The 115,343-nt window shown below is 49.8% G+C and carries 101 protein-coding genes, 2 tRNA genes and 1 other RNA gene (1 of these 104 cut by a window edge); 57 read left to right on the top strand and 47 right to left on the bottom strand.

What is annotated here, in order from left to right; all coding sequences use genetic code 11:
* From EDF88_RS03200 to fbpC, 6 genes are all read left to right on the top strand, one after another.
* On the top strand, nt 1–121 hold the 3' end of the coding sequence (locus EDF88_RS03200; RefSeq protein WP_134183254.1) for a response regulator transcription factor. 509 nt of this gene lie to the left of the window's left edge; 121 of the gene's 630 nt are visible here — the last part of the coding sequence; its start codon lies off the left edge, out of view; its stop codon occupies nt 119–121.
* Nucleotides 122–1,663 (top strand): MASE1 domain-containing protein, encoded by a 1,542-nt coding sequence (locus EDF88_RS03205; RefSeq protein ID WP_134182866.1) that lies wholly within the window; start codon nt 122–124, stop codon nt 1,661–1,663.
* 87 nt (nt 1,664–1,750) lie between these two features.
* Nucleotides 1,751–3,079, top strand: a complete 1,329-nt coding sequence (gene uhpC, locus EDF88_RS03210) for an MFS transporter family glucose-6-phosphate receptor UhpC (protein ID WP_134182868.1) — start codon at nt 1,751–1,753, stop codon at nt 3,077–3,079.
* Between the two features lie 9 nt (nt 3,080–3,088).
* Entirely contained in the window at nt 3,089–4,120 is a 1,032-nt protein-coding gene (locus EDF88_RS03215) for an ABC transporter substrate-binding protein (protein ID WP_134182870.1), read from the top strand.
* A gap of 68 nt (nt 4,121–4,188) precedes the next feature.
* Nucleotides 4,189–6,267 carry an iron ABC transporter permease gene (locus EDF88_RS03220; protein ID WP_134182872.1) on the top strand — a complete coding sequence of 693 codons (2,079 nt, stop codon included), beginning with the start codon at nt 4,189–4,191 and terminating at the stop codon, nt 6,265–6,267.
* 14 nt (nt 6,268–6,281) lie between these two features.
* Nucleotides 6,282–7,331, top strand: coding sequence for a ferric ABC transporter ATP-binding protein (gene fbpC / locus EDF88_RS03225; RefSeq protein ID WP_134182874.1), 1,050 nt, complete (start codon nt 6,282–6,284; stop codon nt 7,329–7,331).
* A gap of 84 nt (nt 7,332–7,415) precedes the next feature.
* On the opposite strand, the gene mazF is transcribed toward fbpC, so the two are convergent.
* The 3 genes from mazF to EDF88_RS03240 form a co-directional block, all read right to left on the bottom strand.
* On the bottom strand, nt 7,416–7,748 hold the full coding sequence (gene mazF, locus EDF88_RS03230; RefSeq protein ID WP_134182876.1) for an endoribonuclease MazF: 333 nt from the start codon (nt 7,746–7,748) through the stop codon (nt 7,416–7,418).
* Nucleotides 7,748–7,993, bottom strand: coding sequence for an AbrB/MazE/SpoVT family DNA-binding domain-containing protein (locus EDF88_RS03235; protein ID WP_064518659.1), 246 nt, complete (start codon nt 7,991–7,993; stop codon nt 7,748–7,750). The genes mazF and EDF88_RS03235 overlap by 1 nt, the downstream gene beginning before the upstream one ends.
* Nucleotides 7,994–8,156: 163 nt before the next feature.
* On the bottom strand, nt 8,157–9,500 hold the full coding sequence (locus EDF88_RS03240) for a VOC family protein (RefSeq protein WP_134182878.1): 1,344 nt from the start codon (nt 9,498–9,500) through the stop codon (nt 8,157–8,159).
* Nucleotides 9,501–9,753: 253 nt separating this feature from the next.
* Here EDF88_RS03240 and pcaH point away from each other — a divergent pair, with 253 nt between their 5' ends.
* The 3 genes from pcaH to pcaQ all read left to right on the top strand — a co-directional run bounded on the left by pcaH (nt 9,754) and on the right by pcaQ (nt 12,837).
* Entirely contained in the window at nt 9,754–10,491 is a 738-nt protein-coding gene (gene pcaH / locus EDF88_RS03245; protein ID WP_064518657.1) for a protocatechuate 3,4-dioxygenase subunit beta, read from the top strand.
* Nucleotides 10,491–11,111, top strand: a complete 621-nt coding sequence (pcaG, locus tag EDF88_RS03250) for a protocatechuate 3,4-dioxygenase subunit alpha (protein ID WP_064518656.1) — start codon at nt 10,491–10,493, stop codon at nt 11,109–11,111. Before pcaH ends, pcaG begins: the two co-directional genes overlap by 1 nt.
* A gap of 802 nt (nt 11,112–11,913) precedes the next feature.
* The gene (gene pcaQ, locus EDF88_RS03255; RefSeq protein WP_134182880.1) at nt 11,914–12,837 is read left to right on the top strand and encodes a pca operon transcription factor PcaQ; all 924 of its coding nucleotides are present in this window, start codon (nt 11,914–11,916) and stop codon (nt 12,835–12,837) included.
* An 81-nt stretch (nt 12,838–12,918) separates the two neighbouring features.
* Here the strand turns inward: pcaQ and pcaC are convergent, their stop codons facing one another.
* The 6 genes from pcaC to EDF88_RS03285 are packed head-to-tail and all read right to left on the bottom strand — an operon-like array spanning nt 12,919 to nt 17,990.
* Nucleotides 12,919–13,305, bottom strand: a complete 387-nt coding sequence (gene pcaC, locus EDF88_RS03260; protein WP_064518654.1) for a 4-carboxymuconolactone decarboxylase — start codon at nt 13,303–13,305, stop codon at nt 12,919–12,921.
* A 1-nt stretch (nt 13,306) separates the two neighbouring features.
* Entirely contained in the window at nt 13,307–14,065 is a 759-nt protein-coding gene (gene pcaD / locus EDF88_RS03265; protein ID WP_134182882.1) for a 3-oxoadipate enol-lactonase, read from the bottom strand.
* Nucleotides 14,062–15,417: a 3-carboxy-cis,cis-muconate cycloisomerase gene (locus EDF88_RS03270; RefSeq protein WP_134182884.1), complete on the bottom strand. Its 1,356-nt coding sequence runs from the start codon at nt 15,415–15,417 to the stop codon at nt 14,062–14,064. The genes pcaD and EDF88_RS03270 overlap by 4 nt, the downstream gene beginning before the upstream one ends.
* A gap of 9 nt (nt 15,418–15,426) precedes the next feature.
* Nucleotides 15,427–16,629: a 3-oxoadipyl-CoA thiolase gene (pcaF, locus tag EDF88_RS03275; protein ID WP_134183256.1), complete on the bottom strand. Its 1,203-nt coding sequence runs from the start codon at nt 16,627–16,629 to the stop codon at nt 15,427–15,429.
* 9 nt (nt 16,630–16,638) lie between these two features.
* A complete protein-coding gene (locus tag EDF88_RS03280) occupies nt 16,639–17,295 on the bottom strand; it encodes a 3-oxoacid CoA-transferase subunit B (RefSeq protein ID WP_134182886.1) in 657 nt (218 codons plus the stop codon).
* Between the two features lie 11 nt (nt 17,296–17,306).
* A complete protein-coding gene (locus tag EDF88_RS03285) occupies nt 17,307–17,990 on the bottom strand; it encodes a 3-oxoacid CoA-transferase subunit A (protein WP_134182888.1) in 684 nt (227 codons plus the stop codon).
* Nucleotides 17,991–18,160: 170 nt separating this feature from the next.
* Between EDF88_RS03285 and EDF88_RS03290 the strand changes: the two genes are divergently transcribed.
* Nucleotides 18,161–18,973, top strand: a complete 813-nt coding sequence (locus EDF88_RS03290; protein ID WP_134182890.1) for an IclR family transcriptional regulator C-terminal domain-containing protein — start codon at nt 18,161–18,163, stop codon at nt 18,971–18,973.
* On the opposite strand, the gene smrA is transcribed toward EDF88_RS03290, so the two are convergent.
* Together smrA and EDF88_RS03300 are read right to left on the bottom strand one after the other, a co-directional pair.
* On the bottom strand, nt 18,970–19,533 hold the full coding sequence (smrA, locus tag EDF88_RS03295) for a DNA endonuclease SmrA (protein WP_134182892.1): 564 nt from the start codon (nt 19,531–19,533) through the stop codon (nt 18,970–18,972). The two genes, EDF88_RS03290 and smrA, sit on opposite strands and share 4 nt — an antisense overlap.
* Before the next feature lie 67 nt (nt 19,534–19,600).
* A complete protein-coding gene (locus tag EDF88_RS03300) occupies nt 19,601–20,497 on the bottom strand; it encodes a LysR family transcriptional regulator (RefSeq protein ID WP_134182894.1) in 897 nt (298 codons plus the stop codon).
* A 176-nt stretch (nt 20,498–20,673) separates the two neighbouring features.
* Here EDF88_RS03300 and EDF88_RS03305 point away from each other — a divergent pair, with 176 nt between their 5' ends.
* The 6 genes from EDF88_RS03305 (at nt 20,674) to uspE (ending at nt 27,619) form a co-directional block, all read left to right on the top strand.
* Nucleotides 20,674–21,984: a M20 family metallo-hydrolase gene (locus EDF88_RS03305; RefSeq protein ID WP_134182896.1), complete on the top strand. Its 1,311-nt coding sequence runs from the start codon at nt 20,674–20,676 to the stop codon at nt 21,982–21,984.
* On the top strand, nt 21,984–23,429 hold the full coding sequence (locus EDF88_RS03310) for a M20 family metallopeptidase (RefSeq protein WP_134182898.1): 1,446 nt from the start codon (nt 21,984–21,986) through the stop codon (nt 23,427–23,429). Before EDF88_RS03305 ends, EDF88_RS03310 begins: the two co-directional genes overlap by 1 nt.
* A gap of 97 nt (nt 23,430–23,526) precedes the next feature.
* Complete coding sequence (abgT, locus tag EDF88_RS03315) at nt 23,527–25,053, top strand: p-aminobenzoyl-glutamate transporter (protein ID WP_134182900.1); 1,527 nt, start codon at nt 23,527–23,529, stop codon at nt 25,051–25,053.
* A 12-nt stretch (nt 25,054–25,065) separates the two neighbouring features.
* Nucleotides 25,066–25,581 (top strand): methylated-DNA--[protein]-cysteine S-methyltransferase, encoded by a 516-nt coding sequence (gene ogt / locus EDF88_RS03320; protein ID WP_134182902.1) that lies wholly within the window; start codon nt 25,066–25,068, stop codon nt 25,579–25,581.
* A 198-nt stretch (nt 25,582–25,779) separates the two neighbouring features.
* Nucleotides 25,780–26,532 (top strand): fumarate/nitrate reduction transcriptional regulator Fnr, encoded by a 753-nt coding sequence (fnr, locus tag EDF88_RS03325; RefSeq protein ID WP_134183258.1) that lies wholly within the window; start codon nt 25,780–25,782, stop codon nt 26,530–26,532.
* 136 nt (nt 26,533–26,668) lie between these two features.
* Nucleotides 26,669–27,619 (top strand): universal stress protein UspE, encoded by a 951-nt coding sequence (uspE, locus tag EDF88_RS03330; protein ID WP_064518604.1) that lies wholly within the window; start codon nt 26,669–26,671, stop codon nt 27,617–27,619.
* A 124-nt stretch (nt 27,620–27,743) separates the two neighbouring features.
* Here uspE and pntB read toward each other — a convergent pair whose 3' ends face one another.
* Together pntB and pntA are read right to left on the bottom strand one after the other, a co-directional pair.
* On the bottom strand, nt 27,744–29,132 hold the full coding sequence (pntB, locus tag EDF88_RS03335) for a Re/Si-specific NAD(P)(+) transhydrogenase subunit beta (RefSeq protein WP_064518602.1): 1,389 nt from the start codon (nt 29,130–29,132) through the stop codon (nt 27,744–27,746).
* 10 nt (nt 29,133–29,142) lie between these two features.
* The gene (gene pntA / locus EDF88_RS03340) at nt 29,143–30,672 is read right to left on the bottom strand and encodes a Re/Si-specific NAD(P)(+) transhydrogenase subunit alpha (RefSeq protein ID WP_064518601.1); all 1,530 of its coding nucleotides are present in this window, start codon (nt 30,670–30,672) and stop codon (nt 29,143–29,145) included.
* A gap of 713 nt (nt 30,673–31,385) precedes the next feature.
* Here pntA and cho point away from each other — a divergent pair.
* From cho to tus, 8 genes are all read left to right on the top strand, one after another.
* On the top strand, nt 31,386–32,213 hold the full coding sequence (gene cho, locus EDF88_RS03345; RefSeq protein WP_134182905.1) for an excinuclease Cho: 828 nt from the start codon (nt 31,386–31,388) through the stop codon (nt 32,211–32,213).
* A 409-nt stretch (nt 32,214–32,622) separates the two neighbouring features.
* The gene (gene ydgH, locus EDF88_RS03350) at nt 32,623–33,567 is read left to right on the top strand and encodes a DUF1471 family protein YdgH (RefSeq protein WP_064518599.1); all 945 of its coding nucleotides are present in this window, start codon (nt 32,623–32,625) and stop codon (nt 33,565–33,567) included.
* A 187-nt stretch (nt 33,568–33,754) separates the two neighbouring features.
* Nucleotides 33,755–35,137, top strand: a complete 1,383-nt coding sequence (locus tag EDF88_RS03355) for an amino acid permease (protein ID WP_064518598.1) — start codon at nt 33,755–33,757, stop codon at nt 35,135–35,137.
* Nucleotides 35,138–35,168: 31 nt separating this feature from the next.
* Nucleotides 35,169–35,894, top strand: a complete 726-nt coding sequence (folM, locus tag EDF88_RS03360) for a dihydromonapterin reductase (protein ID WP_064518597.1) — start codon at nt 35,169–35,171, stop codon at nt 35,892–35,894.
* A 75-nt stretch (nt 35,895–35,969) separates the two neighbouring features.
* The gene (gene rstA, locus EDF88_RS03365) at nt 35,970–36,698 is read left to right on the top strand and encodes a two-component system response regulator RstA (protein WP_064518596.1); all 729 of its coding nucleotides are present in this window, start codon (nt 35,970–35,972) and stop codon (nt 36,696–36,698) included.
* Nucleotides 36,699–37,128: 430 nt separating this feature from the next.
* Nucleotides 37,129–39,240, top strand: a complete 2,112-nt coding sequence (locus tag EDF88_RS03370) for an EAL domain-containing protein (RefSeq protein ID WP_134182907.1) — start codon at nt 37,129–37,131, stop codon at nt 39,238–39,240.
* A gap of 181 nt (nt 39,241–39,421) precedes the next feature.
* The gene (gene rstB / locus EDF88_RS03380) at nt 39,422–40,738 is read left to right on the top strand and encodes a two-component system sensor histidine kinase RstB (protein ID WP_064518594.1); all 1,317 of its coding nucleotides are present in this window, start codon (nt 39,422–39,424) and stop codon (nt 40,736–40,738) included.
* 103 nt (nt 40,739–40,841) lie between these two features.
* A complete protein-coding gene (gene tus, locus EDF88_RS03385; protein ID WP_134182909.1) occupies nt 40,842–41,771 on the top strand; it encodes a DNA replication terminus site-binding protein in 930 nt (309 codons plus the stop codon).
* Nucleotides 41,772–41,788: 17 nt separating this feature from the next.
* Here tus and fumC read toward each other — a convergent pair whose 3' ends face one another.
* Together fumC and fumA are read right to left on the bottom strand one after the other, a co-directional pair.
* The gene (fumC, locus tag EDF88_RS03390) at nt 41,789–43,186 is read right to left on the bottom strand and encodes a class II fumarate hydratase (protein WP_134182911.1); all 1,398 of its coding nucleotides are present in this window, start codon (nt 43,184–43,186) and stop codon (nt 41,789–41,791) included.
* A gap of 183 nt (nt 43,187–43,369) precedes the next feature.
* Nucleotides 43,370–45,016, bottom strand: coding sequence for a class I fumarate hydratase FumA (gene fumA / locus EDF88_RS03395; RefSeq protein WP_064518591.1), 1,647 nt, complete (start codon nt 45,014–45,016; stop codon nt 43,370–43,372).
* A 330-nt stretch (nt 45,017–45,346) separates the two neighbouring features.
* Here fumA and manA point away from each other — a divergent pair, with 330 nt between their 5' ends.
* Both manA and EDF88_RS03405 read left to right on the top strand, forming a co-directional pair.
* A complete protein-coding gene (gene manA, locus EDF88_RS03400) occupies nt 45,347–46,519 on the top strand; it encodes a mannose-6-phosphate isomerase (protein ID WP_134182913.1) in 1,173 nt (390 codons plus the stop codon).
* A 134-nt stretch (nt 46,520–46,653) separates the two neighbouring features.
* Entirely contained in the window at nt 46,654–48,204 is a 1,551-nt protein-coding gene (locus EDF88_RS03405; protein ID WP_134182915.1) for a YdgA family protein, read from the top strand.
* Between the two features lie 44 nt (nt 48,205–48,248).
* Here EDF88_RS03405 and EDF88_RS03410 read toward each other — a convergent pair whose 3' ends face one another.
* Complete coding sequence (locus tag EDF88_RS03410; RefSeq protein ID WP_134182917.1) at nt 48,249–49,283, bottom strand: Mal regulon transcriptional regulator MalI; 1,035 nt, start codon at nt 49,281–49,283, stop codon at nt 48,249–48,251.
* A gap of 185 nt (nt 49,284–49,468) precedes the next feature.
* Here EDF88_RS03410 and malX point away from each other — a divergent pair, with 185 nt between their 5' ends.
* The 3 genes from malX to add all read left to right on the top strand — a co-directional run bounded on the left by malX (nt 49,469) and on the right by add (nt 53,379).
* The gene (malX, locus tag EDF88_RS03415; RefSeq protein ID WP_134182919.1) at nt 49,469–51,061 is read left to right on the top strand and encodes a maltose/glucose-specific PTS transporter subunit IIBC; all 1,593 of its coding nucleotides are present in this window, start codon (nt 49,469–49,471) and stop codon (nt 51,059–51,061) included.
* 41 nt (nt 51,062–51,102) lie between these two features.
* The gene (locus tag EDF88_RS03420; RefSeq protein WP_134182921.1) at nt 51,103–52,275 is read left to right on the top strand and encodes a MalY/PatB family protein; all 1,173 of its coding nucleotides are present in this window, start codon (nt 51,103–51,105) and stop codon (nt 52,273–52,275) included.
* 102 nt (nt 52,276–52,377) lie between these two features.
* Entirely contained in the window at nt 52,378–53,379 is a 1,002-nt protein-coding gene (add, locus tag EDF88_RS03425) for an adenosine deaminase (protein ID WP_134182923.1), read from the top strand.
* 97 nt (nt 53,380–53,476) lie between these two features.
* Here the strand turns inward: add and EDF88_RS03430 are convergent, their stop codons facing one another.
* Nucleotides 53,477–54,187, bottom strand: coding sequence for a YnfC family lipoprotein (locus EDF88_RS03430; RefSeq protein WP_243839570.1), 711 nt, complete (start codon nt 54,185–54,187; stop codon nt 53,477–53,479).
* 232 nt (nt 54,188–54,419) lie between these two features.
* Between EDF88_RS03430 and EDF88_RS03435 the strand changes: the two genes are divergently transcribed.
* The 7 genes from EDF88_RS03435 to clcB all read left to right on the top strand — a co-directional run bounded on the left by EDF88_RS03435 (nt 54,420) and on the right by clcB (nt 60,640).
* Entirely contained in the window at nt 54,420–54,722 is a 303-nt protein-coding gene (locus EDF88_RS03435) for a DUF1161 domain-containing protein (protein ID WP_134182927.1), read from the top strand.
* A 93-nt stretch (nt 54,723–54,815) separates the two neighbouring features.
* Complete coding sequence (dmsD, locus tag EDF88_RS03440; protein ID WP_134183260.1) at nt 54,816–55,442, top strand: Tat proofreading chaperone DmsD; 627 nt, start codon at nt 54,816–54,818, stop codon at nt 55,440–55,442.
* A gap of 354 nt (nt 55,443–55,796) precedes the next feature.
* The gene (gene osmY / locus EDF88_RS03445; RefSeq protein ID WP_064518579.1) at nt 55,797–56,513 is read left to right on the top strand and encodes an osmoprotectant ABC transporter permease OsmY; all 717 of its coding nucleotides are present in this window, start codon (nt 55,797–55,799) and stop codon (nt 56,511–56,513) included.
* A gap of 22 nt (nt 56,514–56,535) precedes the next feature.
* The gene (gene osmX / locus EDF88_RS03450) at nt 56,536–57,438 is read left to right on the top strand and encodes an osmoprotectant ABC transporter substrate-binding protein OsmX (RefSeq protein WP_134182929.1); all 903 of its coding nucleotides are present in this window, start codon (nt 56,536–56,538) and stop codon (nt 57,436–57,438) included.
* Nucleotides 57,439–57,447: 9 nt separating this feature from the next.
* On the top strand, nt 57,448–58,095 hold the full coding sequence (gene osmW / locus EDF88_RS03455) for an osmoprotectant ABC transporter permease OsmW (RefSeq protein ID WP_064518575.1): 648 nt from the start codon (nt 57,448–57,450) through the stop codon (nt 58,093–58,095).
* A complete protein-coding gene (gene osmV, locus EDF88_RS03460) occupies nt 58,095–59,234 on the top strand; it encodes an osmoprotectant ABC transporter ATP-binding protein OsmV (protein WP_134182931.1) in 1,140 nt (379 codons plus the stop codon). Before osmW ends, osmV begins: the two co-directional genes overlap by 1 nt.
* 110 nt (nt 59,235–59,344) lie before the next feature.
* Entirely contained in the window at nt 59,345–60,640 is a 1,296-nt protein-coding gene (clcB, locus tag EDF88_RS03465; RefSeq protein ID WP_134183262.1) for a voltage-gated ClC-type chloride channel ClcB, read from the top strand.
* Here the strand turns inward: clcB and bioD are convergent.
* The 3 genes from bioD to EDF88_RS03480 form a co-directional block, all read right to left on the bottom strand.
* Nucleotides 60,593–61,288 (bottom strand): dethiobiotin synthase, encoded by a 696-nt coding sequence (gene bioD, locus EDF88_RS03470; protein WP_034455805.1) that lies wholly within the window; start codon nt 61,286–61,288, stop codon nt 60,593–60,595. The genes clcB and bioD overlap by 48 nt on opposite strands.
* A gap of 192 nt (nt 61,289–61,480) precedes the next feature.
* Complete coding sequence (gene mlc, locus EDF88_RS03475; protein WP_134182933.1) at nt 61,481–62,698, bottom strand: sugar metabolism global transcriptional regulator Mlc; 1,218 nt, start codon at nt 62,696–62,698, stop codon at nt 61,481–61,483.
* 117 nt (nt 62,699–62,815) lie between these two features.
* On the bottom strand, nt 62,816–63,724 hold the full coding sequence (locus tag EDF88_RS03480) for a LysR family transcriptional regulator (RefSeq protein WP_134182935.1): 909 nt from the start codon (nt 63,722–63,724) through the stop codon (nt 62,816–62,818).
* A gap of 102 nt (nt 63,725–63,826) precedes the next feature.
* Between EDF88_RS03480 and EDF88_RS03485 the strand changes: the two genes are divergently transcribed.
* The 4 genes from EDF88_RS03485 to EDF88_RS03500 all read left to right on the top strand — a co-directional run bounded on the left by EDF88_RS03485 (nt 63,827) and on the right by EDF88_RS03500 (nt 68,421).
* Complete coding sequence (locus EDF88_RS03485) at nt 63,827–65,077, top strand: MFS transporter (RefSeq protein ID WP_134182936.1); 1,251 nt, start codon at nt 63,827–63,829, stop codon at nt 65,075–65,077.
* A 73-nt stretch (nt 65,078–65,150) separates the two neighbouring features.
* The gene (locus EDF88_RS03490) at nt 65,151–66,635 is read left to right on the top strand and encodes a carboxypeptidase M32 (RefSeq protein ID WP_134182938.1); all 1,485 of its coding nucleotides are present in this window, start codon (nt 65,151–65,153) and stop codon (nt 66,633–66,635) included.
* Between the two features lie 274 nt (nt 66,636–66,909).
* Nucleotides 66,910–67,233 (top strand): acid resistance repetitive basic protein Asr, encoded by a 324-nt coding sequence (asr, locus tag EDF88_RS03495; RefSeq protein ID WP_134182940.1) that lies wholly within the window; start codon nt 66,910–66,912, stop codon nt 67,231–67,233.
* A 381-nt stretch (nt 67,234–67,614) separates the two neighbouring features.
* Entirely contained in the window at nt 67,615–68,421 is an 807-nt protein-coding gene (locus EDF88_RS03500; RefSeq protein WP_134182942.1) for a serine protease, read from the top strand.
* Nucleotides 68,422–68,456: 35 nt separating this feature from the next.
* On the opposite strand, the gene mdtI is transcribed toward EDF88_RS03500, so the two are convergent.
* Together mdtI and EDF88_RS03510 are read right to left on the bottom strand one after the other, a co-directional pair.
* On the bottom strand, nt 68,457–68,786 hold the full coding sequence (gene mdtI / locus EDF88_RS03505) for a multidrug/spermidine efflux SMR transporter subunit MdtI (protein WP_134182944.1): 330 nt from the start codon (nt 68,784–68,786) through the stop codon (nt 68,457–68,459).
* A 102-nt stretch (nt 68,787–68,888) separates the two neighbouring features.
* On the bottom strand, nt 68,889–69,146 hold the full coding sequence (locus tag EDF88_RS03510; RefSeq protein WP_347876562.1) for an SMR family transporter: 258 nt from the start codon (nt 69,144–69,146) through the stop codon (nt 68,889–68,891).
* Between the two features lie 531 nt (nt 69,147–69,677).
* On the opposite strand from EDF88_RS03510, the gene EDF88_RS03515 reads away from it, so the two are divergent.
* The gene (locus EDF88_RS03515) at nt 69,678–70,712 is read left to right on the top strand and encodes an AI-2E family transporter (RefSeq protein ID WP_134182946.1); all 1,035 of its coding nucleotides are present in this window, start codon (nt 69,678–69,680) and stop codon (nt 70,710–70,712) included.
* A gap of 44 nt (nt 70,713–70,756) precedes the next feature.
* Here EDF88_RS03515 and pptA read toward each other — a convergent pair whose 3' ends face one another.
* Together pptA and EDF88_RS03525 are read right to left on the bottom strand one after the other, a co-directional pair.
* On the bottom strand, nt 70,757–70,987 hold the full coding sequence (gene pptA, locus EDF88_RS03520) for a tautomerase PptA (protein WP_134182948.1): 231 nt from the start codon (nt 70,985–70,987) through the stop codon (nt 70,757–70,759).
* A gap of 66 nt (nt 70,988–71,053) precedes the next feature.
* Complete coding sequence (locus tag EDF88_RS03525; protein WP_243839571.1) at nt 71,054–71,857, bottom strand: arylamine N-acetyltransferase; 804 nt, start codon at nt 71,855–71,857, stop codon at nt 71,054–71,056.
* Nucleotides 71,858–71,983: 126 nt separating this feature from the next.
* Between EDF88_RS03525 and EDF88_RS03530 the strand changes: the two genes are divergently transcribed.
* The 3 genes from EDF88_RS03530 (at nt 71,984) to ansP (ending at nt 77,954) form a co-directional block, all read left to right on the top strand.
* Nucleotides 71,984–73,066, top strand: a complete 1,083-nt coding sequence (locus tag EDF88_RS03530) for a LacI family DNA-binding transcriptional regulator (RefSeq protein WP_134182949.1) — start codon at nt 71,984–71,986, stop codon at nt 73,064–73,066.
* Nucleotides 73,067–73,178: 112 nt separating this feature from the next.
* Nucleotides 73,179–76,274, top strand: a complete 3,096-nt coding sequence (locus EDF88_RS03535) for a beta-galactosidase (protein WP_134182951.1) — start codon at nt 73,179–73,181, stop codon at nt 76,272–76,274.
* Between the two features lie 198 nt (nt 76,275–76,472).
* Complete coding sequence (gene ansP, locus EDF88_RS03540; protein WP_134182953.1) at nt 76,473–77,954, top strand: L-asparagine permease; 1,482 nt, start codon at nt 76,473–76,475, stop codon at nt 77,952–77,954.
* A gap of 66 nt (nt 77,955–78,020) precedes the next feature.
* Here the strand turns inward: ansP and EDF88_RS03545 are convergent, their stop codons facing one another.
* Genes EDF88_RS03545 through EDF88_RS03555 form a run of 3 tightly spaced genes read right to left on the bottom strand, consistent with a single transcriptional unit; the run spans nt 78,021 to nt 79,838 of the window.
* Nucleotides 78,021–78,674, bottom strand: coding sequence for an anti-sigma factor (locus EDF88_RS03545; RefSeq protein WP_134182955.1), 654 nt, complete (start codon nt 78,672–78,674; stop codon nt 78,021–78,023).
* Nucleotides 78,671–79,225: a sigma-70 family RNA polymerase sigma factor gene (locus EDF88_RS03550; protein WP_064518530.1), complete on the bottom strand. Its 555-nt coding sequence runs from the start codon at nt 79,223–79,225 to the stop codon at nt 78,671–78,673. Before EDF88_RS03550 ends, EDF88_RS03545 begins: the two co-directional genes overlap by 4 nt.
* A 52-nt stretch (nt 79,226–79,277) precedes the next feature.
* A complete protein-coding gene (locus EDF88_RS03555) occupies nt 79,278–79,838 on the bottom strand; it encodes a fasciclin domain-containing protein (protein WP_064518527.1) in 561 nt (186 codons plus the stop codon).
* A gap of 284 nt (nt 79,839–80,122) precedes the next feature.
* Here EDF88_RS03555 and pqqU point away from each other — a divergent pair, with 284 nt between their 5' ends.
* Complete coding sequence (gene pqqU, locus EDF88_RS03560; protein WP_134182957.1) at nt 80,123–82,243, top strand: TonB-dependent receptor PqqU; 2,121 nt, start codon at nt 80,123–80,125, stop codon at nt 82,241–82,243.
* 53 nt (nt 82,244–82,296) lie between these two features.
* Here pqqU and tonB read toward each other — a convergent pair whose 3' ends face one another.
* A complete protein-coding gene (tonB, locus tag EDF88_RS03565) occupies nt 82,297–83,022 on the bottom strand; it encodes a TonB system transport protein TonB (RefSeq protein WP_134183266.1) in 726 nt (241 codons plus the stop codon).
* Nucleotides 83,023–83,258: 236 nt separating this feature from the next.
* Between tonB and EDF88_RS03570 the strand changes: the two genes are divergently transcribed.
* Nucleotides 83,259–83,555, top strand: a complete 297-nt coding sequence (locus EDF88_RS03570) for a YciI family protein (RefSeq protein ID WP_034455828.1) — start codon at nt 83,259–83,261, stop codon at nt 83,553–83,555.
* A 42-nt stretch (nt 83,556–83,597) separates the two neighbouring features.
* Complete coding sequence (locus EDF88_RS24645) at nt 83,598–83,753, top strand: hypothetical protein (protein ID WP_154150139.1); 156 nt, start codon at nt 83,598–83,600, stop codon at nt 83,751–83,753.
* Nucleotides 83,754–83,800: 47 nt separating this feature from the next.
* On the opposite strand, the gene EDF88_RS03575 is transcribed toward EDF88_RS24645, so the two are convergent.
* The gene (locus EDF88_RS03575) at nt 83,801–83,983 is read right to left on the bottom strand and encodes a YciY family protein (RefSeq protein WP_072009405.1); all 183 of its coding nucleotides are present in this window, start codon (nt 83,981–83,983) and stop codon (nt 83,801–83,803) included.
* Between the two features lie 207 nt (nt 83,984–84,190).
* Here EDF88_RS03575 and cls point away from each other — a divergent pair, with 207 nt between their 5' ends.
* Nucleotides 84,191–85,651, top strand: a complete 1,461-nt coding sequence (cls, locus tag EDF88_RS03580) for a cardiolipin synthase (RefSeq protein ID WP_064518519.1) — start codon at nt 84,191–84,193, stop codon at nt 85,649–85,651.
* Between the two features lie 37 nt (nt 85,652–85,688).
* Entirely contained in the window at nt 85,689–86,018 is a 330-nt protein-coding gene (locus EDF88_RS03585) for an HI1450 family dsDNA-mimic protein (protein ID WP_034455830.1), read from the top strand.
* Between the two features lie 28 nt (nt 86,019–86,046).
* Here the strand turns inward: EDF88_RS03585 and EDF88_RS03590 are convergent, their stop codons facing one another.
* The 7 genes from EDF88_RS03590 to EDF88_RS03620 all read right to left on the bottom strand — a co-directional run bounded on the left by EDF88_RS03590 (nt 86,047) and on the right by EDF88_RS03620 (nt 94,078).
* Nucleotides 86,047–86,898, bottom strand: coding sequence for an ion transporter (locus EDF88_RS03590; protein ID WP_064518516.1), 852 nt, complete (start codon nt 86,896–86,898; stop codon nt 86,047–86,049).
* A gap of 50 nt (nt 86,899–86,948) precedes the next feature.
* Entirely contained in the window at nt 86,949–87,953 is a 1,005-nt protein-coding gene (oppF, locus tag EDF88_RS03595; protein ID WP_064518513.1) for a murein tripeptide/oligopeptide ABC transporter ATP binding protein OppF, read from the bottom strand.
* Nucleotides 87,950–88,963 (bottom strand): ABC transporter ATP-binding protein, encoded by a 1,014-nt coding sequence (locus EDF88_RS03600; RefSeq protein WP_064518510.1) that lies wholly within the window; start codon nt 88,961–88,963, stop codon nt 87,950–87,952. The genes oppF and EDF88_RS03600 overlap by 4 nt, the downstream gene beginning before the upstream one ends.
* 11 nt (nt 88,964–88,974) lie before the next feature.
* On the bottom strand, nt 88,975–89,883 hold the full coding sequence (gene oppC / locus EDF88_RS03605) for an oligopeptide ABC transporter permease OppC (RefSeq protein WP_064518507.1): 909 nt from the start codon (nt 89,881–89,883) through the stop codon (nt 88,975–88,977).
* Between the two features lie 14 nt (nt 89,884–89,897).
* Nucleotides 89,898–90,818, bottom strand: a complete 921-nt coding sequence (gene oppB, locus EDF88_RS03610) for an oligopeptide ABC transporter permease OppB (RefSeq protein WP_064518504.1) — start codon at nt 90,816–90,818, stop codon at nt 89,898–89,900.
* Between the two features lie 216 nt (nt 90,819–91,034).
* Nucleotides 91,035–92,669, bottom strand: a complete 1,635-nt coding sequence (gene oppA / locus EDF88_RS03615) for an oligopeptide ABC transporter substrate-binding protein OppA (RefSeq protein WP_134182959.1) — start codon at nt 92,667–92,669, stop codon at nt 91,035–91,037.
* Nucleotides 92,670–93,430: 761 nt separating this feature from the next.
* Nucleotides 93,431–94,078 carry a YchE family NAAT transporter gene (locus EDF88_RS03620; protein WP_064518498.1) on the bottom strand — a complete coding sequence of 216 codons (648 nt, stop codon included), beginning with the start codon at nt 94,076–94,078 and terminating at the stop codon, nt 93,431–93,433.
* Nucleotides 94,079–94,557: 479 nt separating this feature from the next.
* Here EDF88_RS03620 and adhE point away from each other — a divergent pair, with 479 nt between their 5' ends.
* On the top strand, nt 94,558–97,245 hold the full coding sequence (gene adhE, locus EDF88_RS03625; RefSeq protein ID WP_064518495.1) for a bifunctional acetaldehyde-CoA/alcohol dehydrogenase: 2,688 nt from the start codon (nt 94,558–94,560) through the stop codon (nt 97,243–97,245).
* Between the two features lie 122 nt (nt 97,246–97,367).
* Here the strand turns inward: adhE and tdk are convergent, their stop codons facing one another.
* Nucleotides 97,368–97,973: a thymidine kinase gene (gene tdk, locus EDF88_RS03630; RefSeq protein ID WP_034455842.1), complete on the bottom strand. Its 606-nt coding sequence runs from the start codon at nt 97,971–97,973 to the stop codon at nt 97,368–97,370.
* A 555-nt stretch (nt 97,974–98,528) separates the two neighbouring features.
* On the opposite strand from tdk, the gene hns reads away from it, so the two are divergent.
* The gene (gene hns / locus EDF88_RS03635) at nt 98,529–98,939 is read left to right on the top strand and encodes a histone-like nucleoid-structuring protein H-NS (RefSeq protein WP_034455843.1); all 411 of its coding nucleotides are present in this window, start codon (nt 98,529–98,531) and stop codon (nt 98,937–98,939) included.
* A gap of 151 nt (nt 98,940–99,090) precedes the next feature.
* Here hns and EDF88_RS03640 read toward each other — a convergent pair whose 3' ends face one another.
* The 5 genes from EDF88_RS03640 to rssA all read right to left on the bottom strand — a co-directional run bounded on the left by EDF88_RS03640 (nt 99,091) and on the right by rssA (nt 104,730).
* On the bottom strand, nt 99,091–100,101 hold the full coding sequence (locus EDF88_RS03640) for an NAD-dependent epimerase (RefSeq protein WP_064518492.1): 1,011 nt from the start codon (nt 100,099–100,101) through the stop codon (nt 99,091–99,093).
* A gap of 139 nt (nt 100,102–100,240) precedes the next feature.
* A complete protein-coding gene (locus tag EDF88_RS03645; RefSeq protein WP_134182961.1) occupies nt 100,241–101,581 on the bottom strand; it encodes a UDP-glucose/GDP-mannose dehydrogenase family protein in 1,341 nt (446 codons plus the stop codon).
* Nucleotides 101,582–101,605: 24 nt separating this feature from the next.
* Nucleotides 101,606–102,514 carry a UTP--glucose-1-phosphate uridylyltransferase GalU gene (gene galU, locus EDF88_RS03650; RefSeq protein ID WP_064518488.1) on the bottom strand — a complete coding sequence of 303 codons (909 nt, stop codon included), beginning with the start codon at nt 102,512–102,514 and terminating at the stop codon, nt 101,606–101,608.
* Between the two features lie 200 nt (nt 102,515–102,714).
* Nucleotides 102,715–103,728, bottom strand: a complete 1,014-nt coding sequence (gene rssB / locus EDF88_RS03655; RefSeq protein ID WP_064518485.1) for a two-component system response regulator RssB — start codon at nt 103,726–103,728, stop codon at nt 102,715–102,717.
* A gap of 93 nt (nt 103,729–103,821) precedes the next feature.
* Entirely contained in the window at nt 103,822–104,730 is a 909-nt protein-coding gene (rssA, locus tag EDF88_RS03660; protein ID WP_034455850.1) for a patatin-like phospholipase RssA, read from the bottom strand.
* A 175-nt stretch (nt 104,731–104,905) separates the two neighbouring features.
* Here rssA and EDF88_RS03665 point away from each other — a divergent pair, with 175 nt between their 5' ends.
* The 5 genes from EDF88_RS03665 to EDF88_RS03685 all read left to right on the top strand — a co-directional run bounded on the left by EDF88_RS03665 (nt 104,906) and on the right by EDF88_RS03685 (nt 106,851).
* The gene (locus tag EDF88_RS03665; protein ID WP_134182963.1) at nt 104,906–105,361 is read left to right on the top strand and encodes a YchJ family protein; all 456 of its coding nucleotides are present in this window, start codon (nt 104,906–104,908) and stop codon (nt 105,359–105,361) included.
* Between the two features lie 58 nt (nt 105,362–105,419).
* Nucleotides 105,420–106,262, top strand: coding sequence for a formyltetrahydrofolate deformylase (purU, locus tag EDF88_RS03670; RefSeq protein ID WP_134182965.1), 843 nt, complete (start codon nt 105,420–105,422; stop codon nt 106,260–106,262).
* 164 nt (nt 106,263–106,426) lie between these two features.
* A tRNA-Tyr gene (locus EDF88_RS03675) sits at nt 106,427–106,511 on the top strand.
* An 82-nt stretch (nt 106,512–106,593) separates the two neighbouring features.
* Nucleotides 106,594–106,678: transfer RNA gene (locus EDF88_RS03680), tRNA-Tyr, on the top strand.
* A 42-nt stretch (nt 106,679–106,720) separates the two neighbouring features.
* Nucleotides 106,721–106,851, top strand: a non-coding RNA gene (locus EDF88_RS03685) — RtT sRNA.
* A 172-nt stretch (nt 106,852–107,023) separates the two neighbouring features.
* Here EDF88_RS03685 and EDF88_RS03690 read toward each other — a convergent pair.
* The gene (locus EDF88_RS03690; RefSeq protein ID WP_064518476.1) at nt 107,024–107,467 is read right to left on the bottom strand and encodes an Lrp/AsnC family transcriptional regulator; all 444 of its coding nucleotides are present in this window, start codon (nt 107,465–107,467) and stop codon (nt 107,024–107,026) included.
* A gap of 108 nt (nt 107,468–107,575) precedes the next feature.
* Here EDF88_RS03690 and EDF88_RS03695 point away from each other — a divergent pair, with 108 nt between their 5' ends.
* Nucleotides 107,576–108,475: a DMT family transporter gene (locus EDF88_RS03695; RefSeq protein WP_134182967.1), complete on the top strand. Its 900-nt coding sequence runs from the start codon at nt 107,576–107,578 to the stop codon at nt 108,473–108,475.
* Here the strand turns inward: EDF88_RS03695 and narI are convergent, their stop codons facing one another.
* From narI to EDF88_RS03715, 4 genes are read right to left on the bottom strand one after another with little or no spacing between them, the layout of a single operon-like run.
* Nucleotides 108,476–109,153, bottom strand: a complete 678-nt coding sequence (gene narI, locus EDF88_RS03700; RefSeq protein ID WP_115629021.1) for a respiratory nitrate reductase subunit gamma — start codon at nt 109,151–109,153, stop codon at nt 108,476–108,478.
* 2 nt (nt 109,154–109,155) lie between these two features.
* Entirely contained in the window at nt 109,156–109,857 is a 702-nt protein-coding gene (narJ, locus tag EDF88_RS03705) for a nitrate reductase molybdenum cofactor assembly chaperone (RefSeq protein WP_134182969.1), read from the bottom strand.
* Nucleotides 109,854–111,389, bottom strand: a complete 1,536-nt coding sequence (narH, locus tag EDF88_RS03710) for a nitrate reductase subunit beta (RefSeq protein ID WP_134182971.1) — start codon at nt 111,387–111,389, stop codon at nt 109,854–109,856. The genes narJ and narH overlap by 4 nt, the downstream gene beginning before the upstream one ends.
* Nucleotides 111,386–115,132: a nitrate reductase subunit alpha gene (locus EDF88_RS03715; protein ID WP_134182973.1), complete on the bottom strand. Its 3,747-nt coding sequence runs from the start codon at nt 115,130–115,132 to the stop codon at nt 111,386–111,388. The genes narH and EDF88_RS03715 overlap by 4 nt, the downstream gene beginning before the upstream one ends.
* Nucleotides 115,133–115,343 lie beyond the last annotated feature (211 nt).

Below are 115,343 nucleotides of genomic sequence, written 5' to 3' on the forward strand. Positions count from 1 at the left end.
CAACCTTAGCCACAAAACAGTCCATGTGCATCGCGCCAACATCCTCGGCAAACTGCAATGTGAAAGCACCATCGAACTGGTGCATTTTGCCCTTGAACACCAATTGTTAACCGGGCACTAAATGTCTCGCGCGTGGCATCATCTGCTGTTATCGCTGTTTATCGTCTTTGCCTGGGGGCTGACCTGGCTTGCCCTGTGGACGATCAGTTTTTATCTCACCGATAACGGCCAGCAGGCTACCTTACTGTTGCCGCAGGGCGTCCATCTCGCATTGTTGATTTTGCTACATCGTCGCTATTGGCCAGCCCTATTTATTCCGGTGATCGGGCTACTTATTTGGCTTTGGCTGCAACAGTTAATGACAGAACCCGTCATGTTGCTTTCCCCGCTGCTTAGCGCTATTCCTGCGCTATTAGTTCAGCATTACTGGCACCGTTTTACGCTGTACTGGCAGCGGCTATCTCTGCTGATGGCGGCCATTACTGGCGATGCGCTGTTACACACCGTGGTGCTGACGCCATTTCTGTCGAGTTCCGCTTCACAAACACTGCTGGCAGCGTTTACTGGTGGTGTAGTGCTGACGCCGTTCGTCTATTTGATTTATGAATATCTGCGCCAACAGCATCTGGAAAGCCTGCTGGCACAAGAAACACCCAATCCCCCGCTACGCACTTCGTTGCTTATCTGGTGCAGCCTGTTTTTCATCATCGGTGTTGGCGCACAAATGGTGGTGTCGCCGGAAATCGAGCGTTTGTTGCTGATTGTGGTTTTCCTGCCAAACGTAGTCATGGCCTACAAATTTGGCTGGCAAGGCGGTGTACTGGCAGCGCTCCTTGGCAGCATGATGATTACCATCGCCCGGCAAATTGGCAGCGGCTTTAACGGCTTGATGGAGATGGAACTTTTTCTCTCAACCCAGGCGCTGTTGGGCATTGGTCTTGGGATTGCCATCAGTCGCCAGCAGCATCTGGCAAATAATCTTCATCGTTACCGCCAACGGCTGGAAGTTGAGTTACAGGCGCGCCGCGAGTTGATGGAACAACTGGTGCACACCGAAGAGGACACGCGCAAAGATCTGGCGCGAGAACTGCACGATGAAATTGGTCAGAATATTACTGCGATTCAAATCCAGTCGATGCTGGTTAAGCGCACTGCCAGCGGTGATGCGACGGTACTCGCCGCCGAGCAAATCAACCAGCTTGCCCAACGAATCCACCACTCGACCCGCCACTTATTGCGCCAGCTTCGCCCACCGGTGCTGGACGAAATTTCCCTCGATAAAGCGCTGCACCATCTGATTCAGGAGTTCGCCTTTGATGAACGCGGTATCACCTGCCGTTTCCATTACGATTTACCCGGCCAGCCCGCCAGCGACCCGGTGGTGTTTACGCTCTATCGTCTGGTGCAGGAGTTGCTCAATAACATTTGCAAACACGCTGACGCCCACAAGGTTGAGATCGCGTTAACTCAGCAACCCCACGGCGTGCGCCTTGAAGTCAAAGACGATGGTATCGGCTTTAGCGGCAGCACCCACACCGGCCACGGATTACAAGGGATTGCCGAACGAATCCGCGCTTTAGGCGGAGATTTGCAACTCGAAAGCCAGTCCGGCACGCGCGTAATTGTTAACCTGCCCACATTTTTTGAACAAAAACAGGGATAACCAGGAATAATTCCTGGTTGGCTAAAACCTTGTCTCATCCCCTTTGCATCCGTGTTTTCTATAGTCATTTCAACCGGGAGGAATCAGATGATTTCCGAGCAAACAATCGGCCGTGATTATCGTTACTGGCGTCCACGTTTGCTGCTGTCGATGGTCGTGGGATACGCCGCATTTTACCTGACACGCAAAAGCGTCAGTTTTGTCCTTCCGGCGATGCAGCTCGATCTGGATTTAAGCAAAAGTGATATCGGCCTGCTGGGCACGCTGTTTTATCTCTCCTATGGCCTGTCGAAATTTGCCGCCGGATTGTGGCACGACCGCCGGGGCGCTCGCTGGTTTATGGGCGCAGGATTACTGGCAACCGGGGTACTGAATATTCTTTTTGCCTTCGGCACTAACCTGCCGATGTTGCTGATTATCTGGACTTTAAACGGCTTATTCCAGGGATGGGGATGGCCGCCGTGCGCAAGGTTATTAACGCACTGGTATTCGCGCAACGAGCGCGGTTTTTGGTGGGGGTGCTGGAACACGTCCATCAACCTGGGCGGTGCGGCGGTGCCGCTGATTTCCGCGCTGATGGCAGTGTGGTACGGCTGGCAGGCATCGTTATTTGTTTCGGGTGCCATCGGCATTGTCATTGGGATTTGGTTGTGCCGCAGCCTGACCGGCACGCCGCAAGAATTGGGATTACCACCGGTCGGCGTCTGGCGACATGACCCGTTGGAAATGCGCCAGGAACAGCTCAGTCCTCCAATGCCGCAGTGGCAAATGTTTCGCAGCACGGTGCTGCAAAACCCGATGGTCTGGCTTCTCGGTGTGAGTTATGTGCTGGTGTATCTGATTCGTATCGCATTGAACGACTGGGGCAACATCTGGCTTTATGAAAGCCACGGCGTGAATTTACTCAGCGCCAACGCCACGGTGATGTTGTTCGAAATGGGCGGATTACTGGGCGCACTGTTTGCCGGATGGGGTTCAGATTTGCTGTTTCGTGGCCAGCGTGGGCCGATGATTTTACTCTTTGCGTTGGGGCTGTTTGTTTCGGTCGCCGCACTTTGGTTATCGCCAGTGCACCACTACGCATTATTGGCAGTCTGCTTTTTTGCCATCGGCTTTTTTGTTTTTGGCCCGCAGATGCTGATTGGTCTCGCCGCCGTGGAGTGCAGCCATAAACAGGCGGCAGGCAGCGTTACCGGGTTTCTGGGTTTGTTCGCCTACTTAGGTGCGGCTCTGGCGGGATGGCCGTTGTCGCAGGTGATTGAGCGTTATGGCTGGTCCGGGATGTTCGCACTACTCACCGTTGCCGCCGCATTAATTGGATTTTTGCTGATGCCCCTGTTAATGGCGGGCATCAGCGCGCAGGACAGGAGTGTTGGTGCCATGGACCCGGCAGTTACCTTACCTCAGGACACTTAGGATAATAATATGAAACTGACCGTGCTCTCTTCTCTGGTTGCTGCGGGTGTTGCGTTGGCTACCCTGTCAGGTGCCGCGCAAGCCAAAGGCCGTCTGGTGGTGTATTGCAGCGCTACCAACGAAATGTGTGAAACCGAAACCAAAGCGTTCGGTGAAAAATACGATGTGAAAACCTCGTTTATCCGCAACGGCTCGGGAAGCACGCTTGCGAAAGTTGATGCCGAGAAGAAAAACCCGCAGGCTGATGTCTGGTATGGCGGTACGCTAGACCCGCAATCCCAGGCGGGGGAAATGAATCTTCTTGAGCCGTACAAATCAGCAAATCTCGCGCAAATCATGCCAAAATTCCAGGACCCGGCTAAACGCAAAGGCAACTACTCCTCAGCGGTGTATATCGGCATTCTCGGTTTTGGTGTTAACACCCAGCGCCTGAAAGAGAAGAACCTGCCGGTGCCGAAATGCTGGAAAGATCTGACCAACCCAATTTATAAAGGTGAAATCCAGGTTGCTGACCCACAAAGCTCGGGCACCGCTTATACCGCTCTGGCAACGTTCGCCCAACTGTGGGGTGAAGATCAGGCATTTGATTACCTGAAAAAACTCAACGGCAATATCTCTCAGTACACCAAATCTGGTATTGCTCCGGCGCGTAACGCCGCGCGTGGTGAAACCGCCATCGGCATTGGTTTCCTGCACGATTACTCACTGGAAAAAGAGAACGGTGCTCCGCTGGAATTGATTTCCCCATGTGAAGGCACCGGTTATGAGATTGGTGGTGTCAGCATCCTGAAAGGCGCACGCAATATGGACAACGCCAAACTGTTTGTTGATTGGGTGCTGTCGAAAGAAGCGCAGGAACTCTCCTGGAAAAAAGGCAAGTCTTATCAAATTCTGACCAACACCACCGCCGAAAGCTCACCGTTGTCGCTCAAGCTTGATGACCTGAAACTCATCAACTACGACATGGACAAATACGGCGCGACTGACATGCGCAAAGCATTGATCAACAAATGGGTTAGCGAAGTAAAAATGGGTAACTAACCCGTTAGCAGGTGACAGCGTCACGTCACCTGCTCCCCCCTCCTTTTCTTTAGGCCGATGAGGCACTTATGTCTGAAACTTTACTTTTGCGACCTACGCGAAAGCGGGACGCTATTATCTGGTGGGTGGCGCTTTGCTGGCTGGCTTTTGCCCTGCTGCCAAGCTGGAGCCTCGATTACGGATTATTTGAATCGACAAGTGATGAGCTAATCAATGCTTACAGCTGGTCTGGACTTAACATCAGTCTGCTGTGGTACCTACTCCCTTCGCTGCTGTTGTTGCGCCCGTTTAATGAACTGGGGCCAGAAAAGCGCCAGCGTCACTATTTCGACGCAGGCTGGGCACTCTTTTGCATGGCCTTTGTGGTAGTCAGTGCAACCCTTACCGAGCGTGGAATGGGTTACGCCACTATTGTGCTGTTTATCGCCCTTGGCATGGTTATCACCCTCGCCCTGACTCGCCTTGAATGGCTCGGTGGCGACAGCTTTGTGATTGGTTCGCTGGTGACAATTATCGCGCTGATTGGTGTGTTTATTGTTTGGCCGAGCATCGCGATTTTCATTCCGATGTTTACCAATGATGCCGGGGAGTTTGCGCCGCTAGCGTTTATGGCGGTACTCAGCCAGGCGCATATCATCCAGGTAATTATCAACTCCATCGCGCTGTCGATTGCGGTGGGAATTGGCTGCACCTTCTTCGGCCTGGTTTTGGCGATTTACACCACCCGCATCGCCAAACGTAGCGCTATTATTGGCCGTATTTTCTCGATTCTGCCTATCGTGACCCCGCCGTTTGTCGTCGGCCTTGGCGTCACGTTGATGATGGGCCGTTCGGGGTATATCACCGAGTTGATGGTCGACTGGTTCGGATTGACCAACACCAACTGGCTGTACGGTTTTACCGGAATCTGGCTGGCGCAAGTTTTAGCATTTACGCCGATGGCCTTTATGATCCTCGATGGTGCGATTAAAACCATTCACCCGTCGCTGGAAGAAGCCTCTTATACCCTACGTGCGACGCGTTGGAAGACCTTTAAAGGGGTGTTTTTACCGCTGCTGAAACCGGCACTGGCTAACGCCTTTTTGATTGTGATTGTGCAATCGCTGGCGGACTTCAGTAACCCGCTGGTACTTGGCGGTAACTTCGACGTACTCGCCACACAAATCTATTTCTACATCACTGGCTCGCAACTTGATTACCAGGCCGCCAGCACACTAGGCGCATTCTTGCTGGTCTTCTCACTGCTGGTGTTCTGCATTCAGTACATGTGGATTGGAAAACGCTCCTACGTCACCGTTTCCGGTAAATCGAACCGAGGCGACGTTCAGCCGCTGCCAGTGACACTGGTGTGGGCGGTCATTGCGTTATTAGCGGTGTGGATTGCCTTTAACGCCCTACTTTACGGCAGCATTTTCTATGGCAGTTTCACGGTTAACTGGGGCGTGGATTATACGCTGACGTTCGATAACTTCATCAAGCTCTTCGGCCAGGGCATGAGTGATGGCGCGTGGCCTTCACTGCTCGACACGCTGCTGTACGCCGGGATTGCCGCACCGATCACCGCCTTTTTCGGCTTGCTGATTGCCTGGATTGTGGTGCGCCAGCAGTTCCGTGGCAAAAAGACCATCGAGTTCACCACTATGCTGTGCTTTGCAGTACCGGGCACCGTGGCGGGCGTGTCATACATCCTGGCCTTTAACAGCGCGCCGGTTTACCTGACGGGTACCGCCGCGATTGTGATTATGTCGATGGTGATGCGTAACGTGCCGGTGGGGATTCGTGCCGGAATTGCCGGGCTTGGGCAAATTGACAAATCTCTCGATGAAGCGTCTTTAAGCCTACGTGCCGGTTCAATGCGCACCATTATCAACATCCTGCTGCCATTGCTGCGCCCGGCGATTTTATCCGCGCTGATCTACAGTTTTGTGCGCGCCATTACGACTGTTAGTGCCATCGTCTTCCTCGTCACGCCGGATACTCGTGTGGCAACCGCCTACATTCTTAACCGCGTGGAAGATGGTGAATACGGGGTGGCGATAGCCTACGGCTCGATTCTTATCGTCGTAATGTTGACCATTATTTTCATTTTTGACTGGCTGATTGGTGAAGCGCGTATTTCACGTTCAAAAGCCAAAACCAACGCGTGATTACGGAGTAACACATGACACAACCTCATTTTGTAGAACTGCGCAATGTCACGAAACGGTTTGGCAATAACACCGTTATTGAAGGCATTAATCTGGCGATCCCAAAGGGTGAAATGGTGACGTTACTCGGCCCTTCCGGCTGCGGAAAAACCACCGTTTTACGCCTGGTTGCCGGGCTTGAAAAACCCACTGAAGGGCAGATTTTTATTGATGGCGAAGATGTGACGCACCGTTCCATTCAACAGCGTGACATTTGCATGGTGTTCCAGTCCTACGCCCTGTTCCCGCATATGTCGCTGGGCGATAACGTCGGTTACGGACTGAAAATGCTCGGCACCTCGCGTGGGGAAATTAAAACACGCGTGAAAGAAGCGCTGGCAATGGTCGATTTAGAGGGTTTCGAAGACCGGTTTGTTGACCAGATCTCCGGCGGCCAGCAGCAACGTGTGGCACTGGCGCGCGCACTGATCCTGAAACCGAAAGTGCTGCTGTTTGATGAGCCGCTCAGTAACCTTGATGCCAACCTGCGCCGTAGCATGCGTGACAAAATCCGCGAGCTACAAAAGCAGTTCAACATCACGTCGCTGTACGTTACTCACGATCAGAGTGAAGCGTTTGCCGTGTCGGATACGGTACTGGTGATGAACAAAGGTGAAATCATGCAGATTGGCAGCCCGCAAACGCTGTATCGCCAGCCCGCCTCACGCTTTATGGCGAGCTTTATGGGTGATGCAAACGTCTTTCCGGCGCGTTTTGGCAGCGATTTTGTCGAGATCCATGGCTACCGTTTACCGCGCCCGCCGCAGTTGACCGTAACTCAAACAGAAGGCACGGTTGGCGTGCGCCCGGAGGCGATTACTCTCAGCGAACATGGCGACGAAAGCCAGCGCTGCGTGGTACGCCATGTGGCATATATGGGGCCGCAATATGAAGTGACTGTGGAGTGGCATGGCCAGGCGCTGTTATTGCAGGTGAACGCAACTCGCTTACAGCCTGACGTAGGTGACAATTATTATCTTGAAATCCATCCGTACGGCATGTTTATGCTGGCTGATGCGGCGTAAAAACAAGGGCCGCAGCAATGCGGCCCTACGAGTGATGACAAGCTGTTCTGAAATGGCCACCGTGACGGGAGGCCATTTTCGATATCAACCGATCAACGCTTTTGCTTTCGCCCGGATATCAGCCAGTTCTGTGGCGTTAACTTTGCTTTTCTTCTCGACTTTTCGTGCTCGCCAGTCCACACAGGTGACTTGATCGGATAATGCGACGCCTTCACGGCTCTGTGTTATTTCGACCTCAAAAGGATATCCCTTTGCTTTTGTAGTGCAAGGCACACACAACAACAGCCCCGTTTTGTTGTTATAAGCAAACGGGCTAAGTACAACCGCCAGGCGATGCCCCCCTTGTTCATGCCCTTCAACAGGGTCAAAATTAATCCAGATTAAATCGCCTGCATCTGGTACATAGCGAGAAACCATCAGAGCATTTCCTTGCCAACCGGTGCGCCAAACTCCGCTTTCTCATGCTGATTTTCCGGGGTAATTCCGGCTAGCAACGCATCAAGCGAATAGGCTTTCGCTCTCACAGGAACAATAATGATACGACCATCTTCTACGGCAATATCCACCGTATCATCAACATTCAAACTAGCGGCTTGCATGATAGCGGCGGGAATGCGAACTGAAGGGCTATTACCCCATTTTTTGACGACAGATTGTGCCATGCGAGAACTCCTTTGTTGATACGTTTGTAGCAACAGTAATTCAGCCAATCTAATGTGTCAACAATGTATCTACACTGTAGTGTCGGCAGGCTAAACGGAAGATCTCTGACTGAGTGGTCGGCATTGCGCACAATACCGACCTTTCTCTAAAGTTTTGACGTCGCTACAGCAATCCGCAGCGTTTTTTACTGCGATCCGACGCCTGTTGGTACAACTCAAACTCATTTGCTACTGCTGCACCGAGCGCTTGTTCAAACTCCTGGCGGCTGGAGTGACCATGGCTGCGTGCCCCGCCTTCACTCCCCAGATTCGACTGGAAAATTCCCGCAGCACTGACCGGGAGGAAATCTTCATAAATAATCGGCTGCGCCACCAACCAACCCCGTTCAATCAGCGACTGCGGGTCATCACCTGGTTTAATCGCCTGGCGGTGCATTTCGCCCACAGGGGTTAAACGGTAGCGGAAATAAGCCAGATCCTGGCAGCGCATTAGCGTTTCACTGTCGGGCAAGCGGCTGAATACTTCCTGCAAATGCTGCTGATGGCTAAAATTATCCTGCCCATTACCGGCTTCATTTAGCAACTCATCGTATAACGCACGCCCTTTTGGCGTTAACGCTACACCACGCTGCTCAATTTCGCCGAAACGGGCGGTATGTGTGCCGTGATGTACACCGGCAAAAATAATCGGTTCTTCCAGCGCTTTAAAGCTGGTCTGGCGCAGCAAGATTGGGAATGTGCGGCGTGGTGGTCCTTCGATAATCGCTTTTGGCGCAATGCCATATTCCGGCATCAATGCCTGAACGCGGTCGATATCTAACGTGCGCGGAGTCAGGTGATTAATGTGACAGCCGCGGAAACAGACGACGTCGGCAATCAGGCGATGCTGCTGGTGGAATGCCTGGTAAGTTTGTGGATCTACCGTGGCATGACTGTGCCAACGGAAGGTTTCCAGCGCCTGACTCACGAACTCGTCTGCCTGCTCTTCGCTAAATACGCCCTGCTGGTCGTAAATATCCAGTAATGCCCGACAACGAGGGGTGAAAATGTCACGTTCTGCGAGAATAGCTGCAGCAGTTTTACGCAGTTCAGCATCGTCAATTAGCTCAAGGCGTAGCAACGAGGTGAAAATACGGAACGGATTACGCGCCAGAGCCGCGTCATCAATTGGACGAAACGCAGTGGAATGCACCGGTACGCCCGCCTGCGAAAGGTCGTAATAGCCGATTGGATACATCCCCATTACCGCAAAAATGCGCCGTAAGGTTGCCAGTTCTTCCGCTTTACCCACCCGTATTGCGCCGTGGCGCTCCACATTCAGGCGCGCCAGTTCATCGGCATTCTCTAATTGCTGTTGCAGATCGGGGTTATTTTCCAACACCGCCAGATTTACGTCAGCGACTAACTCTAACAAGGTTCCGTATTGAGGCACTTCTTGCTGGTACATCGCCGACATTGCGTGCGAAAATTTTTCCCGAAGATCATCAGCCGTGATGTTGTTCGCCATAATGTCGTACTCCTGTGAATATTGCTCAAAGAGTAGAATGTCGCGCAGGGGTTTTGGGCTAAGAATTTTCGTTTTGTGATCGACTATACAGCCATAGATTATAAGTAATGTTTTCCGAAAATTTCATAGCCACAGGTTATGTAAATCAGCCTTTAAATTCACTTTAATTTAACAAGCCATTAACTGAGACTGTCGGTGGCGATATTTAAAATTAGAATGCATCGCCTCCTGTATCCCACAACTGGAGCTGGCTATGTCACAGATTTGGCAACCTCGTGAGCTTGTACATCGCGACTACGACTCTCATCCTCCGGCGTTCGCGCCGGGGTATAAAACCAGCGTGTTACGCTCACCGCGCAATGCGCTGATCTCTTTGCAGAACTCGCTGTCTGAAATTACCGGGCCAATATTTGGTGCCAAAGATCTCGACCCGCTTGATAACGACCTGATCATGAATTACGCCAAAGACGGCCTGCCCATTGGCGAGCGCATTATTGTGCATGGCTACGTTCGCGATGGATTCGGCCGCCCGATGAAAAACACCCTGGTGGAAGTGTGGCAGGCCAACGCAGGCGGGCGTTATCGCCACAAGAAAGATAAGTATCTCGCCCCTATCGACCCAAATTTTGGCGGCTGTGGACGCGTGTTGACCGATGAAAACGGCTATTACTTCTTCCGCACCATCAAGCCAGGCCCGTATCCGTGGCGTAACCAGGCAAGTGACTGGCGCCCTTCTCACATTCACTTTTCACTCTCTGGTGACTCTTTTGCCCAACGTCTCATCACCCAGATGTATTTTGAGGGCGACCCGCTGATTAAACAGTGTCCGATTGTGAAAACCATTAATAACGATGACGCCATTCGCACATTGATTGCCGAACTGGACACCCATGCGGCAGTGCCGCTTGATTGCCTGGCGTATCGCTTTGATTTAGTGCTGCGTGGCCAGCGAGCCACACTGTTTGAAAACCGTACTCAGGGGGCCGCGTGATGAAAGATTATTTAGCAGAAACCGCATCGCAAACTGCCGGCCCATACGTCCACATTGGTCTGGCTCCGCAAGCCGCTGGTTTTAACATTTTCGAGAAAAACTTTAGCCACGTGCTAACCAATTCTCACACTCAGGGCGAGCGGATTATTGTTGAAGGACGGGTATTTGACGGCTCAGGAACGCCAGTGCGCGATGTGTTGCTGGAAGTGTGGCAAGCCAATGCGGCCGGACGTTACAACCACCCTGCAGACAAGCAAACAAATAAAGAACTGGATGAAGATTTCCGTGGCTGGGGACGAACCTGTTCAGATTTCGACAGTGGTATCTGGCGTTTTGACACCATTAAACCGGGTGCTGTAACCGGGCGCGACGGCCGAATGATGGCCCCGCATTTGAACCTGTGGATTGTGGCGCGTGGCATTAATATTGGCCTGAATACGCGGATGTATTTTTCCGATGAGCAAGCAGCGAATGAGACCGACCCGGTGCTTAATCTCATCGAGTGGGAAGTGCGACGTAATACGCTGATTGGGAAGCGTGAGAAGCGCGGTAATGAGGTGGTGTATACGTTTGATGTGTTTCTTCAGGGGGAGAAGGAGACGGTATTTTTTGATGTATAGGTGGATTGCCAACTCATACGTGGGGCGGATTCCTCTATCAGCATAGTGATTGTTCCGTTCACCTTTGCGAACAGCCTTCCCTGATACAACTGCTAACGGTGAACGTGTCAGGGGGATTACGGCATCCCCCTGACAACCCCGCCGCCCGCTTTTAAATTGCCGCTGCGCGGTAAACCCCAGCTTATCCCCAACGTTCAGGGTCGTTCGCGACTCGCTCCCGGCGATCGCTCTCTTTCGCTGCTCCCGGCAGCTCAACCCTGACTTATGGGTAACGCTGAGGCAATTTATACCGGGAACAAGGTCAAAACCGGTTTGGCTTTTGACCCTCGCTTTTGCCGTTGACCTTTGGTCCGGCATAAATCGCCTCCGTTTTGACTGTAAGGCCGGGTCGAGCCGTCGGGAACGGCGAGAGGTTGTGATCGCCGGGAGCGAGTCACAACCGACCCTGGGACTGAAAGGAAAAACGGAGGTTTACTGCGAAGCAGCGATTTAAACGCCGGGAGCCGGGATTGCCAAGGGTGCTGCGGTAGTACCCTTGGCTCGTTCACAGTTTCGGTAACTTAAGGGATAACTGGACGCCTGGTGAACGAAACCTTTCTCCACACATAAATAATGCCAACATTTATTGGAACCCCACCCATTTCCAATAAACCCCTCCTGACTCGAATCATTAATTTAAATTAACCTTCCCTCACCTATTGTTATAAATTACCGAGTGATGTTAATGAAATTTTGCTAGCAAGTTATCAAAATCAAACAACTTATCTTGTCAGCGCTACGGGTCTGTTTTTAACATCAGGTTATGGAAAAAAACGGTTTGTTTAGTCAGCGCATTCGCTTGCGCCATCTTCATACTTTCGTGGCTGTCGCTCAACAGGGAACTCTGGGGCGCGCGGCTGAAACACTTAATCTTAGCCAGCCTGCATTATCGAAAACACTTAATGAATTAGAGCAGCTAACCGGCACGCGTTTATTTGAGCGTGGGCGGCTTGGCGCACAAATGACGTTGATGGGTGAGCAGTTTCTGACGCACGCGGTAAAGGTGCTCGATGCGCTCAATCACGCCGGGCAATCGTTTAATCAAAAAGATGGGCAAAACACTACGGTTATCCGTGTTGGTGCCTTGCCAACTGCAGCACTGGGCATATTACCAAAAGTTATTGGCCAGTTTCACAAGCAGCAAAGTGACGTTACGCTGCAAGTCGCCACCATGAATAACACCATGCTGCTGTCGGGTTTAAAATCGGGTGAGCTGGATTTAGGTATTGGCCGAATGTCCGATCCTGAATTGATGACCGGGCTGAACTATGAACTGTTATTTCTTGAATCGTTAAAACTGGTGGTTCGTCCTGGGCACCCACTTCTGCATGAAAACATCACCCTTAGCCGCGTGATGGAGTGGCCGGTGGTGGTGTCGCCAAAAGGAACAATTCCACGCCAGAATGCCGAATCGCTGCTTTCAAGCCAGGGTTGTAAAATGCCTGCAGGCTGCGTCGAAACGCTTTCCGCCTCTCTCTCTCGCCAGTTGACTGTGGATTATAACTACGTGTGGTTTGTGCCATCTGGCGCGGTGAAAGAAGATTTACGCCAGGGAACATTGACCTCGTTGCCGGTGGCAACGCAAGGTGCTGGTGAGCCAATTGGTATTTTGACTCGCGTGGATACACCGCTTTCAGCGGGCGCGCAAATTCTGCTGTCTTCGATTCGGAAATCTATTCCGGGTTAAGTAACAAGGGTGGATGACGCTAATCCACCCTACAACACCGTTTTCGTAGGTCGGATAAGCGTTAGCGCCATCCGACATTAATTAACCAGCGGCATCCATCTCATCAAACACCTGTTGTGCAAGATGCATAGTGGCGTTGGCTGCGGGTAAACCGCAGTACAGTGCTGAATGCATAATCAGTTCTTTGAGCTCATCACGCGTCACGCCGTTGTTAAAAGCCGCTCGCAGATGCATTTTCAACTCGGCCTCACGGTTAAGCGCAATTAACATCGCGATGGTTATCATGCTGCGTGTGTGGCGCTCAAGTCCCGGACGTGTCCAGATATCGCCCCAGGCATAACGCGTAATGAAGTCCTGAAACTCCTCATTCAGCGGCGTAAGCTGCGACAATGTACGATCGACGTGGCTTTCACCCAGCACCGCGCGGCGAACTTCCATGCCTCGTTGATAATGTTCTTCATCCTTCATCTCAGTCGCCCTGTTGAATAAAGTTAAGCAATGCGATGTTGAAACCGTGCGCGTCTTCAATGCTGGAGAGGTGTGAAGCTTTGAGAGTGACAAGGTGCGAACCATGCACCTGCTGATGCATAAACTCACTGTCAGCCACGGTGCAAACCGGGTCGTTGACTCCGGCGATAAACTGCATCGGTATTGTGATATTGCCAATTTCTGCTCGCAAATCCGCTGCTGCCAGTGCTTCACAACAGGCGGCATAACCTTCTGGATTGGTCTGCGCCAGGGTTGCGCATAACGCATCGACTTGCGCATGGTGGTGCTGAACAAAATCATCAGTAAACCAGCGTGCCGGCGCACTTTTGGCAATCGCCGACATCCCATCGTGGCGAACAGTTCGAGCGCGTTCCAGCCAGCCACTTTGCTCACCGATTTTCGCGGCACTGTTGGCGACAGTTACCGAAAGAAACCGCTCCGGCGCAAAACGCGCCAGCCACAGGCCAGTCAAACCACCCATTGAAATTCCGCAGAAATGCGCCTGCTTAACGCTCACATCATCCATCACACTGATAACATCTTCCGCCAGTTGTGGCAGTGTAGTTTTCTCGTTTTTGGTAGTACGTCCGTGGCCATGCGTGTCGTAACGCAGCACGCGGAAGTTCTCAAGCAACGCCGCCATTTGCGGCTGCCACATCTCAAAGGTGGTACCCAGAGAATTAGATAGTACCAGCACTGGCGCACCAGCAGGCCCTTCCAGTTGATAATAAAGACTCATTTTCCCCTCCTGGTTTGTTGTGCCGCCCGCGCCAGAACCTGGCTGATGAAATGATCATTACTGCCAATGGCGTGCTGCGGGTCGAGCAAATGTTCGATTTGTATCGTAGAAAGATGGGCGCTGACATCAGGGTGTTGTGCGAGCAATGTTGCAAGGGGCTGATTTTCGTCCAACGCGCGATGACAAAGTTGTTCCACCAGATGGTGTGCGGCCTGTTTCCCGATTGATTTCGCCAGCGCCAGAGTCACAGATTCCGCCATAATCAGGCCGTGAGTGATATCCAAATTGGTGCGCATTTTCGCGGTGTTAACCTGCATTCCCTGCATCAAATCCAGCGAGGTTTGCATCACACCCCCAGTCAGCATAATAAGCTGTGGGAGCGTTTCCCATTCGGCTTGCCAGCCACCTAGTGCCCTTTCATGTTGCTGATTCTGGCTGGCGTACAGCGTTGCCATCATTCCTGGAATGCGCATGGTGGCAGTCAGTATAGCGGCACAGCTCACCGGATTACGTTTATGGGGCATGGTGGATGAACCACCGCGTCCTTCGGCAATCGGCTCGCCTACTTCTGCAACTTCGGTTTGCATCAGTAACGAAAAATCATTGGCGAATTTGCCGAGTGTGCTGCTGACACCTGCGAACCAGTTGGAGGCTTCCAGCAATCTGTCGCGCTGGCTATGCCACGGTGTGTCGGACGGTTTAAGCGCCAGGACGCTTGCTAACGCTTGCGCCACAGGCATGCCCTGATCTTTAAGCGATGCCAGCGTGCCCGCAGCACCGCCGAATTGCAGAACCAAAACACGCGGTTTTATTTCAGACAAACGCTGCTGCCAGCGCAAAAGTGCATCTAGCGTTCCTGCCAGTTTAAGGCCAAAAGTAATCGGCAATGCGTGCTGCATCCAGGTGCGGCCAGGCATCACGCTATGCTGGTGTTGTTGGACTTGTACGGCTAAAACATCGATCAACTGCCCGATAAGTACCTCAGAAGCATCGAATGCAGCGCGCAGTTGCAGCACCAGACCGGTATCAATCACATCCTGGCTGGTTGCGCCCCAGTGAACGTAACGTGCGGCCTGTTCATCGTGCTTTTTTACGTTGGCAGTGAGCTGTTTCACCAGCGGGATCGCAAGGTTTCCAGCACCTGCCGCCGCTTGCGCTAAGGCTTCACTATTGAGTTTTGTGGCCTGACACTGCCCAGAAATGACATTAACCGCCGACTCAGGGATCACGCCACATTGCGCACAGGCCTGCGCCAGTGCCGCTTCAAAATCCAGCATCCCTTGTAACGTCTTCTCATCGCTGAAGATTTCAGTTAGCGATGATGCACGCAACATTGGGGTAAACAGTGTCATGCCTGCTCCTTAAACGCGTTCAATAATCAGTGCAATCCCCTGACCGACACCAATACACATGGTACAAAGCGCGTAACGTCCGCCGCTACGCTTGAGTTGATACGCGGCGGTCATCGCCAGACGACCACCGGATGCGCCAAGCGGATGCCCAAGCGCAATGGCCCCGCCATTCGGGTTTACATGTTCGGCATCATCAGGCAGACCCAGGTCGCGCATCACCGCCAGTGCCTGGGCAGCAAAGGCTTCGTTTAATTCAATCACGTCCATTTGTGCCAACGTTAACCCGGTTTGCGCCAGCACTTTGCGCACTGCCGGAGCCGGGCCAAAACCCATAATCCGTGGTGCGACACCTGCAGTCGCCACACCCACGACACGCGCCAGTGGCTGCAAACCATGAGTGTTAAGCGCCTGTTCGCTTGCGAGCAGCAAAGCACAAGCCCCGTCATTAACACCTGATGCGTTTCCTGCGGTGACGGTACCGTCGGCTCGTACAACACCTTTGAGTTTTGCCAGTGCCTCAATCGAGGTGGATCGAGGATGTTCATCCTGATTAAACAGCAACGCTTCACCTTTGCGTTGCGCGATAGAAACAGGAATTAACTCATCATCAAAAATACCCATTTCCTGAGCGCGAGCGGTGCGTAACTGGCTGCGTAAGGCAAAGGCGTCCTGATCCTCACGGTTAATATTAAAGTCAGTCGCGACGTTTTCTGCCGTTTCGGGCATCGCTTCAACACCATACTGCGCTTTCATTAGCGGGTTGATAAAACGCCAGCCAATGGTGGTGTCTTCCATTTTCATATTGCGACTAAAGGCGCTTTCCGCTTTGCCCATTACAAACGGTGCGCGCGACATACTTTCCACGCCACCGGCAATCATCAGCTGCGTTTCACCGCTTTTGATAGCCCTTGCCGCAACACCGAGCGCATCAAGGCTTGAACCACATAAACGGTTGATGGTACTCCCCGGCACCGTCTCTGGTAGCCCCGCCAGCAACAAAGCCATACGCGCCACGTTGCGGTTATCTTCCCCCGCCTGGTTTGCACAGCCGTAAATCACATCATCAACCGCCGACCAGTCGAGATTTGGATGGCGCGCGATCAAGGCTTTCAGCGGTAATGCAGCTAAATCATCACTACGAACACTGGACAGTGTGCCACCAAAACGACCGAACGGAGTACGCACTCCATCACAGATAAATGCTTGATTCATCATAGTTCCTTACGCGCTTTCTGCCAGTTGTTCGAAGCCCAGGGTGACCGGGGTAATACGTTGTAATTCTTCAAAAGAGAGGCCATTGAAGATTTCGCGCACCACGGGGCCTTTTTCAGTGATATCAATCACTGCGAGATCGGTATAAATACGGCTGACACAGCCGATTCCGGTGAGTGGATAAGAGCAGCTATCCACCAGCTTGCATTCGCCATCACGGGTCAGGTGATCCATCATCACAAAGACCTGGCGTGCGCCAATGGCTAAGTCCATCGCTCCACCTACTGCCGGGATAGAGTCCGGCGCACCGGTGCTCCAGTTTGCAAGGTCGCCTGTGGCTGAAACCTGATACGCGCCTAGCACGCAGATATCGAGGTGGCCGCCGCGCATCATGGCAAAAGAGTCGCCATGGTGGAAAAAACAGCCGCCGGTCAACAAAGTGACAAACTCTTTTCCGGCATTGATAAGCTCAGGGTCTTCTTCGCCCTCGGCCGGTTTTGGCCCCATGCCTAGCAAGCCGTTCTCACTGTGCAAGAAGATCTCTTTATCCGCCGGAAGGTAGTTGGCAATGCGTGTTGGCAAGCCAATGCCGAGGTTGACATAAGCGCCTTCGGGAATATCACGTGCGACACGTTGTGCCATTTCATCACGGGTTAGTTTTTTCACCTGCAGGCTCCTTATGCGCTTTGTGCCAGTGATTTTTCGGTGGCGACCAGACGTTGTACGAAAATGCCAGGCGTCACGATATTTTCAGGGTCAAGGTCACCTAGCTGCACCAGGCGGCTGACTTCAGCAATAGTCACGGTGGCGGCAGTGGCCATAATTGGCCCAAAGTTACGCGCCGCTTTGCGGTACACCAGGTTTCCCCAGCGGTCACCTTCATACGCTTTGATTAATGCAAAATCGGCTTTTAGCGGGTATTCCAGCACATATTGGCGGCCATCGATTTCACGCGTCTCTTTACCATCGGCAAGCGGTGTGCCAAAACCAGTTGGCGTAAATACCGCCCCAAGCCCTGCTCCCGCCGCCTGGATGCGTGCCGCCAGATTGCCTTGTGGCACCAGTTCCAGTTCAACTTTGCCGCGTCGATACAGGTCATCAAAAATTTGTGAATCCACCTGACGTGGGAATGAGCAGATCATTTTGCGCACTCGTCCTGCCTTCAAAAGTGCCGCCAACCCCACTTCCCCGTTCCCTGCGTTGTTATTGATTATGGTCAGGTCACAAGCGCCCTGATCAATCAAGGCATCAATAAGATAGGTGGGTTGTCCTGCGGTCCCGAAGCCACCAATCATGATGGTGGCTCCGTCGAAAATTCCGGCAACCGCTTCTTCAAGCGAAGCCACACTTTTGTTGATCATCACTCTGCTCCTTGGTGTGCGTCATTCGCACAAGTTTGCTTTGTTCGAACAAAATGTGACCCCGTTAACGAAGCTGGTCAAGGGCGATAATCGAAATATGGTGCGATTATCGAACATCATGTATCTTTGTTTTCAGAGTGTGATGAATGGCGAAATTTGAGGAGAACGGAATGGAAATTCAACGTGATGAACCGGTAGCAGGTGAAGTCGATCCCTTTAAAGGCGACCCGAATTTTATGGCATCACTGGCTCGCGGACTGGAGGTGATTCAGGCATTCACTCCACAGCGGCGACAAATGTCTATTTCACAAATTAGCCAGAAGACCGGGATCCCCCGCGCTGCGGTGCGACGCTGTTTGTACACTCTGGGCAAGCTTGGCTTTGTCTACGCCGAAGACGGTAAATACTACCAATTGCGCCCACGAATTTTATCGCTGGGCCATGCCTATCTGGCCTCGACACCACTGGCGAAATCCACGCAACCGGTGCTCAAACATCTGAGTGAAATGCTCAACGAGTCCTGTTCAATCGCCACGTTGGATGGCGACGATATTTTGTATATCGCCCGCGCTTCCAGCTCACGCATCATGACCATTGATTTGGATATCGGCAGCCGCCTGCCAGCGTGGTCAACATCCATGGGCCGCGTATTGCTGAGTTATTTGCCGGAAGAACAGCTCAACGATTTCCTGGGTCGCATAACTATGATCCGTTACACGCCGCAGACGGTGGATTCGGTGAGCAAACTGCGCGAAGAGTTAAAACGCGTGCGTCAGCAAGGGTACGCGCTTAACGACCAGGAACTGGAGATGGGGTTGCGCTCGATTGCCGTTCCACTGGTAAATCCTGAAGGAGCGGTGGTTGCAGCACTCAACGTTGGCGTTCATGCCGGGCAGGTTTCCGCCCAGGAATTGCTGAACCGTGTGCTGCCTAAGTTGCAGGAAGCGGCAGAGGAGTTGTCATTGTTGTTAAAGGCAGATTAGCGGCTGTGTTTTGCGTGGCGTTCCCAGTTCTCGACTTTCGCCTGCTCGGATTTTTTGAGCGCCACGTAACACGCCCCACTGCCGCCGTGATGCGGCATGGCGCTGCAAAACGCCTGCACTTCGTCAAATTCCGCCAGCCAACGAGCGAGATAACTGCGCACGATATTGGCATGTGATTTATCTTCGCGCCCTTTGCCATGAACGATCAGCAAATTGCGCAGGCCATCTTTTTTGGCTTCCTGCATGTAGGCGTAAAGCATCTGGCGGCATTGTTCGACGGGTTGGCGGATGAGGTTAAGACTTGCTTCCTGCTTGTATTTTCCTAGTCGCAACTTATCCAATACACCGGTTTGCAGCCCTTCACGCTTAAATTCAAGCAATGTGTTGAGCGGAATAATTTCCAGAAAGTCGGTGGTCAGAAAGTTATCCAACTGAACAGTATCGAGCTTTTGCGCCACCTTCTCCTTCACCGGTTTCAACCACTGGCTGCTGTTACAGTTTTTCAGCGGTTTGACGTCATCCATGGCGTCAAGAAACAGCGATTTTTCATCAAGGTTCATGTGCAAATCCTCCAGTCTTAATTCTGAAGTCACTATAGCCGCCGATGAACCGAGGCTCAATGCCCTATTAACGGCATTCGCGACGAAATTGGTTGATAAGCGCAGTAGTGAGTGGAGCCTGGGTCACATCTCGCCGTTGAATCAGGTAGTAAGTAGCATTGGGCAGCGTTTCGGTGATGTTAATTTGCTTCAACCTATGGGCTAACATCGGGTCGTGCCCTAATTCAGCGGGTAAAATACTCAGAAAATCACTCTGTGCCACCAGGCTAATACAGGCTGAAAAGGTTTCACAGAACACACTGATATTGGGAATTTCTGAACGCTTTTGGAATAACTCTTCCAGTTGTTTGTAATAGCTGCCGCGTGGCGTTGGCAACGTCCAGTTATAGTGCAGTAACTCTTTTAACGTTGTGGCATTGGTTGCCGGGTGGCCCTCTCGGGCAAATACTGCAAACGGCTTTTCAAACAGCCGTTCAAACGTAAATTCCTGGTCGTAAGGCCCCTGATAGTAAGTATTGATGGTGAAATCCAGCTCTCCCTGACGCAGCGAGTTAATCATCGAAACCAGCTGTCCTTCCATAATACGGACTTTAACTTGCGGATGTTTTTGATGAAACGCGGTGATAACCGGCGGCATTAAGGTGCGGGAAACACTGGCTCCAAGACCAATATTAATTTGCCCCGCCAGTTGCCCCTGGCGTTGCAAGATATCTTCCTGGGCAGCCCTCAGTTCTTCCAGAATCAAACGCGCATGCTGGTAAAAACTTTCACCACACTCCGTTAAAGCAACGCCCTGGCTACGTCGGATAAACAAGCGCGCCGACATTCCCTCTTCTAACTCTTTAATCGATTTTGTGAGCGCGGGTTGCGAAAGATTTAACGCCCGACTGGCTCCGCGAATACTGCCATTCTGCGTCACAGCCACAAATGCACGGATCTGATGGAGCTTAACCTGGAAGGTCACATGGCCTCCTGATAACCAATAGCTATCAGCTGAAAGATTTTGTCATCTACTGTAATTCAATCTCTTATGCCAGGGTAATCCAGGTACGGCGAAAACTTCCAAAAATCGCTGGGTGATAAGTAAAAACTATCACAGCGTGAACTTGATCACAGAAGATGCTTATTACGGGATGGGATATGAAGCAACTAGAACTGGCAGTACATGAACTGGCTCCACGCATGCAGCACTGGCGGCGCGATTTTCACCATTTTGCCGAGTCTGGCTGGCTGGAATTTCGTACTGCCACTCACGTTGCCGAAGTACTTCATCAATTAGGTTATCAGCTGGCTTTAGGCCGTGATGTGGTAGATGACGCGGCACGGATGGGGCTGCCATCGGCTGAAGTACTGGCACGTGAAGAACAACGAGCTCAAGCGCAAGGTGCATTGCCGCAGTGGCTAGGGCATTTTTCTGGCGGTTTCACCGGGATTGTTGCCACGCTGGACACAGGCCGTCCCGGTCCAACTATCGCTTTCCGCGTTGATATGGACGCTCTGGACCTGGGCGAGATGCAACAGCCTTCGCATCGCCCATTTGCGGAAGGTTTTGCATCCTGTAATGACGGAATGATGCATGCCTGCGGCCACGATGGGCATACGGCAATTGGACTTGGCCTCGCCACTGTTCTGCAACAGTTTTCCCACCAGCTTAATGGCACCATCAAACTCATTTTCCAGCCTGCAGAAGAAGGCACACGCGGTGCGCGCGCCATGGTTGCCGCAGGTGCACTGGATAATATCGATTACTTTACTGCGATTCATATCGGCACCGGTATCCCAGGCGGCACGGTGGTGTGTGGAAGCGATAACTTTATGGCGACCACTAAGTTTGATGTGCAATTCACTGGCGTTGCTGCGCATGCAGGCGGCAAGCCGGAAGAAGGCCGCAACGCTCTGCTCGCTGCGGCTCAAACTGCGTTGGCTCTGCACAGTATTGCTCCTCATAGCGCTGGAGCATCACGCGTTAACGTTGGCGTTTTACAGGCGGGAAGTGGCCGTAACGTGGTGCCCGCGAACGCGCTGTTGAAAGTGGAAACGCGTGGAGAAAGTAACGTTATCAACGACTACGTGTTTGAACGTGCGCAAGAGATCATTCGTGGTGTCGCGACGATGTACGGCATCGAAGCCGAAGTCCGTTTGATGGGGGCGGCAACCAACAGCGTGCCGTCACCAGAATGGGTGGCATTTATCCACCAGCAGGCGCTCGACGTGAATGGTGTAACGCAAGTTGTCGATACTGTGAAAGGCGCTGCTGGTTCCGAAGATGCCACTCTCATGATGGCGCGTGTTCAGGAGCAAGGCGGTAAAGCGTCGTACATGGTTTTCGGTACGCAATTGAGTGCCGGGCATCATAACGAGAAGTTTGATTTCGATGAGAAGGTGATGGAAGTTGCCGTGAATACCATGGCCCGCCTCGCCCTTAATTTCCCCTGGCAGCGAGGTGTGTAATGAGTTCGATTTATCAGTTTGTTGATGATGCTATTGAAGCCAAACGTGGCGAGCTCACCGCCATTGCCGATGATATCTGGGATCACCCGGAAACTCGTTTTGAAGAACACTGGTCTGCTGAACGCCTGGCTTGTGCTTTAGAGGCAGAGGGTTTTAGCGTTGAGCGCAATGCCGGGAATATCAAAACAGCGTTTGTAGCGAGTTTCGGCTCAGGTCTACCGGTCATCGCCCTGCTGGGGGAATACGACGCGCTGGCCGGTTTAAGCCAATGCTCCGGTGAAGATTCGCCTAATCCCCTGGTTGAAGATGCAAACGGTCACGGCTGCGGCCACAATTTGCTTGGCACGGCTGCTTTTGCCGGTGCCGTGGCGGTGAAGAACTGGCTTGAGCAATCTGGCGCTAAAGGAACCGTGCGTTTTTATGGCTGCCCTGGCGAAGAAGGTGGCTCCGGTAAAACATTTATGGTGCGCGAAGGACTTTTTGATGATGTCGATGCCGCCGTTACCTGGCACCCGGAAGCTTACGCCGGAATGTTTAGCACCAGTTCGCTGGCCAATATTCAGGTTGCTTATCGCTTCAATGGCATCGCAGCACACGCGGCAAATTCACCGCATTTGGGGCGTAGCGCACTGGATGCCGTCACACTGATGACGACTGGCACTAACTTCCTCAACGAGCACATTATTGAAAAAGCGCGTGTGCATTACGCGATAACCAATGCCGGTGGCATTTCGCCAAACGTGGTGCAGGCGCAAGCGGAAGTGCTGTATTTGATTCGCGCACCGGAAATGGCGCAGGCACAGCATATTTATGAGCGCATCAATAAAGTTGCCGAAGGGGCTGCGCTGATGACTGAAACCACTGTGAATGTGCGTTTTGATAAAGCCTGCTCCAATTATCTGCCTAACCGCAACCTGGAAGCCGTGATGTATCAGGCTTTACAGGCGCTTGGCTTGCCTGAATGGAATGACGAAGAGCTGGCATTTGCGAAAAAAATTCGTGCGACGCTTACCGAAAACGACCTGCAAAATAGCTTAAATAATATCGCTAACACCTCCAATGAAGAGGGTAAAGAGTTTGCTCGTCGCCATCGTGAAACGTTGCTGATAGATGAAATTGCGCCTTATGCTGCAAACGACAAGATCCTGCCGGGTTCCACCGATGTTGGCGATGTCAGCTGGAAAGTCCCGGTGGCACAATGCTTTAGCCCATGCTTTACGGTTGGGACTCCACTCCATACCTGGCAACTGGTGAGCCAGGGTCGCACGTCTATCGCGCATAAAGGAATGCTACATGCGGGCAAAGTGATGGCGGCGACGGCACTGCAACTGTTTACACAACCTCAGACACTGGAAGCCTGCCAAAGCGAGTTGCACGCACAACTTGCTGAACGCCCATACCAGTGTCCGATCCCGAAAAACGTTACACCGTCACCTTTACAATAATTAATAACCATACATTAATGGTTTTTGTAAGGCGGATTGGCGCTGCGTCCTCCGCCTTACTACACAACATAACATCGCAATTGATAGAGGCCCGTCTATGAGTCTTTCTTCATTACCCACTCCTTCCGGCTCTGGCAAGTTGTACGGCCTTGTCGAAAAAATTGGCAATAAAGTGCCCCATCCTTTTTTGCTGTTCGTCTATTTGATTGTCATTTTATCAGTGAGTACTGCGGTACTTTCTGCGTTGAATGTCAGCGTTCGTAACCCGGCGGATGGGAGCCTGGTGCAGGTTAATAACCTGCTGAGCGCCGAAGGCGTACATTGGTTTTTGCCTAATGTGATTAAAAACTTCAGCGGCTTTGCGCCGTTAGGGGCAATTCTGGCACTGGTGCTGGGCGCGGGTCTTGCCGAGCGCGTCGGCCTGTTGCCAAGTTTGATGGTAAAGATGGCGTCACACGTGAGCGCGCGTTATGCCAGTTATATGGTGTTATTTATCGCCTTCTTTAGCCATATTTCGTCCGATGCGGCGTTGGTTATTATGCCACCGATGGGGGCGCTGATCTTTCTTGCCGTGGGTCGCCACCCAATCGCTGGTTTGCTGGCGGCCATCGCCGGTGTCGGTTGTGGGTTTACGGCTAATTTATTAATTGTGACCACCGATGTGCTGCTTTCAGGGATCAGCACCGAAGCCGCCCACACTATCGATCCGCTGATGCACGTAAGCGTGATTGATAACTGGTACTTTATGGCAACGTCCGTGTTCGTGCTGTCGATTGTCGGTGGGCTGATTACCGATAAAATCGTCGAGCCGCGCCTGGGAACCTGGAAAGGAGAGAATAAAGAGAAACTTCAGCAGCTCGATGATGAACAGCGCTTTGGCTTGCGCGTAACGGGTATTGTGGCGCTGTTGTTTATCGCCGTGGTTGCCGTGCTGCTGGTGCCAGAAAATGGCCTGCTGCGCGACCCGGTTAAACACACCATTATTCCTTCACCGTTTATCAGTGGGATCGTGCCGCTGATCATCATGTTCTTCTTTGTTGTTTCGCTGGCCTACGGCATTGCGACGAAAAAGATTCGCCGCCAGGCTGATTTACCGCAGTTAATGATTGAACCGATGAAAGAGATGGCCGGTTTTATCGTGATGGTGTTCCCGTTGGCGCAGTTCGTGGCGATGTTCAACTGGAGCAACATGGGCAAATTCATGGCAGTCGGCCTGACCGATATGCTGGAAGGATCAGGGCTGAATGGGATCCCGGCGTTCCTCGGCCTTGCTCTGCTGTCTTCGTTCCTGTGCATGTTTATCGCCAGCGGCTCGGCCATCTGGTCGATTCTGGCGCCGATATTTGTACCGATGTTTATGATGCTGGGTTTCCACCCTGCTTTCGCACAAATTCTGTTCCGCGTGGCGGATTCATCGGTCATTCCACTGGCCCCCGTTTCACCGTTTATCCCGCTATTCCTCGGATTTTTACAGCGCTATAAACCGGATGCCAAATTAGGCACCTATTACTCTTTGATATTGCCTTACCCGCTGATCTTTTTGGTAGTCTGGTTGCTGTTACTGGTTGCGTGGTATCTTGTCGGCTTGCCTATTGGGCCGGGAATTTACCCGCATCTCAATTAACTGGAGCGCATCATGCTGACACTGTTAGAAGACAAGATTGATACGCCTCTTGGGCCATTATGGATAATTTGCGACGAGCTTTATCACTTACGCGCGGTTGAGTGGGAAGAACATAGCAATAGAATGGTGCAACTGCTCGGTCTTCATTATGGTGTCAGCGGCTATCAGCGCGTGGCGTGCAAAAATCCAAATGGACTGAGCGATAAACTGCGCGACTATTTCGACGGCGATTTGGCAGTAATAGAAACGCTGCCAACCGCAACTGCGGGAACCGAATTTCAGCGTGAAGTCTGGCAAACATTACGCACCATTCCTTGCGGGCAAATCATGCATTACGGGCAGTTAGCAGACCAACTTGGCAGACCGGGAGCGGCGCGCGCAGTGGGGGCTGCAAATGGTTCAAACCCGGTAAGCGTGGTGGTGCCATGCCATCGCGTGATTGGCCGTAATGGCACGATGACGGGCTATGCGGGAGGCGTCAGTAGGAAAGAGTGGTTGCTGCGGCATGAAGGATATTTGTTGTTGTAGCACCCTAAGTGCGGAAGAATGTTCTTTATTCACACAATAATAATGTGGATTAATATACAGTTCTATTAATTTCAATAGGATAGCTCTATAACCACAAGGTTATTAGCTGATATATTCTGAATGCGCTTTCATCATACTTACGTGCTCAAGAAAAAGATGTTAAAATTGACCAATATCAATAACGGCCCGAGCATATCTATGATCCCTGAAAAGCGAATTATTCGACGCATTCAGTCTGGCGGTTGTGCTATCCATTGCCAGGATTGCAGCATCAGCCAATTATGCATCCCCTTCACGCTCAATGAACATGAGCTTGATCAGCTTGATAATATCATCGAGCGTAAGAAGCCTATTCAGAAGGGACAGACCCTGTTTAAGGCTGGTGATGAGCTGAAGTCGCTGTACGCAATTCGTTCAGGGACCATCAAGAGCTACACCATTACTGAACAAGGTGATGAGCAAATTACCGGCTTCCATTTAGCAGGCGATCTTGTGGGCTTTGACGCTATTGGCACGGGTATGCACCCAAGCTTTGCGCAAGCACTTGAAACCTCAATGGTTTGCGAAATCCCATTCGAAACCCTTGATGATTTGTCGGGTAAAATGCCGAATCTGCGCCAGCAGATGATGCGTTTGATGAGCGGCGAAATTAAGGGCGACCAGGATATGATCCTGTTGCTTTCCAAAAAGAATGCAGAAGAGCGTCTGGCCGCATTTATCTACAATCTTTCACGTCGCTTTGCCCAGCGCGGCTTCTCCCCTCGGGAATTCCGTCTGACCATGACTCGTGGCGATATCGGTAACTATCTTGGGCTGACGGTGGAAACCATTAGTCGCCTGTTAGGCCGTTTCCAGAAAAGTGGCATGCTGGCGGTGAAAGGAAAGTACATTACTATCGAAAATATCGATCTTCTTGCACAACTCGCTGGTCAATCGCGTAACGTCGCCTAGTATCTGCTTTCCTATGTGGGATCATTAAATTTTCCTCATTTATTGATCCCACAGAGACTTATCACCTGTTTCATTCATCACATATGGGTTAATCTTAATTTACAGACTGTGGTTAAGCAGTTGTAAGGAGACCTGTATGGCAAAGTATCAAAACATGCTAGTCGCTATAGATCCTAATCAGGACGATCAACCCGCCCTGCGGCGTGCTGTTTATTTGCATCAACGGATTGGTGGCAGGATCAAAGCATTTCTGCCTATCTATGATTTTTCCTACGAAATGACCACCCTTCTGTCACCAGATGAACGCACAGCTATGCGCAAAGGCGTTATTAGCCAACGTGCAGCCTGGATAAAAGAACAAGCCCAGTACTACATCGATTCGGGTGTACCGATTGAGATTAAAGTGGTTTGGCATAATCGTCCCTTCGAGGCAATTATTCAGGAAGTGATCAGCGGTGGTCATGACCTGGTGCTCAAAATGACGCATCAGCACGATAAACTGGAAGCGGTAATTTTCACACCAACCGACTGGCATCTGCTGCGTAAGTGCCCAAGCCCGGTATGGATGGTTAATGAAAAACAGTGGCCTGAAGGCGGCCGAGCGGTCGTTGCGGTCAACCTTGCAAGTGAAGAGCAATACCACAACGCGCTCAATGAAAAGCTGGTTAAAGAGACCATTCGCTTAGCCGAGGATGTTAACCACACTGAAGTTCACCTCGTAGGTGCCTACCCAATTACTCCAATTAACATTGCCATCGAACTCCCTGATTTTGATCCAAGCGTTTATAACGATGCTATTCGCGGCCAGCATTTAGTTGCGATGAAAGCGTTACGCCAAAAATTTGGAATCGATGAGAAAATGACTCACGTCGAGAAAGGATTACCTGAAGAGGTTATTCCTGATCTCGCGGAACATTTGCAAGCGGGTATCGTGGTGCTCGGCACTGTAGGTCGCACCGGCCTTTCTGCTGCATTTCTTGGCAATACTGCCGAACAAGTTATCGACCATTTGCGTTGCGATTTGCTGGTCATCAAACCTGATGATTACCAAACACCGGTAGAAATGGATGACGAAGAAGACGATTAGTACGTCGTTTGAATAATAAAAAATCCGTCCATTGCGACGGATTTTTTATTGGTGCTATTTCGGAAAAAAATTTCGGAAAAGAAAAACCGCCCCGAAAGGCGGTTTTTGCAAACTACCGATAAAACTAGAGTGCTTTAAGAATCGCTTCGACGCTGGCTTTGGCATCGCCAAACAGCATTTGAGTGTTCTCTTTAAAGAACAGCGGGTTCTGCACACCTGCGTAACCTGTGTTCATCGAACGCTTGAACACGATTACGTTTTGCGCCTTCCACACTTCCAGCACTGGCATACCCGCGATTGGGCTGCGAGGATCTTCAAGTGCTGCCGGGTTAACGGTGTCATTCGCACCAATAACCAGAACGGTGTCGGTATCGGTGAAATCATCGTTGATTTCATCCATTTCCAGAACCACATCGTACGGAACACGCGCTTCCGCCAACAGAACGTTCATGTGGCCTGGCAAACGCCCGGCAACCGGGTGAATACCAAAGCGAACTTTGATGCCACGTGCGCGCAGCTTCTCAGTAATCTCTGCCACCGGATATTGCGCCTGCGCAACAGCCATGCCGTACCCTGGAGTGATGATCACAGACGTTGAGTTTTTCAGCATGTCCGCTGTGTCTTCAGCTGTGATTTCACGATGCTCACCGACTTCGTCATCTTCACCAGTAGAAGAACCGTCAGTACCAAAACCACCGGCAATGACGCTGATGAAGGAACGGTTCATTGCCTTACACATGATGTAAGACAGAATCGCACCGGACGAACCAACCAATGCACCGGTAACAATCAGCAAGTCATTGCTGAGCATAAAGCCCGCTGCCGCTGCTGCCCAACCGGAGTAGGAGTTCAGCATTGAGACCACAACTGGCATATCTGCGCCACCAATTGATGCAACCAGGTGCCAGCCAACAATCAGTGCGATGATAGTCATCACCAGCAACGCTAATACTTGCAAGCCAACGCTTTCAGTACGCACGAAGATGATTAGCATAGCGAAGGAAACAACCAGCGCCGCGAGGTTCAGTTTATGACGATGTGGCAACATTAACGGTTTAGAGGAAATCTTGCCGCGCAGTTTACCAAACGCCACGATGGAACCCGTGAAGGTCACCGCACCAATAAAGATACCGAGGAAGACTTCCGTTAGGTGGATGTTTTCCATAATCGGCTCAAGGCCAGGAGCATGGTCCAGATAGCTGTTAAAGCCAACCAGAACCGCAGCAAGACCTACGAAGCTGTGCAAAATTGCAACCAACTCCGGCATCTCGGTCATTTCGACTTTCTTAGCAAGATGGATACCGATGGCACCACCAATCACCATGGCAACGATAATCCAGACCACATTGCCAGTCTCTGGCCCGAAGATGGTCGCAACCAATGCGATACCCATACCGGCCATTCCGAACAAGTTGCCTTGCTTAGATGTTTCGTGTTTTGACAGCCCCGCCAGGCTGAAAATAAACAGAATAGCGGCAACAATGTATGCTGCTGTAACTAATCCACCAGACATGTGTTACCCCTTAGTTCTTCCGGAACATTTTCAGCATGCGCTGAGTGACGGTGAAACCACCAAAAATATTGATACTGGCAATCAGTACGGCAACAAAGCTCAGGAAGCTAACCCAACCGCCATGACCAATTTGCAGCAATGCACCCACCACGATAATCCCTGAAATGGCGTTAGTGACCGACATCAGCGGGGTATGAAGTGCATGAGAAACATTCCAGACGACGTAGTAACCGACGACACACGACAGCGCAAACACTGTGAAGTGGCCGAGGAACTCTTTAGGCGCAACGTCTGCAAGCCAGCCAAACAGAATGATCGCCAACGCCATAAACGCATATTTGCGCCATGGTGAAGCCGGTTTTTTATCTTCGACAGGAACAGCAGCTTTCTTCGCCGCAGCTTGAGGCTGCGCAGAAACCTGAATTGGCGGTGCCGGCCAGGTGACTTCACCATCACGAATAACCGTCACACCACGAATAACAACATCTTCAAAATCAATCACGGTATTGCCATCTTTCTCTTTGCAGAGCAGTTTCAGCAAATTAACCAGGTTGGTACCGTAAAGTTGGGAGGATTGCGTTGGTAGGCGTCCTGGTAAATCGGTGTAACCAATAACTTTCACGCCGTTTGGCGTTACAGTCACCTGATCTGCAACCGTATATTCACAGTTACCGCCGTTCTGCGCTGCAAGATCGACAATCACGCTGCCTGCTTGCATGGAATCAACCATTTCACGGGTGATAAGTTTTGGAGCTGGTTTGCCTGGGATCAACGCCGTAGTAACAATGATGTCGACTTCTTTCGCCTGGGCTGCAAACAGCTCCATTTCGGCTTTAATGAAGGCCTCAGACATCACTTTGGCATAGCCATCGCCGCTGCCTGCTTCTTCTTTAAAGTCCAGTTCAAGGAACTCAGCGCCCATACTTTGCACTTGTTCTTTCACTTCTGGACGGGTGTCAAAGGCGCGCACAATAGCACCAAGGCTGTTGGCTGCACCAATCGCCGCAAGGCCCGCAACACCAGCACCGATGACCATCACTTTAGCTGGTGGCACTTTGCCCGCAGCGGTAATCTGCCCGGTAAAGAAGCGGCCAAATTCATGAGCGGCTTCAACAATTGCGCGATAACCCGCAATGTTAGCCATTGAACTTAGGGCATCGAGCGACTGCGCACGTGAAATACGTGGCACGGAATCCATCGCCATTACGGTGACATTTTTAGCGGCAAGCTTTTCGAGCAACTCAGGATTCTGAGCAGGCCAGATGAAGCTCACCAGCGTGGAACCTTCACGCAATAGCTCAATTTCGCTATCTTGCGGTGCATTCACTTTCAGAACGATGTCAGATTGCCAGACGTCAGCGGTATCTGAAATGGTCGCGCCAACTTGTACAAATGCTTCGTCATCAAAGCTCGCCAGTTTACCCGCTCCGCTTTCGACAGTGACGGTGAAGCCCAGTTTCAGCAATTGCTCCACTGTTTTTGGCGTGGCTGCCACGCGGGATTCGCCCGCCCACCGCTCTTTTGGTACCCCAATACGCATAGTATTCCCTTCCATCTGATTTTTTGTTGATGGTTTGTCAGACATTGCCTTGGCAATCGTCAGTTCCGTTACCAGTTCAATTAAAAATGCATCTGTAACAAACTATTTATAACCTACTGAAAATAACGCCCGTGATCTAGATCAGGATCTCAGTATTTGTATCATTATCGTAAAAATTTAGCTCCAGGGCCTTAAGACAGCTCTTTTCGACTAATTTTCATCTACAACACCTGATAATACGCTTCATCAGCGCGGCAATTCACGATTCTGCGCCGCTGCAAATTGCACATTTAACATTAAATTAACCAATTAAGTTGTAAGCTTTACCACTTTTACTGGTCAAAGCACTCTTTTATGAAGCTATAAATTTTCGTTATGAAAAATAGCTGGAATCAATAACTGCAGAGTGCAAGATGCCGCAGGTAGTTAGAGGTTGCAACCTTCAACCTTAAGCCTGCCAACTTACACAATTTTTTCCACTTTTCATGCCCCATTCGTCATAGAACACCGAATTCTAAGACCTTTTTCTGAAGCCCTGGTACGTGATAAAAACCATGAAACACACATTCTGTGAGCAATTAACACACACCATAAAGTTGCATGGATGACGAGAGAACATTACGATGAACTGATTAAAACACGCGCAATCTACAGACGTCTCAAACAGCCGCCTTTGAGCAAATCCACTTTCAAATAAATTAGCCAATAAAAGCATGACCCTACAGTATCAATATCCAGAGCATCTCCGTCATACACTTAAAACTCTTCCATCAAGTCCTGGTGTATATATTTTCTACGGTTCGGATCAAAGCTTTCCTCTCTACATCGGGAAAAGCATCAACATTCGTAGTCGTGTTCAGTCGCATTTCAGAACGCAATCTGAAGCGAAATTACTGCACATGACCACTCGTATTGAATTTCACCAAACCATTGGTGAAATTGGCGCCCTGTTACTTGAGTCCCAGCTCATAAAGAATCACAGCCCACTCTTCAACAAAAGGTTACGGGTGACGAGAAAGCTTTGTTCTCTTCGTATTACTGATCAAACAACACAATTTGTATTCAGCAGCGAAACCGACTTCACAAATGTTAAGGGCTTATTTGGGCTGTTTAAAACCAGGCATGCAGCTATAGACCAGTTAAGAGAGTTGGCAGACAAGGAACAACTTTGTTGTGGGGTATTAGGCCTTGAAAAGTTGACTGCTGGCAGGCCGTGCTTCCGTTTCTCATTGAACAAATGTGCGGGTGCGTGTTGCGGGAAAGAGACTATTGAGCGTCACCAGGAACGGCTTAGAAGTTCTCTTGAATCGATAAGAGTCCGGAGTTGGCCATACCCTGGACGCATTGCGTTAAAAGAGAAATCAGGAGATCAAACTGAGTACCATATATTGAATAACTGGCTGTATTTGGGAACGGTAAACACTCTGGAGTCAGGTAAAGCAATGGTTACTCCTCCCTCACATTTTGACCGGGACAGTTACAAGATTCTTTGTCGATATGTTTTCCAGAGCGACGCAGTAAAAATCGTTGAGCTAGACTAACTCGCAAATTCTTCTGCTCTTTGCTCTCGTCTTTCTTGAGATAACCACCGTACTAACCAAACGCGTCATAAACACCCTTACAGGGCGCTTTCAGCTGGTGCAAATCCTGCTTTTATTGCCTGACAGTTGGGACATGAGAATGCGCAAATGGTATATACGGTCTACTCTGCATGAATTTCCGGATTGGACTCGGATCAAGTCAGCCTTTTGAACCGAAAAACAGCTAAAGTACATGACAGTTATTACACTATTAATATTCATTAATATCAATTAGTTAACCTGTCATCACAAGCTAAATCGATCAGTTGTAGATTAGCCACTATTTCAATGCAATAATCTGCGGCTAACAGGTAACCCTCAGAGAATGCGGTATTTGTATTCATTTTGCGCAAGGCGAAGGACTATTTTTATGAAGCTCAAGAACACCCTTCTGGCATCAGCACTGATTTCCTTAACGGCGCTGTCTGCTCAGGCAGCAACAGAACTGACACCGGATCAAGCTGCGGCTCTTAAACCATTTGATCGCATTACTATCACCGGTCGTTTTAATGCGATTAGTGACGCTGTCGATGCTGTTTCCCGTCGTGCAGATAAGATCGGCGCTGCATCTTTCTATGTTCAGAGCACTAACGATGCCAGCAACAGCGGTAACTGGCGCGTAGTCGCTGATGTGTATCATGCTGATGCCCCTAAAGCCGAAAATACGTCCAATCGCGTTATTAATGGTGTGACGGAGTTACCGAAAGACCAGGCATATGCGCTTGAGCCATTCGATACTGTGACAGTCCAGGGCTTCTACCGCAGCCAACCAGAAGTTAACGATGTGATTACCCGTGCAGCTAAAGAAAAAGGTGCGGACTCCTTCTTTATCGTGCGCCAGGTTGATGCAAACTCAGGTGGTAACCAGCGTATTACAGCTTTCATCTATAAAAAAGATGCGAAAAAACGTGTTCTGCAAAGCGCTGACGCGATTCCTGCTGATTCAGAAGCAGGTAAAGCAGCGCTGGCAGCCGGTGGCGCCGCAGCCGCCAAAGTTGAGATTCCAGGTGTAGCAAGCTCCAGCATGCCAAGCTCTGATGTTGGCCGCTTCTTTGAAACACAAACAAGCAAAGGTGGTCGTTACACTGTAACGCTGCCAGACGGCACTAAAATTCAGGAATTGAATAAAGTGACTGCCGCTCAAATGGTTCCATTTGATAGCGTGAAATTCACTGGCCACTATGGCAGCGGTACTGAAATTTCTTACCAGGTTGCAAAACGTGCGGCCAAGAAAGGTGCGAAGTTCTACCACATCACTCGTCAATGGGATGAACGTGGCGGTAACATGACAATTAGCGCTGATTTGTATAAATAAGCGCAGCTTTTGTAGCAAAAAGGGTGGCTATGCCGCCCTTTTTTTATTTCCCTGGCATTTTATGGCTCATGTCATTGCAAGCAGCGTCTACACTCCGTAAAATTCCGCGCCTTAGTGTTACCCACCATTTTTATGCATAAAAACATGATAATTATTCTGGGTCTTATTTGAATATCACGGGACTGCTATGGAAAAGAAACTTGGCCTCGCCGCATTAACTGCATTGGTATTGAGTTCGATGCTCGGTGCTGGTGTATTTAGCCTGCCGCAAAACATGGCGAGTGTGGCCAGTCCCTCAGCATTACTGATTGGCTGGGCCATTACGGGTGCAGGTATTTTGTTGCTGGCGCTGGCAATGTTGGTGCTAACCCGCCTGCGGCCAGATCTGGACGGCGGAATTTTTACTTATGCACGCGAAGGTTTTGGCGAACTGATCGGATTCTTCTCCGCGTGGGGCTACTGGCTTTGTGCAGTGATCGCCAATGTCTCCTACCTGGTTATTGTTTTCTCCGCACTGAGTTTCTTCACCGATACGCCGGAACTACGCCTGTTTGGTGATGGGAATACCTGGCAGTCGATTATTGGGGCATCGGTGCTACTGTGGATGGTTCACTTCCTGGTACTTCGCGGCGTGCAAACTGCGGCCAGTATCAATCTGGTTGCCACACTTGCGAAGTTATTGCCTTTAGGTCTGTTTATCGTTCTCGCCGCTTTGGCCTTTAAACTTCGTACCTTCACCCTTGATTTTAGCGGGATTGCGCTGGGTGTTCCCGTTTGGGAACAGGTCAAGAACACCATGTTGATTACCCTTTGGGTATTTATTGGTGTTGAGGGGGCGGTGGTTGTTTCTGCTCGTGCGCGTAATAAAAATGATGTCGGGCGAGCAACACTTCTTGCTGTGACTGCGGCATTAGGCGTGTATCTGCTCGTCACATTGCTTTCGTTGGGGGTCATTGCCCGTCCGGAACTCGCCGGAATGCGCAATCCTTCGATGGCCGGATTAATGGTCGAAATGATGGGCCCTTGGGGTGAAGTCATTATCGCTGCTGGACTCATTGTTTCAGTATGTGGTGCCTATCTGAGCTGGACTATCATGGCCGCAGAAGTGCCATATCTTGCAGCCACACATAAGGCCTTCCCGAAGATTTTTGCTCGTCAGAACAAGAATAATGCACCGTCTGCTTCGCTGTGGCTTACCAATATTAGTGTCCAGATTTGCCTGGTTTTGATTTGGTTGACGGGCTCAGATTACAATACGCTGCTGACAATCGCTTCAGAGATGATTCTGGTTCCCTACTTCCTGGTCGGTGCCTTTTTGCTAAAAGTGTCGACACGCCCTCTGCATAAAGCAATTGGCTTTGGGGCATGCATTTATGGCTTATGGCTGTTGTATGCATCAGGCCCCATGCATTTACTGCTTTCGGTGGTATTGTATGCGCCGGGATTATTAGTCTTTATGTATACGCGCAGCACGCATACGCATGACATCAAACTTAACTTCAAGGAAAGATCTGTCATTTTCCTGATGCTGGTGGCTGCGTTTCCTGCAACATGGGTACTGGTGAAGTAAATCACCAGATAACAACAGTAAGGAGTCGTCGATGGAGATAACATCATCCGCCAGCCCTATTTTGATTACTGGTGCTGGTAAACGAATTGGCCTGGCACTGGCGCGACACTTCCTGGCTCAAAAGCAACCCGTCATTATCAGCTACCGTACGCGTTATCCGGCGGTAGATGAGCTAGAACAGGCAGGGGCAACTTGCCTGTTCGCAGATTTCTCAACTAATCAGGGTATTGAGCAATTTGCCCTGAACGTCACACAGCGTTGCGACGGCCTGCGAGCCATTCTGCACAATGCCAGTGCCTGGCTTCCAGAGTCCTCTCACTCGTCACACGCGCAGACGCTGGCTGAAATGCTACAAATTCACGTTAACACCCCCTATCTTCTCAATCATCTTCTTGAGCCACTATTGCGTGGAGGTGGGCATTCCAGTGCCGATATCATTCATTTCACAGATTACGTTGTAGAACGTGGAAGCGATAAGCACATTGCCTATGCCGCCAGTAAAGCTGCGCTTGATAATATGACTCGCTCATTTGCCCGCAAACTGGCACCTGAAGTCAAAGTGAATGCCATTGCGCCTGCAATGATCATGTTCAATGAGCATGACGATATCGAGTACCGAAAAGCTGCATTGAATAAATCTTTGATGAAAATAGCGCCTGGTGAACAAGAAATAGTTGGATTAGTAAATTATCTGTTGAACAGCAGTTACGTCACAGGCCGCACCCACTGTGTTGATGGCGGCCGCCCGCTTCGATAATTTTGTTTACCCTCGATTTATGGCATTAAAACCTTTTGCAGTGTATGTTTTCTTTTTGATCCAATGTATCGGGCTATGAACAAAATCGTATACGTAGAAGACGATCCTGAAGTAGGAGCGTTAATTGCCGCTTATCTCGGCAAACATGACATTGACGTTATTGTTGAAAGCCGCGGTGATTGCGCTGAGGCAACAATCCAGCAGCAGCGCCCTGACCTTGTGTTGCTGGATGTCATGCTCCCCGGCAAAGATGGTATGACATTGTGCCGTGACCTGCGTCCTCAATGGGATGGCCCGATTGTGCTACTGACTTCTCTGGACAGCGATATGAACCACATATTGTCGCTGGAGATGGGCGCTAACGACTATATCCTCAAAACCACGCCTCCAGCCGTTCTTCTTGCACGCTTACGCTTGCACCTACGCCAACGTGTTTCTGCACAACATACCGTTGAAAGTAGCCCTACAGCGCTTAAACCACACAAAGCTATGCGCTTTGGCGCATTGTGTATTGACCCGGTCAATCGTCAAGTTACGCTTGGTTCAGAGAACATCACGCTTTCTACTGCTGATTTCGATCTGCTTTGGGAACTGGCGACTCACGCAGGGCAAATTATGGATCGCGATGCGTTGCTTAAAAACTTGCGTGGGGTGACTTACGACGGTCTGGATCGTAGCGTTGATGTCGCTATTTCACGCCTTAGAAAAAAACTCTACGACAGTGCTACTGAACCGTTTCGTATCAAAACAGTGCGTAATAAAGGTTATTTATTCGCCCCCCACGCCTGGGAGAGTGAAGTTTAGGTGTTCTGTATTTTACTTGTTTAACGCTAGAAATAACCGTTCATTTAATGAGCGGTTATTTTGATTCAACGACTTCCTTTCGAAATCCTTCCTCATATATTTCACTACCCACCAGACTAGTTTTAATTCTGTAAACTTATGTATAGAAATACACCTAACTTATATGATAGATTTCTGTCTGTGATTTGCTTCAAAAAAAAATCAGATGAATATTTCACAAAAAAACTATTTTCATTATTACTTTGTGTTCTTTTTGTTACTTATCTGAATTAACAAAAATAAGATTTAAACTTTATTCGCGGGAAAGCAACCGTGAATAATGTAGAAAAATAGCTAATTTCACCTTTCTGTTAACACCAGATAACTCGCTTTGACAACACAGTTATCTGTTTAAAAAACCATTACAAGCGTAATTGCTTCAGGTAATTTTGTGATAAAAGTGTGGCTACAAAACAATCTTTTACACCGTTTAAATAACAGCCAAATCAAGTTATTAAACAATCGCTATGCCCATGCCATTATTGCCAGCACAATGGCTATCGTTCCCTTATCGATTGTCCGTGGTTTAGTCATCACCGCATCGGTACTCTGTGAAACAGCAGGTTTTGACCAGGCAGCTCAGTGGTTTATACAGTTGCAAATTGGTTTTTTAGCGCTCGCTCCGCTGGTTATGAATATCTATGTGGCTGTTCATTGGGCCGTCAGAAACCGCCTGTCACAAATATACTGCATTGCGTTAAGTATCAGCACATTGATGATCTTCCGGCGAATACTGGATGATAATGCACAATTTTACCTGGATATCAGTATTCCTATGGCTTTGGCTTCCGGAATAATTGGTAATGTATTACAAGAAATAGTCAGTAAAAATCTGTTAAAACTTCGCCAGTGGCGTGATAACAATAACGTTACGATTGTTTCATTTTTTGTTACATTGATGATGGTTGCTCTATTCAGCAGCATTATAAAATTTGCTGCTGAAACTGGCTTGCATCATGCAATGAGTTTTTTCAGCCAACTGTCACTTTATTTTTACCCTACTAACTTTCTAAATGGCATTTTATACGTCCTATTGCGCAGTGTTCCATGGTTCTTTGGTCTACACGGCTATTATCTATTTATGGACATTGATGTTGCCTTTACTGCTGCTGCAAAATTAAATATTAATGATTGGTATTCAGGACGTGGTGCACTCAACATTCTCAGCCCAGTCTTCTACGACATGTGGTGTAATTCCGGTGGTACAGGAAATACGCTGAGTTTAGTGATCTGTATTTTAATGCAGAAAAACAGCCCACACCGCCGTCTGTTGACCATCGCTGGGCCGATGTCATTGTTTAACATCAACGAACCACTCATTTTTGGTTTTCCGATTGTTCTCAATCCGGTAATGATTATTCCGTTCGTCCTGACCCCGTTAGTCTCTTACATCGTGGCGTATGGCGCGACTTACTATAGTTTCATTCCAAGAATTACCGCTATCGTGAGCTGGTCAACTCCAGGGCCTATCAAGGTGTGGTTAGCCAGCGGAGAATCAAGTGCCGCCGTACTGCTATATATTGCTCTTGTCGTCCTGGGTGTGGCTATTTATTACCCATTTGTCAAAAGTACATTAAAACAAAAAAGCGCTGTAAATAATGACATGGACTTACTGACCGGTGAGATGAAAGTCATTCAGCCAACTGATTTTGAGATGGTGCCAAATTATAGTCATATTGTTGAAGAAAACAGCTACATTGAAGCTCAGCGACAAATTGAAAAGCTACAATCCAGTGGTCAGTTCATTCTCTATTTCCAACCCCAAGTACGCTTATCTGATAACAAGGTTGTCGCCCTTGAAGTGCTGATCCGCCATCAGTGCGACAGTGGCAAGATTACTCCCCCTATCTTCCTGAAATATTATGAGCGTGCAGGTCTGATGCCAGAGATAGACTTCTGGGTGATGGAAAACGCACTGGATTACCTACGCGAAAATATGTCTGAGACAGAGAGCATGACTCTGTCAGTCAATATTTCGCCACAAACCTTGGTCGACTATCGACTTCTGCATATTGTGAACAAAGTGCTGGCCAAACCACTACCTGCTGGCTGGAGTCTGGAGTTTGAGATAACGGAGTCACAGAAGATTCAAGAGCCTGTACGTCTGGCAGAGGTGATGGAAAAGTTGCGCAGTCTAGGTATCAAAATCGCACTCGATGATTTTGGTTCAGGGTACTCGACTCTGCACTATTTGACCCGCTACCCACTAGACAAGATAAAGCTCGATAGATCGATGGTTCTCGGTCTGGCCAAGCCGGATGGCTTTAGCTTCCTGCAGCAGGTAGTTAAATTATGTATGGTGGTTCAGTGCGAAATACTTATCGAAGGTGTTGAAACTGAGCAAGAATTAGAGCTAGTAAAAATGGCCGGCATTGAGTTGTGCCAGGGATTCTTGTTCCACCGCCCTTTACCGGGAAAAATCGTGTGTCAACTTCTGGCGGAACAACACAAGATGGAAATGCAGCCGGGCCATTCTCTACCTGAGGTTGAAGCAATCGCTTAAGCCACCATTCTCATTAAACACCACACTAACACACACCAGATATTGTCAGCAGGGGCAAACCCTGCTTTCATAGCCTCCCAGATGGGGTATGAAAATTCTAGAATGACATCGCTCATATCCCCATAGCGCTCCTGTAAAGCAGGGGCCAGTCTTCAGATACGCAATAACCCGGTGATTTTCATTGAAAAAGTTATTTATACAATTCTATCTTTTACTGTTTGTCTGCTTTTTGGTGATGACCATGCTGGTTGGCCTGGTATACAAATTCACCGCCGAACGTGCAGGTCGCCAGTCGCTAGATGATTTGATGAAAAGCTCACTGTATTTAATGCGTAGCGAGTTGCGAGAAATTCCTCCTCGCGACTGGAACCGCACCATTAAAGATCTCGACCTTAATTTATCCTTTAAGCTGCACATTGAGCCAATGGATAAATTCAAGCTTGATGAGATGACCATGCATCACCTGCGCGCAGGCGAAATTGTCGCTCTCGACGATGAATATACATTTATCCAGCGCATCCCTCGCAGCCACTATGTACTGGCCGTAGGGCCAATACCGTATCTCTTTTTCTTACACCAAATGCGCTTACTGGACGTCGCACTGATGGCATTTATTGCCATCTCCCTCGCCTTCCCCGTATTTATCTGGATGCGACCGCACTGGAAGGACATGCTCAAACTAGAAACGGCGGCGCAAAGATTGGGGCAAGGACATCTGGATGAGCGAATTCATTTCGACAGTGCTTCAAGTTTTGAGCGCCTGGGCGTCGCATTTAACCACATGGCCGATAGCATTAATGCGCAAATTGCCAGTAAGAAGCTCCTGATTGACGGAATTGCTCATGAACTGCGTACACCATTAGTCCGTTTACGTTATCGCCTCGAGATGAGTGATAATCTTACCGAAGCAGAGTCACTGGCGCTAAACCGCGACATTGGACAATTGGAAGCGTTAATTGAAGAATTGCTAACCTACGCACGTCTGGATCGCCCGCAAACGGAGTTACAACTGGCAAGTGTCAACGTTCCTCGCTGGCTTGATGAGCACATTGCGGACGTCAGAATTATTCATCCGCATCTCGATATCTTGTTGGATACCCCACCCAGCGGCAATTTTGGCCTGATTGACCTGCGTCTGATGGAACGAGTGACAGATAACCTGGTCAACAACGCACTGCGTTACAGTAACGAGAAATTACGCATTAGCCTGTGGCTTGATGGACAAACCGCGATTTTGCAGGTGGAAGACGATGGCCCAGGTATACCCGCAGAAGAACGCGAAAGAGTATTTGAACCGTTTGTTCGCCTCGACCCAAGCCGCGACCGTGCTACCGGTGGCTGTGGCCTTGGGCTGGCAATTGTGCATTCTGTCGCAACCGCTATGGAAGGCTCTGTAGTAGTTGATAGCGGTGCCTTGGGCGGTGCGCGTTTTCGCTTTAGCTGGCCAATTAAAACTGAATCCGCAATGACACTGGCATCCATCAAGCCAAGCCGCTAAAAATCACATTATCTCCTGCCTGACTATTGCAACACAGATGGTCAGGTTCATCTGCCTGTGTTATAAACAAACATCAGTATGTTGTAACTAATTTGGTGGCGAAATGACAAAATATGATTTGATTGAACGCCTTAACAGTACATTTCGCGAGCTCGAGCGAGATCTACGTCAGTTCAGTGAACAACTCGACAGCTACAGGTTGTTAGTTGGCCGTGTCTTTCAACTGCCTACGGTTGATAAAGGGAATGAACACGATGCGGTAAGCAAAATCGAGGTGACACAACGACTAGGTAGAGAAGCACATCAGGCCACCCTCGCCCATTTCACTCATTTGTTTATCCAGCAGCAGTCCGAGAAAACCAGCAGTAAAGCCGCTGTGCGCCTGCCTGGTGCGGTTTGCTATCAGGTTGACGACACATCCCGCCTTCAGACTCAAACCCTGGTTCTTCGCATTAATCAGCGTAAACAGGAGCTTGAAAACATTATCAGCGTGGAGTCGGGACTGCCCAGCGTGCAGCGGTTTGAGTGGGTTCACCGCCAGCTTCCTGGGCTTATAACCCTTAATGCTTACCGCTCTATTACACTGTTGGAAAACCCTACTACGTTGAATTTTGGTTGGGCAAATAAACAAATCATCAAGAATTACTCACGCAGGGAAGTTATTGAAATACTGGAAAAGAGCCTCAAAGCGAATCGCGCTGTACCGCCCTATACCCGTGAGCAATGGGCGGAGCAAATTACCCGCGAGCTGAACTCCATTACCAGCCTTTCAGATAATGTACGCCTGAAGATTAAACGCCCAGTAAAAGTACAGCCCGTTGCCCGCGCCTGGTACCAGGAGCGTAAAAAACAGGTACAACATGCCTGCCCGTCACCTTTGGTGGTGCTGTGTAATCGTGATAATGGCGAAATACCACCGGATATGGGGGAGTTACTGAATTATGATGCGGAGAATATTCGTCATCGCTATAAGCCGGATGCGCAACCGCTACGGTTGGTAATCCCGCGCCTGCATTTGTACTGCGAGGAGTAAATGCAGGCGCGTGGGGCTTACTGTTTCATGCTGCCAACCATCTCTTCTGGCCGCACCCAGGCATCAAACTCGTCTTCACTCAGATAGCCAAGTTTCAGCGCTGAAGCTTTCAAAGTTAGCCCTTCTTTATGGGCTTTCTTGGCAATCTCTGCTGCTTTGTCATATCCAATATGTGGATTGAGTGCCGTCACCAACATCAGTGATTCGTTCAGTAATTGCGTAATGCGATCACGATTCGGCTCAATACCCACCGCGCAATGTTGATTAAAACTCTCCATGCCATCAGCCAGTAAACGCACCGATTGCAAGAAATTATGAATCACCATCGGGCGATAAACATTGAGCTCAAAGTTGCCTGACGCCCCACCCATATTCACCGCCACATCATTGCCCATCACCTGGCAGCAGAGCATCGTCAACGCTTCACACTGGGTAGGATTCACCTTACCAGGCATAATTGAGCTGCCCGGTTCGTTCTCAGGAATAGCGATTTCACCAATGCCGCAGCGCGGGCCTGAAGATAACCAGCGCACATCGTTGGCAATTTTCATAAGTGATGCCGCCAGCCCTTTTAGCGCACCATGCGAATGAACCAGCGCATCACAGGTCGCCAGCGCTTCGAATTTGTTCGGCGCGGTGATAAACGGTTGCCCGGTAATTTCTGCCAGTTCTTTGGCGACACGTACTGCGTATTCCGGGTGGGTATTAAGCCCTGTCCCCACCGCCGTGCCGCCTAATGCGAGTTCGGCAACGTGCGGCAGACTGTTTTCAACATGCCTGAGATTATGCTCAAGCATCGCCACCCAACCGGAAATTTCCTGGCCCAGGGTAAGCGGGGTTGCATCTTGTAAATGAGTACGGCCAATTTTAACGATGTCACGGAAGGCTTCCGCTTTACCCAGCAACGTCTCTCTTAATACGTTTAGCTGCGGGATAAGTTGTTCGCGTACCGCAATGACAGCGGCAACATGCATCGCCGTTGGGAAAACGTCATTCGAACTTTGGCTCTTGTTCACATCGTCGTTAGGGTGAACTTTTCGCTCCATGCCGCGCACGCCGCCGAGAATTTCGCTCGCCCGGTTTGCCAACACTTCGTTCATATTCATATTGCTCTGTGTACCCGAGCCCGTTTGCCAGATAGCCAGTGGGAATTCATCCGGGTGTTTACCCGCCAGAACTTCGTCGGCCGCCTTAATAATAGCGTTGCCCCGATCCTCCACCAGCAATCCGAGATCCATATTTACCTTTGCGGCAGCTCGCTTGGTTAATGCCAATGCGTGGATCAGCGCCGTGGGCATTTTTTCGGTGGAAATACGGAAGTGCTCAAGTGAGCGCTGAGTTTGCGCGCCCCACAGTTTATCTGCCGGGACGTCGATTGGGCCCATTGAGTCTTTTTCACTGCGACTGGCTACCATTTCATTCTCCTTAGACTGTTCGCATCCCCCAAAATAATTCGAGGTGCGTCAAGGCGGCAAAGGAGCTTATCCCGATGAGCTTACATAAGTAAGTGATTCGGGTAAGCGAGAGCAGCCAACACAGACGTAACTCGAAGAATGAAGGGGGATAAAAAAACCGCCCTGATGGGCGGCTTGAGTTATCTATTTCACACATCGCGTACATTGGGACGCGTGTATTTTCTGGAAGAAGTCATTGCCCTTATCATCCACCAGAATAAAGGCCGGGAAGTCTTCAACTTCAATCTTCCAGATGGCTTCCATACCCAATTCCGCATATTCGACGCAATCAAGGCTCTTGATGCTCTGCTGCGCCAGAACTGCCGCCGGGCCGCCGATACTACCAAGATAGAAACCACCATGTTTATGGCAGGCATCCGTCACTTGCTGGCTACGGTTGCCTTTTGCCAACATCACCATACTGCCGCCGTTGGCTTGCAATAAGTCGACATAGGAATCCATACGCCCGGCGGTTGTTGGCCCAAGTGAACCTGATGCATAACCGTCTGGCGTTTTAGCTGGCCCCGCGTAATACACCGGGTGATCCTTGATGTATTGCGGCAAACCTTCGCCGTTGTCGATACGTTCTTTGAGTTTAGCGTGGGCGATGTCACGCGCCACAATTATCGTGCCGCTTAAAGAAAGGCGAGTTGAAACAGGGTACTGCGCCAGTTGTTTTAGGATCTCACTCATCGGGCGGTTCAGATCGACTTTTACTGCCTCCCCTTCACCCGCCTGACGGAGTTCCTGCGGGATAAACTTACCTGGGTTGTGTTCGAGTTTTTCGATCCAAATACCATCGCGGTTGATCTTTGCTTTGATGTTGCGATCGGCTGAACAAGAAACACCCATGCCAATCGGGCATGACGCACCGTGGCGCGGCAAGCGCACAACACGGATATCGTGGGCAAAATACTTACCACCAAACTGCGCGCCAAGGCCAAGGTTCTGAGCTTCTTTTAATAACTCGTCTTCAAGTGCTACGTCGCGGAATGCCTGGCCATGTTCGTTACCTTCGGTTGGCAGACCATCATAGTATTTGGTTGAGGCGAGTTTTACGGTTTTAAGCGTCGCTTCAGCCGATGTACCGCCGATCACAAACGCCACATGATACGGAGGACACGCGGCAGTCCCGAGGCTACGCATCTTATCGACCAGGTAATCTTTAAGGCGGCCAGGACTCAGCAACGCCTTCGTTTCCTGATAGAGATAGGTTTTATTTGCTGAACCGCCGCCTTTGGCGATACAGAGGAATTTGTATTCAGCGCCATCAACACTGTAAAGGTCGATTTGCGCAGGCAGATTTGTGCCGGTATTCACCTCTTTGTACATATCCAGCGCCGCGTTTTGCGAGTAGCGCAGGTTATCTTCAATAAAGGTGTTATAGACGCCACGGGACAGCGCTTCTTCATCGCCACCGCCGGTCCAGACGCGTTGGCCTTTTTTACCCATGATAATTGCCGTGCCGGTATCCTGGCAGGTTGGCAAAATACCTTTTGCAGCGATTTCGGAGTTACGCAGGAATTGCAGCGCGACATACTTATCATTTTCGCTGGCTTCAGGGTCATTGAGGATATCGGCTACTTGTTGCTGGTGAGCCGGGCGTAACATAAACGAGGCATCGTGGAAGGCGTGTTTGGCGAGTAACGTGAGGGCTTTAGGATCAACTTTCAGGACTTCCTGCCCTTCGAACTCTGACACGGAAACATAATCGCTGCTGAGCAGGTAGTATTCTGTTTCGTCTTTTTTTAACGGGAACGGCTCTTGATAATGAAAGGCTTTGTTAGGCATTGTTCTCTCACTTACAACATCAAATACCCTTCATACTTCAAGCTGCAGGCGCGTTGGCTGCACTCAGTCGCCCGAATCACTTACTTCAGTAAGCTCATCGGGACTCCATCAATTGCCGCCTTCCTGCACCTCGAGTTATTTTGGGTATACGTTAGTTTTTATCTTTTCTGCGCAAAATGACACGCTGCGTTAGTAACACAAGTCAAAATATCCTACACAAATTTTTAACAAAAACTGAGACTAGTACGACTTTTTACTCGCCTGGTTACTTCATCTCAGATAATTGGTTTAATAGTCGGAACTTTATATACCTTACAACAGGGCTTGATAATGCAAAAACTCATTAACTCAGTGCAAAACTATGCCTGGGGAAGTAAAACTGCGTTAACGGAACTTTACGGCGTGGAAAACCCAGCAAACCTGCCTATGGCAGAATTATGGATGGGGGCTCACCCGAAAAGCAGCTCAAAAATTCTTGATAACGGCAAAGCTCGTTCACTGCGTGACGTGGTTGATGCCGACAAATCCGCACTGTTAGGCAAGGCCGTTGCAGAGCGTTTTGGTGAGTTACCGTTCCTCTTCAAAGTGCTGTGCGCCGATCAACCCCTTTCTATTCAGGTCCATCCTAATAAAAAAGCGTCTGAACTGGGTTTTGCCAAAGAGAACGCAGCAGGCATTCCATTAGATGCCGCCGAGCGTAACTACAAAGATCCTAACCACAAACCAGAACTGGTGTTCGCATTAACGCCGTTCCTGGCAATGAACGCTTTCCGTGAGTTTAGCGATATCGTCTCTTTGCTCCAGCCAGTTTCCGGGGCTCACCCGGCAATTGCTCATTTCTTACAAGAGCCAAATGCGGAACGTTTGTCACAACTTTTCGCAAGCCTGCTGAATATGAAAGGCGATGAGAAATCCCTGGCACTCGGCGTGTTGAAGGCAGCCTTGAATAATCAGCAAGGCGAGCCGTGGGAAACCATTCGCGTAATTTCTGAGTTTTACCCGGACGACAGTGGCTTATTCTCACCACTGCTGTTGAACGTGGTGAAATTACAGCCGGGCGAAGCGATGTTCCTGTTTGCAGAAACCCCACACGCTTACCTGAAAGGTGTGGCTCTTGAGGTGATGGCAAACTCGGATAACGTCCTACGCGCAGGGCTCACGCCAAAATACATCGACATTCCTGAGCTGGTCGCAAACGTTAAGTTTGAGCCAAAACCTGCCGCTGAGTTACTGACTCAGCCAGAGAAAAATGGCAGCGAACTGGACTTCCCTATTCCAGTTGATGACTTCGCCTTCTCATTGCACGATCTCGGCTCTCAGCAAGTGCAGCTTGCCCAACCAAGTGCGGCCATTGTGTTCTGCACTGAAGGTGAAGCAATTTTAAGCAAAGACCAGCAGCAATTGACGCTCAAACCTGGTGAGTCTGCGTTTATTTCTGCGCAAGAATCACCGGTATCTCTCAGCGGTGTAGGTCGTGTGGCTCGTGTATTCTCTAAAATCTGAGTTTAAAGCAACTTACTGATCTTTTTGGGTAGGATTGCTAAGCTGTGTAGAATCAGTTTCTTCAATGCCCGCGGGCATTTCAATCATCTGCCGGAGGACTACCGGCAGATGCACTTAATATGGACTACGACAGAATGAAAAAATCACTGGTTGCAGTAGGTGTTATTGTTGCTTTGGGTGTGGTGTGGACTGGCACAGCCTGGTACACCGGTAAACAGCTCGAAGGCCGTATGGCGGAGATGATCAGCAACGCTAATACCGCATTGAACAAAGCCTCGCCCGAAGCTGGCTTGACGCTGGGCTACCAGGATTATCATCGTGGTCTGTTCAGCAGCACCATGCAGTTAGTCATCAAACCAACCGCAGGAATGACAAGCGCGCTCCTCAAGCCTGACCAAACTATCGTATTTAACGAAACCATAGATCATGGCCCGTTCCCGTTCGCACAACTGAAAAAATTCAATCTGTTGCCTTCCATGGCGTCAGTTCATACCACATTGATGAATAACCCAACCACCAAACCATTGTTTGATATTGCTAAAGGCCAGTCCTTTATTGATGCCCAAACGCGTATTGGCTATAGCGGTGACACCTCTTCTGATATCAACTTGCTGCCACTGAATTATGAAAATGGCGAACAAAAAGTTGCCTTTAGCGGTGGTGAGTTCAAGGCTGATGTGGATGCCCAGGGTGATAAAATTGCCGTGAGTGGCGAAGCACAAAGCGGCCTAGTCAATACTGTCAATGAATACGGCCAGCACGTGCAGATGACCTTTAACGGTATCAAAACCGAAGGCAATAGTGCGCGTAGCGAATTTATCGAGCGAATTGGTAGCCAGAAAGCCTCGATCGACAAGTTGTCCATTTCCATCGAAGGCAAAGAAATGGCCGTTGTGGAAGGTTTTAACATCAACGCCAAATCTGAGCTTCAGGAAGATAAAAAGCATCTTTCCGGCCAAATCGATTACGCGATTAATTCTTTGAAGATACAGAACAAAGATATTGGTAGCGGTAAGCTAACGCTCAAAATCGGCAATCTTGACGGAGCTGCGGTGCGCGAATTTAGCCAGAAATATAACGCTGAGTCGCAAAAATTACTGGCAGATCCTGCTTTCGCGCAGAATCCTGAAGCTTATCAGCAGCAAATTGTTGAGCTGTTTGCCGCCAACCTGCCGCTATTGTTGAAAGGTGATCCGGTGATTACCGTTGCGCCATTAAGCTGGAAAAATGCTAAAGGCGAGAGCAGCTTCAATCTCTCTTTGTTCCTGAAAGACCCGGCGCAATCAAAGGGTGAACCAACAACTCCGGAAGAACAACTGAACCGTGTGGTTAAATCTCTCGACAGTAAACTGGTTATTCCAGTCGATATGGCGACTGAGTTGATGACGCAAGTTGCACAGTTTGAAGGCTACCAGCCTGCCGAAGCAGCTAAACTTGCCGAGCAGCAAATCAAAGGTCTGGCCGCAATGGGCCAAATGTTCCGCGTGACCACTATGGAAGGCAACAATGTGGTTTCCAGCCTGCAGTACTCCAACGGTCAGGTGACACTGAACGGCCAGAAAATGGCACTGGGCGATCTGTTAGGAATGTTTGGTATGCCGACTATGGGTGAACCAGAAGCTGCCCCAGCACCAGAACTTGAAGCACCTGCTGTGCCAGAAGCGCCTGCTGTCCCTCAGCAATAATTGTGAGCAATACCTGGCTAAAAGCCTCCCTTTAGGGAGGCTTTTTAATTTTTTCTCACCACCAATCGTGCTGGCATAATCTGACTGAGCGCACTGATATCACCTTGCTGTGTACGCTGCAGGATACGCTGCCCGGCCATACGACCTATCTCACGAGCAGGTGTAGAAACCCAGGTTAATGGCAAGTCATCCAGTTCATCGTCCATCACTTCAGCGAAAGCTGCCAATGCCACATGGCGGTCATAGTAACTATCGATACTTCCCTCGCCACTTTGTCTTCCAGCGCGCAGTAAACCAAACCATGCCCCCATCGCTACAGTGCTGTTGTGGCAGAGCACAGCAGTAATTGTCGGGTTGTGCTGAAGAAGTGTGGTGATCGCGTCCGCCGCTTTTTTCTGACTCGGTTCGCATTCGATTATCCACTCACTGTGGAATGGCAAGCCGTATTGCAGAAGCGTGGAACAATAACCACCCACGCGTTCGGCGCGAGTCAAAGAGGCACCATCACCACCGAGCCAGGCAATCCGTTGATGCCCACGCTTGATCAAGTGTTCGGTGACAAGCTGAGCGGCCTGCATATTGTCAGGCCTGATAATATCGGCTTCATCGAGGTAGCTGGCGCGAGAGGCAAATACCAGGGGTAAATTTTTCTGTTGCGCAATGGTACGCATATCCGCCCCCTGTCCCGCTGCTCCGGCGACAATAATGCCATCCACTCCTTGTGCAATTAACATGTCAAAGCAACGCTGCATATGCTGTCCCTGCGCGCCACTTTGGGTCAGGAAGAGTAGCTTGCCCTGCTTTTCTAGTTCATCCGTTAAACCTGCGGTGAGCTCGGCATAAAAAGGATTGCATAGATCACGCACGATCAACCCAATAACCCCACTTTGGCCACCACGTAATGAAACAGCCTGGCGATTACGCACGAATCCTAATTTTTCTATGGCTTCATTCACGCGCAATCCGGTCGCTGGTGAAATGCGCCCTTTGCCACTGAGAACCAGAGAAACTGTCGTAACAGAAACTCCAGCGGCTTCAGCGACTTCGTTAATTGTTATTTTCTTTTCCTGAGTCGTCATTAGGCCGACGGACCCTCCATAAAACAAAATTTAGTGATAAAACGTTTAACCTAACATGAGGTATTAAGCACTCTAGTGAGCTTTAGATCTGTGAACTATAGCGCAATAAAGGTTGGTAAAACGTTTTATCATCCGCTTCGTTCTTTACCACCACCCATCTATCAACCAGGGTTTAAGGAGTCGTTATGGCGGCTAATACACCACAAAAAATTACGCTTTGGGAGTTTTTTCAAAACCTTGGCAAAACCTTTATGTTACCCGTGGCACTTTTGTCGTTCTGCGGCATTATGCTCGGTATCGGGAGTTCACTCAGTAGCCACGATGTAGTGACTCTGCTTCCAGCATTAGGTAATCCTGTTTTACAGCTAATTTTCACCTGGATGGGGAAAGTCGGCTCGTTTGCGTTTAGCTTCCTACCAATTATGTTCTGTATCGCAATCCCGCTTGGGCTTGCGCGTGAAAACAAAGGTGTAGCGGCGTTTTCTGGTTTTGTCGGTTACGCGGTAATGAACCTTGCAGTGAACTTCTGGCTGACGGCTAAAGGTATTTTGCCGACAACAGATGCCGCCATCCTGAAAGCAAACAACATCCAAAATATTCTAGGTATTCAATCTATTGATACCGGCATTTTGGGTGCGGTTATTGTCGGTGTGATTGTATTCCTGCTGCATGAGCGTTTCCACAACGTGCGCTTGCCTGATGCGCTGGCCTTCTTTGGTGGTACCCGCTTTGTGCCAATCATCACCACCGTAGTGATGGGTCTGGTTGGTCTGGTTATCCCGTTAATCTGGCCGGTTTTTGCCGCTGGGATCAATGCACTGGGTAACATGATCAACAGCGCTGGCATGTTTGGGCCGATGATCTTCGGTACCGGTGAGCGCTTATTGCTGCCGTTCGGTTTGCACCACATCCTTGTTGCGCTGATTCGCTTTACTGATGCAGGCGGAACGATGGATGTTTGTGGCCATAGTGTCAGCGGCGCACTGACTATCTTCCAGGCGCAATTGAGCTGCCCAACGGTTCATGGTTTCTCTGAAAGTGCGACCCGCTTCCTGTCACAGGGTAAAATGCCTGCCTTCCTTGGCGGTTTACCGGGTGCAGCCCTGGCGATGTATCACTGTGCTCGCCCTGAAAACCGTCACAAAATTAAAGGCCTGCTGATTTCTGGCGTGATTGCCTGCGTGGTTGGCGGAACGACTGAACCGCTGGAATTCCTGTTCCTTTTTGTCGCTCCTGTGTTGTATGTCATCCACGCTTTGTTGACTGGCCTTGGCTTTACCATGATGGCGGTATTGGGTGTGACTATCGGTAATACCGATGGCAACATCATCGACTTCGTCGTATTCGGGATCCTGCACGGCCTGGCGACAAAATGGTATATGGTGCCTGTGGTTGCAGCTATCTGGTTTGCGGCATACTACGCAATTTTCCGCTTTGCGATTACCCGCTTCAACATCAAAACGCCGGGTCGTGATATCGATAACACCACCAGCGCTGAAAAAGCGATTGCCGGCCAGGTGGGTAAATCGGGTTACAATGTTCCAGCCATGCTCGCAGCTCTGGGCGGTGCCGAGAATATTGTTTCTCTCGATAACTGCATCACTCGCCTGCGTATGTCAGTGAAAGATATGGCTTTGGTCGACAGTGCAGCACTGAAAAACCTCCGTGCCATCGGTGTGGTGCAACTCAACCAGCACAATCTGCAAGTGGTGATTGGTCCGCAGGTCCAGTCGGTGAAAGATGAAATGGCGCATCTGATGCAAACTGCTCAGGCGTAAACCATAACGGGCGCTACGGCGCCCGTTTGTTGCGAGGTAATATGTTCGATTTTTCCACAGTCGTTGACCGCCACGGAACCTGGTGTACTCAGTGGGATTATGTCGCTGACCGTTTCGGTGCCGCCGACCTCCTGCCCTTTACCATCTCCGATATGGATTTCCCTACCGCTCCAGTCATACTTGAAGCTCTGCAACAACGCTTATCTCACGGTGTATTAGGTTATAGCCGCTGGAAGAATGACGAGTTTCTTGGTGCGATCGTGCATTGGTATCACACGCGTTTTAACAGTGTGATTAATAAAGAGTCGGTAGTGTACGGCCCGTCGGTTATCTACATGGTGTCGCAACTCATTCGCCAGTGGTCTGAACCTGGCGATGCAGTGCTTATCCATACCCCTGCGTATGACGCATTTTATAAAGCCATTGAGGGCAACCAACGCCAGGTATTTAGCGCTCCGTTGCATAAAACCGAAAGCAGTTGGATGTGCGATATGGTTGCTCTTGAAGCGCAACTGGCGAAACCTGAATGCAAGATCATGCTGCTTTGCAGCCCGCAAAATCCTACCGGCAAAGTCTGGACACGTACTGAACTTGAAACCATGGCAATGCTTTGCGAACGTCATGGCGTCAGAGTTATCAGTGATGAAATCCATATGGATATGGTATGGGAAGGCCACCAGCACACGCCGTGGAATGAAGTAGGCAAAGGCCAATGGGCGCTGTTCACGTCGGGTTCCAAAAGCTTCAACATTCCTGCATTAACAGGTGCTTATGGCTTGATTAATGATAGTGATGAGTGCCAGAAATACTTAAATGTGCTCAAAGGTCAGGATGGATTATCATCCCCCGCCATTCTTGCCGTTGTTGCCCATATCGCGGCCTATCAAGAAGGTTCCGCCTGGCTTGATGAGCTCCGAATATACCTGCAAAGTAATCTCCGCTTTGTCGCCGATGCCCTGAACGAAGAGTTTGCGCAACTAAACTGGCAACCGCCAGAATCCACTTATCTTGCATGGATAGATTTACGCCCATTGGGTATTGATGACAATGCGCTGCAAAAAGTGCTTATCGAGCAGCAAAAAGTCGCCATCATGCCGGGATATACCTACGGCGAGGAAGGAAAAGGATTTGTGCGACTGAACGCCGGCTGCCCACGAGTTAAGCTTGAAGAAGGTGTGAAGCGCCTGATTGCGGCGATTAAATCTCTCCAGTGAAGTTAAGGGGAGAAAACTCCCCTTTTTGTTTGCGCAACGTAGCTATTTAGGTGCGTTTGTTCTTATACTGTTGCGCACTTAAATCAAAAAAAGAGTGCGACCATGATTGATACCACCCTGCCGTTAACCGATTTGCACCGCCACCTTGATGGCAATATTCGTGCTCAAACTATTCTCGATCTGGGACGCCAGTTTAATTTGCCGCTCCCGGCTGACTCCCTTGAAGCACTTCGTCCTCACGTACAAGTTGTGGAAACAGCACCTGACCTGGTGAGCTTCCTGCAAAAACTGGATTGGGGCGTTAAAGTCCTCGCGGATCTCGATGCCTGCCGCCGCGTAGCATGGGAAAACATTGAAGATGCAGCCCTGAATGGCCTGCATTATGTCGAATTACGTTTCTCTCCAGGCTATATGGCCATGACCCATAACCTGCCGGTTGCGGGTGTGGTGGAAGCGGTGATTGAAGGTATTCGCCAGGGTTGCCGTGATTTCGGTGTTGAAGCCCGCTTAATTGGCATTATGAGCCGTACTTTCGGCGAGGCTGCATGTCTGGCTGAGCTGGAGGCCCTGCTGGCACATCGCGATAGCATTACTGCCCTTGACCTTGCCGGTGATGAACTCGGTTTCCCGGGTAGTCTGTTCCTGAGTCACTTTAACCGTGCACGTGATGCGGGTTGGCATATCACCGTTCATGCCGGTGAAGCCGCTGGCCCGGAAAGTATCTGGCAGGCAATTCGTGAGCTGGGTGCCGAGCGTATCGGACATGGTGTTAAGGCAATCGAAGATCCGGCGCTTATGGATTTGCTTGCGGAACATGGGATTGGCATCGAGTCCTGCCTGACGTCCAATATCCAAACCAGCACGATAGCCTCAATGGATAAGCACCCGTTGATTACCTTCCTGGATAAAGGCGTGCTGGCAACGATCAATACTGATGACCCAGCCGTCCAGGGTATCGATATTATTCACGAATATAATGTGGCTGCACCGCAAGCAGGTTTGAGTGCGGCACATATCCGTACCGCACAAGAGAACGGTTTAAGAATTGCCTTCTTATCTGATGCAGAAAAACAGGCGCTGATTGCTAAGGTTCGCGCCGCGTAGCGCCAACAAGAGCTTGAGTCAGGAAGCTGACTCAAGCTCTCTTTTGTTGTTTTGCGCGTAAATCCAATGCCATTAACACGAGTTTTTACCCTAAGTATCAATAATAATTGATGCTATTTTTAATCGTAAAACTTTCAACCTTCGGCGGTTTGACACTTTCATCGGTGATATTCAGTACACATTCCAGAGGGTTGAAATACCCGTCATAATCACAAGTTTGTTTGACCAAAGCGATAGACTTGCCGTTGAGGGTGCTTTCAGAGGTGTAATCGAGTTTTTTCTTATTGTCGCTACCGGATTTCGCCTTGATAGCCAGGGTGTCATTTTTTGCTGTAGTTACCTTACCTAACGGATATCCATCAGCGTCGTAGTTGTAAACGATGGATGTCGCTTCACTGTGTGCTGCCACCACAAAACCTTTATCATCCGTCTCATAGGTAATAGCGCCACTCGGCAATTCTGCCAACTGGCATTTCCCCTGAAGCTTTACCCGTTTTTCACGGGTGATGGCGTCAAGATAGTAATTAGCATCCAACACCAGGGTTGCACCGGTATTGTTTTCCAGATCGTGAAATTCGAGCTCGTTGAAACACCCTTCTTCCGATATCAGGCCAACAATGCGTTTAACGACTTCGCCTTTTTCATTGATTAATGTCTGGCTGAAGTCTTTTACCGGCCCACGCAACGGGTCAAAATCAAATTCATTCGAGAAACTCGCCATTTCTGGCGTGTAAGAAAGCGTATTGTTCTGATTGTCACACCCGGCAACAGACGCTGCCAGCGCACAGAGGATAATGATTTTCTTCACGTAATTCCTGTCCCCGACTTGAAATGTAACAACAATGATGTACCCAAAATAATTCGAGTTGCAAGAAGGCGGCAAGAGAGCGAGTCCCGATGAGCTTACTCTGGTAAGTGATGCGGGTGAGTAAACGTAGCCAACGCACATGCAACTTGAAGTATGAAGGGTATAAGCAAATACAACAATTTACACTGCAGATACTATCCTTACTACAGCCCCTCAACAGAAGGAAGATACGATGAAACGTTCAATTTGGCTTGGTGTATGCCTGTTGGCTGCAGCAACTCCCGTACTGGCCGCACAGACTTCCTGCGATACCGTCAAGGCTGACATTCAGCAAAAGATAATCAATAACGGTGTCCCTGAATCAGGCTTTAGTTTAACAATTGTTCCTAACGATCAAGCTGATAAGCCTGATGCCCAAGTTGTTGGCCATTGTGGTAATGATACGCAAAAAATCCTTTATACGCGTACCAGCAGCGGAAACTATCCGGTAAGCGGTGGTAGTACGCAGGATGGGTCACAAAGTGAGCCACAATAGCTATTAAAACGGATGTAGATGTCTAATGCATAGCAATTGCCAGGCAATCCGTAGAGAATGCGCGGCATAACTCGCGCAACAAGGAAGAGAATGATGTCTGAAACAACGCAACGACTGGCGACTATCGCCCTGACAGGAAGAGTGCTCGGTGCGCTTTTTTATCAAGAACCTAAAAGCCGGGATGTCGCATCACTGTATGCCTCACTTCAGGATCCATCCTGGACTGAGCAATGGCCAGTACAACATGAAGAACTGGCGAGTATCGCGCAGCGTATGGCGGAAGGTTTTAACTATGAGCCTGAGTCTTTGAGTGAAGCCTGGCAGCGCCTGTTCATCGGCCCGGATGCTTTACCTGCCTCGCCTTGGGGTTCGGTCTATCTCGATAAAGAACAAGTGCTTTTTGGTGATTCGATGCTTGAATTACGCCGCTGGATGCGTAAAAACGACATCTCCAACGAGCAAGATAACAACGAACCCGAAGATCACTTCGGTTTGCTACTGATGCTGGCCGCCTGGCTTGCTGAAGAAAGATTGCAGCCGAAAGTTGACGAACTTCTTGCCTGGCACATCCTGCCGTGGAGCGGGCGTTTCCTGGAGTTGTTTATCGCTAATGCTGAACATCCGTTCTATCAAGCGTTAGGCGAATTAACTCACCTGACACTTGCTCAGTGGAGTAAAGGTTTACAGATTCCTGTCGCGCAAAAAGAGCTCTATTCCTAAGAATCTGAGTAACGGTGGAAGGCGTTCGCGCTTATCCACCGACTACTTTTCTCTTATCGATCCCGCGTATTAACCCCACATTATCCTACAGTTACTCTCCGTCATTTCCCCTGCAAAAGTTACAACGTAACTTCACTTAGCTAATTTTAAGACAATTCTTTACAACCACGCTTTAAGCGAGGCGGCACAAGGCTAACTCGTTAATTTACACACTAATTATTCACCAGGTAATTTCCCCATTTACTGGAATCATTCCCGCTGCGTTGCTATAGGTCAAAACACCCTGCCGACACAAGGCATAACAACAAGCGACCTCAAGGTTGCTATAACGTGCACCCAGGGAGACACACTGCAATGCATAATACTTCCATCGTAAAACGCACTTTTTTTGGTGCACTGGCAATAATCGTCGTCCTCGGATTATTGATTTGGGGAATTGGCCCCGAAACCATAGTCGCTCGTAAAGTGGATTTGCTTTATCTCGGGCAACAACACTTAATTTTGGTGTTTAGTTCGATGGCACTGGCTCTGCTAGTAGGGATACCAAGCGGAATTTTGCTCAGTCGCCCTGCTGCTCGCCGTTTTGCTGAATATGCGATGCAAATCTTTAACGTCGGAAATACCTTGCCACCGCTGGCCGTCTTAGCGTTGGCGATGGTATTTATCGGGATTGGCGACAAACCTGCAATAATCGCGCTGTTCCTCGCCTCGCTGCTGCCAATTGTCCGTAATACCTACTCGGGTTTATCCGGTGTCCCTTCTTCGCTTATCGAAGCTGCCAACGGCATTGGCATGACTAAATGGCAACGCTTGCGCCAGGTTGAGTTACCCAACGCATGGCCAGTCATGCTTTCGGGCATCCGTATTGCAACCGCAATTAACGTGGGTACTGCGCCGCTGGCGTTTTTGATAGGTGCCAGCAGTTACGGTGAGCTTATTTTCCCGGGCATCTACCTCAATGATTTCCCGACACTGATTTTGGGTGCAGCTGCCACAGCGCTGTTTGCCCTGATCCTTGATGTTGCACTCGCGGGCTTAGGTCGTGTGTTAAGTCCCCACACAGTGAAATAAAAACAATAAAAAGGAGCCCGTCATGAAACCGTTTAAACCGTTACTTGCCGCACTCACCACAACGCTGCTATTCGCAGGTACTGCAAAAGCTGAACCTATCGTGCTGGCAACAAAAAGCTTTACCGAACAACATATTTTGTCTGCCATGACCACACAGTACCTGCGTAAGAAAGGCTTCCAGGTGACGCCGCAGACCAACATTGCCACCGTGATTTCCCGTAATGCGATGATCAACAAACAGGTGGATATGACATGGGAATATACCGGTACCTCATTGATTATTTTTAATCACATCAACAAACGTATGACCCCACAAGACTCCTACGACACCGTTAAGAAACTTGATGCCAAACTCGGGTTGGTGTGGTTGAAACCTGCCGATATGAACAACACCTACGCCTTCGCGATGCAGCGCAAACGCGCTGAAGAAGAGAACATCAATACCATGTCGCAACTGGTGGCAAAAATTGAACAAATTCGCAAAACAGACCCGGATAAAAATTGGATGCTAGGACTGGATCTGGAGTTTGCCGGGCGTAGCGATGGCATGAAGCCTTTGCAGCAAGCCTACAACATGCCGCTCGACCGCCCGCAGATTCGCCAAATGGACCCGGGTCTGGTCTATAACGCGGTGCGCGATGGGTTTGTGGATGCAGGGTTGATTTACACCACTGACGGGCGCGTAAAAGGCTTTGATCTTAAGGTGCTGGAAGACGATAAGGGCTTCTTCCCAAGTTATGCCGTGACTCCTGTTGTGCGTAAAGAGACGTTAGCGGCGAACCCTGGGCTTGAGGAGGCTCTCGACACCCTCTCCGCATCACTCAATAACGACGTGATATCCACCTTGAATGCCAAAGTGGATATCGACCATGAAACCCCACAAAAAGTTGCGCAAGAATTCCTGCAGCACAAAGGCTTGCTCTGAGGAGGCATCATGGAAACGTTGCATTATATGATTGATAACGCAGGTTATCTTGGCAGCCTGACACTACAGCACTTGTGGTTAGTTTTATTAGCCGTGGGGCTGGCGATAATTATTGGCGTGCCGTTGGGGATTTTAATTGTGCGCCATAAATGGCTCGCCACACCGGTACTGGGTATCGCCACCATCGTGCTGACAATTCCTTCTATCGCACTGTTTGGTCTGATGATTCCGCTGTTTTCGCTGGTTGGACAAGGGATTGGCGTATTCCCCGCCATTACCGCCGTCTTCCTCTATTCGCTCTTGCCGATTGTGCGCAACACGCACACCGCTCTCGACAGCTTGCCTCCGGGCTTGCGTGAAGCCGGGCGTGGTATCGGCATGACCTTCTGGCAACGCCTGCGTTGGGTTGAAATCCCGATGGCCCTGCCGGTCATTTTTGGCGGCATTCGTACCGCAGTGGTCATGAATATTGGCGTAATGGCAATTGCTGCGGTGATCGGTGCTGGCGGCTTAGGTTTGTTATTGCTTAACGGTATCGGCAGCAGCGACATCCGTATGTTGATTGCCGGTGCGGTGATGATTTGTGTTTTGGCTATTGTGCTTGATTGGTTACTGCATCGTTTACAAGTGGTGCTGACTCCTAAGGGGATTCGATAATGATTAAACTGGAAAATCTCACCAAACAGTTCGTTCAGAAGAACGGCCAAACATTTAACGCGGTTGATAACGTCAGCCTGAATGTGCCTGAAGGCGAAATGTGCGTGCTGCTCGGCCCTTCTGGCTGTGGCAAAACCACCACACTGAAGATGATTAATCGCCTGATAGCCCCAACCGGCGGCAATATTCTGATTAACGGTAAAAACACTAACGAGCTGGATACCGTCACGCTGCGCCGCAATATTGGCTACGTTATCCAGCAAATCGGTCTGTTCCCGAACATGACGATTGAAGAAAACATTACCGTCGTCCCGCGGATGCTGGGTTGGGATAAAGCGCGCTGTAAAGAACGCGCCAGCGAATTAATGAGTATGGTGGCGCTCGACCCTAACCGTTTCCTGAACCGTTACCCACGTGAAATGTCAGGCGGGCAGCAACAACGTATTGGCGTGATTCGGGCACTGGCGGCGGATCCTCCGGTACTGCTGATGGACGAGCCGTTTGGTGCGGTCGACCCTATCAACCGTGAAGCTATACAGAATGAATTTCTGGAAATGCAACGTCAGCTGAAGAAAACCGTCATGCTGGTGAGCCATGATATTGATGAAGCTCTGAAATTGGGTGACCGTATCGCCGTGTTCCGTCAGGGGAAAATTGTGCAATGCGCCAGTCCCGATGAACTCTTAGCTAAGCCTGCCAATGAATTTGTGGGGTCGTTTGTTGGCCAGGATCGCACCCTGAAACGTCTGCTGTTGGTTCAGGCTGGTGATGTCACCGACCAACAACCGACAATTACCGCGCGTGAGTCCACACCGTTACCGGAAGCATTCTCTACCATGGATGATAAAGACATGCGCTCGATAACCGTGGTGGATGGTGAAGGTAAGCCATTAGGTTTTGTGAAGCGCCGTGAAGCACGTGGTGCTATCGGCCCATGCTCTGAGTTACTGCACCCGTTCCGCGTGACCGGACGTGCGGAAGATAACCTGCGAATCGTGCTATCTAAGCTCTACGAGCACAACATGGTGTGGATGCCGATTACTGACGAAGATGGCCGCTACAGCGGTGAAATTTCGCAAGATTATATCGCCGATTACCTCAGTTCAGGCCGTACCCGCCGAGCACTGAATATTTCGTAGTTTCAACGCAAATATTGCTCAACTCCAGGTCGGATTAGCGCCAGCGACATCCGACAAAACAGCAACAAACGGTGGATGACGCTCACGCTTATCCACCTTACAATGCTTTGATGCGCCATCTAAACCACTTCCCCGATATGAAAGGCATGCTTCGACGGCTAATATTCGCCGTCTGGATTGGCGTTGCCTCTGCATTGGTCGTCTGGCTGTTTCGCCAGTCAATGTATTTCCTTGAAGGCCTTTTCCTTGGCGATCATAGCGGAAGCCTGGTTGCCGCCGCTGCAGCACTACCGCCGTGGCGCAGATTACTCACTCCGGCTATTGGTGGTTTACTTGCGGGCACCTTACTTTGGGGCTGGCAACGCGCTACACGCCAGCGCCCTTCTGCTCCCACTGACTATATGGAAGCCATAGAAACCGGCGACGGGCGTCTTGATGTATCCGCAAGTCTGGTCAAATCGGCCGCGTCACTGATTGTGGTAGCAAGCGGTAGTGCCATTGGTCGCGAAGGCGCGATGGTATTATTGGCCACCGTTTTTGCTTCGGTACTTGCCCAGCGTTTCTCAAATAAAGATGAATGGAAATTGTGGGTCGCCTGCGGTGCCGCAGCCGGGATGGCAAGCGCCTACCACGCACCACTGGCTGGCAGTTTGTTTATCGCAGAGATTCTGTTTGGCACGCTGATGCTCGCCTCACTTGGCCCAGTAGTAATTGCTGCCGTCAGCGCCTTGTTGATGACTCATTTACTCAATGACGAACAAGCGTTGCTGTATACCGTGCGAGCGTTAAGCGCTCCGCAACCTATACAATACTTGCTGATGGCAGCATTCGGCCTGCTTGCAGGTCTTGCCGGGCCACTGTTTCTTTGGCTGATGTCACATAGCAGCAAGCTATTCCAGCGTTTGCATTTAATGCCCCCGCTACAGCTTGCGTTAGGGGGATTGCTGGTTGGGCTTCTTTCGCTGATTACGCCATTGGTTTGGGGAAATGGTTATAGCGTAGTGCAATCGTTCCTCTCACAGCCCCCGGCACTGCTGTTTGTCGCCGGTATTTTGGTTTACAAACTGGCGGCGGTGCTGGCAAGTAGCGGTTCTGGTGCGCCAGGTGGTGTCTTTACGCCAACGCTATTTGTCGGGGCGGCACTGGGAATGGTGGTCGGTCAATGGTTTGGAGTCTGGGCGTGGAGTGGCGATAGCATCGCTATTTTGCTGGCATTAACCGGAATGGCAACGCTTTTAGCGGCGACCACGCATGCACCGATTATGTCCACATTGATGGTTTGTGAAATGACCGGGGAATTTACATTACTCCCCGGTTTACTGCTGGCGTGCGTAATTGCTTCTGCGCTTTCGCGCTGGTTACGCCCGCAAACGGTCTACAGTCAGAACGCTGCTAAGACGGGATAAATCGATGTAATTTGCCAGTTCACGCTGCTCTGCTCGAGGCAAATAAGGCAATTCGCCCACCAGCGGTGCAGGCAATTTCTTGCTTAATACATCAATAATTTCTGCGTAGTGTGCAAGCCCTGGATTGATACGGTTTGCCACCCAACCAATCAGTGGCAAGCCATCATTGGCAATCGCCTGCGCTGTCAGCAAGGCATGATTGATGCACCCTTCCTGAATCCCAACCACCATCAACACCGGTAACTGTTCCTGAACCACCCACTCGGATAATGGACGTAAGTCGTTCATCAGGCTGCGCCAGCCGCCAGTGCCTTCGACAACAACATGATCCACCTGCCCGGCCAAACGCTGTAGCCCATCAGACAGCAGCGAATAGTTAATCTGGCAGTTATGGCTCACGCTGCTTTCTTCTTCGCTAAGAGCGATAGGATTGATGGCTTCATAAGGTAAATTGACAGTGGAAACGCTTTGTAGAACTAACGCGTCTTTGTTGCGTAGGCCCTCTGGCGTCTCTTTACTGCCTTTGGCTACCGGCTTATAGCCGACGACACTTTTGCCACTGGCTGCAAGAGCCTGCAACAAGGCGCGAGAAACCACAGTCTTCCCGACTGCAGTATCGGTACCCGTTATAAAGAAACGCGTAAGCATGACTAACTCCCAAGGCAATGCTTTAAGTACCCATCTAACTTCAAGTCGCAGGGACGGTTATAGCCCGCCTGCAACTCAAATTATTTAGGGTATGAGTGATTAAAAATTGAATAATTCAGGAGTGAAAGTCTAAAAGAATAGTCATTCGACCAGATTGAGATAGCGCAATTTTTAGTGGATCAGGCAATGAGATTAACCTTGCAGCAAGCGAATCAATAATGAACCGTTATACATTGCATCTTTTACCAGCGCCGCTCCCGCCATTGTTCCGCGATGATTGTACTGGGTACTTTCAACAACCATATGCTCGCTATACGCCGGTAATGCTTGTTGGCGAATACAACTGGTGATTGCCGGATGCAGAATCTCTGCGGCTCGGTTAAACGGGGAACCAATCAGGATTTTTTGTGGATGGAACAGATTCACCATTATCGCAAGAATACGGCCAACGTTAGTACCAATACCGAGAATGATATCTTTCGCTAATAGATCGCCACTTAACGCAGCGTCACAGAGAGATTCGACCGTCAGAGGTTGTTCATGCAGCATGGAACCCATCGACTGACTCATGCGAAGCTGTGCTAATTCAAGCACGCTGTCGATACTGGCAATCGTTTCCAGGCAACCGTGGTTACCGCAATAACAAAGCTTGCCGTAAGGATCAACTTGCGTATGGCCAATCTCAACCAGGCTGCTACTGCCCGCATGGAGCAGGCGTCCATCGGTAATCACACCGGCACCGACGTTATTATCAATAACCACCTGAATCACATCACGAGCGCCCTTTGAGGCGCCAAATAGCCCTTCCGCCATCGTCCAGGCGCTGATGTCATGCTGAATATAGACCGGCACACCGGTGTAGTTTTCCAGAATCTCACCGAGCGGCATATCGCAGACTTCATAAAACGGCATCCGATGCACGATGCCGCGCTTGGTGTCGATAATACCCGGCATAGTGATAGCTATCGCCGTCAGGCGCTCAAGCTTTTGCTGATGGCGGATAAAGAACTGGTCAATCTGCGCGATGATGCGTTCAATAAGCGGTTGTGAGTCGCTAATAGCAAGATCAACCGTATCTTCAACAATCAGCTTACTGCTTAAATCATGCAGGCCAAGGGAGATTTCCCCACGGCTAATACGCACGGACAAATAGTGCCATGCTTCAGTTTCCAGCATCAAGCCCACAGCTGGACGGCCCCGGCTACCAGGGTCTTGAATTTCCGTTTCCTGCACCAGATGAGCTTCAATCATTTCACGAACAATTTTCGTGATGCTGGCAGGCGCAAGTTGCGCCAGGCGAGAAAGATCGATGCGCGACACCGGCCCATGGGTATCAATCAAGCGATAAACTACGCCCGCATTGGTTTGCTTGATCTGATCGATATGGCCCGGTTGACTATCAGCAACCACTTGCGACTCCCTTTATTTTCGCGCTTCGAAATAAACTTTGGGCTATGGTGAAACACTTCAAGCGAAGGAGTCAAATATTTAGGTAGGGTTGTGATTTACCGCACATAATCTGCTGTATTAACCACCTTTTAACGTCGTTATTGACTCAGTGAGCAGCGCAGAGATGCGAAGTGCCGCCGCAGAAAGTTCACGATGCTTTGGCCAAACGAGCCACATTTCAGATTGCGCTTCTGGCTCATCAATGGGTAGCCACACCACTTCCGATAGACGGACACGTTTAAATGACGCCGGAAGTATCGATACCCCTAACCCGGCGGACACCAGTCCAATGATGGTCATGGCCTCGCCCACTTCCTGGGTGATGTAGGGTGAAATCCCGTGGCGTTGCAGCAAGCCGAGAATATCTTCATACAGCCCCGTCCCAACGAGCGGATCAAAGAAGACAAAAGGTTCATTTGCGAGCTGTTGCAGAGAAACTTTTGAGCATTGGGCCAACGGATGGTCACGGTGCACCATTGCCAGTAGTGGCTCACGCAGAACCAGACTCCAGTCGAGCGTATCCGGGAGCCGCGTGTTGCGCATTAAACCGAGTTCGAGTTCGCCGTCGTTTAACGGTGCAATTTGCTTGCGGGTGTTGATTTCCCGCATCTGGAGATGTACGTCCGGGTAGCTGCGGCGAAATGTCGAAAGGCTATCGGATACCGTTTTAATAAAGGGCGCGGATGATGTGAAACCAATACGCAACTCGCCGGTTTCCCCTTGATGAAGCCGGGCTGCACGCCCTGCCGCTGCATCAACCTGGCTTAAAATCTGCCGGGCATCTTGCAAAAACTGGCTGCCTGCGGCGGTCAGATTCACGCTGCGATTAGTTCTCGCCAGTAGACGCGCACCAATTTGCTGTTCAAGGATTTGAATTTGCTGGCTCAGAGGTGGCTGAGAGATACGTAAACGCGCGGCAGCCCGCCCAAAATGCAGCTCTTCAGCAACGGCAATAAAGTAACGCAGGTGACGCAATTCAATATTCATACTTTTAAAATATCAATTGAGATTATTAATATATTAGACAGAACAATTACAATTTTCTACTCTGAAAAGAAGACTTCATTTGTGTATTTTTAAGGACCGATTTTGAGCCGTACAACCCTCGTCAACACCGCCCCGGCAGCAAATATTGACGAAAGACGATCTCCCCAGCCGGTCACTTACATCAAGCGTGGTTCACCTCAATTTATGCGCGTTACGCTTGCGCTCTTTTCCGCAGGACTTGCCACCTTCGCGCTACTTTATTGTGTACAACCGATACTGCCGGTTCTTTCTCATGAATTTAGTGTCTCACCGGCCAGTAGCAGTATTTCGCTATCTGTTTCAACTGCTATGCTGGCGATTGGGCTGCTCTTTACTGGCCCGCTGTCTGATGCCATCGGTCGTAAACCCGTGATGGTTACGGCGCTGTTGCTCGCCTCATGCTGCACGCTACTTTCAACCATGATGACAAGTTGGCATGGCATATTGGTGATGCGTGCCCTGATTGGGCTGTCTCTTAGCGGTGTTGCTGCGGTTGGCATGACTTACCTGAGTGAAGAAATCCACCCAAGCGTGGTGGCATTTTCGATGGGGCTGTATATCAGTGGGAACTCAATTGGTGGCATGAGTGGCCGCCTGTTAAGCGGCGTGTTGACCGACTTCTTTAACTGGCGGATTGCGGTTGCGGCTATTGGCTGTTTCGCTCTGGCATCAGCGTTAATGTTCTGGAAAATACTGCCCGCCTCAAAACATTTCCGCCCCTCTTCGCTGCGGCCCAAAACGCTGTTTATCAACTTCCGGCTGCACTGGCGCGATCAGGGGCTACCTCTGTTATTTGCGCAGGGCTTTTTGCTGATGGGGGCGTTTGTCACCCTGTTTAACTACATTGGTTATCGCCTGATGCAGGGGCCATGGTATTTAAGCCAGGCGGTGGTCGGGCTTCTGTCTGTAGCGTATTTAACCGGAACATGGAGTTCGCCAAAAGCCGGGGCCATGACCGCAAAATTTGGCCGTGGCCCGGTGATGGTCTTTTCCACCGCGGTGATGCTGGCAGGTGTGGTGTTAACTGTCTTTTCACCGTTGCCGATTATCTTCATCGGCATGCTGCTCTTTTCTGCTGGATTCTTCGCCGCACACTCTGTTGCCAGCGGCTGGATTGGCCCGCGAGCTAAACGCGCTAAAGGGCAAGCCTCGTCACTTTATTTATTCAGCTATTACCTCGGTTCAAGTCTTGCCGGGACGCTCGGCGGAGTGTTCTGGCACCAGTTTGGCTGGCCGGGAGTCGCCAGTTTTATTGGCTCACTTTTGGTCATATCCTTACTGGTGGGGACGCGTTTGCATCATCGCGCACAATAACCCCGTTACGGCCTCGTTTTCGGGATGGCTTTTTGCTATTTTCGCAGCGTAAACCATCTCTTTATGAGGCCCTATGGAAAAGCAAAACTATAATCATCTCACCCGCACCTTCCAGCGTCTTTCACGTTTTGGACATCTCTCGGCCATCGCTGGCTGGGATATGTTCACCAATATGCCACCAAACGGCAACACAGCACGCGGCGAAGCCCTGGCCGAACTGAGTGTTTTGCAGCACCAAATCCTGACCGATAAAAAAATCGCTACGCTATTGCAGGCCGCGGTTCAGGAAAATTTGAATGATGTTGAACGTGCAAACCTGCGTGAAATGACACGCCAGTACCAAGAAGCCATTTTATTACCCGCATCACTGGTAGAAGAAAAATCGCTGGTTGGGACGCGCTGTGAACATGGCTGGCGCACGCAACGCCCAGCCAACGACTGGCAGGGTTTTTCCACCAATTTAAAAGAAGTGGTTCGTGTTAGCCGTGAAGAGGCGAAACTGCGCGCAGAAGCAAAAGGCAAATCCCCCTACGACGCGCTGTTAGACATTTATGAACCCGGCATGTCCAGCGCCAAACTCGACGTGCTATTCGGCGACTTGCGCACCTGGCTGCCTGAGTTGCTGCAAAAAGTTGTCGATAAACAAGCAAAAGAGTCGGTTATAACTCCTGTTGGCCCATTCGCTACGCACGATCAGCGCGAGCTTGGTCTGGAAACCATGAAGCTGCTGGGCTTTGATTTTAACGGTGGCCGACTTGATGTCAGTGCGCATCCGTTCTGCGGCGGCGTGCCGGAAGATGTACGCATTACCACGCGTTACGATGAAACAGATCTGGTAAGCGCACTGTTTGGCGTTATCCACGAAACGGGCCATGCGCGTTACGAGCAGAACCTGCCACGTGAATGGCTAGGCCAGCCTGTTGCTCTGGCGCGTTCCACGGCGATTCATGAGTCACAAAGTCTGTTCTTTGAGATGCAATTAGGGCGTAGCAAAGAGTTTCTTAAACTGCTGCTACCGATGGTCACTGAGCGTTTTGGCAAACAACCCGCATTTGAAACAGCAAACTTTATTGCCGTTAACCAGCGTGTCGAGCGTGGTTTTATTCGCGTTGATGCAGATGAAGTCAGCTATCCGGCCCACGTAGTTTTACGTTACGAAATCGAACGTGCGCTGATTGATGGTGAAATTGAAGTGGAAGACATCCCGGCACTGTGGGATGAAAAAATGCGGCAATGGTTGGGGCTTTCCACCAAAGATAACTTCCGTAATGGTTGTATGCAGGATATTCATTGGACGGACGGTGCTTTCGGTTACTTCCCTTCGTACACGCTGGGCGCAATGTATGCTGCTCAACTGTTCAATGCGGCAAAACTCGCACTGCCACAGCTCGAAAGCGATATTGCGGAAGGAAACTTCAGCGCATTGTTCGATTGGCTACGTCAGAATATCTGGCAACACGGCAGCCGCTTCACCACTTCAGAGTTGATTACCAACGCTACCGGTGAAGACCTTAACCCGTTGTATTTCCGCAAACATTTAGAAGCGCGTTACCTTTAATCTTCCTCACCTGTCCGCGCCCTAAATAATTCGGGTTTTATAGGGGGGGATTAGCGTTAGCGACATCCACCATTGACGCAGGTTATGTCGGATGTCGCTGCGCTAATCCGACCTACCACGAAATTTCTTCATCAATTCCCCGGCGTGTACAAACCGTTACACGCCGAAACCAATCACTCACTGAACGCGTTGATCCACAAGTCTATAGTTCATCTCAACGGCCCCGCAGGGCTTCAAACAAACATGAATTCAAACATGAATTGAGGATGTCGAGATGAATAAAGTATTAGCTCTGGTTGTTGCCGCTGCAATGGGTCTGTCTTCTGCTGCTTTCGCTGCTGAGACTACTGCGACTCCAGCTCCTGCTACCACTTCTGCTGCAGCTAAAGCTCCTGCTGCAAAAACTACTCATCATAAAAAACACAAAAAAGCAGCTACCGAGCAGAAAGCACAAGCCGCTAAAAAACACAAAAAAGAAGTGAAGAAAACTGAAGCAGCAAAACCAGCTGCACAGAAAGCCCAGGCTGCTAAAAAGCACCACAAAAAACCTACCGCTAAAACTGAAGCAGCAAAACCTGCAACTCAGCCAGCTGCATAAGGTTATCGGGGTTATCCCGAAAGCATAGCCACACTACTAACCTGCATAATTTGAGTTGTCGGCAGGTGGCAAGCAAGTGAGTCCCCAGAAGCGTAGATAACTATGTGACTGGGATGAACGACCGACGCCAACACACCGATAACGTGAAGTATGACGGTTAAAAACACCCGGTTCGCCGGGTGTTTACTTCCGGAGTCTGGATGATGTTGCGACGCTACAGCTTTGAAATCATCCTCACGCTGCTTATTCTTTGCGGCATTATTACGCTAAGCTTCTGGCTGTAATGACTTTTTACTCCCACTTTTTGTGCGACCCGTCTATAGTTAGTCCATTCGCTGGGTTTATATAACAATCAAAATTAATCGCCCCACAGAGAGTGATATGCGCAAAAAAGTTGTGATGTTGTTAGGTGTACTGTGTTTGTTGCCTGCCCTTTCTCATGCTGATGACGAAAGTGCTGCGAATGTCAAAACGCTGTTTTTTGGCAAGGATGACCGCACAAGAGTGAATGATCCCGCAACACCGCCGTGGGATGCTATCGGTCAACTTGAGACGGCGAGCGGCAATCTTTGCACCGCGACATTAATTTCCCCTCACCTGGCACTTACCGCCGGGCACTGTTTGCTGCAACCACCCCATGGGAAACCCGATAAAGCCATCGCTTTGCGCTTTGTGTCTAATAAAGGCAAATGGCGTTATGAAATTCATGATATTGAAGGTCGGGTTGAATCAACGCTGGGTCGTCGCCTTAAACCCGATGGCGACGGTTGGATTGTCCCTGCCAATGCAGCACCTCATGATTTTGGTCTGATTATTTTGCACAACCCGCCTTCAGGTATCACGCCGTTGCCATTGTTTGAGGGTGATCGTGACGCACTAACCGAAGCGCTTAAAAATCAGAATCGTAAAGTCACGCAGTCGGGTTATCCCGAGGATCATCTGGACGATCTTTATACCCATAACGATTGCCTGATTACCGGCTGGGCACAGAAAACTGTTCTCTCGCATCAGTGCGATACATTGCCTGGTGATAGTGGCTCACCCTTGATGCTGAAAACGGAAAATGGTTGGCAGCTGATTGCGGTGCAGAGCTCAGCGCCTGCGGCGAAAGATCGTTATCGTGCAGATAATAGGGCGATTTCTGTGACGGGGTTTCGTGACCAGCTACAGAGTTTAGCCAGCCAATAATTTCACCGCCGGGTATCACGCCCGGCGGTTTGCTTTTATGCCAGTTTGATAAGCACCATGCCCGCTAGTAATAAAACCAGCCCCACCCAGCCTTTACGGTTAAGACGCTGGCCGAATAAAATCCAGCCAGCCGCCACGGTGGCAATAATGCCGAAGCCACCCCACAGTGCATAAGCGACCGACAATTCAATTCCTTTTACTGCCTGCGCAAGCGCGCTAAAGGCTGCCAGAACTGCACACAGCGACAATATGCCGTAGCCAAAACGGCGAAAACCATCAGAGTGTTTCAAGAAAATATTAGCGGCAATTTCTAACACGATTGCCAGGAACAGCCATAGCGCGTGAACCCATTCAAATGATTGCATGTTCGCTCTCCTTTGCTGGTTTTACCGTTCGCGTTTTTTTAGCGCTGGTTCCCGATTTAATCAAAGCAATCCCCACCACTAACGTGGTCAGACCGATGATTTTCAGTAGTGAGATCGATTCGTCGAACAACAAAACACTGAAAAGGGTAATAAATAAAATACCAATTCCTTCCCACATGGCATACGCGACGCAAGGGCGATTTTTTTAACCGAAAATGATAATAAAATATAAGACAAGGTGATCATCAACAGCATAAAAATATAGCCGAGATTATCATCACTGACGCTGGACCATTTCATGGATAACGTGCCGGTAATTTCGGCAATAATAGCCAATGCTAATAATATCCAATAGATCATGATTCCTCTCCTGATAGAGAAAATAGCCGTACTAATGCTTGTAAGGTGCTAAATAAAGCGCACAAGCTGAATAAAAAATAAGCTTATTTACCCGAAATAATTCGTGTACCAGTAAGGCGACAAGACCGTAAGCAAGCCGGTGCAGTCAACGCAACTGGGCGCGAAGTATCAAGGGAAAAACAGGAGAGTGAATCTACAGCGCGTTACGCCAGTGTTGTTCACCGGAAAGCGAGAAAGCAGAAGAGAAAGATGGGGCTTGATGGGTTAATAACATTTTGAACAGCTTGTTCGTAAGCATAATGTCCATAGTTTTCACAACGTATCCGCGGTGTTGCTTCTCATCAGTTGCGGATAGTAAATTGTCCTCAGTAGTCAAACACGCTGAATTTGTACCATATTTCGCAAGATGCCTGACTTCCATTTTCAATTCTTTACGCTTGTGTGGCAGAAAATAAGTGTATACCCCTCCTTTCCCCACCCGTACTATATAGACAATTAAGGAACGGATTATTCTGATGGAGACCGTCAATAATGGCAAAACCCATTATTACGTTAAGTGGATTAAAAGTAGTCATTATGTTGGGGATGTTAGTCATCATCCTTGTGGGGATAAAAGTGGCTGCTGAGATAATCGTGCCATTTATTCTGGCACTGTTTATTGCCATTATCCTCAACCCAATGATTCGTCGTCTGGAGCGCATACGTGTCCCGCGAGTGCTGGCGATCACCTTCGTCATTTCAGTAATTATTTTCTTCATGGCTGTACTGCTCGCCTACCTGGGAACCACGCTTAATGAGCTGACGCGTACGCTGCCGCAATACCGTTCCTTGTTAATCTCCCCTCTGCAAACACTTGATCCGTGGCTACAACGGGTCGGGATTTCTGTGTCGGTGGATGAACTGGTTAAGTATATCGACCCGAACGCGGCAATGACGTTAGTCACAAGTCTTATCACTCAGCTTTCCAATGCGATGACCTCAATCTTTTTACTGCTTCTGACCGTAGTATTTATGTTGATTGAAGTACCGCAATTGCCGGTAAAACTTCAACAATTGATGTCCCGACCGGCAGAAGGTATGGGTGCTATCCAGCGAGCTTTGGACAGCGTCAGCCATTATCTTGTGCTAAAAACCGCTATCAGTTTGGTTACGGGGTTGGTGGTCTGGATAATGTTAGCCATGCTGGATGTGCGTTTTGCCTTTGTCTGGGGGCTGCTCGCCTTCTCACTCAACTATATTCCCAATATTGGATCCGTTCTCGCAGCAATCCCACCGGTTGCGCAGGTGCTGGTATTTAGTGGACTGTATGATGCACTGCTTGTCGTTGCCGGTTATCTGGCCATCAACCTGGTGTTTGGCAATATCATCGAACCACGCATGATGGGGCGAGGATTGGGTTTATCTACTCTGGTGGTTTTCTTGTCGTTGATTTTTTGGGGCTGGCTGCTGGGCCCGGTGGGAATGCTACTGTCGGTTCCACTGACTATCGCGGTGAAAATAGCACTTGAACAAAACGAGGGTGGCAAGAGTATTGCCGTGCTGTTGAGTGATGTGACCAATAGCTAAAGAGCCATAGCCGCTCCGGATAACAGAGCGGCTATGTAGTGAGACTACATACTGTAACCCGGTTTTTTGGCCAAAGTATCCAGTGCCGGAGCTATCTCTTTATCGTAGACATCCTCTTTCCAGCGATCTTTCTGGATAGGGGTTAGCGCAACAGAGAGCGACTCGTCAGATGAATTAAAGTGCTTCTTCAGCACGGCACAAATATCAGCGGCAAGCGCTTCTTTTTGTTCTTCAGTCAACTCACGCGGAAAGTGCTTTATGGTAATATGCGGCACAACAAATCTCCTTTGAATGGCGAACTCTATTCTTACGTTAAAATATCAAGTTATAGCAATAGAAAATCATTTGGGGCAGATAGAGGCAAACTCATCAAAGCTGATGCCGTACTGCTCGTGGTCCAACCGCAAGCCAAACTTTTCTTGCAGTAGTTGATACACCGCCCTCTCATCAGCCATATCCTCGCGTTGCTCGCCGCTAAACTGCCGGTTACTCAGCGTTAACGTCGTGCCATCGGGTTTATGCAAACACAACATTAAATGATGACGGAAATGCGATTCAGGCCAGGTCGAAACATAGTGATTTGCGACCTGAAAATCACTGAAATATTGGGGTTGCAGATCAAATCGATACAGAGGCATCCAGCCATCTTGTTGTTTGATGCTCAGCAAGTAATCGCCGTCCAGATGCGTTAAGCGATAGACACCATGCGCCGTAGGCTGCTCAACATCAGTTTCCAGCCGCAAAGGGGAAGTCAGTGTTTTCCCACCAAATCCTACATCTGCCAGATAACGCTGTTTATTTATCGTCACCAGCAATAGTCGGTGCGTTCTTGCTGGCATTTCAGGCGGTTGCGTGATCAACACTCTCGCCGCCAGGTCTTCCACTTCAAAACCAATGTCTTCAAGCGCTGCGCGCAGCAAGGCATTTTGCTCATAGCAATAGCCTCCTCGCCCAGCGACAACAAGCTTTTCAAAAACATTATCGAGCTCAAGCCTGATCGTTCGACCAAGAAGCGCATCCAGGTTTTCGAAAGGAATGGAACAAGTATGCAGCAGATGAATATGTTGCAAGGTTTCTAAGGTGGGTACGGCTTTACCATGAAAACCGATACGCGCAAAATAGGTTTGTCGATCGAAAGTCATCATCTCAACCTCTTAAAATCCGATGTCTTTACTATAAAGCGTTTTTTTCATGGCAAATGATCGATAATGCTCTGGCTACAACAGGCCTGTAGACTACTCCCCGGAAATTAAGTGCCAGAAGGATGCGCCATGAAACCCAAGTCGATGACTCTCTATGATGTGGCAAAACATGCCAATGTTTCCTATCAGACCGTTTCGCGGGTTATCAATCAGGCAGAGCACGTTTCTGATAAAACGCGCCGTAAAGTCGAAGCAGCGATGCTGGCACTTAACTACGTTCCTAACCGGGTGGCGCAGCAACTAGCCGGAAAACTGAGCCACACGATTGGGCTTGTGACCAGCAATTTGTCCCTCCACGCTCCGTCGCAAATCGCCGCAGCCATTAAGTCTCAGGCCAGCAAACTCCACTTTAACGTGGTGATATCGATGATTGAGCAGCCTGATTTGAGTGCCTGCAAAGGTGCTGTGAATAGCCTGCTTTCCCAGCGGGTTGATGGGCTAATTGTGAATATTCCTCTGGAAGATGAGCAAGTTCGAGCCATCACTGACATGTGCGGCAATGTGCCGGTATTGTTCCTCGATGTATCCCCGACTCTCAATATCCACAGCATCACATTTGATGCCACCACCGGCACGCAGTTGGCAGTAACTCATCTCGTCCAACAAGGCCACCAGCATATTGCTTTACTGAGCGGGCCGTTGACCTCAGTTTCAGCCCGCCTGCGCCTGGAAGGTTGGCAACTGGCTCTGGCAAAGCATCATCTGATGGCTGTCGCACAATTGCAGGGCGACTGGAGTTCAATCTCCGGTTATCTCCAGACACTGGCGCTCATTAGCACGGGATCGAAGTTCACCGCCCTGCTGGTCGCTAACGATCAAATGGCGTTAGGTGCATTACGTGCACTCAATGAATCAGGGTTATCCGTTCCTGGGCAAGTCTCAGTGGTGGGTTATGACGATACCGAAGACAGCGCCTGTTTTATCCCGCCGCTCACTACCATCAAGCAAGACTTTAAAGCACTGGGGAATACCAGCGTTGACCAACTGATTGCCCAAATCCACACGCCCGCTTTACCGGGCCATGCCACCGTCCTTCCCGTCACGCTTATTGAGCGTAAAACGACGGCGGCACCAGATTCTGAAGCTGTGTCACCACAAACCCTGGCCGACGCGCTTGCGGTGCTTGCCCGTCAGGTCGCGCGTCTAAAGTAATTTTTGTGAATCGCCTCACCTGAAGTTATTTTACTGCTTTACATCTGCGCAGGTAAAAAACATATTAATTAATAATTGTGAGCGCTTCGCAAAATGTAAAGGAACATCAAGTATGACCATCAGATCGGGTTCTGTTGCGGCCACTTTGGCCGCGATCCTTGGGCGACGCGACTGGGAGAACCCAGCAGTGACGCAATTAAATCGCTTGCCTGCTCACCCGCCATTTTCCAGTTGGCGTGATGCGCTCGCCGCGCGTGACGACTCATCATCTGAAAGTCTGCGCAGTCTTAATGGTGAGTGGCAGTTTAGTTACTTCACTCAGCCCGAGTGTGTTCCCGAAAGCTGGCTTGAGGTTGATTTAGCCGATGGTCAAATCTTACCAGTCCCATCAAACTGGCAAATGCATGGCTTTGATGCCCCGATTTATACCAATGTCACTTATCCCATCCCGGTTACACCGCCATTTGTGCCACAAGACAACCCGACTGGATGTTACTCGCTCACATTTAATGTCGAACAATGCTGGCTTGATCATGGTCAGACGAGGATTATTTTCGATGGTGTGAATTCGGCATTCCATCTTTGGTGTAACGGCCACTGGATTGGCTACGGTCAGGATAGTCGCCTGCCCTCTGAATTTGACCTCAGTGAAGTCCTGCACGCGGGGCAAAACCGCATTGCGGTGATGGTGCTACGTTGGTGCGATGGAAGTTATCTGGAAGATCAGGATATGTGGCGTATGAGCGGTATTTTCCGCGATGTGACACTACTGCATAAACCTTCCACCCAGTTGAGCGATGTGCATATTGCCACCCATTTAAACGAAGATTTCAGCCATGCGATACTGGAAACAGCTGTTGCGGTGAAAGGCGAAACCGATGGCGCGTTACAGGTAAAAGTGCAGCTGTGGCGCGGCGAAGAATTCGTGAGTGAGCGGCAACAAACGCTGGTCAGCGAGATTATTGATGAACGTGGAGCCTATAACGACCGCACCACTATCCGAATGCCTGTCGCAAACCCTTTGTTGTGGAGTGCGGAAATCCCCAACCTCTATCGTGCTGTCATTATTTTGTTGGATAGCGCAGGCGTGACAATAGAGGCAGAAGCCTATGACGTGGGCTTTCGTAAAGTCGAAATCCATCAAGGGCTGTTAAAACTCAACGGCAAACCTTTGCTCATTCGCGGTACCAACCGCCATGAACATCACCAGGAATTTGGCCAGGTGATGGATGTCGAAACCATGCGCCGCGACATTATTTTGATGAAGCAGCACAACTTTAATGCGGTGCGCTGCTCGCATTATCCGAACCATCCGTTGTGGTATCGCTTGTGCGACCGTTACGGTCTGTACGTGGTGGATGAGGCAAACATTGAAACCCATGGCATGGTGCCGATGAATCGCCTGAGTGACGATCCTGGCTGGCTGCCCGCGATGACGGAACGTGTCACTCGTATGGTGAAACGCGATATTAATCATCCATCAATTATTATCTGGTCGCTTGGTAACGAGTCCGGTCACGGTGCCAATCATGATGCACTTTATCGCTGGATAAAATCTGTCGACCCCACCCGCCCGGTGCAGTACGAAGGTGGTGGTGCCAACAGCGCAGCAACCGATATTATTTGCCCTATGTATGCGCGTGTTGACCAGGACCAACCCTTCCCGGCAGTGCCTAAATGGTCCATTAAAAAGTGGATTGGCATGCCCGATGAAACCCGTCCGTTGATCCTTTGCGAATATGCCCACGCCATGGGCAACAGTTTTGGTGGTTTCCATAAATACTGGCAGGCATTCCGCCAGCACCCGCGTCTGCAAGGTGGTTTTGTCTGGGACTGGGTCGATCAGTCGCTAATTAAACACGATGAAAATGGCGAGCCCTTCGCAGCCTACGGCGGGGATTTTGGCGACAAACCTAACGATCGTCAGTTCTGCATGAACGGCCTTGTCTTTGCCGACCGCACAGCGCATCCGGCATTGTATGAAGCACAACAAGCACAACAGTTTTTCCAGTTTGAACTTCATCGTGAAACCCCGTTACGCCTCGAAATAACCAGCGAGTACCTGTTCCGCTACAGCAACAACGAACGCCTGGTTTGGCAGATTTCGCAAGTAGGTGAATCCCTCGCAGAAGGTGAAATGCTGCTCGATATTGCGCCAGAAGGTAAGCAGACGATGACGTTCGATTCCCTCCCTGCAATCAGCGGTAGCGGTGATGTGTGGCTGACGGTAAAAGTACTGCAAACCAACGCCACAGACTGGTCTGATGCCGGGCATATTTGTGCATGGGATCAGTGGCAACTGCCGAGTATCCTCAGCGCAAGCCCGCTGCCTTTTAATGGTAAAGCGCCTGAACTGGTAACCAGTAACTGCCATTTCGATATTCACCTCGGCCTGCATCACTGGCAGTTCAACCGCGAAACTGGTTTGTTAAACCAGTGGTGGAAGGCACAGCAGCCTGCACTATTAAAGCCACTACAAGATCAGTTCACCCGCGCACCGCTTGATAACGATATTGGTGTCAGCGAAGTGACGCGCATTGACCCGAACGCGTGGGTCGAGCGTTGGAAGGCAGCAGGAATGTATGAGCTTGAGCCACGTGTGGAGAGCTGCGAAGCGGAGGCTTTGGACAATGAAGTGCAGCTGCGCACCGTTCATAGCTGGCAGCACAACGGCAAAACGCTGTTTATCAGCCGTAAGCTCTGGCGAATTGATTGCCAGGGCGAACTCCACGTCAATGTTGATGTTGAAATTGCTTATGGCACACCTCCACCTGCGCGCATCGGTCTGACCTGCCAACTGGCGGAAGTCTATCCTGAAGTGAACTGGCTTGGTCTGGGTCCACATGAAAACTACCCCGATCGCAAGCAATCTGCGCTCTTCGATAGTTGGCAGCTTCCACTTGACGAACTGTACACACCGTATGTTTTCCCAACGGAGAATGGCTTGCGCTGCGATACCCAAATACTGGAATACGGCGACAACCAGTGGCGCGGGAATTTCCACTTCAATATCAGCCGCTTTAGCCAACAACAATTGCGCGAAACCTCGCATCGCCATTTGCTTGTGGCAGAAACAGGCACCTGCTTAAATATGGATGGTTTCCATATGGGTGTTGGTGGCGATGACTCCTGGAGCCCAAGCGTTTCACCGGAATACTTGCTTGATAAGCAGCATTATCACTACCAGTTAAGTTGGCAGCGCCGCTAACATCCCTCCTTCAACAATGGCCTGTGTAGTCGCAGGCCATCTTCGAATAACCGCTACAATCTCTACTCTTTGAAAAAAGGCATTAGCGTCCTTAACCATTTATGGATAGGATCTGTCGCCCGATTTTGTCATGGCGTGGAAGTTATAAAAACGTCAGGCATTACGTAGGGGTCTTTTTAACAAAGGAACAGGGTCTACATGAACACAACACACAAAACGGAAGCGGAAGCGGAAAAGCACGCAGCTAAACGCCGCTGGCTAAATTCGCATGATTCCGGGTATCACAAAGCAATGGGTAACCGCCAGGTACAGATGATTGCCATCGGCGGCGCAATTGGCACAGGGCTTTTCCTGGGCGCTGGCGCACGTCTACAAATGGCTGGCCCGGCTCTGGCACTCGTCTATCTGGTCTGCGGCATCTTCTCTTTCTTTATTTTACGCGCGTTAGGCGAACTGGTGCTCCATCGCCCTTCGAGCGGTAGTTTCGTTTCTTATGCCCGTGAGTTTCTCGGTGAGAAAGCCTCCTACGTGGCAGGCTGGATGTACTTCGTGAACTGGGCAATGACGGGCATTGTCGATATCACCGCCGTGGCACTTTATATGCACTATTGGGGCGCTTTTGGCGATGTGCCACAGTGGGTATTTGCTCTCGGTGCGCTTGGTATTGTCGGTGCCATGAATATGATCGGTGTGAAATGGTTCGCAGAAATGGAGTTCTGGTTTGCGCTGATAAAAGTCCTCGCAATCGTCGCCTTCCTGGTGGTGGGGACGGTGTTCCTTGGCAGCGGGAAAATGCTTGATGGCAACACGACAGGTTTCCATTTAATTACTGATAACGGTGGTTTCTTCCCACATGGGTTACTGCCTGCATTAGTGCTTATTCAGGGCGTGGTGTTTGCTTTTGCTTCAATCGAACTGGTGGGTACCGCGGCGGGTGAATGCAAAGATCCAAAGACAATGGTGCCAAAAGCGATTAACAGCGTTATCTGGCGTATTGGGCTTTTTTACGTCGGCTCCGTGACATTGCTGGTTTTATTGCTGCCATGGAACGCCTATCAGGCGGGACAAAGCCCGTTTGTGACATTTTTCTCTAAACTCGGTGTGCCATACATTGGCGACATCATGAATATGGTGGTTCTGACTGCTGCGCTTTCCAGCCTAAACTCTGGCCTCTATTCCACCGGGCGTATTTTGCGTTCAATGTCGATGGGTGGTTCAGCACCTCAGTTCATGTCGAAAATGAGCAAGCAGCACGTACCCTATGCCGGGATATTGGTTACGCTTGGGATATATGTGATTGGTGTGGTACTGAATTATCTAGTGCCATCACAAGTGTTCGAGATAGTCCTCAACGTTGCCTCGCTGGGGATTATCTCTTCCTGGGCATTTATCATGGTTTGCCAGATGCGCTTGCGTAAAGCGATTAAAGAGGGGAAAGCTGAAGACGTTAGTTTTAAATTACCTGGCGCACCGTTCACCTCATGGTTAACCCTGCTCTTCCTGTTTAGCGTATTGGTGTTGATGGGATTCGATTACCCGAACGGAACTTATACCATTGCATCTATTCCGCTGATTGCTTTGTTGCTGGTGATTGGCTGGTTTGGCGCACGTAAGCGCGTTCAAGAACTTGCCCACAATCCCGACGCTCCCCCTGAGGAAGCGCCGCACAAGGTCAAGTAAACCCATACTGAGCCGATGTTTCGTAGCGAAAAAGGGCAGAATATTTTCTGCCCTTTTTGCTGCTATTTACAATGTCCCGCTAAATATCACTGGCCCGGTCGGTTGCCCCGTTGGAGAGCCGCCTTGCGGTTCGAGGCTGATTGCAATCGTCGTGCCTGGCGATAAAGCCACATTGGTTGCAGTAAGTTGTGTCGGCTCGCTGGCATTCACTAAGCCAAGTGAAATCGGTTTTGCACCCGAAGGTATCGCCCATAACTGCAAGCTGTTATTGGCCGCAATGGTGCGAGGCTGAACCGAAACCAACTGCAGCGTTTTACGTTCACTGTCAGCACTGACAACCCATTGACCTTTGGTTGCATCGCTACTGTTTAACACCACCAGCGGTGCGAGATCGGGTGATCGGCTGGTGAAATACGGCACCAGAATAACCGCGGCAAGTCCAGCCGCCAGCGCCCATCCCAGGTAATTCCAGTTCCACAATGACGTAGGTCTTTGCGGCGGTAAGCTGAGCTGTATTTTTTTCCATACTCGTTCTGGCGGAATCTGTTGCTGTGTATTGTTTTCAAATGGTGCCAGCAAGGTTTGCCAACGACCAAGTTGCTGTGCCAACTCTTGTTCCTGCGCAAGGCGTTTTTCGAAACGCAGACGCGCATTACCACGCAGGGTGCCCAGGGCATACTGCGCGCTCAATGCGCTGTCGATATCGTGTCTGCTTTTCATAATCCTACGCAGTCCTTAAGGTGGTCCAGAGCCCGGCGCACCCAACTTTTTACTGTACCAAGCGGTTGATGCAACCAGGTCGCAATTTCGCTGTGAGACATCCCCTGATAGTAGGCCAGCACCACGCTTTGCCGTTGTTCTGGCGGCAGATGAGCAAGGCAATGTGTGAGTTTGTCGACCTGCTTATCATCGTGCTGGCTATCTTCATTTTGATAACTCGTTACTGGAGTATATTCAGTCAGTTCATCTTCCAGTTCACTACTACGAGCGGTGCCACTTCTTAGCCAATCGATACAACGATTGCGCACAATATGCGTAAGCCAGGTCATCGGGGAGCTGGAGGCAGGATCATAAGTTGCAGCGCGATTCCAGACGGCAAGAAAACTGTCATGCAGAACTTCTTCGGCCCATGATGAGCGGCGCAACATACGTAACGCTACCGGGAAAAGCATCGGTGACGTCTGGCGATAAAGTTGTTCAAAGGCGCGGCGGTCACCATCGGCAACCGCCCGCACAAGCGCTACCTGTTGTTGCACTTGCTGATTATCCATATCTTTCCTGATTGGGTGTGAGTCAGTCACTCACACCGAGTATAGACAGGATTTATTTAGGCATCAGGACAGTATCAATAACGTCAATTACACCGTTTTTCTGATTTACGTCATAAGTACTGATATTCGCGATATTTCCCTGGGCATCTTTCAACTGGATGTTATGCGGGCCGTTACTCATTACCCATAAAGGTTGCCCGTTCACGGTTTTCAGTTCCGCATGGCCACCACCCTCTTTAATTTTTTTCTCAAGCTGCTTCATGTCGTATTTTCCAGCCACGACGTGATAAGTCAGAATGTTGGTCAGTACCGCTTTGTTTTCCGGTTTCACCAGATTCTCAACGGTCCCTGCGGGCAGTTTTGCAAACGCTGCATTAGTTGGCGCAAACACCGTAAACGGCCCTGTTCCCTGAAGGGTATCGACCAAACCCGCGGCTTTTACCGCTGCAACCAGGGTTGTGTGGTCTTTAGAGTTGATCGCATTTTCTACGATGTTTTTTGAAGGATACATCGCAGCGCCACCCACCATCACGGAGTCTGACATCATGGCAGCCATGCTGGCGGCACTAAACAGTAACGAGGTAGAGATAGCAGCAGTAAGGATTCTGTTCATGGTTATTTCCTCATTGAGTCAGGAGCACGTTGTTGGCTCACACTCTGATATACGTACGAGGAAATGAACTGGATGCAGGAATATGAAAATATTTGTTCACTCCGGAAAAATCACTCCAATCGCCGCGGAAATCCTCACAAAACACTTTCGCTCATAAAAACTTGCATTAACGTTATGTGCCATTAACACTTTTCAAACATTCATCACAAGTATTAACATACCCTCTTGAATGTTCCAGATGGTTCGTCCGGAACGTAAAATGCTCCCACCTGTGAAAATGTCTGATGAAAATTGTGCACCATGGAAAGATCTCCCTGCCACTGATATTAGTCCCGGCCCTTTCGTCTTTTGCCCTTCCGGCACTTGCCGCCGAAGAGACGATGGTCGTTACCGCAACACAAGGCACGATTTCCGAGCTGGATACACCAGCGGCGGTGAGTGTCGTCAATGGCGACGATATGCGCCAGGCGGCGCCACGCGTTAATCTTTCAGAAAGTCTTAGCAGCGTACCGGGCCTGCAAGTTCAGAACCGTCAGAACTATGCGCAAGATTTACAGCTTTCGGTGCGCGGATTTGGTTCTCGCTCCACCTATGGTGTGCGCGGCATAAGAATGTATGTCGATGGTATTCCCGCGACCATGCCTGATGGCCAGGGGCAAACCTCAAATATCGATATAAACAGCGTTGAAAGTATCGAAGTGCTACGTGGCCCCTTCTCGGCACTTTATGGCAACGCATCGGGTGGCGTGATTAATGTCAGCACAACAACGGGTACACAACCGCCAACTTTTGAAGCCAGCAGCTATTACGGCAGCTTTGGAAGCTGGCGTAACAGTATTAAAGCAACCGGAGCCACGGGTGATGGTACGCAGGCAGGTGATGTCGATTACGCCGTATCAGCTTCACGCTTTACGACTCATGGTTATCGCGACCACAGCAGTGCACAAAAAAATCTCGGCAACGCCAAACTGGGTGTGCGTCTCAATGAAGCAAGCAAATTAACCCTGCTGCTCAACAGCGTAGATATTGATGCCAATGATCCTGGCGGTTTAACCGAGCAGGAATGGCGCAATGACCCGACTCAGGCCCCTCGCGCCGAACAGTACAACACCCGCAAGACCACCAAACAGACTCAGGCTGGTCTGCGCTATGACAGACAGCTAAGCGCCAATGATGATTTAAGTGTCATGACCTATGCAGGGGTGCGCGAAACTACGCAATATCAGTCCATTCCCGTTGCCCCTCAGCTAAACCCAACGCATCCAGGTGGTGTGATTGAACTTTCGCGCCATTACCAAGGGATAGATTCTCGCTGGACACATCGAGGCAATCTTCTGTCTGTGCCGGTGACGTTTACCACCGGGCTTGATTACGAAACCATGTCGGAAAAGCGCAAAGGGTATGAAAACTTTGTGGTAGAAAACGGCACCACAGTTTTAGGCGAGAAAGGCGACCTTCGGCGTGACGAACGTAATCTAATGTGGAACGTTGACCCGTATCTGCAAACGGCCTGGCAACTCACCGATAAACTCAGTCTTGATGCAGGCGTGCGTTTCAGTTCGGTCTGGTTCGACTCGAACGATCAGTACATTACCGCTAAAAACGGTGATGACAGCGGCGATGCGAGCTACCACAAGTGGCTACCTGCCGCCGCGTTGAAATACGCCGTGACCGATGCCTGGAATATTTACACCTCGGCAGGCCGTGGTTTTGAAACGCCGACCATCAACGAACTCTCGTATCGTGATAATGGCCAGTCAGGTTTGAATTTTGGATTAAAACCATCCACCAGCGATACCGTGGAAATCGGCACTAAAACGCGCGTCGGCAATAGTTTGTTTGCTGCGGCACTCTTCCAGACAGATACCGACGATGAGATTGTTGCAGACCAAAGCAGCGGTGGGCGCACAACCTATAAAAATGCCGGTGAAACCCGCCGCCGTGGGGTGGAACTCTCTGCTGATAGCCAACTTGGCTACGACTGGCGTGTAAAAATGGCGTGGACTTATCTCGATGCTACCTATCGCAGTAATGCGTGTGGCGCTGATAATTGCGAAGGCAATCGCATTCCGGGAATCGCGCGCAACATGGGCTACGCTTCACTTGAATATGCGCCGCCAGAGGGTTTCTATGCAGGAGCCGACGTGCGTTATATGAGTGATATTCAGGCCAATGACGAGAATACTGCGAAAGCACCTGCTTACACGGTCGCCTCACTCAACAGTGGTTATAAACTGCGGATTCAGGAAAGCTGGTTATTGGATATTTGGGGACGCGTCGATAACCTGTTCGATCGCGAGTATGTCGGTTCCGTTATTGTTAACGAAAGTAATGGTCGCTACTACGAACCCGCGCCGGGGCGCAATTATGGTGTGGGGGTGAACCTGAGTTACACATTCTTATAAGCATAAAAAACGGAACCCCATCAGGTTCCGTTTTATTTGGTGCCGGAGATGGATTACTCCATCGTCGCACCGCTGTTAAGCTTGAACACCACGTTGACAATCATTCCTTGCCCTGGCTTGCCGCTTTCGTAGCGCCATTTTTTCATCGCCAGTTTCACCTCGCGTTCGAACATATTGGCAGGTGTCGCGGAAAGAATCGTCACATTACTCACGCTACCATCTGCAGCAACATCAAACTTCACACGCACTTTGCCTTCTATGCGCAGCGCATGCGCGCGGGCAGGATACTGTGGCGAATTACGGCTAAGCGCACGCGGCCCAGTTGCAACAGGTGCTGGTGAGGCAACAGGTGCAGTGTTTGCAACCGGTGCGGGACGCGCTGGTGCGGTGTTAGTTACCGGTGCGCTCGGACGCGGTTCAACCGGCCTTACTTCGCGCTTCGGCTCTTCAACCTTTTTCACCGGCTTCGGTTTTGGCTTAGGTTTTGGTTTCGGTTCTGGCTTATGAATGACAACTGGCGCCTCTTTCGGCGGCTCAGGGATCGGTTCAGGCTCAGGTTCGGCTACCGGCTCTGGCGGTGGCTGAACAACTTCAGGTTGTGGTGGTTCAAGCTCAGCCGGAGTCACCATAGTGATACTGATAGGCTGCGCAGGTGCTGGCAACTCAACAACCTGATGATGTACCGAGGTATAGAGAGCCGCCGCGACAATAGCACCATGAAGTACGACAGAGAGCGCGGTCGGCCACGGAAAGCGGCGGCGAGGTAAATCAAGGGTCATTGACGTCATAATGTCTTAGGTCTCTTAAACAGGCGTCAATTTTAAATGCAAATAGCAATCATATTCAACAACGCATCGAACAAAGTCGCTCATTTTCCTGCCAGGCGCTGGATTTTCCCACATTCAACGTAGTGATTTAACATCTTGTTAATACGCAATAGATTTCAAGTTGCAGTCTTAGCTCCATTCACTTACCGTGTTTTACATATCTCATATCTATATAAGGAGTGCTGCACGTGCTGTATGTCATTTATGCGGAAGATAATGCCGACTCTCTCGAAAAACGCACGGCTGTGCGCCCTGCCCACCTGGCCCGTCTACAACTTTTACGCGATGAAGGTCGCCTGTTAACTGCCGGGCCTATGCCTGCTGTTGACAGTAATGATCCTGGTGCTGCGGGTTTTACCGGTTCAACGGTGATTGCTGAGTTTGCATCTCTTGAAGATGCACAAGCCTGGGCTGAAGCAGATCCTTATATCGCGGCGGGTGTGTACAAACAGGTAGCAATCAAGCCATTCAAGAAGGTATTCTGATTAAACTATTCGTACGGCGAATGAATTTATCAGGAAATTTTTATGGATTTGTTTGATGAGTCTTATGAGCGCCATAAGCAGTCTGTGGGTAATCAGGAAGCACGCTGGAACGCCTGGCTTGCCAAACATCCTTTGGTGATTGTCGCGGCGGCATCGGTCACAGTGCTGATTATTTTACTGGCAATGCATTTCTCGTAAGCCCGAGATTTTGAAGATACTGGGCACCGCAAGCGGTGCCCTTTTCTTTACGACGCCCATTGATCGTGAATGGCAAACAGCAAGGAGTTACGCTGGCGGTTTGTCTGGCACTTTCTGATGGCGTGAATGCGCATATTGCGGCGTGACTGACCTTCCAGCCAACGCGATCTGCGCCGTTGTGTCTGACGCAGCATACGCCAACGTCCGACCTCAGTTCTACTACGCCTCATTTTTACGACTCGGGTTGCATGTAAGACGCGCCATTATAGTGTCTTCTTCACGCCAGACCAGCCGTTTTACGATTATACCCGTCATACTTAAGTTGTCGGTGCGCAGGCTTACTACAACTCAAATTATTTTGGGTATAGTTTTAGTGTCAACCTCTGGCGGTTGTGCGTAAACTCAAAAGCATACGGTTTCTAAAGGATTTTTGAACTATGACAACCTTCTATACAGTTGTTAGTTGGCTGATCATTTTAGGTTATTGGCTTCTAATAGCCGGCGTAACGCTGCGAATTTTAATGAAGCGCCGCGCAGTTCCTTCGGCCATGGCATGGCTGCTGATTATTTATATTCTTCCTCTGGTAGGGATAATCGCCTACCTCTCGTTTGGTGAGTTGCATCTGGGCAAACGTCGTGCCGAACGCGCGCGTGCTATGTGGCCATCAACGGCAAAATGGCTTAACGACCTTAAAAGCTGCAAACATATTTTTGCCGAAGAAAACAGCGAAGTCGCGACATCGTTATTCCAATTGTGTGAACGTCGCCAGGGGATTGGTGGCGTTAAGGGCAACCAGCTACAACTGCTCACCACCTCTGATGAAACGATGCATGCGTTGATTCGTGATATTCAGCTGGCTCGCCATAACATCGAGATGGTGTTTTATATCTGGCAGCCAGGAGGGTTAGCAGACCAGGTGGCTGAATCGCTGATGGCCGCAGCTCGCCGTGGTATTCACTGCCGCTTAATGCTCGACTCAGCTGGCAGCGTCGCCTTCTTCCGCAGCCCTTGGGCGAACATGATGCGTAACGCCGGCGTGGAAGTCGTTGAAGCACTCAAAGTTAATTTGATGCGTGTGTTCTTGCGCCGTATGGATTTACGTCAGCACCGTAAGATGGTGATGATCGATAACTATATCGCTTACACAGGCAGTATGAATCTCGTCGACCCACGCTTCTTTAAACAAGATGCAGGCGTTGGGCAATGGGTCGATTTAATGGCGCGTATGGAAGGCCCGGTTGCCACAGCAATGGGGATTGTCTATTCCTGTGACTGGGAAATCGAAACCGGTAAGCGCATTTTACCTCCCGCGCCAGATGCCAATATCATGCCGTTTGAAGAAGCGACCGGGCATACTATTCACACGATTGCTTCAGGCCCAGGCTTCCCGGAAGATTTGATTCATCAGGCACTGCTGACGTCAGTTTATGCGGCACGTGAATACCTGATTATGACGACCCCCTATTTTGTGCCGAGCGACGATTTGCTTCACGCGATTTGTACTGCGGCACAACGTGGCGTCGACGTCAGTATTATTGTGCCACGCAAGAACGACTCATTACTGGTGGGTTGGGCAAGCCGGGCATTCTTTACCGAATTGCTGGAAGCTGGCGTTAAGATTTACCAGTTCGAAGGCGGCCTGCTGCATACTAAGAGCGTACTGGTCGATGGGCAACTCAGTCTGGTGGGTACGGTTAATCTGGATATGCGTAGTCTTTGGCTCAATTTCGAGATAACCCTGGTTATCGATGACTCCGGTTTTGCCAGCGACCTTGCCGCCGTACAGGACGATTATATCTCCCGCTCACGGCTGGTTGATCTACGCTTGTGGTTGAAACGCCCAATGTGGCAACGTGTGGTAGAGCGACTGTTTTACTTCTTTAGCCCGTTGCTGTAAAACGTGGCGCATCAGCACTCGATAAGTGGAAATAGACATGGAAATGGATCTGAACAACCGCCTGACAGAAGATGAAACTCTCGAGCAGGCTTACGATATTTTTCTCGAACTGGCGGTTGATAACCTCGACCCGGCAGATGTGATTTTATTTAACCTGCAATTTGAAGAGCGTGGCGGTGCCGAGCTTTTTGACCCCGCTGAAGACTGGCAGGAGCATGTAGATTTCGACCTGAACCCTGACTTCTTTGCCGAAGTAGTGATTGGCCTTGCCGACACAGACGGTGGCGAAATCAACGATATCTTTGCTCGTGTGCTGCTGTGCCGCGAAAAAGATCACAAGCTCTGCCATATTCTCTGGCGCGAGTGATGCTTTTTAGCGCGGCACTGCTGCCGCGCTACTCTTCTTTCCCTATTAGCGGTAATCGCCCACCACACGACTTACAATATTGAGCGTTAGTCTCATGATCTTGCTGGTGACATAACGGGCATTTTCGCTCCAGCCTTTTGCGTTGTAATTCCGTCGTCATTTGCGCGGTCAAAATCCCCGTTGGGATAGCAATCACCGAGTAACCAATCAAGATAAGTAATGACGCCACGAACCTTCCTAACGGAGTATGAGGCGTAATATCGCCGTAACCTACTGTCGCAACCGTCACCACAGCCCAATAAACCGAAACGCCAAGACTTGTAAAGCCGTTAACAGCCCCTTCAATTCCATACATTAATGCGCCAGCGGTGACTAATACGATGGCGATAAATGAATAGAATAGAATGAGTTGATGCCGGGAATTGACCACCGCACGCCATAAGCTATTTAACGCAGGCATTAAGCGCAGTAATTTCAGGATACGTAGTACGCGAATTGCCCGCATGGCACGCCATGCAAAGAAATAGTGTATCGCCAGCTCCGGCCACAACCATAAAACATAAAGCGGCAGAATTGTCGCAAGATCGATAAACCCCCAGAAACTGAATACATAGCGCACTGGCTCAGGCCAGACAAGCACGCGCAATACGTATTCAAGGGTAAAGACCAGGGTAAAACCGATTTCGATGGCGATAAACATCCGCCACTGTTCAGGAGTGAAAGTGACTTGATTGCCGATGCTGGATTCAATAAAAACAGTGATGACACTAAGCAGCGCCAGCAAACCCCATAATACTTCGGAGCGGCGCCCTGAGCGGGTTCGTTGGTCAAATAAAACGTGGTAACAACGTTGTCTTAAAGAACTCTTATTCCCTGTCACGAAAACCTCGCCTGTAAAAAAAGGGCTGGCGTAATGCCAGCCCTGCGAGATTATAACGGGTCAACCTTCAGACAGGAAACGGCATGCTTGAAACTGCCTTCCAGAACTGGGCGAGTTTTCGCACATTCTGGCCCTGCAATCGGGCAGCGCGTACGGAACACGCAGCCTGACGGCGGGTTGATTGGCGAGGGCAACTCCCCTTCGAGAAGTTGTATCGTTTTATTTCTTTCCAGATCCGGGTCAGGAATTGGCACCGCAGACATCAACGCTTTGGTGTAAGGGTGCAGCGGGTTGTGATACACCTCATCATAGGTGCCCAGCTCAACGGCATGGCCCAGATACATCACCAGAACGCGGTCAGAGATGTGTTTTACCACTGCTAAATCGTGCGCGATGAAGATTAGGGAAAGCCCCATTTCACGTTGCAGTTTTTGCAGCAGGTTCACAACCTGAGCCTGGATTGATACGTCGAGCGCAGAAACCGGTTCGTCACAGATAATCAGTTTTGGCTCAAGGATCAAAGCACGGGCGATCCCGATACGCTGGCACTGGCCACCTGAAAACTCGTGCGGGTAACGGTTGATGAGGTTTGGCAGCAAGCCCACTTTCATCATCATCGCTTTTACGCGGTCACGAACTTCCTGGCGCGGCATTTTCGGGTGATAGGTGCGCAGCGGCTCAGCGATAATATCGCCGATATTCATACGCGGGTTGAGCGACGCGAGCGGGTCCTGGAAAATCATCTGGATGTCGCTACGCACATCGCGCCACTCGTCCTGATTCATGCCCAGCAAATCTTTACCCAGCCATGCCACGCGGCCTTCCGTCGCTTTCACCAGGCCGATAATCGCACGGGCAAATGTCGATTTTCCGCAGCCCGATTCCCCTACCACGCCCAGCGTTTCGCCTTCGTATAAACGCAGCGTCACGCCATCAACCGCTTTCAGGGTTTTAGAGGGTTGCCAGAACCACTGCCTGCCGTCTTTGATATCAAAGTGAACTTTAAGGTCAGCGATTTCTAAGAGGACTTTTTTCTCTTGCGTCACGGCGTTCATACTAACTCCTCCACTGGCTTAAAGCAGGCGCGTAAGCGGCCCTCACCAAATTGTTCCAGCGGCGGTGCTGTGTTACAGATTTCCATCGCATGTGGGCAACGAGGCTGGAACGGGCAACCCTTCGGCAAACGCAACAGGTTTGGCGGGTTGCCAGGAATAGTCAGCAGTGATTCACCTTCAGCATCCAGACGCGGTACCGCATTTAGCAGACCGATAGAATACGGGTGAACCGGGTTGTAAAACACATCCCGCGCCTGACCATACTCCATAGTACGGCCAGCATACATCACCAGTACTTTGTCGCAGATCCCGGCAACAACACCCAGATCGTGGGTGATCATGATAATCGCGGTGTTGAACTCACGTTTAAGCTCGTTCAGCAGCGTCATGATTTGTGCCTGAACGGTCACATCCAGTGCTGTCGTTGGCTCATCTGCAATCAGCAGTTTTGGACGGCACAGTAACGCCATGGCAATCATTACGCGCTGGCGCATACCGCCGGAAAACTCATGCGGGAACATACGCATGCGTTTCCGTGCTTCAGGCATTTTAACCGCATCGAGCATACGAACAGATTCTTCAAACGCTTCCGCTTTGCCCAATTTTTTGTGCAACATCAGCACTTCCATTAACTGCTCGCCTACACGCATGTAAGGATTCAGTGAGGTCATTGGGTCCTGGAAGATCATCGAAATCTGTTCTGCACGCAGGCGGTTAAGCTGGCTTTCGGGCAGGTTCAGAATCTCTTTGCCATTAAACTTCGCGGAGCCACCAATACGGCCGTTCGCCGCCAGCAAACCCATCAAAGCAAAAGCCGTTTGCGATTTACCGGAACCGGATTCGCCCACAATACCCAGTGTTTCACCGGCACGCAGGCTGAAATTCAGATCGTTTACCGCAGTAACATCACCGTCTGGCGTACTGAAGGTGACGCGCAGATCTTTTACGTCTAACAACGTAGAAGCCTGGCTCAGTGGAGTAACCACCGCAGGATTTTCAATTGTGCTCATCGCGGCACTCCTTAACGATCTTTCGGGTCGAGGGCATCACGCAGACCATCGCCGATAAAGTTGAAACAGAACAGAGTGATAACCAGGAAGCCTGCCGGGAACATTAGCAACCATGGGGAAACTTCCATGGAGTTGGCACCATCGCTCAGCAATGCACCCCAGCTACTTAGTGGCTCTTGTGTACCCAGCCCCAGGAAGCTCAGGAAAGATTCGAACAGGATCATGCTTGGCACCAGCAGCGAGGCATAAACCACCACTACGCCGAGTACGTTTGGCACAATGTGACGAACAACAATGTTAACGGTAGAAACACCGCCAACCTGGGCTGCTTCAATGAACTCTTTACGTTTCAGGCTCAGCGTTTGGCCACGCACGATACGCGCCATATCCAGCCAGGAAACCATGCCGATTGCGACAAAAATCAGCAGGATGTTTTGCCCGAAGAATGTCACCAGCAAAATAACGAAGAACATGAATGGGAAGGAGTTGAGGATCTCGAGCAGACGCATCATCACAGAGTCGGTTTTGCCACCCAGATAACCTGCAAGCGAGCCATACAATGTGCCAACGACTACCGCGACCAGTGCCGCCGCAACACCCACCATCAATGAGATACGGCCACCGATTGCGACACGAACCAGCAGGTCACGACCTGAAGAGTCCGTACCGAAATAGTGACCAGAGGTCATGTCCGGTGCGGCCGACATCATTCCCCAATCGGTATCAAAATAGCTAAACTGCGACAGCATTGGCGCGAAGGTCACGAACAGCGCGATAAGTGCCAGGACAATCAGACTCGCTACCGCTGCACGGTTATGCATAAAGCGGCGACGGGCGTCTTGCCAAAGGCTACGGCCTTCTACTTCTAGTTTTTCACTGAAGTTTTCCAGCGCCTCGCTGTTTTTATTACTCAACATCATGGCGTACTCCAGCGTCAGTAACGGATTTTCGGATCGATAACGGCATACAGCACATCAACAATCGCGTTAAAGAGAATAGTTAGCGCGCCAACCAGAATGGTCAGGCTCAGAACCAATGAATAGTCACGGTTCAACGCTCCGTTTACGAACAACTGGCCGATACCCGGTAATCCGTAAATGGTTTCAATAACCATCGAGCCTGTGATGATACCGACAAATGCCGGGCCCAAATATGACAGAACGGGTAGCAGTGCAGGTTTCAACGCGTGGCGCAAAATAATGCGGCGCATCGGCAAACCTTTCGCACGGGCGGTACGGATAAAGTTGGAGTGCAGAACTTCAATCATTGAGCCACGAGTGATACGCGCGATACTGGCAATATAAGCCAAAGACAACGCGACCATCGGCAGGATCATGTATTGAATAGCCCCTCCGTTCCACCCGCCTCCGGGCAACCACTTGAGGGTTATCGCAAATATCAGAACCAGTAATGGCGCAACCACGAAGCTCGGGATAACTACCCCGGTCATGGCTATCCCCATTACGGCGTAATCCCATTTGGTATTTTGATTCAGTGCGGCAATAACCCCAGCGAAAACCCCTAAAACAACGGCAAAGATAAATGCGGCAGCACCCAATTTTGCCGAGACTGGGAAGCTTGAGGCCACCAGGTCGTTCACTGAATAATCTTTATATTTAAATGACGGGCCAAAATCACCGTGCGCCAGTTGTTTCAGATAGCTGAAATACTGGGTCGAGATCGGATCGTTTAAATGGTATTTGGCTTCAATGTTCGCCATAACTTCCGGCGGCAGTGCGCGTTCGCTGGTAAAAGGGCTACCTGGCGCAAGGCGCATCATGAAGAATGAAATTGTTATAAGAATAAATAGTGTCGGAATTGCTTCCAGACAACGACGCAGAATAAATTTCAACATTGCCCGTACCTTCTGGCTGTGCCTTTAGAGTGCGATAAAATAAGACACGATGGAGCAAGCTCTACCCTTTTATCTTAAATAATTCACGTTGCAGGAAGGCGACAAGCTCATGAATCCCCAGGAACATAAACAAACTATGTGACTGGGGTGAATGAGTGCAGTTAACGCACCTGCAGCGTGAAGTATGAGGGATAAAACTTGCCCCACGAATTGCCATTAATGTTTGATGATATACATATCTTTAGTATAGATATTATCCATCGGGTCTTTACCGGTATAACCGCCAACCCATGGTTTCACCAGACGGGCATTCACATAGTAATAAACCGGAACGATTGCAGAATCTTTGCCCAATTGCTGTTCCGCTTTATCGTATGCGGCAGAGCGTTGCGCATCATCAGTCGCTTTCAGCGATTCCGCCATAATGGCGTCAAAGGCTGGGCTCTTATAATGCGCGGTGTTCATTGAGCTTGTAGACAGCATCGTATTCAGGAAGGAAGTCGGTTCGTTGTAATCCGCACACCAGCCAGCACGCGCAACGTTATAGTTGCCCTGATGACGCGTATCGAGGAAGGTTTTCCACTCCTGGTTTACCAGCTTAACGTTCACACCGAGGTTTTTCTGCCAGATAGAAGCAGCTGCAATAGCCAGTTTCTTGTGCAGATCGGAGGTGTTGTACAACAGGTCGAAGGTTAGCGGTTTATCTTTGGTGTAACCCGCTTCAGCCAGCAACTTCTTAGCTTCTTCGTTACGTTTTTCCTGAGTCCATGAGAACCACTCAGGTTTAGTCAGTTTTGCACCGTCAGTATAAGGAGGGGTATAGCCATATGCTGGCAGATCGCCCTGCGCCTTCACTTTATTAACGATAATGTCACGATCCAGACCCAGTTTCAGAGCGGTACGGACACGCGCATCGTTAAATGGAGCTTTCTGGTTGTTAATTTCGTAGTAGTAAGTACACAGATACGGGTCAACGTGTACTTCAGCTGGAATTTCTTTTTTCAGCTTCTGGAACAGCTCGATTGGCAGGTTGTTATACGTCATGTCAATCTCACCGCTGCGGTAGCGGTTAACATCCGTGACTTCGGAAGAGATTGGCAGATAGGTAATTTGCGAAATAACGGTTTTCGCGTTATCCCAATAATTGGTATTACGTTCCATGACGATGCGTTCGTTAACAACCCAGTCTTTCAGTTTATAAGCACCGTTGCTCACGATGTTTGCAGGCTGGGTCCACTTCTCACCAAACTTCTCAATGGCGGTTTTATTCACCGGGGACATCGCCGGGTTAACCAGAAGTTTATAGAAGTAAGGAACAGGCTCGCTCAAAGTGACTTCCAGAGTGTGGTCGTCAATGGCTTTTACGCCCAGTTCACTTGGTTTCATTTTTCCGTCGATAATAGCATCAACGTTTACGATATGGCCGTATTGCGGGTAGCTTGCGTATGGGGAAGCAGTATTTGGATCAACCAGACGCTGCCAGCTATAAACGAAATCTTGTGCTGTGACTGGCTCGCCGTTAGACCATTTCGCATCTTTACGCAGATGGAAGGTCCAGACTTTGAAATCTTTATTATCCCAGGACTCTGCTACGCCCGGAATTGGGTGACCGTCTTTTGGAGAAGTAATCAATAAACCTTCAAACAGGTCACGGCTCACGTTTGACTCAGGAACACCTTCAATCTTATTTGGGTCCAGAGACTGTGGTTCAGCACCGTTATTTCGGATCAACGTTTGCTTTTCTGACAGTTGAACACCTGCAGGAACTTCGGCCGCCATGGCCACATTGCCTACGATTAGCGCGGATAAAATACTTGCTGCTACCAGACTTTTTTTTGTGATGATGGACATTGTGTTGATACTCCACTCATTATAATTACCGACCCGAAAGCCAGCCTCTTCCCCTTAGGGTTCCTTAACAGCGCAAGAGCGTTATGCGACTGTCCGGATTAACTTCTTGTCTTACTTGCTATCACCGACTTTATTTTTGGGGACGCTCTTATTGGCACCCTGCTCCGTCGATTCTTAATCAACCTACCCTGTACTCAGGTTGATTTTTATGAGTCATCTGTAAATGAAACATTTCTCAGATAATTGTGTTGCCCGGAAAGTATCAAAAGCCTCTGACGCTCGCCAATACAATTTGCAAATTTGTTAACCATTTCTCTTTTATCTATTCGGAGACTGGTTCGTAACGATGCTTTTTCCGTGTAAAACACTCGGTTAACTCTTTAAAAATAAAAGGTATACCGGTGATCAAAAAGATGAGTTTCGCGCAGACTGACGGCACCCACCCCTAATTCACGAAAAATTAACAATTGGTTATTTTTTAGCACATTCATCTGCTGGATAGCATGATTAACTAATATCATCTCAATAAAGCGGCAGCAAGCATCATTGTGTAGTGTGAGTTAAATAACGAACTGATTGTCAGTTTTATGTACAGCGGGGAAAAGTGAAGGTAGTTAATACGCGGTTTCCAAAGCATTTTCTTATGGATAATTTTCTTATGAAAACTGAAAAAATGCTTATGCTTTATTGGTATTGGTGTGAAATTAACAAAAAAAAGCAGAATAATTATTCTGCTTTTTCATACGAACCTTTCAGCAGAACTAACTTAACAGTCCCGGGAAGATCGTTTTCAGGCCAGTCACAATAAACTCTATACCCAGAGCCATCAGTAACAGACCCATTATACGGGTAATGACGTTGATGCCGGTTTGACCCAGCAGGCGTACTAGCCATGGCGCAAGGCGGAACACCAACCAACAACAAAATGCAAAGAGCGCAATAGCGATTGTAAAACCGACCAGATAATTCCAGCTATGGTAACGCGTGCCCCATACGATGGTCGAACTTATTGCACCAGGACCGGCCATTAAAGGCAATGCTAATGGCACAACACCCACACTTTCACGAATGGCGCTTTCTGATTTTTCTTGTTTGTTCTGTTTATCTTCCCCAAGCTTACCGCTGATCATCGACATCGCAATGGTGACCACCAGAATACCGCCGGCAATGCGGAAAGAATCAATTGATATACCAAATAATTGCAGAATACCGTCACCGAGGAACAACGATGTCCATAAAATAATCGCTACCGACAGGTTGGCGGTAAGGTTTGTTTTATTCCTGGCCAACGCCGTTTGGTAGCTGGTCATACTAATGAATACAGGAATGATCCCCACTGGGTTTACCAGCGCGAACAAGCCAATAAAGAACTTAAAATAGGTAGGCAAATCGAACAAGGGTTGGGCCACTCAAAACTCCGCGAATGAACGTAGCAAAGGCCGGCGTAATGTAATGGAAAACAGGTGCTGGCGCCACGCACTTTCGCAGCATAGATAACTACTTTTATTAGCAAATGCGATATTAAACGATAATGTTACCCACTTGTTGAAAATATGGTAATTTGTTTTATCTTTGCTGTGACTAAAATTTTAAAGACTTATCAGTTACCTCAATCCTCCCTGCTGAATGGAGTCAGCCTTAAAATATTGTGATTTACATCACAAAAAACCTACTCAGAAGTGAGTACTCTTGATGCATCTGAAGAGCAAATGATTCAGAGGATGAATAGGTTTTTTTAGGTAGGCTCTTTTAGTAAGTCAGCAAGATGTTTTGGGAAGTTTTTGGATAGTCGTGGCTCGTGTCTTACGCAAGCTGTTGCCCGCTGACTATACTGTCGTCTCGAGCAGCTCATTTACTAAAAGAGTTTAAACATTATCAGGAGAGCATTATGGCTGTAACTAATGTCGCTGAACTTAACGCACTTGTAGAGCGCGTCAAGAAAGCCCAGCGTGAATATGCCAACTTTACTCAAGAGCAAGTTGATAAAATCTTCCGCGCCGCCGCTCTGGCTGCCGCAGATGCTCGAATCCCTCTCGCGAAACTGGCCGTTGCCGAATCTGGCATGGGTATCGTTGAAGATAAAGTGATCAAAAACCACTTTGCTTCAGAGTATATCTACAACGCCTATAAAGATGAAAAGACCTGCGGTGTTCTGTCTGAAGACCACACGTTCGGGACTATCACCATCGCTGAGCCAATCGGTATCATCTGCGGTATCGTGCCAACGACTAACCCAACTTCAACGGCTATCTTTAAGTCTCTGATCAGCCTGAAGACTCGTAACGCAATCATCTTCTCTCCACACCCACGTGCAAAAGACGCGACCAACAAAGCAGCGGACATCGTTCTGCAAGCTGCGATCGCTGCTGGTGCACCTAAAGATCTGATCGGTTGGATTGACCAACCATCTGTCGAACTGTCTAACGCTCTGATGCACCACCCAGATATCAACATGATTCTGGCAACTGGTGGCCCAGGCATGGTTAAAGCAGCATACAGCTCCGGTAAACCAGCAATCGGCGTAGGCGCAGGTAACACCCCTGTTGTTGTTGACGAAACTGCCGACATCAAACGTGTAGTTGCTTCTATCCTGATGTCTAAAACCTTCGATAACGGCGTAATCTGTGCTTCCGAGCAATCAGTTATCGTTGTTGACTCTGCTTACAACGCAGTGCGCGAACGTTTTGCATCCCACGGCGGCTACATGCTGCAGGGTAAAGAGCTGAAAGCTGTTCAGGACATCATCCTGAAAAATGGCGCACTGAACGCAGCTATCGTTGGTCAGCCAGCAACTAAAATTGCTGAACTGGCAGGCTTCACAGTACCGGCTGACACCAAGATCCTGATTGGTGAAGTTAGCGTTGTTGACGAGTCTGAGCCATTCGCTCACGAAAAACTGTCTCCAACTCTGGCTATGTACCGTGCTAAGAGCTTTGAAGACGCTGTTGTTAAAGCTGAGAAACTGGTTGAGATGGGCGGCATCGGCCACACATCTTGCCTGTACACAGACCAGGACAACCAGCCAGAGCGCGTTAAGCACTTCGGCGACAAAATGAAAACTGCACGTATCCTGATCAACACCCCTGCTTCTCAGGGTGGTATCGGTGACCTGTACAACTTCAAACTCGCGCCTTCCCTGACTCTGGGTTGTGGCTCATGGGGTGGTAACTCCATCTCTGAGAACGTGGGTCCTAAGCACCTGATCAACAAGAAAACCGTTGCTAAGCGAGCTGAGAACATGTTGTGGCATAAACTTCCGAAATCTATCTACTTCCGCCGTGGCTCTCTGCCAATCGCGCTGGACGAAGTGATTACTGATGGTCACAAACGTGCGATGATCGTTACCGACCGTTTCCTGTTCAACAACGGCTATGCAGACCAGATCACTTCTGTTCTGAAAGCAGCTGGCGTTGAAACTGAAGTATTCTTCGAAGTAGAAGCTGATCCGACTCTGTCCGTAGTACGTAAAGGTGCAGAACTGGCGAACTCCTTCAAACCAGACGTGATTATCGCGCTGGGTGGTGGTTCACCGATGGATGCTGCGAAAATCATGTGGGTCATGTACGAGCACCCAGAAACTCACTTCGAAGAACTGGCTCTGCGCTTCATGGACATCCGTAAGCGTATCTACAAGTTCCCGAAAATGGGCGTAAAAGCGAAAATGATCGCGGTTACTACCACTTCCGGTACTGGTTCAGAAGTGACCCCGTTTGCAGTTGTAACTGATGATGCAACTGGCCAGAAATACCCACTGGCTGACTACGCTCTGACTCCAGATATGGCGATTGTTGATGCCAACCTGGTCATGGACATGCCTAAGTCCCTGTGTGCATTCGGTGGTCTTGATGCCGTAACTCACGCACTGGAAGCTTATGTTTCTGTTCTGGCGAGCGAGTTCTCTGACGGTCAGGCTCTGCAAGCACTGAAACTGCTGAAAGAAAACCTGCCAGCATCTTACAACGAAGGCTCTAAAAACCCAGTTGCTCGTGAGCGTGTACACAACGCTGCGACCATCGCGGGTATCGCGTTTGCGAACGCCTTCTTGGGTGTGTGTCACTCAATGGCTCACAAACTGGGTTCTCAGTTCCACATTCCTCACGGTCTGGCGAACGCCCTGTTGATCTCCAACGTTATCCGTTATAACGCGAACGACAACCCAACTAAGCAGACTGCATTCAGCCAGTATGACCGCCCACAAGCGCGTCGTCGTTATGCTGAAATCGCTGACCATCTGGGTCTGAGCGCACCGGGCGACCGTACTGCTGCTAAGATTGAGAAACTGCTGGCATGGCTTGACAGCATCAAGGCTGAACTGGGTATTCCTAAGTCCATCCGCGAAGCTGGCGTTCAGGAAGCTGACTTCCTGGCTCACGTTGATAAACTGTCTGAAGATGCGTTCGATGACCAGTGTACCGGTGCTAACCCACGTTACCCGCTGATCTCTGAACTGAAACAAATTCTGATGGATACCTTCTACGGTCGTGAATTCTCCGAAGAAGGCAACGAAGCACCATCTGCTAAAGCAACTGCAGCTCCAGCCGTTAAAGCTGACAAGAAAGCGAAGAAAACAGCTTAATTGTAAAGCCTAATAAAAAACCCGCTTCGGCGGGTTTTTTTGTTTCTGTTTTCTAAAAACGTCGCCCAAAGCCTCTCACGACGATGATTGAGAAAGGCAACCCCTTGCCTTCTCGTTTAATTTTATTCGCTCTGAATGCCTTCCAGAGAGCCTGTCTGCAGTGCTTCTTTATAGTGTTTACGGCAAACAGATACATAGCGCTCGTTCCCACCAATCACAACCTGCTCTCCCTGGTTATACGGGCGACCTTCCTGGTCGAGGCGCAAAACCATGCTGGCTTTACGTCCACAAAAACAGATAGTTTTTAATTCCACCAGTTTGTCTGACCACGCTAATAAATATTGGCTTCCGCCAAATAACTCGCCCTGAAAATCAGTGCGTAGGCCATAACATAATACGGGAATATCTAATTCATCTACGACGTCTGATAACGCCAAAACTTGATCGCGTGTGAGGAATTGGCATTCATCTACCAGAACGCAATGCACAGCGTCCCGCTGATGCTCTTCACGTATTTCATTGAATAATTGGGTTGAACCATTGTAGAGCTTTGCAGGAGACGATAATCCAATACGCGAACTCACCTTTCCAGAACCAAACCGATTGTCAATTTCTGCGGTATACACCAATGTGCGCATTCCGCGCTCTTGATAGTTGTATGACGATTGCAGTAATGCCGTAGATTTACCCGCGTTCATTGCGGAATAGTAAAAGTAGAGTTGTGCCATTGGTCAGCTAGCCTGAGTTAAAATGTAAATATTATTAACACAGGATTATATCATAAGCCGTTAGGGAGTTGCTTTTACCTTATGACTCCTGGAAGAATTCATAGAGTGTTCGAGAGATATATAAACCATAGCGTGGAATGCCTGAAATCGGCAGAGGGTTGATGTTCATCACGTTGCACTTAACTTACGGAGTTTTCAGTGTTTTTGCTGCAATTCCAAGAAAACTATTGAATCGCTAATAATAATTATCTATTAAAAATATCCACCATTACAGGCAATAATACCAAAGGTTGATATTTCACCATTAATGCGTTTATGTCTCAATTTACTCCTTCGGCAACCCTGAAACTATCAGGGTTGTTGTAGAAAAAGTGAGTTCCCCACGTTTTGTTTACCTTAGATGCAAGCCAAAATTTAAGTTAATACCCTTTTATAAATCGACAAAATATTATGGAATTTTGAATTCCTTACATTACTTCCTATTGCAGAACTTAATTTAAGCCTCTATTATTAGCCCAACAAGCCAACCATCAATATAAGTTTGAGATTACTAAAATGAGCGAAGCACTTAAAATTCTGAACAACATCCGTACTCTTCGTGCACAAGCCAGAGAATGTACCCTGGAAACGCTGGAAGAAATGCTGGAAAAATTAGAAGTTGTTGTTAACGAACGCCGTGAAGAAGATAACGCTGCTGCTGCAGAAATTGAAGAGCGTACTCGTAAACTGCAACAATACCGTGAAATGCTAATTGCTGACGGCATTGATCCTAATGAATTACTGAATAGCATGGCTGCTGTTAAAACTGCAGGCAAAGCAAAACGCGCTGCACGTCCAGCTAAATATCAGTACATCGACGAAAACGGCGAAAGCAAAACCTGGACTGGCCAGGGCCGTACTCCAGCTGTAATCAAAAAAGCAATGGAAGAGCAAGGCAAGAAACTGGAAGACTTCCTGATCGCCTAATTTTCGCTTTTAGTGCTGCTTATTAAATCCCGCTTCGGCGGGATTTTTATTGTGGGTACCTCATTAGCAAAATCTTTGTTGCTACAAATAGCGCTCATAAAAAAAGGAAGCCAGGCTTCCTTTTTCTTTTAACTTCTCAGCAATCTCAGCATCAGCTGACTTTATAGAATGCCTTATACCAGTCTACAAAGCGCTGTACGCCATCCTGAACCGATGTCTGTGGTTTAAAGCCAATGACATCATACAACGCCTTCGTGTCCGCACTGGTCTCCAGAACGTCTCCTGGCTGCATAGGCATCATATTCTTCTGGGCAACCTTACCTAACGAGGTTTCAAGCGCAGTAATATAATCCATCAACGTAACTGGATTACTGTTCCCAATATTATAAACTCGATAAGGCGCTGAGCTTGTTGCCGGAGTTCCTTCCTCTACTGTCCACATGGCATCGGCTTGCGGAATGACATCCTGCAAACGAACAATCGCCTCTGCAATATCATCAATATAAGTGAAGTCACGACGCATTTGCCCATGATTATAAACGTCGATACTCTTTCCTTCGACAATCGCACGGGTAAATTTAAATAACGCCATATCCGGGCGGCCCCATGGACCATAAACGGTGAAAAAACGCAAGCCGGTCGTCGGTAACCCATATAAGTGCGAGTACGTATGCGACATCAACTCGTTAGCTTTTTTGGTTGCCGCATATAATGATATTGGATGATCAACAGTGTCATCAGTTGAGAACGGAAGTTTGCGATTTAGCCCATATACTGAACTTGACGAAGCATATAACAGATGCCCCACTTTATTATGGCGACAACCTTCAAGAACATTTAAATGCCCCACAAGGTTTGAATCGGCATAGGCGTGAGGGTTATCGATGGAATAACGTACACCTGCTTGAGCAGCAAGGTGAATCACACGATCAAATTTCTCTTTGGCAAATAACTCTGCCATGGCATTACGATCGGCAAGGTCAATTTTATCGAAACGGAATGAAGAATGTGGTGCGAGAAGATCAAGGCGAGCTTGTTTAAGATTGACATCGTAATAGTCATTCAGGTTATCGATACCGATAACCTGGTGACCGGCTGCCAGCAGACGTTCACTGACATGAAATCCAATAAAGCCTGCACTGCCGGTAACCAAAAATTTCATATAATCCTCATTTATACCCGTCATACTTCAAACTGCATCTTTGTTGGTTTTGTGAACTTACCCGAATCACTTACTGATGTAAGTTCATCGGGATGTGTTCACTTGCCGCCGCGATGCAGCTTGAATTATTTAGGATATATTACGCAATATTGATGGACGCTCCGCGGCCGATTGCATAATAAACAAAGCCGCGTTTGTTAAGTCTCTCAGGATCATACAGGTTACGACCGTCAAAGATAACTGGTTGCTTTAGGGATTTATTGATTGCATCAAAATCAGGTGCACGGAAACTTTGCCACTCAGTACAAATAACCAGAGCATCTGCATCTTGTAATGCAGCTTCTTTAGTTCCCATCAATTTCAGATCTGGGCGATGTCCGTAAATGCGCTGAGCTTCGTCCATTGCTTCCGGGTCATACGCCTGCACCTGAGCACCGCGTTCCCACAGCGCTTCCATCAGGACGCGGCTAGAGGCTTCACGCATATCGTCGGTATTCGGTTTGAAGGAAAGTCCCCACAGCGCGAAGGTTTTACCTTTCAGATCTTCACCGAAATGACGAGTAATAAACTCAGGGAGTTTTAACTTCTGGTCGTGGTTGACCTCTTCTACCGCTTGCAGAATACGTGGCGTGTAGCCAATCTGCTGAGCGGTACGAATCAGAGCCTGCACATCTTTAGGGAAGCAGGAGCCACCATAACCACAGCCAGGGTAAATAAAGCTGTAGCCGATGCGGGAGTCTGAACCAATACCCATACGCACTTTTTCGATATCTGCGCCCAGGCGTTCTGCCAGGTTAGAGATTTCGTTCATAAAGCTAATTTTAGTCGCCAGCATGCAGTTAGCGGCGTACTTGGTCAGCTCGGCACTACGGATATCCATCAGGATCATGCGATCGTGGTTACGGTTGAACGGTTCGTACAGTTCACGCAGCAAATCCACCACATCATCGTTATCAGTACCAATAACGATACGCTCAGGGCGCATACAGTCAGAAACTGCCGCACCTTCTTTCAGGAATTCCGGGTTAGAAACCACATCAAATGGAATGTCTACGCCACGGGCTTTCAGCGTCTCTTCCATTACGTTGCGCACTTTGTCTGCGGTTCCGACAGGAACGGTAGATTTATCGAGCACAACTTTGTGGGATGTCATGTGCTGCGCGATAGTACGCGCCACAGCGGTGACATATTTCAGGTCAGCAGAACCGTCTTCATCCGGTGGCGTACCAACGGCAATAAATTGCATTTCACCATGATGGACGCCCAATTCAGCATCGGTGCTGAACTGTAAACGGCCTTCTTCATAGTTTTTCTTCACCAGCGGCGTTAAGCCGGGTTCAAAAATTGGGATCACGCCGTTTTTCAGATTTTCGACTTTCTTCGCATCGACATCTATGCACATTACATCGTGACCAACTTCCGCAAGCACTGCTGCCTGAACAAGTCCAACATAGCCGATACCAAATACAGTAACTTTCATCTTTCTATCCTGCGTTGAAATGAATTACTTTTTCGCGCCAACTGTCTCTTCTAGCCAGGCTTTGAAATCTGCGCCCAAAGTGCTGTGACGGATACCGTACTCCACAAACGCCTGCATATAACCGAGTTTGTTACCACAGTCATGGCTCACGCCTCTCATGTGATAAGCTTCAACAGTCTGTTTTTCCATCAACATAGCAATGGAGTCAGTCAGCTGAATTTCATCACCTGCACCTGGAGGTGTTTTGGACAGCAGCGGCCAAATATCCGCGGTCAGCACATAACGGCCTACAACTGCAAGATTAGATGGTGCAACGTTGGCTTTAGGTTTCTCAACGATACCGACCATTGGCACGCTATCGCCTTCGTTTAACTCAACACCTTTACAGTCAACAACACCGTAAGCGGTAACATCTTCTACCGGCTCAACCATGATTTGGCTGTTGCCCGTAGCGTCAAAACGTTTGATCATTTCTGCCAGGTTATCCTGGGAAAGATCGGATTCGAACTCATCGAGAATTACATCTGGCAGAATAACGGCTACTGGCTCATCACCCACCACCGGGTGCGCGCACAAAACAGCGTGACCCAAACCTTTCGCCAGGCCCTGACGAACCTGCATAATAGTGACATGCGGAGGGCAAATAGCCTGGACTTCATCCAGCAACTGGCGCTTAACACGTTTTTCCAGCATGGCTTCAAGTTCAAAGCTGGTATCGAAGTGGTTTTCGATGGAGTTTTTCGAAGAGTGCGTCACCAACACAATTTCAGTGATGCCTGCAGCGATACATTCATTTACCACATACTGAATTAATGGTTTATCAACCAGAGGCAACATCTCTTTTGGAATTGCCTTGGTCGCCGGTAACATACGCGTACCTAATCCCGCGACAGGGATTACTGCTTTTCTTACTTTAGAATTAATGGCAGCCATTGAAAAATCTCCTGGACTGTTCAAGTTTTCACTTGCAAGTCAATTAAAAAAACGTCTCGAGTATATCAGCTTAAAAGTGAGATCTACGGCTGTTTACCCGTTGCGTTGGCAATTTAAGATAAATACGAATGAGTTGAATACGATATTACCACCAGCAATGATAGGGGAGAAAACCTAAATGATTTCAACCATTCAAATGCTCACTCCGCAGACAACATCAGGCGTAATCTCCCGCCCGTACCCCATACCTGACACTGCCAAGACTCACAACGCTGGCTGATTTGGTTGAGATAAGTATTACCCAGCGTCCCTAATGGCACACCATTGCTGACCTGAATTTGATGCTCACCGGTATTTAAGGTGGCATTTAGCCCCGCAGATACCAGAATCAGGTTTTTTAACTCACTATGATAATAGCCGACCATCAGGGGAAACTGCCCCGTGAGATTGGCCTGGCGTAATAATTGATTCACTTGTTTGAGTAAATTACCGAGCTCAGGTAAACGTTGGTTTTGTTTAGAAAGTTGTTCCTGCAATAGCCCGTTAAATAGTGCTCGTAATAACAGTGCCGCCAGCACCCCATTATCCCCTGCTCTTGTCACATCAAGGCAATAAAAAGCCAGGTCGTTCTCTGACAACGCAGCAATATCCAGAACAAGTCCTGGTTGATTATGAGTAATTAACTGGCGGTAATTCACCCGGCAATGCGAAATCACCTGTTGTACAGGAGGTTGAAGTTCTTGCAGTAGCGTAGATGCAGCCTGCGGGTCGCTGACTAGCGCATCCCAGTCCTGAAATAGCCTTTCTTCTTCCTCAACACGCGAATTAAACATGTTGGGATAGAGGCAGGCGAAAACGGTTTCACGCAGACGATTGAGGTCTTTAATTGGCTTGAGTAGGACATCCTGTACCCCAAAGCGCAACGCTTTAGCGATATCAGACATGTTTTCGGTGGCGGAGATCACCAGTATTGGGGTCTGCACGCCTTCATTGCGCAAGTGCTCTACCAGCTTCAATCCATTCATGCGAGGCATAGCCAGATCGCAAATCAGCAGATCGGGCGCAAAACTGGTCATCTTTTCCAGAGCATCTATACCATCAACGGCAACAACAATGACCGCACCTAAGGAAGAGAGATAATTTTCCAGTAAAGAGCGGAAAACGGGCTCATCCTCAACAATGAGAATTAGTTTTCCAACGAGTGGCTGTGTCATTTTCGCTCCCCTGACTGGCGATAGATCAATAGTGGCATGGTATGACAATCACCGCCTGTCAGAATTGCCTGAAGATGCGAGTTTTCACCATACTCAATCATGGGTACGAACCAATGGCAGCAGCTCATCCATCTTTTTCTCGACAGCTAAACTGCCCGCACTTATCGCTTCCGCGGCACGGTGGAAATCAAGTGTTGAAATCTGGGGGCAAAAAGGTTGCAGCAAAATATCCGGTGGGTCACCTGCCATACGGTTACGCTTTAAGCGGTTTTCCAACACCTGTATGGAGGTGGTCATGATTTCCATGGCCGTTGGCGTGGTATTGGCACGACGGGTAGTGATTTTGCCGAGTTGTTCGCGCAAACGACCACGCCATGAATCAGGCTGCACCTGGTTTTCCGCCAGTGGAGTCGTCATATTGACGGAGAGTAAATCTTGCTGCATCAAATGCGCATCATGTTGCAGGTCGACGGCAATCACGATATCGGCACCCAACGCACGGGTCAGCGAAACAGGCACCGGGTTAACCACTGCGCCATCCACCAGCCAGTAGCCGTTATACCCGACCGGCGACAATAGCCCCGGCATACTGCAAGACGCTCGAACAGCCTGGTGCAAATCACCATCCGTGAACCACAATTCACGTCCAGTACTTAAATTGGTGGCAACAGAGCCAAAACGCAGCGCGCAATCTTCAATTTTCTCTTCGGTAATGATTTTGCGGACGTTGTTGAACACTCTTTCGCCACGCAACAAACCGCCACGACGCCAGGAAAGATCCATTAGTCGCAGTACATCCCAATAGCCGAACGAGCGCACCCATCGTTCCATCATAGGTAAGCGATTACTTGCATACGCGGCACCGACCAGTGCCCCAACCGAGCAGCCAGCAACGATATCAACCTGAATGCCAGCCCGCTTTAACGCATTAATGACACCAATATGCGCCCATCCTTTTGCTGCTCCCGACCCTAATGCAAGGCCGATCTTTACCTGTCTCATTTCGCCTCGGTCTTTCTTCCCCGGTTTATACCCATCATTTTTCAAGCTGCGGGGGTGTTGATTGCAACTCAAATGCCAATGGATATATCACCTCGTGGCGAACTCGCCACAGCTCAGTTAACATAACTACCCCGCGTATTTACGCCGACTATTTTTTTGTAACCAAGGAGATGCTGTGTCGCAACTTTGCCCTTGTGGTAGCGGTCAGGAGTATAGCTTATGTTGCCAGCCTTACCTACGCGCGGACCAGCTTGCGCCAACCCCATCGCAACTCATGCGTTCACGTTATAGCGCTTATGTGATGCAGGATGCAGACTATCTTGTTGCCACCTGGTACCCGCAAACACGCAGTCCTGCTCTGACAACAGATCTTTTGGGAAGTTTTGGGAATACTCACTGGTTGGGCCTGACAGTTTATGAAGCCGCCGCAGGTGAGAATGAAAACGAAGGTTACGTTAGTTTTGTCGCGCGCTTTGAAGAACAAGGCAAAGAAAGTGCGATTATCGAGCGTTCTCGTTTCTTAAAGGAAAACGGCCGGTGGTACTATGTTGATGGAACCCGCCCGCAGTTTGGTCGAAATGACCCCTGCCCTTGCGGTTCTGGAAAAAAATATAAAAAGTGTTGTGGGTAATGACTCGTCATGGCACAAATCAATTAGCAAACACACGTACAACAGGACTTAGCCTGCAATGCAAGCATTACAACGAAAAGTACTACGCACCATCTGCCCTGACGCAAAGGGCCTGATCGCCAAGATCACCAATATTTGTTACAAGCACGAACTGAACATTGTTCAGAACAATGAGTTTGTCGACCATCGCACCGGACGCTTCTTTATGCGTACCGAACTCGAAGGTATTTTTAACGACAACACTCTGCTGGCCGATTTAGATAGCGCACTGCCTGAAGGTTCGTTGCGCGAACTGATTCCTGCGGGCCGTCGCCGCGTGGTGATTCTGGTCACCAAAGAAGCGCACTGCTTGGGCGATCTATTAATGAAAGCTAACTACGGCGGCCTGGATGTCGAAATCGCTGCGGTAATTGGTAACCACGAGACTTTGCGTACCCTGGTCGAACGTTTTGATATTCCGTTCGAACTGGTGAGCCATGAAGGGCTGACGCGTGAAGATCACGATAAACAGATGGCTGACGCTATTGAAGCGCACAAACCTGATTATGTGGTACTGGCTAAATACATGCGCGTGTTAACTCCTGAATTTGTTTCACGCTTCCCGAACCAGATTATCAATATCCACCACTCATTCCTGCCTGCTTTTATTGGTGCTCGTCCTTATCACCAGGCCTATGAACGCGGAGTGAAGATCATCGGTGCCACTGCGCACTATGTGAATGACAATCTGGATGAAGGCCCAATCATCATGCAAGATGTTATTCACGTCGATCACACCTACACTGCAGAAGATATGATGCGTGCCGGGCGTGATGTTGAGAAAAATGTTCTCAGCCGCGCACTGTATCAAGTGCTGGCCCAGCGTGTGTTTGTATACGGTAATCGCACGATTATTCTGTAGATCAATCATGTAATTGCTTAGGTTTGCGACGTTACGTGTAAAAAAACGGCAAACGATTCATTTTCTTACAGTGAATGCTTTACAGCGGCGCTTCATTTGATATGATGCGCCCCGCTTCCAGACGAAGGAGGCGAGTAAGAAAGCCAACAAAATGTTATACCCCTGGCGGGGTTCCCGAGCGGCCAAAGGGAGCAGACTGTAAATCTGCCGTCATCGACTTCGAAGGTTCGAATCCTTCCCCCGCCACCATTCTTAACCACTGGCTGTGGTTAAGACGATAAGCTCTCATCAACATGAGCACTTATCAAAATTCAGTAGTACCTATACCCCTGGCGGGGTTCCCGAGCGGCCAAAGGGAGCAGACTGTAAATCTGCCGTCATCGACTTCGAAGGTTCGAATCCTTCCCCCGCCACCATCTCTTTAGTACCTTCCCAAATTATCCAAATCGCATAAACTTTCATATTCCCGTTGGGGAAGGATGAGAAGCTTCGACTAAGGTTCGATTCGAGCAAAGCGAGAAAGCGTTGCCGCAGGCAACGACCCGAAGGGCGAGATGCAAAGCATCGAGTAATCCTTCCCCCGCCACCATCTCTTTAGTACCTTCCCAAATTATCCAAATCGCACCCTATTCAACACTTTTTGTTGGATGACGCTGCGCTTATCCAACCTACAAATTCAAAACCAAAACTCAAAATCGATCCGTAGGTCGGATAAGCGCAGCGTCATCCGACACACCCACGCCAACCGCCCACCAGCGTCTTTACATCGCAGGCAATCGCCGCGTAACTGGCGAACTTTTCACAATCGCCGTATTAGACTGAGCCTGTTCGGCAAGCCCATCGAGCAGCGTGTCCAACTGCGCAATATCTTTTACTACCAGTCTCACCACAAAACAGTCTTCTCCAGTCACTTTGTCACACTCAATGCATTGCGGCATGGCTTGCAGATATTTTTCCACCTTCTGCAGCATTCCTGGCAGCGGTTTCACTCTGACCAGAGCCTGCAATGTATACCCCAGCGCCGCCAGATTCACTCGCGCGCTATAGCCCTGAATAATCCCCCGCTCTTCTAAACGCTTCAGTCGCTCTGCCGTACTCGGCGAGGTTAGCCCCACTCGCGCACTCAGTACTTTAAGCGACAATCTGGCATCCTGCGCCAGGCAGGTCACAATCGCCCGGTCGATATCATCAATAAGGAATTCCATCTGATTTACCTTAATAAAAAAAGAAATTATCTCTTTTTACCTTACAACAACTCTGTAAAGCACACGTCGATTTTTTCACAATAGAGACATCTGATTCGGGAGGTTTCTATGAGTGAATTTAAAACGGGTGTCTGGCAAATGTGCCTGGCAATGCTTATTTCAGGCTCCATTGGCGCATTTGTATTGTTGTCAGGTTTACCCGTTATTGACGTCGTATTCTGGCGTTGTGCGATCGGCGCTGCAGCGCTTGGATTTTTTATCCTGGTGAGCAAACAGCCTTTCAGCCACTTTACACGTCGCACGTTATTACTGTCCGTAATCGGCGGTGTGGCTTTGGTCATCAACTGGTTACTGCTGTTCGCCGCCTACGACCAGATTTCCATCGGCATGTCGACCGTGGTCTACAATACTCAGCCGTTCATGCTGGTTCTCATAGGTATTTTAATGGGTGAGCGGGTGACACTGATAAAGTGGGGTTGGCTACTGCTGGCGTTTAGCGGCGTGGTGATTCTGCTTTCTAGTGAGCTTATTAAGGCGCATAACGCTAACTTGATAACAGGTATTGCCATGGCGCTTGGTGCCGCTTTCTTCTACGCGTTGACGGCAATCATCGCCCGCAAATTACGCCCGCTTCCACCGCAACATATTGCCTTTATCCAGGTGCTGGTTGGTGTGGTTATATTGTTGCCGCTGGCCCATTTCGTCACTCTCTCGGAAAGTTTCCCATGGGGAATTTTACTGACGCTCGGAATCGTTCACACCGGAGTGATGTACCAGTTGCTTTATAGCGCGATTCAGAAACTACCAACGCCGATCATCGGCTCACTCTCTTTTATTTATCCTTTGGTGGCGGTCACCGTAGATAGCCTGATGTTTGGTCATACGTTGAGCGTGGTGCAATTTATCGGGGGTGCGCTGATTTTGCTGGCTGCGGCAGGAAATAATCTCGGCTGGGGCACAAAAGAAAAGGCCCTGCTCTCGCAGGGCCTGGAACAAAAAACGCGATAATTAGCGACGAGCGCGAACCACCTGATACTTACGCGTCAAATACTCCACCGGAGCGCTCCACACATGCACCAGACGGGTGAACGGGAACAGCAGGAACAGCGTCATCCCCAGCACCAGATGCACGCGGAAGATAAACGCCACGCCATCCAGATGCTCAGATGCGCCGCCGTGGAACGTCACCACCGCTTGCGCCCATCCCACCAGCTTCATCATCTCGCTGCCGTCCATATGCTGGGCGGAGAAAGGAATCGTCAGCAGGCCCAACGCGCACTGAATCATCAGCAAACTCAGAATCAGGATATCCGCCACGCTTGATGTCGCACGAACACGTGGATTAAACAGACGACGCTTAAGCAGCAACAAACCGCCCACCAGCGTCATCACACCACATGCGCCACCGGCAATCATCGCCATCTTCTGCTTCACATCAATTGGCAGGAATGACTCGTACATCCAGTGCGGCGTTAACATGCCAAGGAAGTGACCGGCGAAAATCCCCAGAATCCCGATATGGAACAGGTTGGACGCCAGATTCATCCCTTTGCGATCCAGCATCTGACTGGAACCGGCTTTCCACGTGTACTGCCCGTAGTCATAGCGCAGCCAGCTGCCCAGCAGGAATACCGTCCCGCAAATGTACGGATACATGTCATAGAAGAACACATTGAGAAAATGCATGATTACTGTCCTCCGATATTCAAATACTGCGGAGCGACAGCTCCGGCAAAACGACGCTGATGGCTGCTGATTTCAGACTCACCACACCCTGCGTCCGCCACAAATTTCACCTGCTCTTCTTCCCACACCGCATCCAGCGCCTGCGGCGTATCATCACGCGCTTCGTCCGCGATTTGCAGGCTCACGCTTTCCACCGCCACATCGCTTTGCGATAGGCCAAGCAGCACATCAAACAACACCGCATAATCGCTTTCGCGCTGCTTCAGGCGTGCCGCCAGCAGGGCCAGAATCGGTGCCACATCCTGCAAACCGCCTCGCGCTTCACTTTCTTCACGCTGGGACAGATATTCCAGATACAGCGGCAAATGGTCCGGCAGCTCACGGCTATCGATTTCCATTCCAGCCTGCTGATACTGGTTCATCAAGTTGACCATCGCCTGGCCACGGTCACGGGATTCCCCGTGGACATGTTCAAACAACAACATAGAAGTGGCACGACCACGATCGAACAGCTCGCTGTAGTTTGCCTGCGCATCTAATAAATCACCGCCACACAGCGTCGAAATAAAATTATTAAGCTGTGCGGCCTGTTGCAAATTAAGCGCCCCACCCTCGGCTAACGCATCGCGCAATTCCTGTTGGTGCTGCCACAAGGCAGTATCCGGGTACTCGAGCAGACGGGAAATCACCAGAAGTTCAATCATGGTTTTGGCTCCGTTTTGCTGGACACATCAATCGCGTCGATACGTTTGCTATTGAACAGGTTGAATTTGCTGTCAGAACCGTGGCAACCGTCACCAAAGCTGAAACCACAACCTTTGCTTTCCGGGAAGGCATCTGCCGCCAGTTCGCGATGGCTTGATGGCACCACGAAACGATCTTCGTAGTTGGCTATCGCCAGGTAGCGATACATTTCCTGTGCCTGCGCTTCCGTCAGCCCAACTTCTTCCAGCGCACGCGTATCAACAACCCCTTCGACTGTTTCAGCGCGCTTGTAATGGCGCATTGCCATCATGCGTTTGAGCGCACGCAGCACCGGAGCGGTGTCGCCCGCCGTCAGCAAGTTCGCCAGGTATTCCACCGGAATACGCAGGCTTTCTACGTCTGGCAGGATCCCGGTATGCGGCAATTCACCCGCGTCAGCCGCAGACTGAATTGGCGATAACGGCGGTACATACCAGACCATCGGTAAGGTGCGGTATTCCGGGTGCAGCGGCAGAGCGAGCTTCCAGTCCATCGCCATTTTATAAACTGGCGACTGTTGTGCGGCGTCAATAACACTGCGCGGCACGCCATCTTTCAGTGCCTGCTCGATAACCGCCGGGTCATTCGGATTAAGGAAAATACCCAACTGGCGCTCGTAGAGATCTTTCTCGTTCTCGGTACTCGCCGCCTGTTCAATGGCATCAGCGTCATACAACAACACACCGAGGTAACGAATACGGCCCACACAGGTTTCAGAACACACCGTTGGCTGGCCCGCTTCGATTCGCGGATAACAGAAGATGCACTTCTCAGATTTACCGCTCTTCCAGTTGAAGTAGATTTTTTTGTACGGGCAACCGGTAATGCACATGCGCCAGCCACGGCACTTGTCCTGGTCAATCAGCACAATGCCGTCTTCTTCACGCTTGTAAATGGCACCGCTCGGGCACGTCGCCGCACACGCCGGATTCAGACAGTGTTCGCACAAGCGCGGTAGGTACGCCATAAAGGTGTTTTCGAACTGACCGTACATCGCCTTTTGCATATTCTGGAAGTTCTGGTCTTTGGAGAGCTTTTCGAACTCGCCACCCAGATCGTCTTCCCAGTTCGGGCCGGCTTCGATTTTGTTCATCCGTTGGCCGGTAATCAGCGAGCGTGGACGTGCAATCGGCTGATGCTTGCCTGCTGGCGCGTTATGCAAATGCTGATAGTCGAAATCAAACGGCTCGTAGTAATCGTCGATACCCGGCAGATGCGGGTTAGCGAAGATTTTACCCAGCAGCATCGCTCGGTTACCCATGCGCGGTTGCAGTTTGCCGTTGATTTTACGGATCCAGCCGCCCTTCCATTTTTCCTGGTTTTCCCAGTCAGTTGGGTAGCCGGTTCCTGGTTTAGTTTCGACGTTGTTGAACCACGCGTACTCCATCCCTTCGCGGCTGGTCCAGACGTTTTTACAGGTCACAGAACAGGTGTGACAGCCGATGCATTTATCAAGATTCAGCACCATGCCGACTTGTGAACGAATTTTCATTTTACGCTCTCCTGTACCTGGTCACGCCCTTCACCGTCTAACCAGTTAATGTCTTTCATCTTACGCACCACGACGAACTCATCACGGTTTGAACCGACTGTGCCGTAGTAGTTAAAGCCGTACGCCAGTTGCGCGTAACCGCCAATCATATGCGTCGGTTTCGGGCTAATACGGGTGACCGAGTTATGGATACCACCACGCTGACCGGTAATTTCAGAACCCGGCAGGTTCACGATACGTTCCTGCGCGTGGTACATCATGGTCATGCCTTCCGGCACACGCTGACTCACCACCGCACGCGCGGTCAAAGCACCGTTATTGTTGAACACTTCAATCCAGTCGTTATCGACGATACCCAACGCTTTGGCGTCGATTTCACTCATCCAGACAATCGGCCCGCCGCGCGACAGCGTCAGCATCAGCAAGTTGTCGCTGTAGGTTGAGTGAATGCCCCATTTCTGGTGCGGCGTCAGGAAGTTCAACGCTTTCTCCGGGTTACCGTTGGATTTTTTACCCATCACACCTTTGACGGAACGGGTATCAATCGGCGGACGGTACACCAGCAGGCTTTCGCCAAAATCACGCATCCACTGGTGATCCTGGTAAAGTTGCTGGCGGCCAGACAGCGTACGCCACGGAATCAGTTCGTGAACGTTGGTATAACCGGCGCTGTAGGAAACGTGTTCATCTTCCAGACCCGACCAGGTTGGGCTGGAGATGATTTTGCGTGGCTGCGCCTGGATATCGCGGAAGCGAATCTTTTCGTCTTCTTTATTGAGCGCCAGGTGCGTGTGGTCGCGACCAGTAAATTCACTCAGTGCCGCCCAGGCTTTCACAGCAACCTGGCCGTTAGTTTCAGGTGCCAGGGTGAGGATCATTTCAGCGGCGTCGATAGCCGTGTTAATCATCGGCTGGCCTTTTGCCGGGCCTTCGGTTTTGGTGTAATTGAGCTTACGCAGCAGATCCATTTCAGACTGCGTGTTCCACGCGATACCTTTCCCGCCGTTACCGATGGTTTCCATCAACGGACCAACCGAGGTGAAACGCTCGTAGGTCGCCGGGTAATCGCGCTCAACCGTCACCAGATGCGGGGCAGTTTTGCCTGGAATCAGATCACATTCGCCTTTTTTCCAGTCCATCACGCCAAACGGCTGCGCCAGTTCTGCGGCGGAATCATGCTGAATTGGCAGCGTCACCACATCGGTTTCTTTGCCCAAATGGCCGACGCACACTTCAGAGAATTTCTTCGCGATGGCTTTATAGATTTCCCAGTCGCTTTTTGAATCCCAGGCTGGGTCAACAGCTGCAGAAAGCGGATGAATAAACGGATGCATATCCGACGTATTCATATCGTCTTTTTCATACCAGGTGGCCGTTGGCAGCACGATATCGGAGTACAGACAGGTGCTCGACAGGCGGAAGTCCAGCGTCACCACCAGATCCAGTTTGCCATCCAGCCCGTTATCAACCCACTCGACTTCTTCCGGCATGACGCCGCCTTCTTTACCCAGATCTTTACCCTGAATACCGTTCTCAGTACCGAGCAAATATTTGAGCATGTACTCGTGGCCCTTACCGGAAGAACCCAGCAGGTTTGAACGCCAGACGAACAAGTTGCGCGGATGGTTGTTGCCCGCATCCGGCTGTTCTGCGGCAAAGCGTATATCGCCACTTTTCAGTTGCTGTGCGGTGAAATCAGCCGGGCTCATGCCCGCCGCTTTCGCCTGCTTCGCGATGGTCAGCGGGTTGGTATTGAGCTGTGGTGCAGATGGCAGCCAGCCCATGCGTTCAGCACGCACGTTAAAGTCAATCAGGTGGCCGCTATAGCGGGATTTATCCGCCAGCGGAGACAGCAGTTCTTCGGCAGTCAACGACTCGTAGCGCCACTGGCTGGAGTGGTTGTAGAAGAACGAAGTGCTGTTCATATGGCGCGGCGGGCGCTGCCAGTCGAGGGCAAACGCCAGCGGAGTCCAGCCGGTTTGTGGGCGCAGTTTTTCCTGGCCGACATAGTGTGCCCAGCCGCCGCCGCTTTGGCCGACGCAACCGCAAAAGATCAGCATATTGATCAGACCGCGGTAGTTCATGTCCATGTGGAACCAGTGGTTCATCCCGGCTCCGACGATAATCATCGAGCGGCCATGGGTTTTATCAGCGTTATCGGCAAATTCACGCGCAATGCGGATGATGTTCTGGCGAGAAACACCAGTGATTTGCTCAGCCCACGCAGGGGTATACGCTTTTACATCGTCATAACTGGTCGCGCAGTTTTCATCATTCAGGCCGCGATCGAGGCCGTAGTTTGCCAGCGTCAGGTCATAAACGGTGGTCACCAGTGCGGTGGAACCGTCAGCCAGTTGAATGCGTTTCACCGGCAGTTTGTGCATCAGCACGTTATCAAGTTTAACGTTGCTGAAGTGTTCAGTGCTTTCGCCGCCAAAGTACGGGAAGCCGACCTCAGCCACTTCGTCGTGGCTGCCCAGCAGGCTCAGGCGCAGTTCGGCTTCTTCACCGCTGGTGCCATCACGCTGTTCGAGGTTCCACTTGCCCTTCTCGCCCCAGCGGTAACCGATGGAACCGTTTGGTGCCAGCAGTCCGCCATTCTGGCTATCCATCGCCACCGTTTTCCACTGCGGGTTGTTTTCCTGGCCAAGACCATCCACCAGGTCAGAGGCACGTAACATACGGCCTGCGGCGTAGAACCCTTCACGCTCCTCTAACATCACCAGCATTGGCATGTCGGTGTAGCGGCGTACATAATCGGTGAAGTATTGGCTTGGGTTATCGAGGTGGAATTCACGCAGCATCACGTGGCCCATCGCCAGTGCCATCGCGGCATCGGTACCCTGTTTTGGTGCCAGCCACTGATCGCATAATTTAGCGATTTCAGCGTAATCCGGCGTCACCGCAACGGTTTTGGTGCCTTTGTAGCGCACTTCGGTAAAGAAGTGGGCATCTGGTGTACGGGTCTGCGGAACGTTAGAGCCCCAGGCGATGATGTAGCTGGAGTTATACCAGTCGGCAGATTCCGGCACGTCCGTCTGCTCGCCCCAGGTCATTGGTGACGCAGGTGGCAAATCGCAATACCAGTCGTAGAAGCTCAGGCAGGTGCCGCCAATCAGGGAAAGGTAACGTGCACCCGAGGCGTAAGAAACCATCGACATCGCCGGGATCGGCGAGAAGCCCGCGATACGGTCCGGGCCGAAGGTTTTTGCGGTAAACACGTTTGCTGCGGCAATCAGTTCGTTTACTTCAACCCAGCTTGAACGGACAAAACCACCGCGACCACGGGCTTGTTTATAGCTTTTGGCTTTTTCCGCGTCGTTGATGATGGAAGCCCAGGCATCGACCGGGTCTTCATGCAGGGTTTTCGCTTCACGCCAAAGTTGGATCAGGCGCTTGCGCATCAATGGATATTTCAGGCGGTTGGCGCTGTAGAGATACCAGGAGTAGCTTGCGCCGCGTGGGCAGCCGCGTGGCTCATGGTTTGGCATATCCGGGCGGGTACGCGGGTAGTCGGTTTGCTGCGTTTCCCAGGTCACTAGGCCGCTTTTGACATAGATCTTCCAGCTACAGGAGCCCGTGCAGTTTACACCGTGAGTGGAACGAACCACTTTGTCGTGCTGCCACCGCTGGCGATAACCTTCTTCCCAATCACGATTGGTATCGAGCAGTTGGCCATGTCCATCGGCAAAAGTTTCGCCCTTCTGTTTGAAGTAACGAAACCGGTCAAGAAATTTGCTCATCGGGGTTCTCCTGATGTGGAGCCTGGAGGCTCTATCTTATGAAAACGACATTACTAACGATGGCGGCACGGTAACGTGCGCATATGAAGGGAGAATTGATAACGATCAACTGGGGCGGAGGAATATTTGCACGCGAAAAGTCGGTATACCACCAAAGTGGCAATCGAGAATTGATAGTTAATTAACTGATATATAAATAAAATATCTGTTC

The organism is Buttiauxella sp. BIGb0552 (assembly GCF_004366275.1).
In the GTDB taxonomy this organism is placed as follows: domain Bacteria; phylum Pseudomonadota; class Gammaproteobacteria; order Enterobacterales; family Enterobacteriaceae; genus Buttiauxella; species Buttiauxella gaviniae.

Excerpts from the sequence above, each read along its gene's own strand:
- smrA (WP_134182892.1), bottom strand. The coding sequence starts at position 19,533 with ATGAACCTTGATGAAAAATCGCTGTTTCTTGACGCCATGGATGACGTC.
- EDF88_RS03240 (WP_134182878.1), bottom strand. The coding sequence starts at position 9,500 with ATGGCGAACAACATCACGGCTGATGATCTTCGGGAAAAATTTTCGCAC.
- pqqU (WP_134182957.1), top strand. The coding sequence starts at position 80,123 with ATGAAAATTGTGCACCATGGAAAGATCTCCCTGCCACTGATATTAGTC.
- EDF88_RS03585 (WP_034455830.1), top strand. The coding sequence starts at position 85,689 with ATGGAAATGGATCTGAACAACCGCCTGACAGAAGATGAAACTCTCGAG.
- EDF88_RS03235 (WP_064518659.1), bottom strand. The coding sequence starts at position 7,993 with ATGGCACAATCTGTCGTCAAAAAATGGGGTAATAGCCCTTCAGTTCGC.
- EDF88_RS03355 (WP_064518598.1), top strand. The coding sequence starts at position 33,755 with ATGGAAAAGAAACTTGGCCTCGCCGCATTAACTGCATTGGTATTGAGT.
- EDF88_RS03510 (WP_347876562.1), bottom strand. The coding sequence starts at position 69,146 with ATGATCTATTGGATATTATTAGCATTGGCTATTATTGCCGAAATTACC.
- fumC (WP_134182911.1), bottom strand. The coding sequence starts at position 43,186 with ATGGTAGCCAGTCGCAGTGAAAAAGACTCAATGGGCCCAATCGACGTC.
- dmsD (WP_134183260.1), top strand. The coding sequence starts at position 54,816 with ATGTCTGAAACAACGCAACGACTGGCGACTATCGCCCTGACAGGAAGA.
- EDF88_RS03515 (WP_134182946.1), top strand. The coding sequence starts at position 69,678 with ATGGCAAAACCCATTATTACGTTAAGTGGATTAAAAGTAGTCATTATG.
- ogt (WP_134182902.1), top strand. The coding sequence starts at position 25,066 with ATGCTGACACTGTTAGAAGACAAGATTGATACGCCTCTTGGGCCATTA.
- asr (WP_134182940.1), top strand. The coding sequence starts at position 66,910 with ATGAATAAAGTATTAGCTCTGGTTGTTGCCGCTGCAATGGGTCTGTCT.
- EDF88_RS03535 (WP_134182951.1), top strand. The coding sequence starts at position 73,179 with ATGACCATCAGATCGGGTTCTGTTGCGGCCACTTTGGCCGCGATCCTT.
- mdtI (WP_134182944.1), bottom strand. The coding sequence starts at position 68,786 with ATGCAATCATTTGAATGGGTTCACGCGCTATGGCTGTTCCTGGCAATC.
- hns (WP_034455843.1), top strand. The coding sequence starts at position 98,529 with ATGAGCGAAGCACTTAAAATTCTGAACAACATCCGTACTCTTCGTGCA.
- EDF88_RS03545 (WP_134182955.1), bottom strand. The coding sequence starts at position 78,674 with ATGAAAAGCAGACACGATATCGACAGCGCATTGAGCGCGCAGTATGCC.
- ydgH (WP_064518599.1), top strand. The coding sequence starts at position 32,623 with ATGAAGCTCAAGAACACCCTTCTGGCATCAGCACTGATTTCCTTAACG.
- EDF88_RS03205 (WP_134182866.1), top strand. The coding sequence starts at position 122 with ATGTCTCGCGCGTGGCATCATCTGCTGTTATCGCTGTTTATCGTCTTT.
- add (WP_134182923.1), top strand. The coding sequence starts at position 52,378 with ATGATTGATACCACCCTGCCGTTAACCGATTTGCACCGCCACCTTGAT.
- uhpC (WP_134182868.1), top strand. The coding sequence starts at position 1,751 with ATGATTTCCGAGCAAACAATCGGCCGTGATTATCGTTACTGGCGTCCA.
- EDF88_RS03550 (WP_064518530.1), bottom strand. The coding sequence starts at position 79,225 with ATGGATAATCAGCAAGTGCAACAACAGGTAGCGCTTGTGCGGGCGGTT.
- adhE (WP_064518495.1), top strand. The coding sequence starts at position 94,558 with ATGGCTGTAACTAATGTCGCTGAACTTAACGCACTTGTAGAGCGCGTC.
- abgT (WP_134182900.1), top strand. The coding sequence starts at position 23,527 with ATGAGTCTTTCTTCATTACCCACTCCTTCCGGCTCTGGCAAGTTGTAC.
- tonB (WP_134183266.1), bottom strand. The coding sequence starts at position 83,022 with ATGACCCTTGATTTACCTCGCCGCCGCTTTCCGTGGCCGACCGCGCTC.
- EDF88_RS03310 (WP_134182898.1), top strand. The coding sequence starts at position 21,984 with ATGAGTTCGATTTATCAGTTTGTTGATGATGCTATTGAAGCCAAACGT.
- fbpC (WP_134182874.1), top strand. The coding sequence starts at position 6,282 with ATGACACAACCTCATTTTGTAGAACTGCGCAATGTCACGAAACGGTTT.
- EDF88_RS03555 (WP_064518527.1), bottom strand. The coding sequence starts at position 79,838 with ATGAACAGAATCCTTACTGCTGCTATCTCTACCTCGTTACTGTTTAGT.
- EDF88_RS03305 (WP_134182896.1), top strand. The coding sequence starts at position 20,674 with ATGAAGCAACTAGAACTGGCAGTACATGAACTGGCTCCACGCATGCAG.
- pcaQ (WP_134182880.1), top strand. The coding sequence starts at position 11,914 with ATGGAAAAAAACGGTTTGTTTAGTCAGCGCATTCGCTTGCGCCATCTT.
- cls (WP_064518519.1), top strand. The coding sequence starts at position 84,191 with ATGACAACCTTCTATACAGTTGTTAGTTGGCTGATCATTTTAGGTTAT.
- EDF88_RS03285 (WP_134182888.1), bottom strand. The coding sequence starts at position 17,990 with ATGATCAACAAAAGTGTGGCTTCGCTTGAAGAAGCGGTTGCCGGAATT.
- folM (WP_064518597.1), top strand. The coding sequence starts at position 35,169 with ATGGAGATAACATCATCCGCCAGCCCTATTTTGATTACTGGTGCTGGT.
- cho (WP_134182905.1), top strand. The coding sequence starts at position 31,386 with ATGACCCTACAGTATCAATATCCAGAGCATCTCCGTCATACACTTAAA.
- pcaG (WP_064518656.1), top strand. The coding sequence starts at position 10,491 with ATGAAAGATTATTTAGCAGAAACCGCATCGCAAACTGCCGGCCCATAC.
- EDF88_RS03410 (WP_134182917.1), bottom strand. The coding sequence starts at position 49,283 with ATGACGACTCAGGAAAAGAAAATAACAATTAACGAAGTCGCTGAAGCC.
- EDF88_RS03715 (WP_134182973.1), bottom strand. The coding sequence starts at position 115,132 with ATGAGCAAATTTCTTGACCGGTTTCGTTACTTCAAACAGAAGGGCGAA.
- fumA (WP_064518591.1), bottom strand. The coding sequence starts at position 45,016 with ATGCCTAACAAAGCCTTTCATTATCAAGAGCCGTTCCCGTTAAAAAAA.
- manA (WP_134182913.1), top strand. The coding sequence starts at position 45,347 with ATGCAAAAACTCATTAACTCAGTGCAAAACTATGCCTGGGGAAGTAAA.
- bioD (WP_034455805.1), bottom strand. The coding sequence starts at position 61,288 with ATGCTTACGCGTTTCTTTATAACGGGTACCGATACTGCAGTCGGGAAG.
- pntB (WP_064518602.1), bottom strand. The coding sequence starts at position 29,132 with ATGTCTGGTGGATTAGTTACAGCAGCATACATTGTTGCCGCTATTCTG.
- EDF88_RS03490 (WP_134182938.1), top strand. The coding sequence starts at position 65,151 with ATGGAAAAGCAAAACTATAATCATCTCACCCGCACCTTCCAGCGTCTT.
- osmY (WP_064518579.1), top strand. The coding sequence starts at position 55,797 with ATGCATAATACTTCCATCGTAAAACGCACTTTTTTTGGTGCACTGGCA.
- oppC (WP_064518507.1), bottom strand. The coding sequence starts at position 89,883 with ATGATGTTGAGTAATAAAAACAGCGAGGCGCTGGAAAACTTCAGTGAA.
- galU (WP_064518488.1), bottom strand. The coding sequence starts at position 102,514 with ATGGCTGCCATTAATTCTAAAGTAAGAAAAGCAGTAATCCCTGTCGCG.
- ansP (WP_134182953.1), top strand. The coding sequence starts at position 76,473 with ATGAACACAACACACAAAACGGAAGCGGAAGCGGAAAAGCACGCAGCT.
- EDF88_RS03640 (WP_064518492.1), bottom strand. The coding sequence starts at position 100,101 with ATGAAATTTTTGGTTACCGGCAGTGCAGGCTTTATTGGATTTCATGTC.
- EDF88_RS03645 (WP_134182961.1), bottom strand. The coding sequence starts at position 101,581 with ATGAAAGTTACTGTATTTGGTATCGGCTATGTTGGACTTGTTCAGGCA.
- EDF88_RS24645 (WP_154150139.1), top strand. The coding sequence starts at position 83,598 with ATGGATTTGTTTGATGAGTCTTATGAGCGCCATAAGCAGTCTGTGGGT.
- EDF88_RS03575 (WP_072009405.1), bottom strand. The coding sequence starts at position 83,983 with ATGAGGCGTAGTAGAACTGAGGTCGGACGTTGGCGTATGCTGCGTCAG.
- rssA (WP_034455850.1), bottom strand. The coding sequence starts at position 104,730 with ATGAGACAGGTAAAGATCGGCCTTGCATTAGGGTCGGGAGCAGCAAAA.
- EDF88_RS03420 (WP_134182921.1), top strand. The coding sequence starts at position 51,103 with ATGTTCGATTTTTCCACAGTCGTTGACCGCCACGGAACCTGGTGTACT.
- EDF88_RS03600 (WP_064518510.1), bottom strand. The coding sequence starts at position 88,963 with ATGAGCACAATTGAAAATCCTGCGGTGGTTACTCCACTGAGCCAGGCT.
- EDF88_RS03500 (WP_134182942.1), top strand. The coding sequence starts at position 67,615 with ATGCGCAAAAAAGTTGTGATGTTGTTAGGTGTACTGTGTTTGTTGCCT.
- EDF88_RS03290 (WP_134182890.1), top strand. The coding sequence starts at position 18,161 with ATGGAAATTCAACGTGATGAACCGGTAGCAGGTGAAGTCGATCCCTTT.
- pcaC (WP_064518654.1), bottom strand. The coding sequence starts at position 13,305 with ATGAAGGATGAAGAACATTATCAACGAGGCATGGAAGTTCGCCGCGCG.
- rstA (WP_064518596.1), top strand. The coding sequence starts at position 35,970 with ATGAACAAAATCGTATACGTAGAAGACGATCCTGAAGTAGGAGCGTTA.
- uspE (WP_064518604.1), top strand. The coding sequence starts at position 26,669 with ATGGCAAAGTATCAAAACATGCTAGTCGCTATAGATCCTAATCAGGAC.
- pntA (WP_064518601.1), bottom strand. The coding sequence starts at position 30,672 with ATGCGTATTGGGGTACCAAAAGAGCGGTGGGCGGGCGAATCCCGCGTG.
- EDF88_RS03405 (WP_134182915.1), top strand. The coding sequence starts at position 46,654 with ATGAAAAAATCACTGGTTGCAGTAGGTGTTATTGTTGCTTTGGGTGTG.
- rssB (WP_064518485.1), bottom strand. The coding sequence starts at position 103,728 with ATGACACAGCCACTCGTTGGAAAACTAATTCTCATTGTTGAGGATGAG.
- EDF88_RS03525 (WP_243839571.1), bottom strand. The coding sequence starts at position 71,857 with ATGATGACTTTCGATCGACAAACCTATTTTGCGCGTATCGGTTTTCAT.
- EDF88_RS03530 (WP_134182949.1), top strand. The coding sequence starts at position 71,984 with ATGAAACCCAAGTCGATGACTCTCTATGATGTGGCAAAACATGCCAAT.
- fnr (WP_134183258.1), top strand. The coding sequence starts at position 25,780 with ATGATCCCTGAAAAGCGAATTATTCGACGCATTCAGTCTGGCGGTTGT.
- purU (WP_134182965.1), top strand. The coding sequence starts at position 105,420 with ATGCAAGCATTACAACGAAAAGTACTACGCACCATCTGCCCTGACGCA.
- pcaF (WP_134183256.1), bottom strand. The coding sequence starts at position 16,629 with ATGAATCAAGCATTTATCTGTGATGGAGTGCGTACTCCGTTCGGTCGT.
- malX (WP_134182919.1), top strand. The coding sequence starts at position 49,469 with ATGGCGGCTAATACACCACAAAAAATTACGCTTTGGGAGTTTTTTCAA.
- EDF88_RS03215 (WP_134182870.1), top strand. The coding sequence starts at position 3,089 with ATGAAACTGACCGTGCTCTCTTCTCTGGTTGCTGCGGGTGTTGCGTTG.
- EDF88_RS03220 (WP_134182872.1), top strand. The coding sequence starts at position 4,189 with ATGTCTGAAACTTTACTTTTGCGACCTACGCGAAAGCGGGACGCTATT.
- clcB (WP_134183262.1), top strand. The coding sequence starts at position 59,345 with ATGCGCCATCTAAACCACTTCCCCGATATGAAAGGCATGCTTCGACGG.
- oppF (WP_064518513.1), bottom strand. The coding sequence starts at position 87,953 with ATGAACGCCGTGACGCAAGAGAAAAAAGTCCTCTTAGAAATCGCTGAC.
- pcaH (WP_064518657.1), top strand. The coding sequence starts at position 9,754 with ATGTCACAGATTTGGCAACCTCGTGAGCTTGTACATCGCGACTACGAC.
- narJ (WP_134182969.1), bottom strand. The coding sequence starts at position 109,857 with ATGATTGAACTTCTGGTGATTTCCCGTCTGCTCGAGTACCCGGATACT.
- EDF88_RS03480 (WP_134182935.1), bottom strand. The coding sequence starts at position 63,724 with ATGAATATTGAATTGCGTCACCTGCGTTACTTTATTGCCGTTGCTGAA.
- EDF88_RS03435 (WP_134182927.1), top strand. The coding sequence starts at position 54,420 with ATGAAACGTTCAATTTGGCTTGGTGTATGCCTGTTGGCTGCAGCAACT.
- osmX (WP_134182929.1), top strand. The coding sequence starts at position 56,536 with ATGAAACCGTTTAAACCGTTACTTGCCGCACTCACCACAACGCTGCTA.
- EDF88_RS03695 (WP_134182967.1), top strand. The coding sequence starts at position 107,576 with ATGAGTGAATTTAAAACGGGTGTCTGGCAAATGTGCCTGGCAATGCTT.
- osmV (WP_134182931.1), top strand. The coding sequence starts at position 58,095 with ATGATTAAACTGGAAAATCTCACCAAACAGTTCGTTCAGAAGAACGGC.
- mazF (WP_134182876.1), bottom strand. The coding sequence starts at position 7,748 with ATGGTTTCTCGCTATGTACCAGATGCAGGCGATTTAATCTGGATTAAT.
- narI (WP_115629021.1), bottom strand. The coding sequence starts at position 109,153 with ATGCATTTTCTCAATGTGTTCTTCTATGACATGTATCCGTACATTTGC.
- EDF88_RS03690 (WP_064518476.1), bottom strand. The coding sequence starts at position 107,467 with ATGGAATTCCTTATTGATGATATCGACCGGGCGATTGTGACCTGCCTG.
- tdk (WP_034455842.1), bottom strand. The coding sequence starts at position 97,973 with ATGGCACAACTCTACTTTTACTATTCCGCAATGAACGCGGGTAAATCT.
- oppB (WP_064518504.1), bottom strand. The coding sequence starts at position 90,818 with ATGTTGAAATTTATTCTGCGTCGTTGTCTGGAAGCAATTCCGACACTA.
- osmW (WP_064518575.1), top strand. The coding sequence starts at position 57,448 with ATGGAAACGTTGCATTATATGATTGATAACGCAGGTTATCTTGGCAGC.
- pcaD (WP_134182882.1), bottom strand. The coding sequence starts at position 14,065 with ATGAGTCTTTATTATCAACTGGAAGGGCCTGCTGGTGCGCCAGTGCTG.
- tus (WP_134182909.1), top strand. The coding sequence starts at position 40,842 with ATGACAAAATATGATTTGATTGAACGCCTTAACAGTACATTTCGCGAG.
- narH (WP_134182971.1), bottom strand. The coding sequence starts at position 111,389 with ATGAAAATTCGTTCACAAGTCGGCATGGTGCTGAATCTTGATAAATGC.
- oppA (WP_134182959.1), bottom strand. The coding sequence starts at position 92,669 with ATGTCCATCATCACAAAAAAAAGTCTGGTAGCAGCAAGTATTTTATCC.
- EDF88_RS03270 (WP_134182884.1), bottom strand. The coding sequence starts at position 15,417 with ATGACACTGTTTACCCCAATGTTGCGTGCATCATCGCTAACTGAAATC.